We start from the raw sequence: 110,729 nt of genomic DNA on the forward strand, positions 1-110,729 counted from the left end.
GGTCGGCGTCAGCCTGTAGACCACGCCTGTGGACCACGCCTGTGGACCACGCCTGTGGACCACGCCTGTGGACCACGCCTGTGGACCACGCTCCCCGGCCCAGTACTTAGTACGCCACTCCCACACCCTGCTTCACCGTCGCCGGGTCGTCGATCATCGCCAGCATCGCGTGGGCCACATCGGCGCACGCGATGAAGCGGCCGTGCGGCGGGAAGCCGCCGACGACCGTGCGGTAGGTGCCGGTGAGCGGCTTGTTCCGCAAACGCGGCGGGCGGACGACCGTCCGGTCCGTGGCGCTGCGGGCCAGCTCCGCCTCCGTCTCGCGCAGGTCGGCGTGGACGTCCTTCAGGATCGCGGAGACCAGGCTCCGCGCGGTGCGGTCGAGGAACCCGTCACCCGCGGGCTCGGGCCCCACCGGCCCGGCGGTCACCACGATCAGCCGCCGGACCCTCTCCGCCTCCATCGCGCCCAGCACCGTACGGGTCAGCCGGGTCGTCACCCCGGCGTCCTTGCGGCTGCGGGCGCCCAGCCCGGACGGCACCGCGTCCCGGCCGGCGAGGGCGGGGCGCAGCGCCCGCGGGTCGGTGAGGCCGGCGCGGAACACCCCCAGACGGGCGCCCGTCACGGTCAGCCGGGCCGGGTCGCACACGACGGCGGTGACGTGGTGCCCGGCGGCGAGCGCCTGGCGGACGATCTCCTGCCCGACAGCGCCGGCACCTGGCAGGCACCTGACAGGCACCTGACAGGCACCTGACCGGCATCCGACCGGCACCTGACCGGCATCCGACCGGCATCCGACCGGCATCCGGTCGGCATCCGGCCGGCACCCGGCCGGCAAGGTGGAGTGGGCGCGCGGCCGCCTCAGCCCGCCAGCCAGTCGTCCACGCCCGACAGCAGCTTGGTGCGGACGTCCTCCGGAGCGGCCGACGCGCGGATCGACTGGCGGGCCAGTTCGGCCAGTTCGGCGTCCGTGAAGGCGTGGTGGCGGCGGGCGATGTCGTACTGCGCCGCAAGACGTGAGCCGAAGAGCAGCGGGTCGTCCGCGCCCAGGGCCATCGGCACGCCCGCGTCGAAGAGCGTGCGCAGCGGGATGTCCTCGGGCTTCTCGTACACGCCCAGCGCCACGTTCGACGCCGGGCACACCTCGCAGGTCACCCCGCGGTCGGCGAGGCGCCGCAGCAGCCGCGGGTCCTCCGCCGCGCGGACCCCGTGGCCCACCCGGTGGGCGTGCAGGTCGTCCAGGCAGTCACGGACCGAGGCCGGGCCGGTGAGCTCGCCGCCGTGCGGGGCCGCGAACAGGCCGCCGTCCCGCGCGATCGCGAACGCCCGGTCGAAGTCCCGCGCCATGCCCCGGCGTTCGTCGTTGGACAGTCCGAAGCCGACCACACCGCGGTCGCTGTAACGCACGGCGAGCCGGGCCAGCGTGCGGGCGTCCAGCGGGTGCTTCATGCGGTTCGCGGCCACCAGCACGCGCATCCCCAGGCCCGTCTCGCGCGACGCCGTCTCCACCGCGTCCAGGATGATCTCCAGCGCGGGGATCAGCCCGCCCAGGCGCGGGGCGTAGGACGTCGGGTCCACCTGGATCTCCAGCCAGCCGGAGCCGTCGTTCAGGTCCTCCTCGGCCGCCTCGCGCACCAGCCGCCGGATGTCCTCCGGCTCACGCAGGCAGGAGCGTGCCGCGTCGTACAGCCGCTGGAAGCGGAACCAGCCCCGCTCGTCCGTCGCCCGCAGCTTCGGCGGCTCCCCGCTGGTCAGGGCCTCTGTCAGCGCGTCGGGCAGGCGTACGCCGTACTTGTCGGCCAGCTCCAGCAGGGTGGTGGGCCGCATCGATCCGGTGAAATGCAGGTGGAGATGGGCTTTCGGCAGCTCAGAGACATCACGTACACGCTCCATCCGAGGATCCTGCCGTACGTCCCCCGGCTCCCGGTAGCGGTTTCCCCGTTCGTGGTCTTGCTCGCACAAATGAAGGAGGAAACGAAGGAGGAGCGGTGGGGAAGATCACCCCACCGCTCCTCCTTCCGGAAGACGGGAGCTCAGTCCCGCGCCTCCGCCAGCAGCTTCTGGATCCGGCTCACGCCCTCCACCAGGTCCTCGTCACCGAGGGCGTACGACAGCCGCAGGTAGCCCGGCGTGCCGAAGGCCTCGCCCGGGACGACCGCGACCTCGGCCTCCTCCAGGATGAGCGCGGCCAGCTCCACCGTGTTCTGCGGGCGCTTGCCGCGGATCTCCTTGCCGATCAGCGCCTTCACCGACGGGTAGGCGTAGAACGCGCCCTCCGGCTCGGGGCACAGCACGCCGTCGATCTCGTTGAGCATCCGCACGATGGTCCTGCGGCGCCGGTCGAAGGCCTCGCGCATCTTGGCGACCGCCTCCAGGTCGCCGGAGACGGCGGCGAGGGCGGCCGCCTGGGCGACGTTCGACACGTTCGAGGTGGCGTGCGACTGGAGGTTGGTCGCGGCCTTGACCACGTCCTTCGGGCCGATGACCCAGCCCACGCGCCAGCCGGTCATGGCGTACGTCTTGGCGACGCCGTTGACCACGATGCACTTGTCGCGCAGCTCGGGCAGCAGCGCCGGCAGCGAGACGGAGACGGCGTCGCCGTAGACCAGGTGCTCGTAGATCTCGTCGGTGAGCACCCACAGGCCGTGCTCGAGGGCCCAGCGGCCGATGGCCTCCGTCTCGTCCTCGGAGTACACCGCGCCGGTCGGGTTGGACGGCGAGACGAAGAGGACGACCTTGGTCTTCTCGGTGCGGGCGGCCTCCAGCTGCTCGACCGTGACGCGGTAGCCGGTGGTCTCGTCGGCGACGACGTCGACCGGGACGCCGCCGGCCAGGCGGATCGACTCCGGGTACGTCGTCCAGTACGGCGCCGGCACGATGACCTCGTCACCGGGGTCGAGGATCGCGGCGAAGGCCTCGTAGATGGCCTGCTTGCCGCCGTTGGTGACCAGGATCTGGGAGACGTCCGGCTCCCAGCCGGAGTCGCGCAGCGTCTTCGCGGCGATCGCCGACTTCAGCTCGGGCAGGCCGCCGGCCGGGGTGTACCGGTGGTACTTGGGGTTCTTGCAGGCCTCGATCGCGGCCTGGACGATGTAGTCCGGGGTCGGGAAGTCGGGCTCGCCGGCGCCGAAGCCGATCACCGGACGTCCGGCGGCCTTGAGGGCCTTTGCCTTGGCGTCCACGGCGAGGGTGGCGGACTCGGAGATCGCGCCGACTCGGGCGGAGACCCGGCGCTCGGTGGGAGGGGTTGCAGCGCTCATGCCGTCCATCGTTTCAGACCGGAAACGCCCCGGGCACGCGGGTTTCACAGACTGGGCAGGACCGGTCGAACCCTTGAACAACCGTCCGGATTCGCGGCCCGGCCAGGCGATCTTCCAGCGGGCGGGCTGCGAGCGGCACTTTCTGTTCGACGACCGGCCCCGGACCACGTACACTCTCACCTCGTTGGCCTTCGGCAGCCGCCGCCGCACCCGGTGCACACCGAGCATCCGGTCGGATGCGGTAAGTTGGGGGACACACAAAGGGTCGTAGCTCAATTGGTAGAGCACTGGTCTCCAAAACCAGCGGTTGGGGGTTCAAGTCCCTCCGGCCCTGCTGCACACACCTTCGCCAGGATGTGTACGCATGTACGTACAGCAATGCACCGCCGTGCGGCTCGACCGGGCGCGGCACGGCCACGACCCGGAATCAGGTGAGGACGAATGACGGACGCCGTGGGCTCCATCGACACGCCTGATGCCCAGGACGAGGTGACGGAGTCCAAGAAGAAGGCCCGCAAGGGTGGCAAGCGTGCCAAGAAGGGCCCGCTGAAGCGCCTTGCCCTCTTCTACCGTCAGATCATCGCGGAGCTCCGCAAGGTCGTCTGGCCCTCGCGCAACCAGCTGACGTCGTACACCACCGTGGTGATCTTCTTCGTTGCCATCATGATCGCCCTGGTGACCGTGATTGACTATGGGCTCAACCACGCGGCCAAGTACGTCTTCGGCTGAGCCAAGAGCGAAGGGCGCCGTGGTTACCGGCGCCCGTTTTCGCATGTTCCACCCCTATGTATCCAGGAAGAAGCAGCCACCGTGTCTGACCCGAACCTGAACGACGCCATCGAGCCGACCGAGTCCGTGGATGACGAGCTCGACATCGTCGAGGGTGCGGACGAGGTCGACGAGGCCGAGGCTGCCGAGGCCGCCGCGGGCGAGCCGGCCGAGGAGGCCGCCGTCCACGTCGAGGACGAGGCCGAGGACGCCGACGAGGCCACCGAGGGTGAGGCCGCCGCCGGCGAGTCCGCCGAGGACGAGGCCGGCGAGGTCGCCGAGGAGGAGCCGGAGGCCGACGTCGACCCGGTCACCAAGCTCCGCGAGGAACTCCGCACGCTGCCCGGCGAGTGGTACGTCATCCACACCTACGCCGGCTACGAGAAGCGCGTGAAGGCCAACCTGGAGCAGCGCGCCGTCTCGCTGAACGTCGAGGACTTCATCTACCAGGCCGAGGTCCCCGAGGAAGAGATCGTCCAGATCAAGAACGGCGAGCGCAAGACCGTCCGGCAGAACAAGCTGCCCGGTTACGTCCTCGTCCGCATGGACCTGACGAACGAGTCCTGGGGCGTCGTCCGCAACACGCCCGGCGTCACCGGATTCGTCGGCAACGCCTACGACCCCTACCCGCTGTCCCTGGACGAGATCGTGAAGATGCTCGCCCCGGAGGCGGAGGAGAAGGCCGCCCGCGAGGCCGCCGAGGCCGAGGGCAAGCCGGCCCCGCAGCGCAAGGTCGAGGTCCAGGTGCTGGACTTCGAGGTCGGCGACTCGGTCACCGTCACCGACGGCCCGTTCGCCACGCTGCAGGCGACCATCAACGAGATCAACCCCGACTCGAAGAAGGTCAAGGGTCTGGTCGAGATCTTCGGCCGCGAGACCCCGGTCGAGCTCTCCTTCGACCAGATCCAGAAGAACTGATCCAGAAGAACCAGGCGTGCTGATCACGAGCTGAAGGCGCCCCTACCGGCGGTTTTCCCACCGGTAGGGGCGCTGCTCGTGCCGCCTGGGCCGTCTTTGGGCCGTCATCCGTTTCCGGGCCGTCGCACATACACGCGCGGCCCGTGGACTGGGTCAGCCCACTCGCCTACGGAGCCGCAGGCGGTGTGCCGCGCCGGCGCACCCCAGTGCCACGAGCACACCGCCTGCGACGAGAACGGGCATGGGCGTGGTGACGGAACCGCCCTCACCGGCTCGCACCGGACCCGGGATCAAGGTGCCGGAGGCGGCTCCGACGTTGCCCACGACGGGTCGGGAGCCCACGGTCCCCAGGACGGAGCCGGAGCCCAGGACGGAGCCGGAGCCCACGACGCCCAGGACGGACCCGGGGAAGATCCCGTTGGTGTGGTGGAAGTTGTTGTTGTGCCCCTGGTCGTGGTGGCCCTGGTTCTGATTGTGCGTGTTGTTGTGCGAGCCCTGGTCGTTGGAGTTCGTGTTGTGGAGGGGATCCTGGATGATCACCTGCTGAACAGGACTGTTCGTGTTCCCGCTGGCGCTGGGGTTCCCCCCGTTGGATTGGCCAGCCTCCCCGTTGGCGTGTCCCATCTCTCCGTCGTGGGAGCTGCCCTGGGAGTTCGCGCTGGAGCGGTCCCCGGAGGCCGCCTTGTAGGACGGGTCGGACGGGTCGAGGAGGGGCTGCGGCTGTCCGGGGCTGTCCTGGGAGGCAGCCTGGGGGGCGGTGCCGAAGGACGGGCCCTGGGCGACGTCGCCGGGCACGGACTCCTGGTTGCTGTCCTGCTGGGACGACTCGGACGGGACCTGGGGTGCTGCTCTCAGCGCACCGGCCTGCGCGGCCGGTGCCGCGAAGGCGGCCGGGGCGGTGGTGCCGACTATGAGGCCGACCAGTATGGCGGCGGAAACTGCATGGGGGGTGCGGTGCATACGAGGGGCTCCTTAGGACGGCGGTGAGGCACGACCTTCATGCCTCTGTAGCCATCAGAGCCCGAGGAGCCGCCCGGCGCGCGCGGCCGAGACCCATTAGCGGCGCATGAACGGCCTATCGGGTGACAACCGGGTTCGAACCGCCCCTGCCGTGGTAACCCCGGGCGGAAGCGGCTGCCGACGCGGCCGACGGGTGCACCACGTCGTCGGTGCCGTCGCTTCTCGCAGTGGCCCTCGCAGTGGCCATCGCGCCGCTGAGCTGGGCGATTTCTTGTCGCGGGCGGCAGCGGCTATCGTTGTGCGGTATGCCATCTGCGCGGGATCGTGTATCCGAATGACGCAGACGGTACTCAACCTCTCAGCAAGGACCCGGAGAGAGCATGCCTCCCAAGAAGAAGAAGGTCACGGGGCTCATCAAGCTCCAGATCCAGGCCGGTGCCGCCAACCCGGCCCCGCCGGTCGGCCCGGCGCTGGGTCAGCACGGCGTCAACATCATGGAGTTCTGCAAGGCCTACAACGCCGCGACCGAGTCGCAGCGCGGTTGGGTCATCCCGGTGGAGATCACGGTCTACGAGGACCGCTCCTTCACCTTCATCACCAAGACTCCGCCGGCCGCCAAGATGATCCTCAAGGCCGCGGGCGTGGAGAAGGGCTCCGGCGAGCCGCACAAGACCAAGGTCGCCAAGATCACCGAGGCGCAGGTCCGCGAGATCGCCCAGACCAAGCTGCCCGACCTCAACGCCAACGACCTGGACGCCGCCGCGAAGATCATCGCCGGCACCGCCCGTTCCATGGGCGTCACCGTCGAGGGCTGAACCCACCCCGTAGTACGTATGCGGCCGTAAGACGCCGCACGTGGCAGGGCCTGCTCGGCCCGTACCACGACTCCTTTCAGAAACCCACAGGAGCAGTTGTGAGCAAGCGCAGCAAGGCTCTCCGCGCTGCGGACGCCAAGGTCGACCGGGAGAAGCTGTACGCCCCGCTCGAGGCCGTCCGTCTCGCCAAGGAGACCTCCACGACCAAGTTCGACGGCACCGTCGAGGTCGCCTTCCGCCTGGGTGTCGACCCGCGCAAGGCCGACCAGATGGTCCGTGGCACCGTGAACCTTCCGCACGGCACCGGTAAGACCGCCCGGGTCCTGGTCTTCGCGACCGGCGACCGTGCCGAGGCCGCGCGTGCCGCGGGCGCCGACATCGTCGGCTCCGACGAGCTGATCGACGAGGTGGCGAAGGGCCGTCTGGACTTCGACGCCGTCGTCGCCACCCCGGACCTCATGGGCAAGGTCGGCCGCCTCGGCCGCGTCCTCGGCCCGCGTGGTCTGATGCCGAACCCGAAGACCGGCACCGTCACCCCCGACACCGCCAAGGCCGTCACCGAGATCAAGGGCGGCAAGATCGAGTTCCGCGTCGACAAGCACTCGAACCTGCACTTCATCATCGGCAAGACGTCGTTCGACGACAGCAAGCTGGTGGAGAACTACGGCGCCGCGCTGGAGGAGATCCTCCGTCTGAAGCCGTCCGCCGCCAAGGGTCGCTACATCAAGAAGGCCGCCATCACCACCACGATGGGCCCCGGCATCCCGGTCGACCCGAACCGCACCCGCAACCTCCTCGTCGAGGAGGACCCGGCCGCGGTCTGAGCCCCACGGCTCGCCTGAAGTCGGCGACGAGCCCCGCAACCGAATCGGTGCGGGGCTCGTCCCTTTTCTGTGGGAGTCCTGTACGACGTCTTCTGTACGACTCTTCGTACGGCTGTCAGTGGGCTGCGTTAGCGTGCGGCTCACAGCAATCACATAGGGGTGGGACGAATGAAGAGCACGACCGTGCGCCGCATGACGCTCTCGATCGCGGCGGCGACCGCGCTGACGGGAGTGGCCGCCTGCGGCTCCGGCGGCTCGGGCAAGGCGGGCGGGGCGGGCGGGGCGGCCGGCCAGGGCGTGACGCGGGTGAGCCCCATAGCGGCCCTGCGCTCCGCCGAGACGTCCACCGACAAGGCCGACTCCGCCCGGGTCGAGGCCACGATCACCATGGGCACGGCGATGTCCATGAAGGGGCACGGCGCCCTCACCTGGGGCCACGGCCTGACCGGCACGCTGACGCTGTCGTACACCGGCGGCACCATGGCCGAGACGATGCGCAAGGCCGGGGTCACGTCGATGGAGGCGCGGTACCTGCCCGACGCCTACTACGCCCGCATGAGCGACACCTTCGCCGCGCGGACGGGCGGCAAGCACTGGCTCAAGTACGCCTACGACGACCTCGCCCGCCTCGGCGGCGGCTCCGGTGCGTACCTCAAGGACCAGATGCAGAACACCACGCCGAACCAGTCGGTGAAGCTGCTGCTGGCCTCCGGCGACGTCAAGAAGGTCGGCGAGGAGCAGGTCTCCGGCGAGCACGCCACGCACTACGCCGGGACGGTGAACGTCGCGGACCTCGCGGGCAAGAGCAGCAAGAACCTCACCGCCGCTCAGCTCGCCGACCTGAAGAGCCGGCTCAGCAAGGCGGGCGTCACCACCGAGACCGTCGACATCTGGGTCAACGACCAGAACCTGCTGGTCAAGAAGATCGAGAAGGCGGACATGGCGGCCGGAACCATGACCAACACCGCCTACTACCGCGACTACGGCGTGAAGGTCTCGGTCCAGGCGCCCCCGGCCGGTGACACCAAGGACTTCAAGGACCTGCTGAAGTCGCAGGGGACCCTGCCGGGCGGCACCGGCACCGGCACGGGCACCGGCACCGGCACGGGCACCGGCACCAGCTCCTGACAACCGGCGGGACCGGCTCCTGGGAGCCCGCAGAACCGGCTCCGGACAAACGCGGTGGGACCGGCTCCTGGGAGCCCGCAGAACCGGCTCCGGACAACCCACGGGACCGGCTCCTGAGAACCCGCAGGGCGGGCCCCCGAGAATCCCGGAGCAGCGCCTGATCCCCCTGGGGTACGCTCGCGATCTTGCCGTGCGCCGACCACGCGCGGGCTGAGCGTTTCCCGGGGGAAAACCATGAGGCCGTCCATACGCGTGCCGCTCCTGCGCCTGCCGCTCGCCGCCGTCCTCCTCGCCTTCTGCGCGGCCGGCTGCGGGACGGGCGGCACTGGGCGGTCCGCGGCCCCGTCGGCCGCGGACGCGGTCCTACGGGCCGCGGAGAAGACCGAGAGGGCCGCATCCCTGCGCTACCGGATGACCGGCCGGATGCCCGAGCAGGGCAGGGTCCGGGCCGAGGCGGTGATCGGCGCGGAGCCGCCGGTGGCGCGGGTGCGGATGACGGTCCTGGGCGGCGACCAACCGGGCACCTGGGAACTGCGCCTGGCCGACGGCAGGCTCTACGAGAGCCTGCCCGGGCACGAGGTCCGTCAGGCGCACGGCAGGCACTGGATCGACTTCGGCCCGACCGCGAAGTTCCGCACCGGCGGCGGCATGAAGCTGGACGTCGCCGGACTGCGCGACCAGGCCGGACGCAACCCGGCCCGGGAGGCCGCCTTCCTGGCCGCCTCCGACGACGTCCGGCGTGTCGGCGCCGAGACGGTCGAGGGCGTGCACACCACGCACTACAGCGGGACGGCCGGCCTCGACCGCCTGCGCGCCTGGTCGCAGAGGCAGGACCGGACCGCCCGCGAGCGGCGCGGGCCGAGCCTGGACGGTTACACGCGGATGGGACTCGACAGGCTCACCCTCGACGTGTGGGTGGACGACACCGGCCGCGTCAAGCGGGTCCGCACCCAGGGCTTCGGCCGGCACGGTGAGCTCGACCTCACCGTCACGTTCTACGACTACGGCCGGCCGGTGACCGTCCGGGCGCCGGCCGCCGGGGACGCGGTGGACCTGCGCAAGCCGCCCGGGAAGCCGCGCGGCTGAGGACCGTACGGGCGGATTTGCTCGACGGCGACCCGGTCCCGTACTCTCCTACAGAAGCCAAAGACCGCTGGTCGTTGCCGTGCGCTCCAACGAGGGCGCGGTGGCCGAAGGATCCGCTGAACTGCGGACGACCCGCGCAGGTGACAGTGGAAGAACTCCCGGAGTGAGCGCGCTCTCGACATGCGTGCCGCCCCGGTCGAGTCCGCCCCGTGCGCCTGCGCCGGGGCGTTTCGTTTTCCCCAGTCCTCCTTCGGGTCCGCGCGGTCCGAATCACCCGGAAGGAGGCCGAGGCTCTATGGCGAGGCCCGACAAGGCTGCCGCGGTTGCCGAGCTGACGGACAAGTTCCGCAACTCGAACGCCGCCGTGCTGACCGAGTACCGCGGTCTCACCGTGGCGCAGCTCAAGACGCTGCGCCGGTCGCTCGGTGAGAACGCCCAGTACGCCGTGGTGAAGAACACGCTGACCAAGATTGCGGCCAACGAGGCCGGGATCACGACGCTGGACGACCAGTTCAATGGTCCGACGGCTGTCGCCTTCATCACCGGTGACCCGGTGGAGTCGGCGAAGGGTCTCCGTGACTTCGCCAAGGACAACCCGAATCTCGTCATCAAGGGCGGTGTCCTTGACGGCAAGGCGCTGTCCGCCGACGAGATCAAGAAGCTTGCGGACCTCGAGTCCCGCGAGGTTCTGCTCTCCAAGCTGGCGGGTGCCTTCAAGGGCAAGCAGTCCCAGGCTGCGCAGCTCTTCCAGGCGCTTCCCTCGAAGCTCGTCCGCACCGTGGACGCTCTTCGCGCCAAGCGGGACGAGCAGGGCGGTGCCGAGTAACTCGGCTCGCTTTCTGACCCCGGCCGCCTCCAGGCGGCAGAGGTCACAGCGGGCCGACGTACGCCCGCCATTCATGTACATCCGGCACCAGCCGAATTAGTGGAAGGATCGCCCATCATGGCGAAGCTCAGCCAGGAAGACCTGCTCGCGCAGTTCGAGGAGATGACCCTCATCGAGCTCTCCGAGTTCGTCAAGGCCTTCGAGGAGAAGTTCGACGTCACCGCCGCCGCCGCGGTCGCCGTCGCGGGCCCGGCCGGCCCGGCCGCCCCCGCCGAGGCTGCCGAGGAGAAGGACGAGTTCGACGTCGTCCTCACCGGTGCCGGCGACAAGAAGATCCAGGTCATCAAGGTCGTGCGTGAGCTGACCTCGCTGGGCCTGAAGGAGGCCAAGGACCTGGTCGACGGTGCGCCGAAGCCCGTCCTCGAGAAGGTCAACAAGGAGGCCGCGGACAAGGCCAAGGAGTCCCTCGAGGGCGCCGGCGCCTCCGTCGAGGTCAAGTAGGACCTCTCGGGTCCGCCATGGATCCCCGCGCGCTGAAAGCAGTCCCGTAGGGCTGTAACGCGAACGCACCGAGGAGCGATCATCCATCCGGGTGGTCGCTCTTCGGCGTTCCCCGGGGGTGGCTGTGGCGGCCTTGCACCCGAGACCGGGAGGGGTATGGTGATCTTCGTCGTGCCTCGAGAGGCCCCGGAGGCAGGCTGCAAGTGACGATGGCAGCATCCGGTTTGGGCATGGGGGGCCTTGACGAACTGCACGCAGCGCGCAATTCTCAGGACGCGTCGTCACAAGGATCCGGATCCGAGGCATGGATCGACGACGAAGAGGGCAGTATCAACGTGCGTTGAGGGCAGGCATGCCGCAGGCGGTGACGACAACGAGGGTCTCGCAAAACCCGCACTGGACATCAGTGTGCCAAGTGGCTACACTGACCCTTTGCGCTGCCTGTTAGCTGTCCCCTGCCCGTCACCAGGGGCATGCCCTCGCCTGAGCATCGACGACCGGACCGCACCTGACCTGGCTCTTCAGCCATTTCAGGCACCGTCTGTCCCGTTGCCCGGAACGAGGGGCCGGTACGCGCGTAGTGAGTCCGAGCCCTCGGAAGGACCCCCTCTTGGCCGCCTCGCGCAATGCCTCGACCGCGAATACGAACAACGGCGCCAGCACCGCCCCGCTGCGCATCTCCTTTGCAAAGATCAAGGAGCCCCTCGAGGTTCCGAACCTTCTCGCGCTGCAAACCGAGAGCTTCGACTGGCTGCTCGGCAACGACGCGTGGAAGGCTCGCGTCGAGGAGGCTCTCGAGAGTGGTCAGGACGTCCCCACCAAGTCCGGCCTCGAGGAGATCTTCGAGGAGATCTCCCCGATCGAGGACTTCTCCGGGTCGATGTCGCTGACCTTCCGCGACCACCGCTTCGAGCCGCCGAAGAACTCGATCGACGAGTGCAAGGAGCGCGACTTCACGTACGCCGCGCCCCTCTTCGTGACGGCCGAGTTCACGAACAACGAGACCGGCGAGATCAAGTCCCAGACCGTCTTCATGGGCGACTTCCCGCTCATGACGAACAAGGGCACCTTCGTCATCAACGGCACCGAGCGTGTCGTGGTGTCGCAGCTGGTCCGTTCCCCCGGTGTCTACTTCGACTCCTCCATCGACAAGACGTCCGACAAGGACATCTTCTCGGCCAAGATCATCCCGTCCCGGGGTGCCTGGCTGGAGATGGAGATCGACAAGCGCGACATGGTCGGTGTCCGTATCGACCGCAAGCGCAAGCAGTCCGTCACGGTGCTGCTGAAGGCGCTCGGCTGGACCAACGAGCAGATCCTCGAGGAGTTCGGCGACTACGAGTCGATGCGCGCCACCCTGGAGAAGGACCACACCCAGGGCCAGGACGACGCGCTGCTGGACATCTACCGCAAGCTGCGCCCGGGCGAGCCCCCCACGCGTGAGGCCGCGCAGACGCTGCTCGAGAACCTGTACTTCAACCCCAAGCGCTACGACCTCGCCAAGGTCGGCCGCTACAAGGTCAACAAGAAGCTGGGTGCGGACGCCCCGCTGGACGCGGGCATCCTGACCGTCGAGGACGTCATCTCGACGATCAAGTACCTGGTGAAGCTGCACGCCGGAGAGACCGAGACGACCGGTGACAGCGGCGGGACGATCGTCGTCGAGACCGACGACATCGACCACTTCGGCAACCGCCGTCTGCGCAGCGTGGGCGAGCTCATCCAGAACCAGGTCCGCACCGGTCTGGCCCGTATGGAGCGCGTCGTCCGCGAGCGCATGACCACGCAGGACGTCGAGGCGATCACGCCGCAGACCCTGATCAACATCCGGCCGGTCGTCGCCTCCATCAAGGAGTTCTTCGGCACCAGCCAGCTGTCGCAGTTCATGGACCAGAACAACCCGCTGTCGGGTCTCACCCACAAGCGCCGTCTGTCGGCCCTTGGCCCGGGTGGTCTCTCCCGTGAGCGGGCCGGCTTCGAGGTCCGTGACGTGCACCCCTCGCACTACGGCCGCATGTGCCCGATCGAGACGCCCGAAGGCCCGAACATCGGTCTGATCGGCTCGCTCGCCTCCTACGGCCGGGTCAACGCGTTCGGTTTCGTCGAGACCCCGTACCGCAAGGTCAACGACGGCCAGGTCACCGACGAGGTCGACTACCTGACCGCCGACGAGGAGGACCGCTTCGTCATCGCGCAGGCCAACGCCACGCTGAACGACGAGCTGCGGTTCGCCGAGGCCCGCGTCCTGGTCCGCCGCCGTGGCGGCGAGGTCGACTACGTCAGCCCCGAGGACGTCGACTACATGGACGTCTCGCCGCGCCAGATGGTGTCGGTCGCGACCGCCATGATCCCCTTCCTCGAGCACGACGACGCCAACCGTGCCCTCATGGGCGCGAACATGATGCGTCAGGCCGTGCCGCTGATTAAGTCCGAGGCCCCGCTCGTCGGCACCGGCATGGAGTACCGCTCCGCCGTCGACGCCGGCGACGTCGTCAAGGCCGAGAAGGCCGGTGTGGTCCAGGAGGTCTCCGCGGACTACATCACCACCGCCAACGACGACGGCACCTACATCACCTACCGGCTGGCCAAGTTCGCCCGCTCCAACCAGGGCACCTCGGTCAACCAGAAGGTCATCGTCAACGAGGGCGACCGCGTCATCGAGGGCCAGGTCCTCGCCGACGGCCCGGCCACCCAGAACGGCGAGATGGCGCTGGGCAAGAACCTGCTCGTGGCGTTCATGCCGTGGGAGGGTCACAACTACGAGGACGCGATCATCCTGTCGCAGCGCCTCGTGCAGGACGACGTCCTCTCCTCGATCCACATCGAGGAGCACGAGGTCGACGCCCGTGACACCAAGCTCGGCCCCGAGGAGATCACCCGGGACATCCCGAACGTCTCCGAGGAGGTCCTCGCCGACCTCGACGAGCGCGGCATCATCCGCATCGGCGCCGAGGTCATCGCGGGCGACATCCTGGTCGGCAAGGTCACCCCGAAGGGTGAGACCGAGCTGACCCCGGAGGAGCGCCTGCTGCGCGCGATCTTCGGTGAGAAGGCCCGTGAGGTCCGTGACACCTCGCTGAAGGTGCCGCACGGCGAGACCGGCAAGGTCATCGGTGTGCGCGTCTTCGACCGCGAGGAGGGCGACGAGCTTCCCCCGGGTGTGAACCAGCTTGTGCGCGTGTACGTGGCGCAGAAGCGCAAGATCACCGACGGTGACAAGCTCGCCGGCCGCCACGGCAACAAGGGTGTCATCTCCAAGATCCTGCCGATCGAGGACATGCCGTTCCTGGAGGACGGCACCCCGGTCGACATCATCCTCAACCCGCTGGGTGTGCCGTCCCGAATGAACCCGGGACAGGTCCTGGAGATCCACCTCGGCTGGCTCGCCAGCCGCGGCTGGGACGTCTCCGGCCTCGCGGAGGAGTGGGCCGAGCGCCTGCAGGCGATCGGCGCCGACCAGGTCGACCCGGGCACGAACGTCGCGACCCCCGTCTTCGACGGTGCGCGCGAGGACGAGCTCGCGGGCCTGCTGCAGCACACCATCCCGAACCGGGACGGCGAGCGCATGGTGCTCCCGACCGGCAAGGCGCGGCTGTTCGACGGCCGTAGCGGTGAGCCGTTCCCGGACCCGATCTCGGTCGGCTACATGTACATCCTGAAGCTGCACCACCTGGTCGACGACAAGCTGCACGCCCGCTCGACCGGTCCGTACTCGATGATCACCCAGCAGCCGCTGGGTGGTAAGGCCCAGTTCGGTGGCCAGCGGTTCGGCGAGATGGAGGTGTGGGCACTCGAGGCGTACGGCGCCGCCTACGCCCTCCAGGAGCTGCTGACCATCAAGTCCGACGACGTCACCGGCCGCGTGAAGGTCTACGAGGCCATCGTCAAGGGCGAGAACATCCCCGAGCCCGGCATCCCCGAGTCCTTCAAGGTGCTCATCAAGGAGATGCAGTCCCTGTGCCTGAACGTGGAGGTGCTGTCCAGCGACGGTATGTCCATCGAGATGCGCGACACCGACGAGGATGTCTTCCGCGCCGCGGAGGAGCTCGGCATCGACCTGTCCCGGCGCGAGCCGAGCAGCGTCGAAGAGGTCTGACGGGAGTCCGGCCGGGGACCGGACCCGTTTTGAAGGGTCCAGTCCCCGCCGACCCCCAGGCCCCCGTTTCAGACCACAGACTTACGACCCTGAGAGGGATTGACGCATAGTGCTCGACGTCAACTTCTTCGACGAGCTCCGGATCGGCCTGGCCACCGCTGACGACATCCGTCAGTGGAGCCACGGCGAGGTCAAGAAGCCCGAGACCATCAACTACCGCACCCTCAAGCCGGAAAAGGACGGGCTCTTCTGCGAGAAGATCTTCGGCCCCACCCGGGACTGGGAGTGCTACTGCGGCAAGTACAAGCGCGTCCGCTTCAAGGGCATCATCTGCGAGCGCTGTGGCGTCGAGGTCACGCGCGCCAAGGTGCGCCGTGAGCGGATGGGCCACATCGAGTTGGCCGCGCCCGTCACGCACATCTGGTACTTCAAGGGTGTCCCGAGCCGGCTGGGCTACCTGCTCGACCTGGCCCCGAAGGACCTCGAGAAGGTCATCTACTTCGCGGCGTACATGATCACGTACGTCGACGAGGAGCGCCGCACCCGCGACCTGCCCTCGCTGGAGGCCCACGTCTCCGTCGAGCGTCAGCAGATCGAGCAGCGCCGCGACGCCGACCTGGAGGCCCGCGCCAAGAAGCTCGAGACCGACCTGGCCGAGCTGGAGGCCGAGGGCGCCAAGGCCGACGTGCGCCGCAAGGTGCGCGAGGGTGCCGAGCGCGAGATGAAGCAGCTGCGCGACCGCGCGCAGCGCGAGATCGACCGCCTCGACGAGGTGTGGACCCGGTTCAAGAACCTCAAGGTCCAGGACCTCGAGGGCGACGAGCTGCTCTACCGCGAGCTGCGCGACCGCTTCGGCACGTACTTCGACGGCTCGATGGGTGCCGCGGCGCTGCAGAAGCGCCTGGAGTCCTTCGACCTCGACGAGGAGGCCGAGAAGCTCCGCGAGATCATCCGCACCGGCAAGGGCCAGAAGAAGACCCGTGCCCTCAAGCGGCTGAAGGTCGTGTCCGCGTTCCTGCAGACCTCCAACAGCCCCAAGGGCATGGTCCTGGACTGCGTGCCGGTCATCCCGCCGGACCTGCGTCCGATGGTGCAGCTGGACGGTGGCCGCTTCGCGACCTCCGACCTGAACGACCTGTACCGCCGTGTCATCAACCGCAACAACCGCCTGAAGCGGCTTCTCGACCTCGGCGCGCCCGAGATCATCGTGAACAACGAGAAGCGCATGCTCCAGGAGGCCGTCGACGCGCTCTTCGACAACGGCCGCCGCGGCCGCCCGGTCACGGGCCCCGGCAACCGTCCGCTGAAGTCGCTGTCCGACATGCTCAAGGGCAAGCAGGGCCGCTTCCGTCAGAACCTGCTCGGCAAGCGGGTCGACTACTCGGCGCGTTCCGTGATCGTCGTCGGCCCGCAGCTGAAGCTGCACCAGTGCGGTCTGCCGAAGGCGATGGCGCTGGAGCTCTTCAAGCCGTTCGTGATGAAGCGCCTGGTGGACCTGAACCACGCGCAGAACATCAAGAGCGCCAAGCGCATGGTCGAGCGCGGCCGCACGGTCGTGTACGACGTCCTGGAAGAGGTCATCGCGGAGCACCCGGTTCTGCTGAACCGTGCGCCCACCCTGCACCGCCTCGGCATCCAGGCCTTCGAGCCGCAGCTGGTCGAGGGCAAGGCCATCCAGATCCACCCGCTCGTCTGCACCGCCTTCAACGCGGACTTCGACGGTGACCAGATGGCCGTGCACCTGCCGCTGTCCGCGGAGGCGCAGGCCGAGGCCCGCATCCTGATGCTGTCCTCGAACAACATCCTCAAGCCGGCCGACGGCCGTCCGGTGACGATGCCGACCCAGGACATGGTCCTCGGTCTGTTCTTCCTCACCACCGACGGCGAGATGCGGGACGTGAAGGGCGAGGACCGCTCCTTCTCCTCCGTGGCCGAGGCGATCATGGCGTTCGACGCCGGCGAGCTCTCGCTGCAGTCGCGCGTGGACATCCGCTTCCCGGTGGGCACCATCCCGCCGCGCGGCTGGACCCCGCCGGCCCGCGAGGAGGGCGAGCCGGAGTGGCAGCAGGGTGACAGCTTCCGGCTGAAGACGACCCTGGGCCGCGCGCTCTTCAACGAGCTGCTGCCCGAGGACTACCCGTTCGTCGACTACGAGGTCGGCAAGAAGCAGCTCTCCGAGATCGTCAACGACCTCGCCGAGCGCTACCCGAAGGTCATCGTGGCGGCGACGCTCGACAACCTGAAGGCGTCCGGCTTCTTCTGGGCCACCCGTTCCGGCGTCACCGTCGCCATCTCCGACGTCGTCGTTCCCGAGGCGAAGAAGGAGATCGTCCGCGGCTACGAGGCGCAGGACGAGAAGGTCCAGAAGCAGTACGAGCGTGGTCTGATCACCAAGGACGAGCGCACGCAGGAGCTCATCGCGATCTGGACCAAGGCGACCAACGAGGTCGCCGAGGCGATGAACGACAACTTCCCGAAGACCAACCCGATCTTCATGATGGTGAACTCGGGTGCACGAGGCAACATGATGCAGATGCGTCAGATCGCCGGTATGCGTGGTCTGGTGTCGAACGCGAAGAACGAGACGATCCCGCGGCCCATCAAGGCGTCGTTCCGTGAGGGTCTGTCCGTGCTGGAGTACTTCATCTCCACGCACGGTGCCCGTAAGGGTCTGGCGGACACCGCTCTGCGTACCGCCGACTCGGGTTACCTCACCCGTCGTCTGGTCGACGTCTCCCAGGACGTCATCATCCGCGAGGAGGACTGCGGCACCGACCGCGGCCTCAAGCTCCACATCGCGGAGGTCGGCGCGGACGGCGTGCTGCGCAAGGCGGACAACGTCGAGACGTCCGTGTACGCGCGCTGCCTCGCCGAGGACATCGTGGTCGACGGCCAGGTGCTGGCCCCGGCCGGTACCGACCTGGGCGACGTGCTCATCGAGGAGCTCGTCTCCCGGGGCGTCTCGGAGGTCAAGACCCGTTCGGTCCTGACCTGTGAGTCCGCCGTCGGCACCTGCGCGATGTGCTACGGCCGTTCGCTCGCCACCGGCAAGCTGGTCGACATCGGTGAGGCGGTCGGCATCATCGCCGCCCAGTCGATCGGTGAGCCCGGTACCCAGCTGACGATGCGTACCTTCCACACCGGTGGTGTGGCCGGTGACGACATCACCCAGGGTCTGCCCCGTGTCGTCGAGCTCTTCGAGGCCCGTACGCCGAAGGGTGTCGCCCCGATCTCCGAGGCGGCCGGCCGCGTGCGGATCGAGGAGACCGAGAAGACCAAGAAGATCGTCATCACCCCGGACGACGGCAGCGACGAGACGGCGTACCCGATCTCGAAGCGCGCCCGTCTGATGGTCGGCGAGGGCGACCACGTCGAGGTGGGCCAGAAGCTCACCGTGGGTGCCACCAACCCGCACGACGTGCTGCGCATCCTGGGTCAGCGTGCCGTCCAGGTCCACCTGGTCGGCGAGGTCCAGAAGGTCTACAACTCGCAGGGTGTGTCGATCCACGACAAGCACATCGAGATCATCATCCGGCAGATGCTCCGCCGCGTGACGATCATCGAGTCCGGCGACGCCGAGCTGCTGCCCGGCGAGCTGGTCGAGCGCTCGAAGTTCGAGCAGGAGAACCGTCGTGTGGTCCAGGAGGGCGGTCACCCGGCCTCCGGTCGTCCGCAGCTCATGGGTATCACCAAGGCCTCGCTGGCGACCGAGTCGTGGCTGTCGGCGGCGTCCTTCCAGGAGACGACCAGGGTCCTCACGGACGCGGCGATCAACGCCAAGTCCGACTCCCTGATCGGCCTGAAGGAGAACGTCATCATCGGTAAGCTCATCCCGGCCGGTACGGGCCTGTCCCGCTACCGCAACATCCGGGTCGAGCCGACCGAGGAGGCCAAGGCCGCGATGTACTCGGCCGTGGGCTACGACGACATCGACTACTCGCCGTTCGGCACCGGCTCCGGCCAGGCCGTTCCGCTGGAGGACTACGACTACGGTCCGTACAACCAGTAGGCGGGCACCCGCCTGACGCGGTGAAGGGCGGTCACCCCGTGTGGGGTGGCCGCCCTTCGGCGTTCTTCCGTGCCGTGCCGTACGTCAGCGGGTGAGCCGGAGGTAGGGCTCCAGGGCGCTCAGCCGGGTGTCGTGGTCGGGGTGGGTGGACAGCAGCCGGGCCAGGGTGCCGGGCTCCTGGAGCTTCTGCCCCTGCGCCGTGGCGGCTGCCTTCGCCGCCTCCTCCTCGGTCCGGAAGTGGTGGATCACCTCGGCCAGCCGGCGGCCGAAGCCGAGCTCGGCGGCCTGCTGGTCGGCGCGCAGCTCGCCGCGCCGGCCGGCGTAGGCGAGCAGATAGGGGGCGGCGACCAGCGGGATGGTGATGTACCAGGCGCCGACGAACCCGGCCACCACCACGATGCCCAGGAAGAGGTAGACGAATCCGGTGGCGGCCAGCGAGAACACCCTCGCCACGGCGATCGCGATCCGGGCCAGGCCCCGCATCACCGCCCAGGCGACCCGCCCGGGCAGCGAGTACCAGTAGCCGAGCAGACCGGCCCAGGCGTGGCCGCCGGTGTGGTGGCCGAGCTCGTGGGCGAGCACGGCGGCGAGGTTGCTGCTCGGGATCCTGTTCAGGGCGTACGTGGTGACGCCGACGACGTGCCCGGCGACCGCGACGGCGTTGAGCTCGTCACTGTTCTCCACCATCAGCTCGTAGGTGCGGGCCTCGATGCCCGCCCGTGCGGTCACCTCCCGCCAGACCGGTTCCAGCCGCGCCCGCTCCTCGGCCGTGGGCAGGCGCAGCTTGAGCACACGCCGGGCGAACGCCAGCTCCGCGGGCCGATGGAAGACGAGGGCACCACTGGCCAGCCAGGCCAGGGTGACGATCCACCCCAGCACGCTGCCCAGCATCCCGATCGCGATCGAGCTGACCACGGCGAGGCTGACCACTGCTCCCGGCACCTGCACGGCCAGCCGCCCGATAGCGGTCGCATCGGCCCCACGCTGATGCTCGGCGACGAGCACCCGGGCACCGGCGTGCCGATAGTCGAGATCGTCGGGTGCGGGTTCGGGTCCCGGTGCGGGCGGGGCTTCGGCGTGCGGGAGAGGGCCGGAGGGCGGCGGGGGCGCGGTGGAGGCGCCGGGGTAGGTCGGGGGCGTGTTGGAGGCGCTGGGGTGGTGCGGGGGCGCGGTCGGCGTACTGCTGGCGGCGCCTGGGTAGGACGGGGGCACGCTCTGGTGGGCCGGCGGCGCCACGGGGTGGCCCGGTGCCATGCCCGGGGGCGTCGGAGTCGCGCCGGGGTAGGTCGGGGGTGCGGTGGTGGCGCTGGGGTGGTGCGGAGGCGCAGTCGGCGCGCTGGTGGTGGCGCCGGGGTACGGCGGGGGCGCGCTCTGGTGCGCCGGGGGCGCGCCGGGGTACGCCGGGGGCACGGATTCGGGGCCGGGGTAAGCCGGGGCCGACCCCGGGTTGCCGCCGGTGTCGGCGCCCGGGTAGGGCGGGGCGGCCGTCGGGTGGGCAGGACCGGCGGCGGGGTGGGCCGATGCGGTGGGTTCGGGGCCCGGGTACGCCGGAGCCGCGTCCGGGTGTCCGCCGATTCCCCCGCCCGGGTAGGGCGGGGCCGCGGGCTCAGGGCCCGCCCAGGGCACGTCGGTGTCGGGGCGGCCCGAGTGGGTTGCGGGGTGGGCCGGGGGTGCGGCGAGGGGCTCGGGCCGGGGGCCGGGGTACGCGGGAGCGGAGGCCAGGGCGGCTGCTCCCGGGTACGGGGGTTGCGGGGCGGGCGCGGCCGGGTACGCGGGCGCGGCCGGAGGGGCCGGGTGCTGCGGGGGCACGCCCGGGTACTGCGGCGCAGCGGCGGTCGGGTCCGCGCTGGGGTACGAGGGCGCGGCGGCACCCGGGTACGCCGGCTCGCCGGGGTAGGCGGGAGCGGGCGGCACGGCCGGATCCGGGGGCTGGGACATGGGACGGGGCTCCTTCGAGTGGTGCGGGGACGACGACGGCCGGGCTCAGCCGATCAGCGGGGCGGCGGGCAGCAGGAGGGCGCCGGAGCAGTAGGCGATCAGGCCGGCGCGGATCCAACGGTGCTTGCACGCGGCGATGCGGCTGGTCGCGGTGAGCGCCGCCAGCAGTCCGGCCGCGGGGTCGCGGTCGGTGTCGGCGAGCGCCTCGGCGAGCCGGCCCGCGCGCACCGCCTGCTGGATGTCGCCGAAGTAGCAGAGCGGCCGGCCGGCCGCCCAGGAACCGCTGCGGTAGCGGGGCAGAACGGTGAGCAGCAGCGCGCCCAGCGACAGCGCGAGCGCGGCGGCCCCCGCCCACCACACGACGGCACCGGGTACGGACAGCTCGTCCGGCGACCAGTTCCGCCCGGACAGCAGTCCGGTGATCACGCCCGCCGTCAGCCCCAGCGCCGCCACCAGCACGGAGGCCTTGGTGTCGGCGCGCGCGATCTCACCGCGCAACTCGGCCAGCAGCCGCTCGGCGGCTCCGCCGCCGGTGCTCGTGACTCCCATGGAGGGGGCGGCGGGTGCGGCCGTCGGCCCGGCCGGGGGGCCCGGCGCGGTCACGCGGAGCCCGTCTCGGGGGAGTCGGGCAGCGGTGCGACGGAGCCGATGGCGCGGTCAGAGCCGCCGGGGGCCTGCCCGGGCAGCGGCGGTACGACCGGCGCCGGCCCGGTGGCCACCGGCGGCACGGGCGGAGGCACGAAGGCGGCCTGGCCGTACGCCCCGGCGTGCCCCGGCGCGGCAGGATCGTACGGCGCGGGCGCAGGTGCAGGTGCAGGCGGTGACGTGGGTGCGGGGGCGCCGGGCGCGTACGGCGGTGCGGCATACGGCGGCGCCTGGGGCGGGGGCATCTGGGGTGCGTACGGCTGCCCGTACGGCTGCCCGTACGGATCGGTCCCGGGAGCCCCGTAGGACTGGGCCGGCGCCGTTGGTACCGGGCCCGACGGGTTCCCCTGGGCGTCGTACGGCGGTGTCTGCGGTGCCGTCGTGCCGGGTGCCGTGCCCGGTGCCATCCCCGGTGGCAGCGCCTGCGTCGGGGGAGGGGCCTGCGCGGCCTGGTCCTGCTGCTCGATCAGGTCGTCCACGGACCGCAGCACGGACCGTGCCGACTCGGCCTTCTGGAAGTCCTCCAGCGTGTCGCCCGCGATCAGTGCCAGCTGCTTGCGGATGGTGCCGAGCTGGTCCTTCTGCAGGGTGCCGATCACCATCTTGGTGTCCATCGGATGCTGCGCGAGGTGCAGCGCCCAGGCGGCGACCCCGCCGTGCTGCAGGTGGTACTGGTAGAAGGCGATCTTCTGGGCGACCAGTTGCTGCGACTGCTGCTCGCGCAGCAGCTCCAGCTCGTGTTCGTACCGTGTCTGACGGAGCCGGAACTCGTGCTCGGGATCCAGCATCTCGGTCTCGTAGCGCAGGTTGCGCTTGCGCCGGCGGTGCGCGATCGCCTCGTCGTCCAGGCGCAGCCGCACCACGCACGTCACCGCCAGACCGGTGCCCGCGGCGAACCGGCCCTCCTCCATGACCGCCTCCAGCACGGCCTGCTCGGCATCGGGGCTGTCCTCGATCGAGAACCGCCGGGTGACCGGGCGGGCCAGCTGCTGCAGCTCCCGGCTGAGCCGGGTGGGCACGTCGCGTTCGCCGCTCGCCACATAGGCGACCGGGTCCGCCACCCGCCAGGTCAGGTCGGCGACCGCGCCGAAGGAGAACGCGTCGTCGTCGCTCGGCAGCCGCAGTTTCAGCTGGACCGGGTGGCTGCCCATGTCCACCTCGTACACCGAGGTGTAGCGCCGGGTCGCCGCCTCCGCGCGGCTGGGCCGCTGCGGCGGCATGTAGACGTCGTAGGAACCGCCCGCGGTCACGAAGACCAGCGCGTGATCGATCGCGCCGATCTGTCTGCGGGCGACGTAGTCGAAGCGGGAGATCGGGCGCACGGTCAGCACCGGGTCGATCAGTGTGCTGTGCCGGTCGGCGTCCTGCTGCCACTCCGGCGGTCGGCGGAAGTCCGCCATGGGTCAACTCCTCGAACGGGTAGGGATGTTCAGTGCGTGGTGGCGGCCGCCGCCGGATGCAGCACGGTGAGCAGGCGGTCGGCCAGCGGCGGGCGCGGGCCGCCGTCCTCGGCGCGCAGCGTGCGCAGCTCGTGGTCGAGCCGCTTGCGGTCGTCCGCCGTGACGACGAGGGCGGGCAGCAGCAGCTCCAGCGCATGGGCGGCGTCGGCGCGGCGGCCGGCGACGTACACCCAGGTGTGCAGCGCGTTCAGGGCCGCCCGGGTATGGGTGCGGTCGCCCAGCGCGGTGCGCCAGAGGGTGGCGAGGTCGCGGGCCGCGTCCGCCTCGTACATGCCGCTCTCGGCGTACCAGCCGACGAGTGCGCCGTCCTCGGCGTTGTCGCAGGCGCGCACGAACGCGGCGAGCGCCAGGTCGCGCACCGCCGGGGTGTCCAGGTACAGCAGTCGTACGAACTCCGCGAGGACCTCGCCGCGGCGCCGGCCCGGACCGCCCGACAGCAGCAGCGCGGCGGACTCGGTGAGGTTGTCGCGCTCGGCCTTGTTGCTGGCGTCCGCCCGGGCCCGCGCGGCCAGCGCGCCGAGCGCGGGTCCGGCGAGGTCCGGGCGGAGCGGGGCGAGCAGGCCGAGGGCGCGAATGGCCGTCCAGCGCCGGCCCCAGTGCCCGTCGGAGCACCACTGGGTGAGCAGTCGCAGCACGACGGGCGCGCCGAGGAGCTGGGCGAGCGTGAGCGTGTTGGCGGCGGTGACCCGCGGACCGAAGGCGCGGGAGGTGGCCCAGCGGTCGACCAGCAGCGCCATCGTCGAGGGCAGGTCGGCCGCGGCGAGCAGCGCGGTGGCGGCGGCCGCGCGGGTCCGCACCAGTGGGCGGCCGTCGCGGGCGAGCCGGCCGATCCACTCCACGAGCGCGGGCCGGGCGGAGGGGTGGCGGGTCCACACCTCGGTGAGCAGCACACGCGGGGTGCGCTCCTCACGGAAGTAGGCCGTGAACTGCGTGACCGGGCCCCACTCGGTCTGTTCGCCGCGCAGCTCCCCCTCGGCGCGGGCGAGCGTGAGCCGGTCGGCCGCGGGCGGCCCGAACACCGGGATCTCCGGCGGCTGCTCGGGATGCTGCAACTGCTGGAGATGTACGTACAGCTGGTCGGCGAGCTCGGCGGCCAGGACGTAGGGGGCCTGGTCGAAGACGGCGAGCGAGATGAGGAAGGCCTTGTCCCGCAGGCCGGTGCCCGGGTCGCCGAGCCAGTCGCGGCACTGCTTCTCCACCGCGGCCTGCCCGAAGTCGGCGAGCCGCGCCAGCGCCCCCTCGCTCCCGTCGTACGCGCCGAGCGCCTCGGCGAACGCGGCGGCCTCGGCCGGGTGCCGGTCGGCGGCGGCCAGGAACCCGGCCACGGGTTCGAGGGCGAGCAGCCGCTCCACGTCGTCGCCGTCCGGTCTGCGACGGGACAGATGCGCCCGTACGACGTCCAGCGCGCTCGGCGGCACCCAGGCGCAGGGCGTCACGCCCGGCAGGTGGGGGGAGTTCTCGACGGTGACGACGAGGTAGCCGTCGGCCTTCTCCAGCTGCTCGCGGGCGGCGTACAGGTGGGTGTCGCGCAGCGGACGGTTGCGGCTGAGGGGCAGGTCCCGCAGGACGTGCCCGCCGGGCCGGGAGAGCCGGCCGCCGAGCGCGCCGGGGGTGGTCTCGGGGTCCAGGGCGTGTACGGCGGGGACGCCCAGGCGGTGAAGCAGCATCAGCGCCGCGGCGCTGCGGCCGGTGGCGTGCGCGCCGCTGAGCACCAGCACCCGCTCCTCGCGCAGCCGCCGCAGGGCGCCGTCAAAGGCGGGGCCGTCGGTGAAGACCTCGGCGAGGGCGTCCAGACGGGCCCGGGGGATCTCGCCGGAGGCGTCGGAGGTGGCGCCGGCCGGGCCGTGGTGGTGGATCTCGGTCCGGCCGCCCATGTACACGTCGCCGCCGACCTGGCCGCCGGACACGCCGTGCTGGGCCCCGCCGACCAGGCTGCCGCCGAAGGCCGCGGTGTCCCCGAGGATGAACCCCGGGGTGTGCGCGAACAGCTCCCGCTGCGCGGCCCGCGCCTCCTGGGTGCGCTCCTCGGGCTCGGCGCCCTCCTCGACGGGCGGTGTCCCCGTCGGCGCCCCCGGCTCCTGCGGGGCAGCGGAACCCGCCGGCCCGCCCTCGTGCGCCCCATCCACCTCGGGTGCCGTCACGCGCCCTCCCCGGCCGTACCGCCGAGATGCACGTCCCCGGTGACCTGGCCGCCGGACACCCCGTGCTGGTCCCCACCGACGAGGCTGCCCCCGAACCGCGGCGCCCCGCTCCCGAAGTTGAACACCGCCCCGCCCGAGACGGGCTGGGCGGGCGGTGTGGCCTGGGCGGCCGGCGTTGCCTGCTGCGGCTGGGCCGCGTGCTCCGGTGGCGCTGCGTGCTCCGGTGGGGCCGCGTGCTCCGGTGGGGCCGCGTGCTCCGGTGGGGCCGCGTGCTCCGGTGGCGCCGCCTGGGCGGGTGACACGCCCCGTGCCCCCGGTGTCGCACCCCCCGCGGGCGCCCCCGTCCCCCCCGACCCCGGTGCCGGGCCGTCCCCCGAGGAACCCGGCACCGGGGTCTCCCCCGCCCCCGTGTCAGCGTGGTCGTTGCCGCCGGTCGGTACCGGGCCGTGGAGCCAGGCGCGCAGCGGGCCGTTCTTGCTGGTCAGCGTCACGGGGTGGAAGTCGGCGGCGGGGACGCCGACGTGGTCGTGGCGCACGATCCCCGCGTGCACGCCCTCCGACACGCACAGCGCGAAGCCGTCCGTGCGGGCGCGCAGCGCCTCCCGCAGCAGCTGGGCGTCGAGCAGCCGGCAGGCGTGGTTCAGATCGGAGCCGACCCAGCCGCCGTGCCCGTCGACGGCCACGTAGCCGTTCGCGACCACGCCCCGCAGCCGGATCTGCGCCGTGCTCGACGCCATGCGGTTGTACTCGTGCAGCTGCGCCGGCACCTCGGTCAGCAGGGCCCGCAGCAGCGCCCGTACCGAGGCGCTCGCGTCGATCAGCTCCATCACCGAGTCGCCCCGGTCCGCCCGTAACCGCAGAGTCTCCTCGATGCCCGCGGCCTCCAGCGCGCGGTCGGCGATGTCGTAGAGCTTGCGCCGCAGGATGGCCTGCGCGACATCGTCCCGGTCGCTGTACTTCTCGATGTCGAGCAGGAGGATCGTCCGGCTCACGGGGTCGGTCATCTTCGCCTTTCCCTGGCTTGCGGTGAATCGGGTTCGGTGGTGCGCGGGGCGCCGCCCGCGGCAGAAGGGTCGCGCGGGCGGCGGCCGGACCGTGAGGACGGATGACCCACGGGAACTGTGACCGTGTGCACAGACGGCCCGCCGCGCGCACCGTGCGCAGGGGTCACTCGCGCCGCTCGGCCCGGGCGATCCGGCGCAGCACCTCCGGCTGCACGATCACCATCGCCCGGCGCCCGGTGGTGACCACTCCGCGTTCGCGCAGCCCCTTCAGCAGCCGCTGCACCGCCTCCCGGGAGGCCCCCACCGACCCGGCGAGCTCCTGCTTGCTCAGCGGTACGGCCAGTTCGACGCCCTCCGCCGTGCGCCGGCCGTGGGTGCGGGCGAGGTCGAGCAGCAGGGTCGCGAACCGCTCCCTGACACTCATCGAGGCGAACTCCAGCCGCCGCCGGTCGGCCGCGCGCGTCCGGTCGGAGGTGAGGCCGAGCAGGGCGAAGGAGACGGCGGGGGAGCGGGCGAGGAACTCGGTGAACAGTTCGCGCTGGACGGCGACGGTCCGCACCTGTTCCAGCGCGGTCACGGTCGCCGACCGGGTCCGCCCGGTCAGCGCGGCCGACTCGCCGACCACGTCGCCGGGGCCGCGAAGCGCGAGCAGCGCCTCGTATCCGTTGGCCGCGGCCGCCGTCACCTTGGTCCAGCCGTGCACTATGAACAGCACATGGGAGGACGGCTCGCTCTGGTGGATCAGTACCACCCGCGGGGCGAAGGTGAGCTCGTGGCCGAGCGCGAGCAGCGCGTCCTGGTCCGCCTGCTCCAGCCGGGCCAGGAAGGGCACATGATCGTCCAGGCCCTCCGCCCCCGGTGTGCTCCCGGATACGCCCCCCGGCCCCGGCCCCAGGGTTCTCCCCGGCGCGTTCCCCCGTATGTTCCCCCGTATGTTCCCCGGCGTGTCGGGTAAGCGACCGGCAGTCATCGAACCCTCGTCCCCCCATCGGCCGTCCCCCCATCGGCACAGCGACCGCTCAAAGTACTGAAGGAGCGGGCCGGGCGCGGGCGGAACGAGCGGGATTCACGCATACGAGGCACGGATTCCCGCATACGCGGCACAATCACGGGAACTGGAACCAGGACAAGTCCGGCGTGTCGGGGTGGACTCCATTTGTTTTGACCGAAGTCCTTGAGGTAGGTACGCTCAGACCTTGTGCCTGGGGTGTGCCCTGGCCCTCGTGCGTGCCTTCAACCGCACCGAGAGCCGCCATCGGCCACCGCAATCCGCGCTTCCTCCTGCCTCGCGGCGGGAGTCCGCGGGATTCGACACACCCGACCGCGTGGGTCGGCGACGTTCCAGGTTAGCTGTACCTATCGGCACACAGAAACCGGAGAAGTAGTGCCTACGATCCAGCAGCTGGTCCGCAAGGGCCGGCAGGACAAGGTCGAGAAGAACAAGACGCCCGCACTCGAGGGTTCCCCTCAGCGTCGCGGCGTCTGCACGCGTGTGTTCACGACCACCCCGAAGAAGCCGAACTCGGCCCTCCGTAAGGTCGCGCGTGTGCGTCTGACCAGCGGCATCGAGGTCACGGCCTACATTCCGGGTGAGGGACACAACCTGCAGGAGCACTCCATCGTGCTCGTGCGCGGCGGCCGTGTGAAGGACCTGCCGGGTGTTCGCTACAAGATCATCCGAGGCTCCCTCGACACCCAGGGTGTCAAGAACCGCAAGCAGGCCCGCAGCCGTTACGGCGCCAAGAAGGAGAAGTAAGAATGCCTCGTAAGGGCCCCGCCCCGAAGCGTCCGGTCATCATCGACCCGGTCTACGGCTCCCCTCTGGTGACCTCCCTGATCAACAAGGTGCTGCTGAACGGCAAGCGCTCCACTGCCGAGCGCATCGTCTACGGCGCCATGGAGGGCCTGCGTGAGAAGACGGGCAACGACCCGATCATCACGCTCAAGCGCGCTCTCGAGAACATCAAGCCGACCCTCGAGGTCAAGTCCCGCCGTGTCGGTGGTGCGACGTACCAGGTTCCGATCGAGGTCAAGCCCGGTCGCGCCAACACGCTCGCGCTGCGCTGGCTCGTCGGTTACTCCCGCGCCCGTCGTGAGAAGACCATGACCGAGCGTCTGCTCAACGAGCTTCTCGACGCCTCCAACGGCCTCGGTGCCGCTGTGAAGAAGCGCGAGGACACGCACAAGATGGCCGAGTCCAACAAGGCCTTCGCGCACTACCGCTGGTAGTCGCTTTCCCCATCGAGACCGAGAGAAGACTGAAGCCTTATGGCTACCACTTCACTTGACCTGGCCAGGGTCCGCAACATTGGGATCATGGCCCACATCGACGCGGGCAAGACGACCACCACCGAGCGGATCCTGTTCTACACCGGTGTGTCCTACAAGATCGGTGAGGTCCACGACGGCGCTGCCACCATGGACTGGATGGAGCAGGAGCAGGAGCGTGGCATCACGATCACCTCTGCTGCCACCACCTGCCACTGGCCGCTGGACGACGTCGACCACACCATCAACATCATCGACACGCCGGGTCACGTCGACTTCACCGTCGAGGTGGAGCGCTCCCTGCGTGTGCTCGACGGTGCCGTGACGGTGTTCGACGGCGTTGCCGGCGTCGAGCCCCAGTCCGAGACGGTGTGGCGTCAGGCGGACCGCTACGGCGTCCCGCGCATCTGCTTCGTCAACAAGCTCGACCGGACCGGTGCCGAGTTCCACCGTTGCGTGGACATGATTTCGGACCGTCTGGGTGCCCAGCCGCTCGTCATGCAGCTGCCGATCGGTGCCGAGGCCGACTTCAAGGGCGTTGTGGACCTGGTCCGCATGAAGGCGCTCGTGTGGTCCGCCGAGGCGGCGAAGGGCGAGATGTACGACGTCGTCGACATCCCGGCCACGCACACCGAGGCCGCCGAGGAGTGGCGCGGCAAGCTGGTCGAGGCCGTCGCGGAGAACGACGAAGAGATGATGGAGCTGTTCCTGGAGGGCCAGGAGCCCACCGAGGAGCAGCTGTACGCGGCGATCCGTCGCATCACCATCGCCTCCGGCAAGTCGAGCGACACCACGGTCACCCCGGTGTTCTGTGGCACCGCGTTCAAGAACAAGGGCGTTCAGCCCCTGCTCGACGCGGTCGTGCGCTACCTTCCGACCCCGCTCGACGTCGAGGCCATCGAGGGCCACGACGTGAAGGACCCGGAGGTCGTGGTCCGGCGCAAGCCGTCGGACGACGAGCCGCTGTCTGCCCTCGCGTTCAAGATCATGAGCGACCCGCACCTCGGCAAGCTCACCTTCGTCCGGGTCTACTCGGGCCGCCTGGAGTCCGGCACGGCAGTGCTGAACTCCGTCAAGGGCAAGAAGGAGCGCATCGGCAAGATCTACCGCATGCACGCCAACAAGCGTGAGGAGATCGAGTCGGTGGGCGCCGGCGACATCGTCGCCGTCATGGGCCTGAAGCAGACCACCACCGGTGAGACGCTGTCGGACGACAAGAACCCGGTGATCCTGGAGTCCATGGACTTCCCGGCCCCGGTCATCCAGGTCGCCATCGAGCCCAAGTCGAAGGGCGACCAGGAGAAGCTGGGTGTCGCCATCCAGCGCCTGGCCGAGGAGGACCCGTCCTTCCAGGTCCACTCGGACGAGGAGACCGGCCAGACCATCATCGGTGGCATGGGCGAGCTGCACCTCGAGGTGCTGGTCGACCGTATGCGCCGTGAGTTCAAGGTCGAGGCCAACGTCGGCAAGCCGCAGGTCGCGTACCGTGAGACGATCCGCAAGGCCGTCGAGCGCGTGGACTACACCCACAAGAAGCAGACCGGTGGTACCGGTCAGTTCGCCAAGGTGCAGATCGCGATCGAGCCCATCGAGGGCGGCGACGCCTCGTACGAGTTCGTGAACAAGGTGACCGGTGGCCGCATCCCGAAGGAGTACATTCCTTCGGTCGACGCCGGTGCGCAGGAGGCCATGCAGTTCGGCATCCTCGCCGGGTACGAGATGACGGGCGTCCGCGTCACGCTCATCGACGGTGGCTACCACGAGGTCGACTCCTCCGAGCTCGCGTTCAAGATCGCCGGTTCGCAGGCCTTCAAGGAGGCTGCGCGCAAGGCCAGCCCCGTGCTGCTCGAGCCGATGATGGCCGTCGAGGTCACCACGCCCGAGGACTACATGGGTGAGGTCATCGGCGACATCAACTCCCGCCGTGGCCAGATCCAGGCCATGGAGGAGCGGGCGGGTGCCCGCGTCGTGAAGGGCCTCGTGCCCCTCTCGGAGATGTTCGGCTACGTCGGAGACCTCCGCAGCAAGACGTCGGGTCGCGCAAGCTACTCGATGCAGTTCGACTCCTACGCCGAGGTTCCGCGGAACGTCGCCGAGGAGATCATCGCGAAGGCCAAGGGCGAGTAACTCACTCGAGTTCCAGCCCTTAGGCTTGACTCCGGAGCCTCGTGGGGCATTCCACCGCAATCGTGGTCGGAATGCCCCGGGGATCCGGGCCATCCAGCAAAGATCACCTGGCGCCGATGAAGTAAGGCGTACAGAACCACTCCACAGGAGGACCCCAGTGGCGAAGGCGAAGTTCGAGCGGACTAAGCCGCACGTCAACATCGGCACCATCGGTCACATCGACCACGGTAAGACGACCCTCACGGCCGCCATTACCAAGGTGCTGCACGACGCGTACCCGGAGCTGAACGAGGCCACCCCGTTCGACAACATCGACAAGGCTCCTGAGGAGCGCCAGCGCGGTATCACCATCTCCATCGCGCACGTCGAGTACCAGACCGAGGCGCGTCACTACGCCCACGTCGACTGCCCGGGTCACGCGGACTACATCAAGAACATGATCACCGGTGCCGCGCAGATGGACGGCGCGATCCTGGTGGTCGCCGCCACCGACGGCCCGATGCCGCAGACCAAGGAGCACGTGCTCCTGGCCCGCCAGGTCGGCGTTCCGTACATCGTCGTCGCCCTGAACAAGGCCGACATGGTGGACGACGAGGAGATCCTGGAGCTCGTCGAGCTCGAGGTCCGTGAGCTCCTCTCCGAGTACGAGTTCCCGGGTGACGACCTGCCGGTCGTCCGTGTCTCCGCGCTGAAGGCCCTCGAGGGCGACCCGCAGTGGACGCAGTCGGTCCTGGACCTGATGAACGCCGTCGACACCTCCATCCCGGAGCCCGAGCGCGACGTCGACAAGCCGTTCCTGATGCCGATCGAGGACGTCTTCACCATCACCGGTCGCGGTACGGTCGTCACCGGCCGTATCGAGCGTGGTGTCCTCAAGGTCAACGAGACCGTCGACATCATCGGCATCAAGACCGAGAAGACCACCACCACGGTCACCGGCATCGAGATGTTCCGCAAGCTGCTCGACGAGGGCCAGGCCGGTGAGAACGTCGGTCTGCTGCTCCGCGGCATCAAGCGCGAGGACGTCGAGCGCGGCCAGGTCATCATCAAGCCGGGCTCGGTCACCCCGCACACCGAGTTCGAGGCCCAGGCCTACATCCTGTCGAAGGACGAGGGTGGCCGCCACACCCCGTTCTTCAACAACTACCGCCCGCAGTTCTACTTCCGTACGACGGACGTGACCGGCGTCGTGACCCTCCCCGAGGGCACCGAGATGGTCATGCCGGGTGACAACACCGAGATGAAGGTGGAGCTCATCCAGCCCGTCGCCATGGAGGAGGGCCTGAAGTTCGCCATCCGCGAGGGTGGCCGCACCGTGGGCGCCGGCCAGGTCACCAAGATCAACAAGTAAGTTCCACTTGCTTGTGGGTCCACTGACCCGGTAGCTCCGACTGCGAGCACCTGAAGGGGCCCGTACGACTTCGGTCGTACGGGCCCTTTCGCATGCCCGCAACTCCTCGCCGAGGCCGGCCGACGTCAACACGGGTCGGCGAAACGCACCGTGACGTGTCCGGCGGCTTTCTGGTTGAAGTGCTGGAGGGTGTCGGCGTATCCAGCGCGGCGAGGGACGGTGGACGGTGGGACCTGGTTACGGACCGAAGGACCTGGCCTCCTCACCCACCCAGAAGCGGGCCGCGGCCCAGGCCATCGAGGAGCACCTCGAACCCGGCACGCGCGGCGCGGGCGCCTGGGCGGACGAGGAAACGGGTACCGCGGTGCGGGCGCTCGGCGCGACGGACGGGACGGGCTGGCTCACTTCGGCCGCCCTGAAGCAGGCGCACCGCACCTGGACCGACCAGGTACGGAACCTGATGGACCGGCTCGCCGCGGAGAAGAACGCGCTGAGGAGCACCAACAGGCTACTGACGAGCACCGACCTGGCGATCGGCTCGACGCTGCGGGAGACGTCGGTGCTGGACGGCTACTGACGCGGGGAACGGGACCGGCGGGCGGGGAACGGAATCGGCGGGGGGAGAGAGCGGGATCGGCGGCCGAGGAACGTGGAGTGGGCGTGGCGAGCAGGGAGTGGGGCCGGGGAGCAGGGATCGGGCTCGGCGAGCGGGGAGCGGGCCCAGCGGGCGAGGAACGTGACCGGCCAGCGAGGATCGGGCATCGGGGAGTGGCGAACAGGGATCGCGGATCGGCGAACGGGGTCAGGGTTCGGCGAGCGGAGGCCGGGGCTCGGAGGCCGGGGTTCGGCGAACGGGGACCGGGGCTCGGAGGCCGGGGCTCGGCGAACGGAGGTCAGAGGTCGGGGAACGGAGATCGGGGAACGGAGATCGGGGAACGGAGATCGGGGAACGGAGATCGGGGAACGGGATGCCGACGTACCACGAGGTCATGAGCACCGACCTCTCCGTGCTCACCACCGCCGCGGACCGCTGGGACGGCATGGCGGCGGAGTTCGAGAAGCAGGAGAAGGTGTACCGGCGCGACGTCCACCGCATCTCGATGGGCCGCTCGTGGACGGGCCTGAGCGCCGACGGGGCGAAGGCCCGCTTCGCCATCACGCTCAAGGAGTTCCAGTACGCACAGACGGAGGCGAAAGCCGTCGCATCGCTGCTGCGGGACGCGCACACGCAGTTCGCCGAGTTGCGGGGCAGGCTCAAAGCCGTGTGCCGGGAGGCGATCACGGCAGGGATGAGGGTGTCGGAGCGGGGATTGGTGAGCCTGGCCCCGGACCGGACGGCGAAGGACCGGGGCGAAGAGGCTTCGCGGCACGGTGGCGACGACGCGGCCGTACGGTCCTGGCAGGACCGGCTCGACAAGGCGGTCCGCGACGTGACGGACGCCGACACGGGCGTTCGGATCGCGCTGGCGGCGGTGGTGGCCGACTCGGACGTTCTTGCCGGCGGCAGGGGCTTCAACGGCAAGGCACTGGGCGACATCGAGAAGTACGAGGCGGAGCCGGCCGAGCAGATGTTGGCGAAGCTGAGCAAGGGCGCACACCTGTCGCGTGCCGAACTCGCCGAACTGGAGCGGGCCTTCCGTGACAACAGCGATGACGAGGCGTTCTCCCGGACCCTGCTGGACGGCCTGGGAGCGGCGGGCACGATCCGCCTGACCAACGAACTGAACGACCTCATCCACGTCCGCGGCGGCCACGGCGCGAGCACCTACTCGACGATCGAAACGGGTCTGGCCGACACTCTCGCCAAGGCCACGAGGGACACGAACTCGCAGTGGTACCGCCATTGGCGCGCAGGCATGCAGCACGCGGGCGTGGAACGCTATGCAACCGGCGCCCAGGGCGCCCGCCTTGACAAGGCGGTGGGTTACCAGTCGCTCGTCACGCTGATGCGGAAGGGGCACGGCTACGGCCGAGGCATGCTGGAGAACCTGACGGACGACATGATCACGGCGGAGAAGAGAGAACCCGGGATCTGGCACCTGAAGGGCGCCTACGCCGGCCGTAACGGAGGCTGGTTCGCCAACGATCCGGTCGACGGAATGCTGGGCGTCATGAGCCGGGACCCGGCCACGGCGATGCACTTCTTGAATTCCGACGCCCACATGAGGTACCTCATGAAGGAACGGGACTGGAACGTCACGCTCCACGAACACGGGAACCCGAAGTGGGGCGACTACTCGCCCGGCCTGGACACGGACAACCGCGCAGGCTTCGGTGCGGCCCTCCAGGCGGCGACGACGGGCATCGACCCCGCGAACGAGCACGCGCACTACGTGCCCCATACGAAGCAGAACGAAGCGGTCCTGAAATCGACCCTCGGCTACCTGGCAGACCAGGGCGACGACTTCCCCCCGACCCTGCGCAAGCCCATGGCCAACATCCTGGTCAACCACGGGGCGACGGTGCACGCGTCGATGAGCGAGATCGACATCTCGAAGTCACCTCTGAAACAGGACGAACTCTTCGAGGTGGCGAAGCAGATCTCCAAGGACAAGGACGCCTACGGCACCCTGAACGGCGGCCTCAACCAGGCGATGGTGACGGGCATCCACGGCGACCACACCAAGTCAGCAGAACCTCTCGTCCGCGCCGGCCGCACCGTCGGCTTCCTGGAGGAGGCCCGCATCCAGGCCCAGGGCGACCCGAAGACCGCGGCCTTCGAAACCAAGCCGCTCTTCGACAAGGCGATCGGGTACATCCCGGTGGTGAGTGGAGACGTGCAGGAGGGGTTTGATTACGTTACGGACAAGTGGTTGGAGGATGAGCAGGAGAGGTTGGATGACAAGGAGGCGGACGAGAATATCGCCCAGTTCCAAGTTCGCAACGGTCAGCTGACCGCGCTCGCCGAGAATTGGAATAGGGTACATGGTCTCGGTAGCGAGCCAAGTTATTCCCAGCAGGATCTTGTGGAGCGTTCGGCGGAGGTCGGTATCCTCCATGCTCGCGGAATGTCCGGGAAGGCTATCAATTGAGACGCGTTTTTAGGGTGGCCCTGCATGTGGTGATGGTGGCCTGTCTCGGTCTTGTTGCAGTTGCCTGCTATGGCAATCCAGTTGGCGGCCGGGTAATGCCTCACACCTTGTGTGGGACCGAGGTGAGCCGAAAACTCTCCGAGGACCTTCTGAGAATGCAAGGCAAGGTGACGCAGAGGAGCAGCGTCGATCCGAAGCGGCCTAGGCCATCGTCATGGTGTGAGGTGCTTGTGGACGACCAGATGGTCCTTTCCATGAGGTTTGCATGGCACCCGGATCAGGTGAATTCTCTGCAGATCGCGACGTCCAGTGAGTCGATTTCTAGTCTCACGTCCCCAGTGCGACTGGCCTCTGCGTACGAGACGACTATCGGCAACAATGGTGCCATCTCCACTGCTCCGTGCAAGACCGACGTCGGCTCCTACTTCACGCTCACACTGCGCCTGGCGACGGTGAACCCAACCACCGACACCCGTCGCGCATCCATTGAGAAGTTCATGCGGGCATACTTCCCCGCCACGGTCAAGACATTGGGCTGCCAGGGGGTGCCACATTGATCGCCAGGCGTGCCGCGACACTGCTTGAGTTCGGGGATTGTGGTTCGACCCCCACCCCCAGTTCAGCTACGGCGAGGACGTAGTCGGACTCGTCCAGCTGGAAAACGAGGAGTTCTGGCAGCTCGCCGACGGGGTGGGCAACGGCGTCGATCTTCTGGTGCGCACCTACAATGTCTTCATGGTCAGCAAATTGTCGCAGCGGATTCTGGCGACCAACCGGGCCGGGCAGTTTACTGGGCAGAACCACGATGAGGCGTGCCAACGAAAGGGCACCGAGTGCGTCGTCCGCGTACCTGCATACCTGGATGGGCCCCGCTTCGTCATGGAAGACTTCCTCCCCGGCGCCAACGTCAGGAGAGTGACGACACCATTGCCGTCGTCGAACGGGTGGAAAAGGCACAGTCGAGATGAGAAGGCGTAGTACTTGTACGTCGAAGCCGATGGCGTTGCCCGGAAGGTCGGGCATTGGGCTTCATCGCGGCCACTTCGTCGGCGCGTTCGCGGCGCTCGGAGTTCCAGTCCCCGCGCGAGATGCCCTTGCCCTGCGGATCCTGAAGAGTTCCGGGCGACGGAGCCGTCGTCGGTCCCGAGCCGGTCGACAGCGTGGGCGACGAGTTGTCACCAGTCGGAGCCGGAGGCGTCGTCGAGGCAGAAGGGGAGGAGGAGGGCGTGGTTCGGAGAAGCCGTCCCGGCCCATGCGTACGGCCTGCTCCAGCAGTTTCATCACTTCGCGGATGCGGACGGTGTTCAGGTCATCGGCAAGCTGGGTCAGGTCCTTGCCGGAGACCCGTAGATCGGGGCCTCCGCCCTGGCCCGTGCTACCTGTTCCGCGCACGCTCACATCGGACCCGTCCCCCCACCCCCTGGACATAAGCAGCATCCTGCTCTCGTGACCCTAAGTTCGACGGCGGCCACGAGCACTTCAATCCAGCCCTGCGGGCCAAGTACGTGAGGAGTGGGCAGCGGCCGGCCCTCATGGCCGACTGGCCGGACAGGGACACACGTATCTGAGTGCGAGTACTCATGCGCCGCCCCACGCAAGTGAGTTGGATGATGTGACGTTGGCCGTATCTGACGCTCGGGGCACGGCCCCACTCAGGACTGTCAGTGGTGGTGGCTAGAGTTGTCACCGAGGCTTCCGCTTTTCGAACGCACGGGGGAGGACGTTGTGTTGCCGAGCGATGCCGGGTCAGGGGCGGCCAGCCAGCCGCCGTCGTTGCTGTCAGGCCTGGCAGGTCTGCCCGACGCGGTGAGTGCCGCAGTCGGGGCCCAGGCCGACATGGCCATGGAGTTGTCGTCGTTCACGAAGTTCCAGAAGAGAGTGGACGACCTGATCCGCGATCTGAAGGGCTCGGATGCCGGTCCCAGCAAGGTGGGACAGGTCCAACTCGCCCGCCACCAGTTCGGCGGCGGAGGCGGGTCGTGGGCTGAGGCGACGGGCCTCTACTCCGCGTACGAGACGGTGATCAGCGAGCTGGAGACGCTGTCGAAGCTGCTGTCCGACTCGATGGAGGGCATGAGTATCGCGGTCATGGCCTCGCACAAGGGCTACCAGAACATCGACCTGGACACCCGCCACCGCATGGCGGCGATCAATGTCGAGACGACCAAGCACTACGGCGGGAGCTACGACCCCTCGCTGCCGAAGAAGAGCCACGACGGCGGTGACCTTGGCGGCGAGGCGAAGCCAGCGCAGGCCGCGCCGCCGCCGACGGGTGACACGGGTGGCTCGATCTGATGTTTTTGATGGTGACGGGGGAGGTCTGATGGCAGGGAAGGGAACTGGTGGCGGTACGTCCTTTGAGGACATGAGCCATGAGGAGATGTTGGCGTGGCTGGATCAGGCGAACTCGGGTGAGGTGCAGGCCGCGGCCGATCGCCTGACTGCTGCCGCGACGGAGATCCGCAAGATTGCGGAGGAGCTGAAGGTTCGTCCGCAGTGGGTGGAGTGGAAGGGTGAGGGCGCGGACGCGTTCCGTGCGTGGGCCGGCGACCTGGCCAACTCCACGCATCGGCTCGGTGACTTCAGCGAGGGTGCGGCGAAGTGGCTGGGCGAGGCGTCGGGCGCCATTGGCACGGCGCAGGTGTCGATCCCGCGTGACACCAAGAGCGCGCAGGCGAACCTGGATGCGGCCACGGCTGCTCACAACGACCCGGACGCCGCGGCCGTCCGATCCAAGTCCGCGAGTGAACTGGCCGCGCTGAAGGCCGACCGTGAGAAGGTCCGCCAGGAGGCGGCGGCCCAGATGCGCAAGCTGGGGCAGTCCTACGAGCTGTCCGCGACGCAGATGAACGGCCTGGAGCGGCCCAAGTTCCCACCGCCCCCGAACGCGATCGTGCCGCCAGATCTGCGTCCGCATGGTGATCAGGGCTACGTGACCCGCCCCAATGGCGGCAGCACTGGTCAGATCTCCCCTACGGCCAAGCGGGTTGCCGTGGACTCCAGCGGGGGCATGCTGCCAGGAGATTCCTCGCGTCCGCATGCCGTCGCGGACACGCCCAGGGAGCATGCCCCCGCTTCCGGGGGCCTTTCCGGGCAGCACCCGCGGGCGACGATCGAGCCGCCCAGCCGGATGGACATTGACTCGGTGGGAAGCCTGCCGCGTGTTCCTACCCTCCAGGCCGCTGATCCGACCGGCGCTCTGCCAAACGCGGGTGGATCACACGGCGTGGCCCCTATGCCGCCGGGAACGGTTCCTCCGACTTTCCAAAGAGGTGGGCGACTCCCTGTGGGTACAGGCTGGCCTGCAGGGTCCGTGCCAGGCCCTGGGAGGTCAGGAAGGCCGCCGTCGGGCGCGATGGCGCCAGGCGAAGAAAGCGCTGGCCCTACGCGATTTGCACGGCCGACAGCGATGGGCCGGGCGCCGTACCTGCCAGGCGCGGCTCCGTCGCCGTCCTCCGGGCCTGTCACAGGCCGCGCCGGCGGTGGCGTGGTTGGGGGCAGGCCCTCTACTGCGCCCACTGGACGTTCCTCGATGATTCCTCGTGGGACTGTCGTGGGCGCAGAAGGGTCATCGGTCACCGGCCGCCCGCAGGGCCCGGTAGGCGCCGCTGGTTCGGCAAGACAACCAGTTGGCGGGACTGAGCAGCGGTCTGGTGGCAACCGCGTCGTATCTCCGTACGGGAAGGCCGTAGGCGGCCCGCAGCAGCCGGGCCGTGCCTCCGGTCATCCCCTTACGACGGGGGGATCGGGCGGCCCGGCAAGCACCGGCGCTCCGGTACGAGGAGGCGTAGCGGGAGGGACACCCGTTGCTGGGCGTCCGGGTGAAGGACGTGGCAGCACTTCTTCTCGCACTGGAACGGCACCGTCCGCCCGGGCAAGCGGCATGGGCAGGCGGCCCGGTCGCCGGGGCTCCAACGAGGAGGCACGTCAGGACGGCCAGCGCACGGCACCGACCACCAGCGACTGACGGTCCGAGACGGGCTAAGGGAGACACATGCTCATCAGAGGAACTCGTGGTGTTCGCCGCGGTGCCATGGCACCGGCAGTGTTGGGCGCGCTACTCGTCGGGCTCGTAAATGTGCCAGCGCACGCGGACTCGACCCGTGGACAACAGTGGTTTCTCGATGCCATGAAGGCAGAGCAGATGTGGCGCACCAGCACCGGTGCAGGCGTCACAGTCGCTGTGATCGATTCCGGAGTGGAACCTGACAATCCGGACCTCAAAGGCCGTGTCTTGTCAGGTAAGGACTTCACAACGGACCAACCGGGAGACGAACACACCGACTACGACGGCCACGGCACTGGTATGGCGGGTCTGATTGCCGGAACCGGCGCGTACGACAGCGGTAAGGGCGCCTTTGGACTCGCGCCCGGAGCCAAAATCCTCCCGATTCGTGTGCCCGACGCCAGTAAGGCAGCCAATGAGGCCGACGCTGCCAAGCAATTCAATGAAGCTACTTCGAAGGCGATTCGTTATGCAGCGGACGCCGGTGCGCAGGTCATCAATATCTCGCTTGGGCAGAAGGAGGACTCACACCTTCTCACCGCAGCCGTAAAGTACGCGCTGGAGAAGGGTTCCTTGATCTTCGCAGCGGTCGGTAACAGCGGGAAGGATTACAACCACGTTGAGTATCCCGCAGCCACGCCTGGTGTGATCGGTGTCGCCGCTGTGGGGAAGAACCTGCGCAGAACCACAGAGTCGGAATACGGCCCCCAGGTGGACATGGCTGCGCCCGGTGACCAGATGGTGCACGCGTGCGGAGGCGGAACAGGCCTCTGCCGCTCGCATGGCACCAGCGACGCCACCGCCATCGCCTCCGCCAGCGCCGCCCTGATCTGGTCCAAGCATCCGAACTGGACCAACAACCAGGTCCTGCGCGTCATGCTCAACACGATCGGCGCCCCCACCAACGGCGCCAAGCGCAACGATTCCATCGGGTACGGGATCGTGCGGCCGCGCATCGCCTTGGAGAATCCCGGCGACCCGGGTCCGGCTGACGTCTATCCGCTACCGGACCTGGCCGCCGCCGCGGCACCTTCTCCAGCGGAGAAGTCCACCCCGTCGCAGGGTGGTCACGCTGCCACCGGAGCGTCTCCCAAGAGCGACGATGGCGACGGCAACGGCGCGCTGTGGATCGGGCTGGGTGCCGGTGTCGCCGTAGTCCTCGGCGGAGCTGTAGCTGCCTTCGCCGTCGGTCGGCGGCGTCGTTCCGCCGACAAGGTGGCCAAGGATGACGCAGTCGTGGCGGCTTCTCAATATCTGAACACCGCCGCCTACCCGGACAAAGCCGGCTCCGTGATCGTTCTTCCGGACACGGCGATCGAATTCCCCTACGGCTGGACGTTCCGCTTCGATTTCAAGGAGCATATGGAGACGGGGGATCCGGCGAAGGCTCCGTTCAGCTCCGTCATTGTCGTGCCGCACTCCGGAGCAGCCCCCCACCTCCCTCCGACTCACCTTCCCACAGAGCAGTACATGGAGTTGTGCGCCGCCGGTAACTGGCCGCCCACTCAAATTCGTTGAGCTGTTGAGCGGCTCTGGCTGCCGGGCCCGGCGCAGGCGCGCGGTGCCACGTCCCCGTGAAGAAACCATCACACCCAGTATTCTCGCGATGATGGCGTGTGCAAACAGGTCGCTGGGTTTGTCAATGATGGCTGAACCTGCCGCCCGACCTGTGGGCGCACGTGAAATAGGAGCGCCGGCATTCAGGGGAAAAGGCGTGATGACCAGCCCGTGGTCCACTCCGACGAAGTAAGGCTCCTCGACGTGAAGAACAAACTTGGCTCTCATGTACTCGCCATACCCCTTGCCCTCGCCATCCTCACCGGATGTAACATGACTGGCAAAAACTCCGATGATGTCCCGTCCGCCGGCATGAGCAGCTCACGTGATGTCTCGCAAGCGATGGAAAAGGTCTCCAGCGGTATCTACGACCTGATCGGCGTCAAGGGAAAGGCTTCCAGCAGTCGGCCCTTTGTTGCAGAATACTCGGGGGAAGGACACAAAGAAATATTTCCGGATCTTCCACTGGTGGAGTTTTTACCCGACGTCGGCGAGCGACCCCGGCGTGGCGATAGAACGGCTCAAGGCGGAGCTGCCGAAGCACGGGTGGACGATCGTTTCATACGGGCCGGACACCAGTAAGAACAAGAATATTAACTTGACAGCTGACAACGATAAGCAGAAGGCCGACGTCAACATCGTTCAAATGTCAAAGAATGACCCACCGAAGCTGAGCCTGCACGTCGTATCTGGCTGCTACCAGGTCCCGGACGGTCAGACGGTCGAGCACTTCTGAGAGCTCTTCCGTCGGACTGGCTGGGTCCTGTCAGCTCCACGCCAGCGCCGCCCCCAGCAGCACCGCGAACAGCACGGGAAGCAGCGCGCACCCCAGTGCAAGGGACGCGGCCGCCATGCGATACGCCCGCATCGAGCGGCGGTGGGGCAGGGTCCAGGCGATCGTGAACAGGCCCATGGCCAGGCGCCCCTGGATTGATCAAATGCGCTTCATCGACAAGCTGACCGGCATCAAGCACCCCGAGAGTGGCTCCGCCGTTGTCCGCGGCGGAGGTCCGGGCCGCGCTGCTCGCGCTCAACGGGCCGGACAAGCCGTACCTCGTGCGCAACGCCCACCCCGCGGAGAAGGCCGACCTGGTGGTGGAGCGGCGGATCCTGCACCCTGCCGCAGGCTCCGGCTATTCCACGGGACGGTGGGAGCAGGGCATGAGGACCCTGATGCGCCTGGACCACTCGAAGCACGAGGTGCGGGCTCTGGACGAGCAGCGGAAGGTGACGAGAGCCGGCACGCCCGGTCCGGTGCGTGGCGTGACTGCGTACGGTCACTGTCCGGCGTTTGTCCGGTGCTGTCGGTGCCACTGGTGCGTTCGTACGGGTAGGGCGTCGCGGTACGACGCGGGACTACGGAGGGGCGCGGCATGTCGGTGGACGGCGAGGCGGTACGGCTCAGGAGCGAGGCGGACGAGCCGGGGTGGGAGGTGGATCCGGACGACGAGTGGGGCGTGGCCGTCATCACCACCGTGGGGCGACAGTTGAAGCTGCGGCGGGAGGCGGCGGGGCTGCGCGCCGCCGAGTTCGGGGCGGCAGTGGGGTACGGGGAGGACCTGGTCTACAAGGTCGAGGGTGGGAAGCGGATTCCTCGGCAGGACTACCTGAACAGGGCCGACGAGGTGTTGCGGGCTGGTGGGCTCATTGCGGCGACGTGGGAGGACGTGAAAAGGGTTCGGTACCCGAAGAAGGTTCGGGAGCTGGGAAAGCTGGAGGCCCAGGCGGTCGAGATCGCTCTGTACGAGTGCCACATCATTCCCGGGTTGTTGCAGACGCCGGAGCATGCACGAGCCGTGATCGGGGCAGCGCAGCCGCCGTATTCGCCCGACGACGTGGAACGCATGGTGGCCGCCCGACTGGCCCGGCAGTCGGTCTTCGAACGCTCACCTGCTCCAGCGCTCAGTTTCGTCGTGGAAGAGGTGGAAGAGGGGGTCCTGCGGCGTCCCATCGGGGGCACAATGGCGTGGCGTCAGCAGCTCGAACGTCTGCTGGAGGTGGGGCGGTTGCACAACGTCGTGCTTCAGGTGATGCCGATGAACTGCGACACCCACTCCGGCCTGGACGGTCGGATCGAGCTGCTGAAGTTTCCGGATGGTACGGCCGTGGGCCGCTCCGAGGGCGCGTTCAACGGCCGGCCGACCTCCGAACCCAGACACCTGCGCATTCTTGAACTGCGGTATGGCACGATCCGGGCTCAGGCGCTCTCCCCGCGGGAGTCGCTGGCCTTCATCGAACAACTGCTGGGAGAAACATGATCCGCAAGACCACTGCAGGGGGCGCCTGCGAGCTGGTGTGGTTCAAGAGCAGTTACAGCGGCGGAAACGACGGCAACTCCTGCGTTGAGCTTGCCATCAGCTTCGGCACCGTGCATGTCCGCGACTCCAAGACCGTCGCAGGCCCCCGGCTCGCGTTCGCCCCGGACACGTGGGCGCGGTTCGTCCCGTACGCATCAGCCAGTTCCGTCTCATGACACTTCAGGCGTGAGGCAAGCCGCATCAGAGCGCGCATAGAGCGCGCATGAGTACGGATACTCAGCCGTCCTGGTCGTCGCGACGCATGGGGCCCGTGGGGTAGAGCGCTACGGTACATGTCAACGCGAGCAAACGAGGCGCTCCACGTTCGGAGCATCACCGCGTCTACGTCTGCTCGGCGACGACTCGACACGGGGGAGGCGACCACGCATGGCGTGGGACGAGTGGGAGCAGCTCAAAGCGCGGCGGTAGAGCGGCATGCCGCCCAGATGCAACTCAACCACGTGCCGCTCGACCCGGGCGGTGACACCGGCACGCTGGTGTCGAACAAGCCGGCCTGGTCCAAGGCAGGCAGGGACGTCGGGTCGCTCCGTGAGGACGTCGCCAAGGCGCTGGGGAAGCTGACGGACGGACAGAAGGGTCTTGGTGAGGAAGCCGGCTGCCTGACTGCTGGGGCCCAGAAGGACGTTCATGATTCGTGGGAGCGCTACGTCAAGGGTGTGAGCGGACGCTGTGGGAAGCCCTCGGGTTTGCTGGAGAAAGCGGGCAGTGACCAGCTGAAGACCGATGAGGCCGTCGAGGTCGAGATCGGCAACCTCAAGGTGGACTACGCGGATACTCCGGCTGTCGGCGGTCAGGGCAAGGGGCGGTAACCAGAAGTCATGGACCCTGCAACACTCAAGGCCCTCAAACCGACAGAGTTTCTGGATGCGGCCGACGGATACCGCAGCACCTGTGACATGGCCAGCGCGGCCAAGGACCGCATCGAGAACCAGATCTCCGTGGCCATGAGGAACTCCCTCAAGGGCGAGGCCGCGACCGCGGCGATCAAGCAGCTGGCGGAGCTGGGCAAGAACTTCCACTACATCCAGGTCGAATGCGGTCTCGTCAGTACGGCTCTCGAAGCCTTCTCGTACGAGGTCGGAGCGGCCAAGAGGAAGCTTGAAGCGGCCCTCGACGGTGCGCAGGCGGCGAAGCTCACCGTGCACGCCGACGGCTCGATCACCTATCCGCCGGGTGGGGAGAAGAGCGAGGACGGGAAGATTCCCGAGGGTGGCACGGTGAGTGGCCTGACGGACGACACGGCCTCCGCAGTGGGCCGTCAGGCGGCCAACATCGACCCCAACCCCGATCATCGTCTCGCACAGGAGTACGCGGATCGGATCGCCGGTGCCCTCAAGGAGGCGACGCAGGCCGACGAGAAGTGGGCGCCGAAGCTGCGGGCGCTGAAGGCGGACGACGATCTGACCGTCTCCGACAAGGACTGGGCCGACGCGTCCTCGGACACGAGCGGGGTGAGCGAGGCGGGCCAGAAGTATCTCGACTCGCTGCCGCAGCCGCCCAAGCACGGGAGCCCGAAGGACAACGCGGAGTGGTGGAAGAGGCTCAGCGCGGAGGAGCGGGATGCGTGGATCTCCACGCATCCCGACTCCGTCGGCGCGCTCGATGGCCTGCCTGCCACGGTTCGAGATGAGGCGAACCGGATGGTGCTCGACGAGGCACACGGTGTTGGGCAAGGCCAATACGACGCCTGGCTGAAGAACCACCCGGAGCCCAGGCGATACGAGACCTACGTCAACCTGCACACCGGCATGCAGGGCGGCAGGGTCGAAACCCAGGCGTGGAAGGACTGGGAAGAGGCACGGAAGAACGCCCGGGGCCGGCTCGGCGGGATGGAGGCGATCCAGAAACGCTTCGACAACTACGCCGACGAAAGCAAGCGCCCATACCTGCTCGGCTTCGACGACAAGAACAACGGCCGCGTCATCATCTCCATCGGCAACCCCGACACCGCCGACAACGTGGCGACCTACGTGCCCGGCACGGGGACCGAACTGAGCAGCATCGACGGTGACATCCGCCGCGCGGAACTTCTCCAGGACCGGGCGAGCTTCACCGACCTCACCCACAAGACGGCGTCGATCATGTGGCTTGGCTACGACGCCCTGCAGAGCCTCGTCGGCGACGCGACCGACGCCAAGTACGCCGACGCCGCCCGCGAGCCGCTGAGCAACTTCCTGACCGGGATCGATACTGTCCACCAGGATCGGTGAACTCCACGGTCCTGGGCCACAGTTACGGCTCCCTTGTGGCCGGCGAGACCATGTGGGGACCACCCCGACCTGCCCGTGGACAACGCGATCTCGGTGGGCAGCCCCGGTGCAGGCGTGAATCACGCCAAGGACCTGCACATCGGGGCCGGCCACGTCTGGGCGGCCACCGCCAAGGACGATCTGGTGAATCTCGTCCCGCCGCCCGCTGGGACGCTGGCACCCCTGAACCCGCAGACCTTCCATGTTGCCGACGGAAAGTTTCCGGGCACGGACGGTTTCGTGCCGGCGCACGGACAGTACTGGGAGGGCGACTCTCTGACCAATATGGCGAAGATTGTGACTGGAGGAACCCCATGAGGCTGTTCCGTGCGATGTCGATCATCGCCGTATTGACTGCGTCCGTCGCGGCGGCGGCGTGCGGGTCCGGGCAGACGGGAAGCAGCGGCGGCAGCAGGGCATCGAAGCAGGTCACCATGGACGAGCAGCAGGCAACGAAGCGCGCCGAGGAAATCATCCATCAGGCCGTGGACGGCATGTCTCCCAAGCGACCTTCAAGCGTACCGGGCTGACGCCTGTCGGAGCCTGTGTCGCCGACGACCACAGCGCCGGCGAGTGTCAGCAGGTCGCACTGTCGTACCAGCTGACCGGGGTGCCGGGCACCGAGGCCAAGAAGCTGGTGCGCCAGGCCAGGGACGCCTGGGTGAAGCTGGGCTACAAATTCCAGTCGTCCGACGCCGACTGGTCCGACCCATTCCCCTCGGTGAGTATGCGCACCGTGCCCGACGACTTCTGGATGACCGCCCTCACCGGTGTCGTGGACAAGGCCAAGGGAGAGGGACTGGCAGCCATCAGTGTGACGTCCCCCTGTTTCGCCGCTGACGGATCGGGCACGACCGACCCTGCCTCCTTCCGGCAGGACCCCACCGACGAGCAGGCCGAGCGCCGCGCCCTGGACCACTCCAGCCGCATATACGACACACTCCTGGTACGGCACGCGCCGCGGCAGGAGGGAGAAGGCCTCGCCACCTACCAGGACGGCGAGGACACGTACGCCCACCACGCCTGGTCGACCGAGCCGCTGACCGAGGATGCGATGGTCCGGGCGCTGGCGCGGGCGCAGGCCCACTTCGAGAACCTGGGGTGGACGCTCCGGCAGGTCCCGACCGCGACCGGCGTCCCCGCACTCCTGGCCCGCAGCACCGAGGACGAGAGTGTGGCCCGGCTCGCTCCGTCGGCCGATGGCACGCTGCGTGTGGCCGTGACGACGCCGGCGGTTCGCCCTGGATCCGCATCAGTGTGACCGGGGCCGCCGCTGAGAGCGGGCCTGGTGCGGGGTCCGCGTTCGACCCCACCCACCCCCGGGTTACCCTCGTCGGCTCGATTGGCCAGTGCCCCGCCCCATATGGCAGACTGTCCGAGTTGCTCGGTCGAGTGTTGATGTTGCGCGCCTCCCGCCGGGAGGACCGGAAGCGAGTCCCACAGTACTCGTCGTCCTAACTGCCTGATGGCAGCGCTGGGGCGGACGTACGGGAATCTTCCGGGAAGCGTGGGCGCGGCACCGACCAGGCGCCCGGTGGGCCCGAGGTCCCCGGCCTGCGGTTCCGCAAGGGCCGTGTCACTTCCGAGCAGGGATGTTCGAACAAGGGACATCTATGTCAGCGGGAGCGCGACACGCCCGACCGCGTGGGTCGGACAAACCCCAGGGATGCCAAGGGATACCGAGGGAAACCTCGCAATCGCCGGGTTCCAGAGCGTGAGAAGAGACAGGACTACTGAGTAGCCATGGCGGGACAGAAGATCCGCATCCGGCTCAAGGCCTACGACCACGAGGTCATCGACTCCTCGGCGAAGAAGATCGTCGAGACGGTGACCCGCACTGGTGCGTCGGTCGCGGGCCCGGTGCCGCTGCCCACTGAGAAGAACGTGTACTGCGTCATCAAGTCGCCGCACAAGTACAAGGACTCGCGCGAGCACTTCGAGATGCGCACGCACAAGCGCCTGATCGACATCCTCGACCCGACCCCCAAGACCGTTGACTCTCTGATGCGACTCGACCTCCCGGCCGGTGTCGACATCGAGATCAAGCTCTGAGGCCGGTGATCTGAGAGATGGCTAAGCAGATCAAGGGCATCCTGGGCGAGAAGCTCGGCATGACGCAGGTGTGGGACGAGAACAACCGTGTTGTTCCGGTCACCGTCGTCAAGGCCGGGCCGAATGTCGTGACCCAGGTCCGTACCAACGACGTCGACGGCTACGAGTCCGTCCAGATCGCGTTCGGCGAGATCGACCCGCGCAAGGTGAACAAGCCCCTCAAGGGTCACTTCGCCAAGGCCGACGTCACCCCCCGTCGTCACCTCGTCGAGATCCGCACCGCGGACGCCGCCGAGTACACCCTCGGCCAGGAGATCACCGCCGAGGTGTTCGAGGCCGGCGTGAAGGTCGACGTGACCGGCAAGAGCAAGGGCAAGGGCTTCGCCGGTGTCATGAAGCGTCACAACTTCAAGGGCCTCGGCGCCGGACACGGCACCCAGCGCAAGCACCGCTCTCCCGGTTCCATCGGTGGCTGTGCCACCCCGGGCCGCGTGTTCAAGGGCCTCCGTATGGCGGGTCGCATGGGCAACGAGCGGGTCACCACCCAGAACCTGACCGTCCACGCCGTTGACGCGGAGAAGGGTCTGCTGCTCATCAAGGGCGCGGTTCCCGGTCCGAACGGCGGCCTCGTCCTGGTCCGCACCGCGGCCAAGGGGGCCTGAGGTAACCGATGAGCACTGTTGACATCCTTTCGCCGGCGGGCGACAAGGCCGGTTCCGTCGAGCTCCCCGCGGAGATCTTCGGCGTTGAGAAGGTCAGCATTCCGCTGATCCACCAGGTCGTCGTCGCACAGCTGGCCGCTGCCCGTCAGGGCACGCACAAGACCAAGACCCGTGGCGAGGTCCGCGGCGGCGGCAAGAAGCCGTACCGCCAGAAGGGCACCGGCCGCGCCCGTCAGGGTTCGACCCGCGCGCCGCAGTTCGCCGGTGGTGGCGTCGTGCACGGTCCCGTGCCGCGCGACTACTCGCAGCGGACCCCGAAGAAGATGAAGGCCGCGGCCCTGCGCCACGCCCTCACCGACCGGGCCCGCCACAACCGCATCCACGTCGTCTCCGGCGTGGTCGAGGGCGAGATCTCCACCAAGGCCGCCAAGACGCTGTTCGGCAAGATCAGCGAGCGCAAGAACCTGCTGCTCGTCGCCGACCGTTCCGACGAGGCCGCGTGGCTGTCCGCCCGCAACCTGCCCCAGGTCCACATCCTGGAGCCGGGCCAGCTGAACACGTACGACGTTCTCGTCTCGGACGACGTGGTCTTCACCAAGGCCGCTTTCGAGTCCTTCGTCGCCGGCCCGAACAAGGCCAACGACACCGAAGGGAGCGAGGCCTGATGGCTACGCGTCACCCCTCCATCGCCTCGAAGGCCGCCAAGGCCGCTAAGGCCGCGCGCGTCGCCAAGGCGCGCCGCCACGCCGCCGAGGGCAAGAACACCGTCGAGACCCCGCTGAGCAAGTCGTACACGGACCCCCGTGACGTCCTGATCAAGCCGGTCGTCTCGGAGAAGAGCTACGCGCTCCTCGACGAGAACAAGTACACGTTCATCGTCGACCCGCGTGCCAACAAGACCCAGATCAAGGAGGCCGTCCAGGCGGTCTTCGAGGTCAAGGTCACCGGCGTCAACACGATCAACCGCCAGGGCAAGCGCAAGCGGACCAAGAGCGGCTTCGGCCAGCGTTCCGCCACCAAGCGCGCGATCGTGACCCTCGCCGAGGGCGACCGTATCGACATCTTCGGCGGTCCGACCGCGTAAGCGGGTCGGATCGTCCGATATCGGACGAGGACTGAGAAATGGGAATCCGCAAGTACAAGCCGACTACGCCGGGCCGCCGTGGCGCCAGCGTCGCCGACTTCGTCGAGGTCACGCGGTCCACGCCGGAGAAGTCGCTGGTCCGCCCCCTGCACAGCAAGGGCGGCCGTAACAATTCCGGTCGTGTGACCGTCCGCCACCAGGGCGGTGGCCACAAGCGCGCCTACCGCGTGATCGACTTCCGTCGTCACGACAAGGACGGCGTGCCGGCGAAGGTCGCGCACATCGAGTACGACCCCAACCGCACCGCGCGCATCGCGCTGCTGCACTACGCCGACGGCGAGAAGCGCTACATCCTCGCCCCGCGCAACCTGCAGCAGGGTGACCGCGTCGAGAACGGTCCCGGGGCCGACATCAAGCCGGGCAACAACCTGGCCCTCCGCAACATCCCGGTCGGTACCACGATCCACGCGATCGAGCTCCGTCCCGGTGGCGGCGCCAAGTTCGCCCGCTCCGCCGGTGCCTCCGTGCAGCTGCTCGCGAAGGAGGGCTCGATGGCCCACCTCCGCATGCCGTCCGGTGAGATCCGCCTGGTCGACCAGCGCTGCCGCGCCACGGTCGGCGAGGTCGGCAACGCCGAGCAGAGCAACATCAACTGGGGCAAGGCCGGCCGCAAGCGCTGGCTGGGCGTCCGCCCGACCGTTCGCGGTGTGGCGATGAACCCGGTTGACCACCCCCACGGTGGTGGTGAGGGCAAGACCTCGGGTGGCCGCCACCCGGTCAGCCCCTGGGGTCAGAAGGAAGGTCGTACTCGTTCTCCCAAGAAGGCGAGCAACAAGTACATCGTCCGCCGCCGCAAGACGAACAAGAAGCGCTAAGGACGGGTTGAGATGCCGCGTAGCTTGAAGAAGGGGCCTTTCGTCGACGACCACCTGCTGAAGAAGGTGGACGTCCAGAACGAAGCCGGCACCAAGAACGTCATCAAGACCTGGTCCCGCCGCTCGATGATCGTCCCGGCCATGCTGGGCCACACGATCGCGGTGCACAACGGCAAGACCCACATCCCGGTGTTTGTCACCGAGTCGATGGTCGGCCACAAGCTCGGCGAGTTCTCGCCGACCCGCACCTTCCGGGGTCACGTCAAGGACGACCGGAAGTCGAAGCGCCGCTAGTCGCGGGGTGATTGACCATGACAAACACTGAAGGGACAACCATGGAAGCCAGGGCCCAGGCGCGGTACATCCGCGTCACGCCCATGAAGGCCCGCCGTGTGGTGGACCTCATCCGCGGCATGGACGCCGCGGAGGCTCAGGCGGTCCTGCGTTTCGCCCCGCAGGCCGCGAGCGTGCCGGTCGGCAAGGTGCTGGACAGCGCCATCGCCAACGCCGCGCACAACTACGACCACACCGATGTCGACAGCCTCTACATCTCCGAGGCCTACGTCGACGAGGGCCCGACCCTGAAGCGGTTCCGGCCGCGTGCCCAGGGCCGCGCCTACCGGATCCGCAAGCGGACCAGCCACATCACCGTGGTCGTCAGCAGCAAGGAAGGAACCCGGTAATGGGCCAGAAGGTAAACCCGCACGGGTTCCGGCTCGGTGTCACCACCGACTTCAAGTCGCGTTGGTACGCCGACAAGCTGTACAAGGACTACGTCAAGGAAGACGTCGCCATCCGTCGGATGATGACGTCCGGCATGGAGCGCGCCGGCATCTCCAAGGTCGAGATCGAGCGCACCCGTGACCGCGTCCGTGTGGACATCCACACCGCGCGTCCGGGCATCGTCATCGGCCGCCGTGGCGCCGAGGCCGACCGCATCCGCGGCGACCTCGAGAAGCTCACGGGCAAGCAGGTCCAGCTGAACATCCTCGAGGTCAAGAACCCCGAGACCGACGCTCAGCTGGTGGCGCAGGCCGTTGCCGAGCAGCTCTCCTCCCGCGTCTCCTTCCGCCGTGCCATGCGCAAGAGCATGCAGTCGGCGATGAAGGCGGGCGCCAAGGGCATCAAGATCCAGTGCGGTGGCCGCCTCGGCGGCGCCGAGATGTCCCGCTCGGAGTTCTACCGCGAGGGCCGCGTGCCCCTGCACACGCTCCGCGCGAACGTGGACTACGGCTTCTTCGAGGCCAAGACGACCTTCGGCCGCATCGGTGTGAAGGTCTGGATCTACAAGGGCGACGTCAAGAACATCGCCGAGGTCCGCGCCGAGAACGCTGCCGCCCGTGCGGGTAACCGCCCGGCCCGCGGTGGTGCCGACCGCCCGGCCCGTGGTGGCCGCGGTGGCGAGCGGCGCGGTCGCAAGCCGCAGCAGGCTGCCGGCGCCGAGGCTCCCAAGGCCGAGGCTCCCGCGTCCGCTCCGGCTGAGAGCACCGGAACGGAGGCCTGACCGACATGCTGATCCCCCGTAGGGTCAAGCACCGCAAGCAGCACCACCCGAAGCGCCGTGGTCAGGCCAAGGGCGGTACGACGGTCGCGTTCGGCGAGTACGGCATCCAGGCCCTCACGCCGGCGTACGTGACCAACCGCCAGATCGAGGCGGCCCGTATCGCGATGACCCGCCACATCAAGCGTGGCGGCAAGGTCTGGATCAACATCTACCCGGACCGCCCGCTCACGAAGAAGCCCGCCGAGACCCGCATGGGTTCCGGTAAGGGTTCGCCGGAGTGGTGGATCGCGAACGTGCACCCGGGCCGGGTCATGTTCGAGCTGTCCTACCCGAACGAGAAGATTGCGCGTGAGGCCCTCACTCGTGCGGCCCACAAGCTGCCGATGAAGTGCCGCATCGTCAAGCGCGAGGCAGGTGAAGCGTGATGTCGGTCGGTACCAAGGCGTCCGAGCTGCGCGAGCTGGGCAACGAGGAGCTTCTGGGCAAGCTCCGCGAGGCCAAGGAAGAGCTGTTCAATCTCCGCTTCCAGGCGGCGACCGGTCAGCTCGAGAACCACGGCCGTCTGAAGGCGGTCCGCAAGGACATCGCGCGGATCTACACCCTGATGCGCGAGCGTGAGCTGGGCATCGAAACGGTGGAGAACGCCTGATGAGCGAGAACAACGTGACTGAGCAGAAGACCGAGCGCAACGCACGGAAGACCCGTGAGGGTCTGGTCGTCAGCGACAAGATGGACAAGACCGTCGTCGTCGCCGTCGAGGACCGCGTGAAGCACGCGCTGTACGGCAAGGTCATCCGCCGTACCAACAAGCTCAAGGCGCACGACGAGCAGAACGCTGCCGGCATCGGCGACCGCGTCCTCCTGATGGAGACCCGGAAGCTGTCCGCCAGCAAGCACTGGCGCGTCGTCGAGATCCTCGAGAAGGCCAAGTAAATCTCCTGCGGGGCATCCCTCGCAGGACAGTTCCGCCAGGCTCCGGGGGCCGCTCACCTGAGTGGCCCCCGGGGAACCGGCAGACAATCAGGAGATAGACGTGATCCAGCAGGAGTCGCGACTGCGTGTCGCCGACAACACTGGTGCGAAGGAGATCCTTTGCATCCGTGTGCTCGGTGGCTCCGGTCGCCGCTACGCGGGCATCGGTGACGTCATCGTCGCCACCGTCAAGGACGCGATCCCCGGTGGCAACGTGAAGAAGGGTGACGTCGTCAAGGCGGTCATCGTTCGCACCGTCAAGGAGCGCCGCCGTCCGGACGGCTCGTACATCCGCTTCGACGAGAACGCCGCCGTCATTCTGAAGAACGACGGCGACCCTCGCGGCACCCGTATCTTCGGCCCCGTGGGCCGTGAGCTGCGCGAGAAGAAGTTCATGAAGATCATCTCCCTCGCGCCGGAGGTGCTGTGAGCATGAAGATCAAGAAGGGTGACCTGGTCCAGATCATCACCGGCAAGGACAAGGGCAAGCAGGGCAAGGTCATTGCCGCTTACCCGCGCGAGGAGCGTGTCCTGGTCGAGGGTGTCAACCGGGTCAAGAAGCACACCAAGGCCGGTCCGACCGCCAGTGGTTCCCAGGCCGGCGGCATCGTCACCACCGAGGCGCCGATCCACGTCTCCAACGTCCAGCTGGTCGTGGAGAAGGACGGCCAGAAGGTCGTGACCCGCGTCGGTTACCGCTTCGACGACGAAGGCAACAAGATCCGCGTTGCCAAGCGGACGGGTGAGGACATCTGATGGCTACCACCACTTCCCCGCGTCTGAAGCAGAAGTACCGCGACGAGATCGCCCCGAAGCTGCGTGACGAGTTCAAGTACGAGAACGTCATGCAGATCCCGGGCCTCGTCAAGATCGTGGTCAACATGGGTGTGGGCGACGCCGCCCGCGACTCCAAGCTGATCGAGGGCGCCATCCGCGACCTCACCACGATCACCGGCCAGAAGCCGGCGGTCACCAAGGCCCGCAAGTCCATCGCGCAGTTCAAGCTGCGTGAGGGCCAGCCGATCGGTGCCCACGTCACGCTCCGTGGCGACCGCATGTGGGAGTTCCTGGACCGCACCCTGTCGCTCGCGCTGCCGCGCATCCGCGACTTCCGCGGCCTGTCCCCCAAGCAGTTCGACGGCCGTGGCAACTACACCTTCGGTCTCACGGAGCAGGTCATGTTCCACGAGATCGACCAGGACAAGATCGACCGCGTCCGGGGTATGGACATCACCGTGGTCACCACGGCGACCAACGACGCTGAGGGCCGCGCGCTCCTTCGTCACCTCGGCTTCCCGTTCAAGGAGGCGTGAGCGAGATGGCGAAGAAGGCTCTGATTGCCAAGGCTGCTCGCAAGCCCAAGTTCGGTGTGCGTGGCTACACCCGCTGCCAGCGCTGCGGCCGCCCGCACTCCGTGTACCGCAAGTTCGGCCTGTGCCGCGTGTGCCTTCGTGAGATGGCTCACCGTGGCGAGCTGCCGGGCGTGACCAAGAGCTCCTGGTAACAGCCCACTTGGGTTGATGCCGGGCTCTCGGTAAGCATCTGGGTAGGCAGGCGACCCACCTCACATGCCTTAGGCTTGTGGGGTTGGGCGTCTGCCGCCCGTACGACTTACTACGCCGTAGGTCCACCGCGCCGCACCCGTCCCGTCTCGGATCGGGGAGAGGGATGGCGCACCAGGAAACCCCGGCGAGAGAGGCCGAAGGCCAATTCATGACCATGACTGATCCGATCGCAGACATGCTCACGCGTCTGCGTAACGCGAACTCGGCGTACCACGACACCGTGGCGATGCCGCACTCGAAGATCAAGTCGCACATCGCGGAGATCCTCCAGCAGGAGGGCTTCATCACGGGCTGGAAGGTCGAGGACGCCCAGGTGGGCAAGAACCTCGTCCTGGAGCTGAAGTTCGGCCCCAACCGTGAGCGCTCCATCGCGGGCATCAAGCGGATCTCCAAGCCCGGTCTCCGGGTGTACGCGAAGTCCACCAACCTGCCGAAGGTGCTCGGCGGCCTCGGCGTGGCGATCATCTCCACGTCCCACGGGCTCCTCACCGACAAGCAGGCCGGCAAGAAGGGCGTGGGTGGGGAAGTCCTCGCCTACGTCTGGTAGCAGAAGGGAACGGAGGAAACAGCTATGTCGCGCATCGGCAAGCTCCCCATCGCGGTTCCCGCCGGCGTGGACGTCACCATCGACGGCCGCACGGTCAAGGTCAAGGGCCCCAAGGGCGAGCTGACCCACACCGTCGTGGCGCCGATCGAGATCGTCAAGGGCGAGGACGGCGTTCTGAACGTCACCCGCCCCAACGACGAGCGTCAGAACAAGGCTCTCCACGGCCTGTCCCGCACGCTGGTGGCGAACATGATCACCGGCGTGACCCAGGGTTACGTGAAGAAGCTCGAGATCAGCGGTGTCGGTTACCGCGTTGTCGCCAAGGGCTCGAACCTCGAGTTCTCCCTCGGTTACAGCCACCCGATCCTGGTCGAGGCCCCCGCAGGCATCACCTTCAAGGTCGAGGCTCCGACCCGTTTCTCGGTCGAGGGCATCGACAAGCAGAAGGTCGGCGAGGTCGCGGCCAACATCCGCAAGCTGCGCAAGCCCGACCCGTACAAGGCCAAGGGCGTCAAGTACGAGGGCGAAGTCATCCGCCGCAAGGTCGGAAAGGCGGGTAAGTAAGCCATGGCATACGGGCAGAAGATCCTCAAGGGCGACGCCTACAAGCGCGCCGCGATCAAGCGCCGTCACATCCGGATCCGCAAGCGGATCGCCGGTACGGCGGAGCGCCCCCGTCTGGTCGTGACCCGCTCCAACCGCCACATCGTGGCGCAGGTGATCGACGACCTCAAGGGCCACACCCTGGCGTCGGCGTCCACCCTGGACAGCTCGATCCGCGGTGGCGAGGGCGACAAGTCCGCGCAGGCCAAGCAGGTCGGCGCCCTGGTCGCCGAGCGTGCCAAGGCCGCCGGTGTCGAGGCAGTCGTGTTCGACCGTGGTGGCAACCAGTACGCCGGGCGCATCGCCGCCCTGGCGGACGCCGCCCGCGAGGCCGGGCTCAGGTTCTGAGCCGCCGTAGCTAGCGGAAAAGAGAGAGGTAAATCCAATGGCTGGACCCCAGCGCCGCGGTGGCGGTGCCGGTGGCGGCGAGCGGCGGGACCGGAAGGGCCGTGACGGCGGCGCTGCTGCCGCCGAGAAGACCGCGTACGTTGAGCGCGTCGTCGCGATCAACCGCGTCGCCAAGGTTGTGAAGGGTGGTCGTCGCTTCAGCTTCACCGCGCTGGTCGTGGTGGGCGACGGTGACGGCACCGTGGGTGTCGGATACGGCAAGGCCAAGGAGGTGCCGGCCGCCATCGCCAAGGGCGTTGAGGAGGCCAAGAAGCACTTCTTCAAGGTCCCCCGGATCCAGGGCACCATCCCGCACCCGATCCAGGGTGAGAAGGCTGCCGGCGTCGTGCTGCTCAAGCCCGCGTCCCCGGGTACCGGTGTTATCGCCGGTGGCCCGGTGCGTGCCGTACTCGAGTGCGCCGGTATCCACGACATCCTGTCGAAGTCGCTCGGCTCCGACAACGCGATCAACATCGTGCACGCGACCGTGGCGGCCCTCAAGGGCCTGCAGCGTCCCGAGGAGGTCGCGGCCCGCCGTGGTCTGCCGCTCGAGGACGTCGCCCCCGCGGCCCTGCTGCGTGCGCGTGCCGGGGCGGGTGCGTAATCGTGGCGCAGCTCAAGATCACGCAGACGAAGTCCTACATCGGCAGCAAGCAGAACCACCGCGACACCCTGCGTTCCCTGGGCCTCAAGCGCCTGGGTGACGTGGTCGTCAAGGAGGACCGCCCCGAGTTCCGCGGAATGGTGCACACCGTCCGCCACCTCGTGACGGTCGAGGAGGTCGACTGATCATGGCGGAGCAGAACCCGCTGAAGATCCACAACCTCCGTCCCGCCCCGGGCGCCAAGACCGCCAAGACCCGTGTCGGTCGTGGTGAGGCGTCGAAGGGTAAGACGGCCGGTCGTGGTACCAAGGGCACGAAGGCCCGCTACCAGGTTCCGGAGCGCTTCGAGGGTGGCCAGATGCCGCTGCACATGCGCCTCCCGAAGCTGAAGGGCTTCAAGAACCCGTTCAAGACCGAGTACCAGGTCGTCAACCTCGACAAGCTGGCCGCGCTCTACCCGCAGGGTGGCGAGGTCACGGTCCAGGACCTGGTGGCCAAGGGTGCCGTTCGCAAGAACGCCCTGGTCAAGGTCCTCGGCCAGGGCGAGGTCTCCGTGGCGCTGCAGGTGACGGTCGACGCCGTCTCCGGCTCCGCCAAGGAGAAGATCACCGCCGCCGGCGGTTCCGTCACCGAACTCGTCTGATCCTTTCGGACGTCTCGATGACCTGAACGATCCCAACCGGGGATACCCACAAATGGGGTATCCCCGGTTGGTCGTTCCAAGGGGGGCGGTGTCGCCGGTAAGGTGGCCTGCACTGTCCACTTTCATGGGCGCCGCATCACGGGCACCCGGAGCGGCAGTCGATCGTTCTACTAGTCGTTGTTCTGTTGGACCTCAAGACCGTCACCCTTGACGCAGTTGCGCGGGGGTCGCAGGAGGCACCGTGCTCACCGCGTTCGCCCGGGCGTTCAGGACGCCCGACCTGCGCAAGAAGCTGCTCTTCACGCTCGGCATCATCGTGGTGTACCGGGTCGGTACGCACATCCCGATCCCGGGCGTCAACTACAAGGCCGTCCAGCAGTGTGTTACCGAGGCCTCCGGCAACCAGGGGCTCTTCGGACTGGTCAACATGTTCAGCGGCGGCGCGCTGTTGCAGATCACCGTCTTCGCGCTCGGGATCATGCCGTACATCACGGCGAGCATCATCCTGCAGCTGCTGACCGTGGTGATCCCGCGCCTGGAGGCCCTCAAGAAGGAGGGCCAGGCCGGCACCGCGAAGATCACCCAGTACACCCGTTACCTGACGGTGGCGCTCGCCATCCTGCAGGGCACCGGCCTGGTGGCCACCGCCCGCAGCGGCGCCCTGTTCAACGGGTGCACCGTCGCCGGCAGCATCGTGCCGGACCGGGCGATCTTCTCCACCATCACCATGGTCATCTGCATGACCGCCGGTACGGCCGTCGTCATGTGGCTCGGTGAGCTCATCACCGACCGCGGCATCGGCAACGGCATGTCGATCCTGATGTTCATCTCGATCGCCGCGACCTTCCCGTCCGCGCTGTGGGCCATCAAGAAGCAGGGCACCCTGGCCGGCGGCTGGATCGAGTTCGGAACCGTCATCCTGGTCGGCCTGGTCATGGTCGGTCTGGTCGTCTTCGTCGAGCAGGCCCAGCGCCGTATTCCGGTGCAGTACGCGAAGCGCATGATCGGCCGCCGGTCCTATGGCGGTACGTCCACGTACATCCCGCTCAAGGTGAACCAGGCCGGTGTGATTCCGGTCATCTTCGCCTCTTCGCTGCTCTACATTCCGGCACTGGTCGCGCAGTTCGCCGGGGGCAATGCGGGCTGGAAGACGTGGGTCACCCAGAATCTGACCAAGGGTGATCACCCGATTTACATCAGTCTGTACTTCTTGCTCATCGTTTTCTTCGCGTTCTTCTACGTGGCGATCTCCTTCAACCCCGAGGAAGTCGCGGACAACATGAAGAAGTATGGTGGCTTCATCCCGGGCATCCGGGCTGGCCGACCGACCGCTGAGTACCTGTCGTACGTGCTCAACCGGATCACCTGGCCGGGTTCGCTGTACCTGGGTCTGATCGCTCTCGTGCCAACAATGGCGTTGGTCGGGTTCGGCGCAAGCCAGAACTTCCCCTTCGGCGGGACCAGCATCCTGATCATCGTGGGTGTCGGCCTCGAGACGGTGAAGCAGATCGAGAGCCAGCTCCAGCAGCGCAATTACGAAGGGTTCCTCCGCTGATGCGAATCGTCCTCGTCGGGCCGCCGGGCGCCGGTAAGGGAACGCAGGCTGTGCGCCTTGCCGAGAAACTGCGCATCCCGCACATCTCCACGGGCGACCTGTTCCGAGCCAACATCAGCCAGCAGACGGAGCTCGGCAAGCTCGCGAAGTCCTACATGGACGCCGGCAACCTGGTGCCCGACGAGGTCACCATCGCCATGGCCAAGGACCGCATGGAGCAGCCCGACGCCGAGAACGGTTTCCTGCTGGACGGTTTCCCGCGCAATGTCTCGCAGGCCGAGGCGCTGGACGAGCTGCTCGAGGGCGAGAACATCAAGCTCGACGCGGTACTGGACCTGGAGGTCCCGGAGGAAGAGGTCGTCAAGCGGATCGCCGGCCGGAGGATCTGCCGCAAGGACTCCAGCCACGTCTTCCACGTGACGTACAGCCCGCCGAAGAAGGAGGGCGTCTGCGACGTCTGCGGCGGTGAGCTGTACCAGCGGGACGACGACTCCGAGGACACCGTGCGCAAGCGGCTCGAGGTCTACCACAGCCAGACCGAGCCGATCATCGACTACTACAAGTCGCAGGGCCTGGTCCGGACGATCTCGTCCCTGGGTCCGGTGGACGAGATCACGCGGCGGGCGCTGGATGCGCTGAAGCGCGAGGACGCGACGAAGTAGTTCTGCTACGTCGGTTGCAGCCGCGGTTCCCTCGGGAAGGGGCCGCGGCTGCGCTGTGGGGGCGGGTGCAGGCCCCCGTATGGTTGAGAGGGTCCGTCCCCCTCCGGAGAATTCCGGAGAGTCCCCTTCCGGTCCAGAAAGGTTCCCGCCCCCATGGTGCAGATCAAGTCCCCCGAGCAGATCGCCACGATGCGTGCGGCGGGACTGGTCGTCGCCGCCATTCACGCGGCCACCCGGGAGGCTGCCGTGCCCGGGGCGACCACCAAGGATCTGGACGAGGTGGCGCGCAAGGTGCTCGCCGAGCACAACGCGAAGCCGAACTTCCTCGGCTACGGCGGCTTCCCGGCGACGATCTGCACGTCCGTCAACGAGGTCGTGGTCCACGGCATCCCCTCGGAGGACGTCGTCCTCAAGGACGGGGACATCATCTCCATCGACTGCGGCGCGATCATCGACGGCTGGCACGGTGACGCCGCGTACACCGCGTTCGTCGGGTCCGGTCACGCCCCGGAGCTGATCGAGCTCTCCCGGGTGACCGAGGAGTCGATGTGGGCCGGCATCGCGGCCATGAAGCAGGGCAACCGGCTGGTCGACATCTCCCGGGCCGTCGAGACGTACATCCGCCGCCAGCCCAAGCCGGGCGGCGGCCGCTACGGCATCATCGAGGACTACGGCGGCCACGGCATCGGCACCGAGATGCACATGGACCCGCACCTGCTGAACTACGTCGACCGCCGGCGCGGCAAGGGCCCGAAGCTGGTCCCCGGGTTCTGCCTGGCCATCGAGCCGATGGTCTCCCTGGGGACCCCGAAGACCCGGGTCCTGGAGGACGACTGGACCGTCATCACGACGGACGGCACCTGGTCATCGCACTGGGAGCACTCCGTCGCCCTGACCGAGCAGGGGCCGCTGGTCCTGACGGCCCCCGACGGCGGCAGGGCGAAGCTCGCCGAGTACGGCATCACCGCGGCGCCGGACCCGCTGGCCTGACGGCGTCGCAGTCGTCCCGGCCCCCCTTGCATAAGGATCTCCCTCCTGGGGCAGACTTCCCCGATTCGTCTTTCAGGGTGCGCTGACGTAGACTGACTCGTCGGCTCTCGTGCATCCGCATGCCTGCATGCCCCCGCAAGGGACGCAACGGGAGTCGATCAAGGTAGTCGATTCGAAGGGCGAAGCGTGGCCAAGAAGCAAGGTGCCATCGAGATCGAGGGCACTGTCGTCGAGTCTCTGCCGAACGCCATGTTCAAGGTCGAGCTCCAGAACGGCCACCAGGTCCTGGCACACATCAGCGGCAAGATGCGCATGCACTACATCCGCATCCTCCCTGACGACCGGGTCGTGGTGGAGTTGTCTCCGTACGACCTGACGCGTGGCCGGATCGTCTACCGGTACAAGTAGATCTTGCCCACGCTCCGCGTTCCCCGCGGGGCCGCCGGCAACTGACCCGGAGAACCTCACATCCCATGAAGGTCAAGCCGAGCGTCAAGAAGATCTGCGACAAGTGCAGGGTGATCCGCCGTCACGGGCGGGTCATGGTCATCTGCGAGAACCCGCGCCACAAGCAGCGCCAGGGCTGACGCAGGACCGGACCCTCTGCTTCGATCGCAGAGATTCGCGCGACGCGAGCTGAATATGTTCATACGCAGGGCCCGGACGGACACGACTCCGTCTGACACCCCCGGTTCGGAGGCCGGGGACCCAGTTCGTACCTGGTACGGCGGCTGGGATCCGGTTCTGCGGAAGACCTCCGAAGATCAACTGGAGCCATTGAATGGCACGCGTTTCCGGTGTTGACATCCCGCGCGAAAAGCGCGTGGAGGTCGCCCTCACCTATGTGTTCGGCATCGGCCGGACCCTGTCCCAGCAGACGCTGGCTGCCACCGGCATCGACCCGAACACCCGTGTTCGCGACCTCTCCGAGGAGCAGCTCGTCGCGATCCGCGAGTACGTCGACAACAACATCAAGACCGAGGGTGACCTCCGTCGCGAGATCCAGGCCGACATCCGCCGCAAGGTCGAGATCGGCTGCTACCAGGGTCTGCGGCACCGCCGCGGTCTGCCCGTCCGCGGTCAGCGCACCAGCACCAACGCTCGCACCCGCAAGGGTCCGCGTCGCGCCATCGCCGGCAAGAAGAAGCCGGGCAAGAAGTAGTCCGCAGCGACACTCGCCGTCCAGCGGTCTTCGCTGTAGGACCGACCACCTCCCGTAGGAGTTTTCGACATGCCCCCCAAGGGACGTCAGGGCGCTGCCAAGAAGGTGCGCCGCAAGGAAAAGAAGAACGTCGCTCACGGCCACGCGCACATCAAGAGCACGTTCAACAACACCATCGTTTCGATCACCGACCCGTCCGGCAACGTGATCTCCTGGGCCTCCGCCGGCCACGTCGGCTTCAAGGGCTCCCGGAAGTCCACGCCGTTCGCCGCGCAGATGGCCGCCGAGTCGGCCGCCCGCCGTGCCCAGGAGCACGGCATGCGCAAGGTCGACGTGTTCGTGAAGGGTCCGGGTTCCGGTCGTGAGACCGCCATCCGTTCGCTTCAGGCGACGGGTCTCGAGGTCGGGTCCATCCAGGACGTCACCCCGACCCCGCACAACGGCTGCCGCCCGCCGAAGCGCCGTCGCGTCTGACGCACGGCCGCTTCGCAGGCCGGTTTCGGGCGGTACGGCGCCTCGCGGGTGCCGTACCGCCCGTACCCTTGCAGTACCCGCACCCCGCTGGGTGCGGTTCCGTCGGACGTCATATAGCGGGCGTCCACGAAAGAAGGATCTGATCCACACATGCTGATCGCTCAGCGTCCCTCGTTGACCGAAGAGGTCGTCGACGAGTTCCGCTCCCGGTTCGTGATCGAGCCGCTGGAGCCGGGCTTCGGCTACACCCTCGGCAACTCCCTCCGCCGCACCCTGCTGTCGTCGATCCCCGGTGCCGCTGTCACCAGCATCCGCATCGACGGCGTCCTGCACGAGTTCACCACCGTGCCGGGCGTCAAGGAGGACGTCACCGACCTGATCCTCAACATCAAGCAGCTGGTCGTCTCCTCGGAGCACGACGAGCCGGTCGTGATGTACCTGCGCAAGCAGGGCCCGGGTCTGGTCACCGCCGCCGACATCGCGCCCCCGGCCGGTGTCGAGGTGCACAACCCCGACCTGGTCCTCGCCACGCTCAACGGCAAGGGCAAGCTGGAGATGGAGCTGACCGTCGAGCGCGGTCGCGGCTATGTCTCCGCCGTGCAGAACAAGCAGGTGGGCCAGGAGATCGGCCGTATCCCGGTCGACTCCATCTACAGCCCCGTGCTGAAGGTCACGTACAAGGTCGAGGCCACGCGTGTCGAGCAGCGCACCGACTTCGACAAGCTGATCGTCGACGTCGAGACCAAGCAGGCCATGCGCCCCCGCGACGCCATGGCGTCCGCCGGTAAGACGCTGGTCGAGCTGTTCGGTCTCGCCCGCGAGCTGAACATCGACGCCGAGGGCATCGACATGGGTCCGTCCCCGACGGACGCCGCCCTGGCCGCCGACCTCGCGCTGCCGATCGAGGAGCTGGAGCTCACGGTCCGCTCCTACAACTGCCTCAAGCGTGAGGGCATCCACTCCGTGGGTGAGCTCGTCGCCCGCTCCGAGGCCGACCTCCTCGACATCCGCAACTTCGGTGCGAAGTCGATCGACGAGGTCAAGGCGAAGCTGGCCGGCATGGGCCTGGCCCTCAAGGACAGCCCGCCCGGATTCGACCCCACGGCCGCTGCCGACGCCTTCGGCGCCGACGACGACGCGGACGCGGGTTTCGTGGAGACCGAGCAGTACTGATCGGTACCACTTCCGGGGGCCTCGCGCAGGCCCCCGGATCTCCGACGGGCGACCGCCCGCTCGGATACTGACCCCGGTACCTGACACGGCCGGGGCAGACGACTAGGAGAAGAACAATGCCGAAGCCCACCAAGGGTGCCCGTCTGGGCGGCAGCGCCGCGCACGAGAAGCTGCTCCTCGCGAACCTCGCGAAGTCGCTGTTCGAGCACGGCCGTATCACCACCACCGAGGCGAAGGCCCGCCGCCTGCGCCCGTACGCCGAGCGTCTGATCACCAAGGCGAAGAAGGGCGACCTTCACAACCGCCGCCAGGTGCTCCAGGTCATCACGGACAAGGGCATCGTCCACACGCTCTTCACCGAGATCGGCCCGCGTTACGAGAACCGTCCGGGTGGCTACACGCGCATCACCAAGATCGGCAACCGCCGTGGCGACAACGCGCCCATGGCTGTCATCGAGCTGGTCGAGGCGCTGACGGTGCAGCAGAAGGCCGTGGGTGAGGCCGAGGCCGCCACCAAGCGTGCGGTCAAGGAGGCGGACGAGGCCAAGGTCGAGGAGACCAAGGCCGAGGACGCCACCGAGGCTGCGGCCGAGGAGTCGAAGGACGCCTGAGGCTCTGCCTTGCGCTGAGCGGGTCCGTCTCCCTTGTGGGGGCGGGCCCGTTTCGCGTTGCTGAGAGGATCTAGGGGTGAGTGACGAAGTACAGCCCGGTCATGTCCGTGTCCGCCTCGACCTGTCCTACGACGGCACCGGCTTCCACGGCTGGGCCAAGCAGGCCGGCGGGAAGCGGACCGTGCAGGGGGAGATCGAGGACGCGCTGCGCACGGTCACGCGGTCGGGACAGACGTACGAGCTGACCGTGGCCGGGCGGACCGACGCCGGGGTGCACGCGCGTGGGCAGGTGGCCCATGTGGATCTGCCCGGGCAGGTCTGGCGCGAGCACCACGAGAAGCTGCTCAAGCGGCTCGCCGGGCGGCTGCCCAGGGACGTGCGGGTGTGGGCGCTCAGGGAGGCGCCCAGCGGCTTCAACGCCCGTTTCTCCGCCGTCTGGCGCCGCTACGCCTACCGGGTCACCGACAACCCCGGCGGGGTCGACCCGCTGCTGCGCGGCCATGTCCTGTGGCACGACTGGCCGCTCGACGTCGACGCCATGAACGAGGCCGCCCGCGGGCTGCTGGGCGAGCACGACTTCGCCGCCTACTGCAAGAGGCGCGAGGGCGCGACCACCATCCGTACCCTCCAGGAGCTGAGCCTTGAGCGGGGCGCCGACGGGATCGTCACCGCCACCGTCCGCGCCGACGCGTTCTGCCACAACATGGTCCGCTCGCTCATCGGGGCGCTGCTGTTCGTCGGGGACGGGCACCGCGGGCCCGACTGGCCCGCGAAGGTGCTGGCCGCGGGCGTACGGGACTCCGCAGTGCACGTCGTACGGCCGCACGGGCTGACGCTGGAGGAGGTCGGCTATCCGGCCGACGAACTGCTGGCCGCGCGCAGCAGGGAGGCACGCAACAAGCGCTCGCTGCCGCCGGCCGGCTGCTGCTGAGGAGGCGCCGGGGTCACCGCGTGTCACGGTGCGGTCGCGGGCCGACGGAACGCGCGGTACCGATCTTCCGTCGTACGGCAGGGGGGCTTACGGCGGTGCACCGTCCGCGGTTCGCGGACGGCCCAGCCGTACTCGACGGGACCGCCGGACGACGGCGGGCCGGTGGTTCAGGGCGCCGGGCAGGACCGCGCCGGCAGGGGAGACCGAGGAGAGATGACGGGATGACGGACCGGGCGGCACACGGGGACGACATACGGGTCACCGTGGTGATGCCGACGTACAACGAGGCGGCGAACCTGCCGCGGATGGCCGAGGCGGTGCTGGGGCTGCCGCTGGGCGGGCTGCGTCTGAAGGTCGTCGACGACTCCAGCCCGGACGGCACCGGGCGGATCGCCGAGGAGCTCGCCGAGAAGTACAACGCGGCCGGGCAGGACCGGATGAGCGTGCTGCACCGCACCGAGAAGGACGGGCTGGGGCGGGCGTACACGGCGGGCATGACCGCCGCGCTGGAGGAGGGCGCGGCGTACGTCGTGCAGATGGACGCCGACGGCAGCCACCCGGTGGAGGCCGTGCCGCGGATGCTGGACACGGCGCTCGCCTCCGGCGCCGGGCTGGTGGTCGGCAGCCGGTACGTGACCGGGGGCTCACTGGACGAGGACTGGGGCGCGCACCGGGTGCTGCTGTCCCGCTTCGCCAACGCCTACGCGCGCACCGTGCTCGGCACGGAGATCAACGACATCACCGCGGGCTTCAACCTGTGGTCGGCGGCCACCCTGAGGGAGGTGGACCTGTCCACGCTGGACAGCGCGGGCTACAGCTTCCAGGTGGAGCTGAAGTACCGGGCCGTCCGCGCGGGGCACCGGGCCGTCGAGATCCCGATCCGCTTCGGGGAGCGCACCGAGGGTGTCTCGAAGATGACCCTGCGTACGCAGCTGGAGTCGGCGGTGGTGCCGATCAGGCTGCGGCTGAGGCGCCGGTAGGGCGCGGCGCAGACAGGGACGGAGGACAGGGACGGAGGACAGGGACGGGGGCGGCCGTCTACTGGGCGGCGGCCGAGGCCTGGGCCTCGCCACGCCGGCGGATCTGCCGGAACGCGAACTCGGCGAGGTCGTCACCGGTCCGGAAGACCTTGGTGTCCCTGGTCGTCACGTCCCGGTCGCCGGGGAAGCCGCTGAGGGTGAAGTAGGCGTAACGGCCGAGGGTGTTGGTGGTGGAGCGGCAGACGGCGCCGTTGCAGAAGGCCTTCACGCCACCGCCGGAGAGCGGCTTGACGATGCTCTTCTTGTCGGCCTGGCCCTTGGCCCCGGTGGCCTGCGCCTCGGTGTCGAAGACGGCGACGCCGACGGTCACCGCGATGCCGCCCTGGGTGTAGGTCACTCGCATCAGACGGGTGCAGCCGTTGGCGGTGAGGACCTTGCCGAGCGTGCCCTGGGCGGCCGAGGCGCAGTTCTTGGTGTCGGCCGTCGGGCCCTTCTTGTACACGGTGTCGCCCATGGTCAGCTGGGTGCCGGGAAAGAGCGTGTCCGGGCTGAGCGGGGCCGTGTCCTTCTTCACGCTGGATATGAAGTCCTTCGGGTCCAGCGGGGGCGGGGCACTGGTGGGCGCGAAGGACGGGGCGGTGGCGGAGCCGCTCGGCAGGGCCGCGGTGGAGGGCAGCTGAGAGGTCGGACGGCCCGACGCGTCATTGCTGCCGTTCGCCGAGACCACGGCCATGGCCACGGCAGCGCCGACCCCGACGGTGGCCAGCACACCACCGCCGACGAACAGCAGCCGGCGCCGCTTGTTGCGCGTCTCCGACGCCTCGGCGAGCGCGGCCCAGTCCGGAGTCTGACCGCTGCTCCCACTGCTCCACGGCTGCTGAGAATTCGGTTTCCAGGGATCCCACTGGGACTGCGAGCCCCCCTGCCCATAACTCATGGGGCGCATCTTAGACGGGGGTTGGGGGGTGCTGACGCGCCCGCGGTGGGCGGGCGGGGGCCCTTCGGTGCAGGCCGGTACAAAGCGACCGCGGTCCTCATCCCGGCGCCGGCGCGCATCGACGGGCCGTCCGGGGACGGCGGCCCCCGGGGCCGGCCGTCCCGTACCCCTACACTGGGTACAGAACACCCGGGACCGGCGCAGGCAACCCCGTTTTGACCCCTGGAGGGCCGCGCGGGTATCCTGCATGTTCGTTGTGTATTGGCTTGGCTCTTCTCACGGACCCGGCCCTTACACCGGTCCACCGGGCCGATGACCAGCGACCAGCACGCGGTTTGCGTCACCGCAGTGCGGTCAGGGCTGTCGTGATCGTCTTCGGTGACCTTGTCAGGACCATTCACTGAAGAAGCGAAGGCTACGAACCGTGCGTACGTACAGCCCCAAGCCCGGCGACATCACGCGCCAGTGGCACGTCATTGACGCCCAGGACGTCGTCCTGGGCCGCCTGGCGTCCACCGCCGCCACCCTTCTGCGGGGCAAGCACAAGCCGATCTACGCGCCGCACGTCGACGCTGGTGACTTCGTCATCATCATCAACGCCGACAAGGTGCACCTCTCCGGCAACAAGCGGACCCAGAAGATGGCGTACCGCCACTCCGGCTACCCGGGTGGTCTGCGCTCCGTCCGTTACGACGAGCTGCTCGACAAGAACCCCGAGAAGGCCATCGAGAAGGCCGTCAAGGGCATGCTCCCCAAGAACTCCCTTGGCCGTCAGATGCTCTCGAAGCTGAAGGTCTACAAGGGTGACCAGCACCCGCACGGCGCCCAGCAGCCGGTGCCGTTCGAGATCACCCAGGTCGCGCAGTAAGTCCGGCCACCCCCTAAGACTGAAGAGAATCTGAGGAGAATCGTGGCCGAGACCACTGCCGAGCAGCCGCTCGAAGAGCTTGACATCGACAGCTACACCACCGAGTCCGAGGTTCCCGTCGAGGGCGAGTACACCTCGGAGTCCCTGGCCTCCCGCTTCGGCGAGCCGCAGCCGGCCGCCGGCCTGGGCCGCCGCAAGAACGCCATCGCCCGCGTCCGGATCGTCCCGGGCTCCGGCAAGTGGAAGATCAACGGTCGCACCCTCGAGGACTACTTCCCGAACAAGGTGCACCAGCAGGAAGTCAACGAGCCCTTCAAGGTGCTCGAGCTCGAGGGCCGTTACGACGTCATCGCCCGCATCGCCGGTGGCGGCGTCTCCGGCCAGGCCGGTGCCCTCCGCCTCGGTGTCGCCCGCGCCCTGAACGAGGCCGACGTGGACAACAACCGCGGTCCGCTGAAGAAGGCCGGCTTCCTCCGCCGCGACGACCGTGCGGTCGAGCGCAAGAAGGCCGGTCTGAAGAAGGCCCGCAAGGCCCCGCAGTACAGCAAGCGCTAATCAGCAGCTGCCTGCTCGTACTCCGAACGCCCCGGCGGCACGCCACTGTGCCGTCGGGGCATTCGTATATCACAGGACTTGGGCGTATAACGGCACAAGGCGCTCAGAGGCCGGTGTGATGGGATGCTCGGGCAATGCTTTGCCTGGGATGCGGGAGCCGCAGGCGCGTCGAGAACATCAAACCCAGTGAACACGCGCTGAACGCATCGGCACGGCTTATCGAACTGACGCTTTCTCTGGAGGACAAGTGGGACGACTCTTCGGCACGGACGGCGTGCGTGGCGTCGCCAACGCGGACCTGACCGCCGAGATGGCGCTCGGCCTCTCCGTCGCCGCGGCGCACGTACTGGCCGAGGCGGGCACCTTCGAGGGGCATCGGCCCGTGGCCGTGGTCGGACGGGACCCGCGCGCGTCCGGGGAGTTCCTGGAGGCCGCCGTGGTGGCCGGCCTGGCGAGCGCGGGCGTGGACGTGCTGCGCGTGGGCGTGCTGCCGACGCCGGCGGTGGCCCACCTCACCGGCGCGCTCGGCGCCGACCTCGGTGTGATGCTGTCGGCCAGCCACAACGCCATGCCCGACAACGGCATCAAGTTCTTCGCCCGGGGTGGTCACAAACTGGCCGACGAGCTGGAGGACCGGATCGAGACCGTCTACGAGGAGCACCGCACCGGCGCTCCCTGGGACCGTCCGACGGGCGCCGGTGTGGGCCGCGTACGCGACTACGACGATGGCCTCGACCGGTACGTCGGTCACCTCCTCGGCGTCCTGCCGAACCGTCTCGACGGAATGAAGATCGTCCTCGACGAGGCGCACGGCGCGGCCTCCAAGGTCTCCCCGGAGGCCTTCACGCGTGCCGGTGCCGAGGTCGTCACCATCGGCGCCGAGCCGGACGGCCTCAACATCAACGACGGCTGCGGCTCGACGCACCTGGAGCAGGTCAAGGCCGCCGTCGTCGAGCACGGCGCCGACCTCGGCATCGCGCACGACGGCGACGCCGACCGCTGCCTGGCCGTGGACCACACCGGCGAGGAGGTCGACGGCGACCAGATCCTGTCCGTACTCGCGCTGGCGATGCGGGAGCGTTCCGCACTGCGCTCCGACACCGTCGTCGCGACCGTGATGTCGAATCTGGGCTTCAAGCTGGCGATGGAGCGCGAGGGCATCCACCTCGTGCAGACCGCCGTCGGCGACCGCTACGTCCTGGAGGAGATGAAGGAGAAGGGCTTCGCCCTCGGCGGCGAGCAGTCCGGCCACGTCATCATCCTCGACCACGCCACCACCGGCGACGGCACCCTGACCGGCCTGCTGCTGGCCGCCCGGGTCGCCGAGACCGGCCGTACGCTGCGGGACCTGGCGTCGGTGATGGAGCGCCTGCCGCAGGTCCTGATCAACGTCCCGGACGTGGACAAGTCCCGGGTGAAGACCTCCGCCGACCTGGCCGCCGCGGTCGCCGAGGCGGAGCGGGAGCTGGGAGAGACCGGGCGGGTGCTGTTGCGTTCCTCGGGCACCGAGCCGCTGGTCCGCGTGATGGTCGAGGCCGCGGACATCGACCAGGCCCGCTCGGTGGCGGGCCGGCTGGCCGACGCGGTGAAGTCGGCGCTCGGCTAACCGAGTTCCACAGCACGCTGAGTCTGCCGGGCACGCTCGCGCTGCCGGGCCCAGAACCACTTCTGGGCGAGCAGCGTGAGCGTGCCGGCCAGGACGATGCCGAGCAGGTTCAGCAGAAGCTGCTCGGTGGATCCCCAGGTCTGCCGCATGTCACCGTAGGCGAGCGCCACGGCCGCGTTGGCGGCGGCCGGGACGGTGGTCACCGAGATGGCGACGCCGACCAGGGCGCCGGACTTGGCCGAGGTCAGGGAGAGCGTGCCGGCGGCTCCGGCGAGGACCGCCACGACGAAGGAGAACCAGTCCGGGGCGTAGACGAAGTTCGTGTTGGGGCGCGCGCTCTCCAGTTTCGCCTTGCTGAACAGACCGACGGCGTCCATGAACAGGCTGAAGCCCGCCGTCACCGCCATCGCCAGCGCGAAGCCCGCCAGCAGCGCGATCAGTGACCGCAGCGCCAGCCGTGGGGCCCGCTGCACCAGCGCGGTGCTCACCCCGGCCAGCGGTCCGAACTCCGGCCCCACGGCCATCGCCCCGACGATCAGGATGGCGTTGTCCAGCAGCACACCGCAGGCGGCGATCATGGTGGCCAGCGTGATGAACGCGAGGTAGGTGACCGACAGCGTCGACTCCTCGTGCGTGGCGTCCGTCAGGTGCTCCCACAGCACCGCGTCCGCGCCCTCTCCCGGTGCCTCCTCCTCGGCCTTCTCGGCCCGCCTGGACAGCGACAGGTCGATGTTCCCGACGGCGATGGAGCCGGTGCGGTCGATCCCCAACTCCTGCAGGCCGGTGAGGAGTTCGTCGCCGGCCTCGCGTGCGACGTCGCACATCACCACGTCACCGGCCGGATTGCGGGCCGCGCCCCGCAGCACGACGAGATGCGTGGTGCCCACCGTCTCCTCGATCAGACTCACCACGTCGTCGGTGCGCTCGGCGGGGGCGATCAGTCGCAGATGCAGCATGGAGGGCAGCGTAGACGGCCGTGGCGGTGCGGGTCCGTGGCGGTGCGGGACCGTGCAGGTCAGAGCTTGCGCAGGCTCAGTCGCTGCACCTTGTGGTCCTGGCCCTTGCGCAGCACGAGCGTGGCCCGGCCGCGGGTGGGGGCGATGTTCTCGACCAGGTTGGGCTTGTTGATCGTCCGCCACATGGTGCGGGCGTAGTCGAGGGCGTCCTCCTCGGAGACCTGGGTGTACTTGCGGAAGTACGAGGACGGGTCCTGGAAGGCCGTCGCGCGCAGCTTGCGGAACCGGTTGAGGTACCACTGCTCGATGTCCTCGGTGCGGGCGTCGACGTACACGCTGAAGTCGAAGTAGTCGGCGAGACCGACCCGGGTGCGGCCGTCCTTGCCGGGCAGGGCCGGCTGGAGGACGTTGAGCCCCTCCACGATCAGGATGTCCGGGCGGCGGACGGTGAGCTTGTCGCCGGACACGATGTCGTAGATCAGGTGCGAGTAGACGGGGGCCGTGACCTCGCCCCTCCCCGCCTTGATGTCGGCGACGAACCGGGTCAGCGCCCGCCGGTCGTACGACTCCGGGAACCCTTTGCGGGACATCAGCCCCCGGGCCTGAAGCTCCCGCGTGGGCAGCAGGAAACCGTCCGTCGTCACCAGCTCGACCCGCGGATGCTCGGGCCAGCGGGACAGCAGCGCCTGGAGAAGACGCGCGACGGTCGACTTGCCCACGGCGACGGACCCCGCCACCCCTATCACGAACGGTGTCCCCGACTGGGACCCCTGCTCCCCGAGAAAGGTGTTCAGCGCGCTGCGCAGCCCGTCCGTGGCGCCGACGTAGAGGTTGAGCAGCCGGGACAGCGGCAGGTAGATGTCCCGCACCTCGTCGAGGTCGATGACGTCACCCAGACCGCGCAGTCGCTCGACCTCTTCGGCACTGAGCGGCAACGGCGTCTTGTCGCGCAGCGCGCTCCACTCGGTACGGGTGAGGTCGACGTAGGGAGTCGCCTCCGGCCGCTGCCGGTGGGCGCTCCGGGGCATCGAGGGGACCGGAGAGATCACATTCCATTGTTAACGGAGTTTGAACGGGACGGCGGGTGGGGTGCGTCACGTGTGCGCCCGGCGCACCGGCAGTGCCGCAGGGGAGGGCGGAATCAGGCTCGCCCTCCCCTGCGCTGTAGGGGCTCGGGTGCCGCACAATCCATGCGGATCCTGTTCCGGTCGTCGGGACAGGGACCGCCGCGAAGGGCTCGGATCAGTCGGCCAAGGCGGCCTCCTCGACGGCCTTCACCAGGCCGTTCGCGAGGTCGAAAGCGTTCTCGCGTTCAAAAAGGAGATGACATCCCTTCCAGGGAAGGCGTGGTGGTCAGGGCCGCTGCGGTTCGACCAGCGCGGCCTCGACAGCCTCACCCGTCATCTCGATCACCATGGCGTCCTCCCGCATGCCCGCCGACAGATGCGCATATACGTCGGCGCATGGCTGGTTTTCGTTCATGGAACGCCGGCCGGCCACCCGTGCCGATCCGACCGGACCGGTGGTGGCCTCCTGGCCCGGTCGGGCCGGACCGGTGGTGGGCGCCTTTCGAAGATCACGCCGGTGTCACGGTCGGATACCGGGTGGTCGTTTGGTGATCATCTGTGTGTCCGCTGTGCCTAAAGTGCGGGCAAAGCACTGGGAAAGCCATTGCTGATCCGAAGAGAAGGTAGCGCTTCCTTGAGACCCACCGTCGTGCGCCGCACCGCCCTCGCCGCGTCCGCCGCCACCCTCGCCCTGCTCGCCACCGCCTGTGGCGGCTCGTCCGACGGCGGGGACAAGGGGGGCGACGGCAAGACGGCGCAGGCGGACAAGACCGCCTCCGCCGCCCCGGCCAAGGCGCTCACCGCCGCCGAGTTGGAGAAGGCCGCCCTCACCCAGGCCGACGTCAAGAGCGGCAAGCTGGGCAAGGTCGCGGCGAAGGACGACATCGCGCAGGACGAGGCGAAGGCGGACGACCCGGCCTGTGCGCCGCTCGCCCACCTCCAGGTCGGCAGCTACGTCGGCAAGCCCTCCGCCTCGGTGAAGCGGAGCTGGGTGGGCGACCCGAAGAAGCCCGCGGCAGGTGCGAGCGCCGAGGCGAAGCTGATGGCCGGTCTCGACCGGTCGAAGGTGATCGAGACGCTCGCCTCCTACGAGAGCGGCGGCGCCGAGCAGGCGATGAAGGATCTGAAGACGGCCGCGCAGAAGTGCGCAGGCGGCTTCTCCTACACCGTGACGGGCACCAAGAACCAGTACGAGAAGGTCGTCACCGCGCAGGCGCCCGGCGGGGCGGACGACGCGCTCGCCCTGACGCTGACCATGGAGGCCGACGGCGTCAAGGCCCCGGTGAAGGCCGTCGTCGTCCGCAAGGGCGCCACCCTCGCCTACTTCCCGGCGATCAACCTCGCCGCCGCCGCCACCGGAAAGGACTTCGACTTCCCGGCGGAGCTGGTCCAGGCGCAGCTCGGCAAACTCGGCTGACCGGGCTCCTTGTTCCCGTCCCCACCGGGGTGTTGGCTCGCACCCCGGTGGGAATTTCCGATTTCGGGCACGGAGAGGCCGCTTTCGGTGGGCGTCGGCCCGTAGGCTGCCGCCCATGTGCGGAATCGTGGGATACGTGGGGTCACAGTCGGCGCTCGAGGTCGTGATGGCCGGGCTGAAGCGGCTGGAGTACCGGGGTTACGACTCGGCGGGCGTCGCCGTGCTCGCGGACGGCGGGCTGGCGGCGGCGAAGAAGGCCGGGAAGCTGGTCAACCTGGAGAAGGAGCTGGTCGACCGGCCGCTGCCGGCCGGTTCCACGGGCATCGGGCACACCCGCTGGGCCACGCACGGCGGCCCGACCGACGCCAACGCCCACCCGCATCTCGACAACGCGGGGCGGGTCGCCGTCGTCCACAACGGCATCATCGAGAACTTCGCCGCGCTGCGGGCCGAACTGGCCGAGCGCGGCCACGAGCTGACCTCCGAGACCGACACCGAGGTCGTCGCCCACCTGCTCGCCGAGGAGTTCTCCTCGTGCGCCGACCTCGCCGAGGCCATGCGGCTGGTGTGCCGGCGGCTGGAGGGCGCGTTCACGCTGGTCGCCGTGCACGCCGACGACCCCGACGTCGTCGTGGGCGCCCGCCGCAACTCCCCGCTGGTCGTGGGCGTCGGCGAGGGCGAGGCCTTTCTCGCCTCGGACGTCGCCGCGTTCATCGCCCACACCCGCTCCGCGATCGAGCTGGGCCAGGACCAGGTCGTGGAACTGCGCCGCGACGGTGTGACGGTCACCGGTTTCGACGGCCGTCCCGCCGAGGTCCGCTCCTACAACGTCGACTGGGACGCGGCCGCCGCCGAGAAGGGCGGCTACGACTACTTCATGCTCAAGGAGATCGCCGAACAGCCCAAGGCGGTCGCCGACACCCTGCTGGGCCGTATCGACGCGGGCGGTTCGCTGACGCTGGACGAGGTCCGCATCTCCGCCTCCGAACTGCGCGAGATGGACAAGGTCGTCATCGTCGCCTGCGGTACGGCCTTCCACGCGGGCCTGATCGCCAAGTACGCCATCGAGCACTGGACCCGCATCCCCTGCGAGGTCGAACTCGCCAGCGAGTTCCGCTACCGCGACCCGATCCTCGACCAGCAGACCCTGGTCATCGCCATCTCCCAGTCCGGCGAGACCATGGACACGCTGATGGCGCTGCGCCACGCCCGCGAGCAGGGCTCCAAGGTGCTGGCCATCTGCAACACCAACGGCTCCACCATCCCGCGCGAGTCGGACGCCGTCCTCTACACCCACGCCGGCCCCGAGGTCGCGGTCGCCTCCACCAAGGCGTTCCTGACCCAGCTGGTGGCCTGCTATCTGGTCGCCCTGTACCTCGGCCAGGTCCGCGGCACCAAGTGGGGCGACGAGATCCAGGACGTCATCCGCGACCTGTCGCAGATCGCGGGCTCGGTCGAGCAGGTCCTCAAGACCATGGAGCCGGTACGGGAGCTGGCCCGTTCCCTGGCCGACAAGAACACCGTGCTGTTCCTGGGCCGCCACGTGGGCTATCCGGTCGCCCTCGAAGGCGCCCTGAAGCTCAAGGAGCTGGCGTACATGCACGCCGAGGGCTTCGCCGCGGGCGAGCTGAAGCACGGCCCGATCGCGTTGATCGACGAGGACCTCCCGGTCGTCGTGGTCGTCCCCTCCCCGCGCGGCCGGTCCATCCTCCACGACAAGATCGTCTCCAACATCCAGGAGATCCGCGCGAGGGGTGCCCGCACGATCGTCATCGCGGAGGAGGGCGACGAGGCGGTCGTCCCGTACGCCGACCACCTCGTCCGGATCCCGGTCACCCCGACCCTGCTCCAGCCCCTGGTCGCCACGGTGCCGCTCCAGGTCTTCGCCTGCGAGCTGGCCACGGCGCGGGGCAACGAGGTTGACCAGCCACGCAACCTCGCCAAGTCGGTCACGGTGGAGTAGTTCTCACGCAGTGCGTCCGGTGCGCCGCCGGGAGTCCGGTCCGGCGTCCTGACGAGGACGTCGGAAACGGAAGGATCCCGGCGGCCGCCGGAGGCGTCAGGGACAGGCCGGCCGGTTCACCCCGTACAGGAACCGCTGGTGGATGCCCTGGTGTTCGGTGAGGGTCCACAGCTGGTTGGCCGAGCGGAGCCAGTAGAGGTCCTGCAGACCTCGGCCGCCGAGCTGCGACCTCGGCGTCCTGTTGCCCGTCGTGTTGGCCCGGACCAGGTCGCGATTGCCGCCCCCACCACCGGTGTTGAAGTAGTAGCAGCCCCGCGAGAAGGCACCCTGGACGTAGCGGACGGGCTGGTGCCACGCGATGTACGGATGGATGGTGCCCTGGAAGCGGGTCATCGCGGAGTCCGTCCAGCGGGCCACGCGGCCGACGCTGTTCCTGCGGAATTCGCTGGTCAGGAACGCCACGCTCCCTGAGGGGGCGCGCTCCAGCGACATGGAGTCGTAGCGGGTGCCGGCTCCCGTGTTGCTCCATCGGCCGATCTCGGGCAGCAGGTAGTGGTACCCGCGCCCGCAGTACTTGCCGTTCTGGAGTCCGGTCGGGCAGTTGGGACTGATGTTCCCCTTCGGGTTGTTGGCGAGCTGCAGCAGGTTGTCGGTGTCGAAGACACGCACCCCACCCTCGTTGGCGGTGACGAAGACGTAGTGCTGGTACCAGACGATGCCGCCCGCGTGGACGGTCACATCGCTGTAGCCGGTCCCCGTACTGTTCGGCACCACGAGCAGCACGTGGATGTACTTGTTGCTGGTACTGGCGCGGTCGAGAAAGCTCAGCCGGGTGCCTGTGTCCGAAGGAAGTGGCCTCTCACCGCCCGCGTGCCAGGAGAAGGCGATGGCCCGGTGCCCGTCCACCGTGCCGGCTCCCGGCTGGGCGTCCTCGGTGCCGCTGACCCCTTGCGGGGTCCAGTTGGAGTTGTTGGCGTCGTCGCTCTGCAGGCAGTAGTAGGCGACCGCATGCGCGCCGGCCAGGGCACTGCCTTTCGCCCTGACCTGAGCCCTGCAGCGGGCGTTGTTCTGCGTGTGGGCCTGACGGTTGGCCGCGTCCAGCATGGACCCCACCGTGACCCGGTTACCGCCCGGGTTCACGGCCGTCCTCAGCGATCGGGCCTGTGTGATCCGGTCGTGGTCGGTGGCCCACTGGAGCGCGAATGCGCTCGCGTCGGCAGCGGTCATCGGCACCGGGGGCGGATTGGGGGCGGCGGCTGCGGGTGCGGCTGCGGGTACGGCTGCGGGTACGGCTGCGGTGAGCATGCCGAGCACAGCCAGGAAGAGCGCTGCGCCGGGCACACAGCGACGCCTGGGAACTCTCATGACCTCTCCGAGGGCAGGGGGAAGGAAGCGCGGAGGCGCCCTGCCGCCCATGACTGACGGCGACGGTGGCTCACCGGCAAGACGGTGATTCCCCCCCCACCCCGGGAGAGGCATGTAGATGATCAGAAAATCACTCCGACGGCACGGCGAGAAGGTGTTCGGGTGACACCCAAAAGGCTCACCGTCCGGGCCGCGGATGCGTCTTCAGGGCCTGTCCGGCGAGTGGGTCTTCAGCGCGTCGAGGAACGCGATGAAGGACGTGGCGAGGAAGGAGAGGGTGGCCCTGGCCGGGGCTTTTGAGTCGCGGATGGCTATTCGGGGGTGCACGTTCGCGATCTCCGCGCGGGCATTGCCGTCGCCGCTGCCAGAGTAGGACGACTTCCGCCAGTTCTCCCGGGTCGTCATGGAGGTGCCTCCTCGTTACTTCATGAATCTGGAAACGCTCTGCAAATGGCTGATATGAGGTGCTGTCTGGCGCAGAGCCGACCTTGACCCGGGTTCGCGAGTGCTGATGCGCTTGCTGGCGGTGAGGAGTCGAGTCCGGGGGTCTGCATGTTCGTTATGTGTCTGCGTACGCTGCTTTTACTTGATGGTTGCCGGAGAGCGAAAGGAGCACTACCGCCTCACTCCTCGTCCGGCAATGCGGAGCCCCACGCATGAGGATCCGGCGTGGCGGGACGATCGCCGTAGTCGCTGGCGGCGGAGCAGTCACCACGATGCTCGTGGGCCTGGTCACGAACACGGTGTCGGCACAGTCGCATTGGCCTTCCTGGCTGGGGTGGTTACAGGAACACCCCTGGCTGTCCTTCGTCATACTGGGTGTCGCTACGGCCACTCTGACGGCGCTGCTCGCTGCGCTGGGTGATCAACATGAGCCGGGGCAGAGTTCCGCGCCGACCGGGCGTATGGGCGACGGGTCGGGGCCGCCTGGCGCTGCCCTCGTACTGCGTTCGCTGCCGCGCGACACCACGGCGTTCACAGATCGATCCGCCGAACTCGAGTCGCTGGTGCGCTCCGTTCGTTCCGCACAGGACACTGGTGAAGTCCTGCCGGTACACGTCATCGACGGCATGCCCGGAGTGGGCAAGACCACCTTCGCCGTTCACGCCGGACATGTCCTCGCCGAGAGCTTCCCGGACGGCCAGCTCTTCGTGAACCTGAATGGGCACACGCCGGGGCGCAGCCCCGTTCAGCCCACCGAGGCCCTTGCCTCGCTCCTCGCGGCCGCGGGTGTGCCGACCCAGCAGATTCCGGTCGGTGATGACGTGGGAGCGATCACCGAGGCGCGGGCGGCCATGTGGCGCAGTCGGCTCGCGGACAAGAAGGCGCTGCTCATCCTCGACAACGCGGCCAGCTACCGTCAGTTGGAACCTTTGCTTCCGGGCGGACGTGGTTGTCTCGTGCTGGTGACCAGCCGCAATCGACTGGCCGCACATGAGGAGGTCGTGCTGCCGGTGGAAGCGCTGCCCCCGGATCACGCGGTCGACCTGTTCGTACGGCTCAGTGGGCGGCCGACGCACTCGTTCGACCGGGACGTGCTGGAAGAGCTGACCCGGTTGTGCGGGTATCTCCCGCTGGGAGTGTCGTTGCTCGCGGCACGGCTGCGCCACCATCCGTCCTGGACCGCGGACGCTCTGCGCGAGAGGCTGGTGGCGACCCGGCACCGGCTGGGCGAACTGCGCGCAGGCGACCGTGCCATGGCCGCGACCTTCGATCTCTCCTACCGGGATCTTGGGCCCGAGCAACAGCGCTTCTTCCGGCGGCTCGGCTGTTATCCCGGAACGGATCTCGACACGTACGCCGGGGCGGCTCTCGGAGAGGTATCCGTGCCGATCGCAGGCGAGCAGCTCGACTTGCTCTACGACGCCCACTTGATCGACGAACACCCCGGCAACCGCTACCGGCTTCACGACCTCCTACGCCACTACGCCCGCGGTCTCGCTGACGAAGGAGACGGCATGGAACACGTACAGGCAGTCCGCCGTGTGTGCACCTACTACCTTGCCGCGCTCGCCGTCGCGAACGAGTACATCGTCCGCAGCGGTGCAGGCCTGCCCCCGCGCCCGCATGGTGCCGCACAGGTGCGGACCCCGGTCATGGGGTCCCGTACGGCGGCACTGGGCTGGCTGGAGAACGAACGGGCCAACGTACTGGCGTGTATTCGCCGGGCGAACGAGCTCGCTCTGTACGACCTCGTGGTCCAGCTGGCCGCGGCAATGGCTCCCTTCCTACGGCAGGCCGGACCCTGGGACCAGGCCGTGGGATTGCATCGGACCGCCGCCGAAGCCGCCCGGCAAACCGGTGACCAGCGAGCCCTCGCCGACGCGCTCGCCGAGCTGGGCGTCGTACGGCGCTTCATGGCTGCATACCCCGAGGCCACCCAGATCCTGAACCAGGCAGTCACGGAGTACGAAGCCGTCGGGGACCGGCGCGGCAAGGCGGATGCTCTCAATCAGGCGGGCATCGTCTGGTACCTGACCGCCGACAATGACGCATCGGCCCGCGCCCAGAGCGATGCCCTTGCCCTCTATCGCGAGGTCGGCGACCGGCTCGGGCAGGCCAACGCGCTGGCGGACCTCGGTATGGTGCGGCGCCAGACCAGTGATTTCTCCGCGGCTGTCGAGGCCCAGTCCGAGGCGCTGTCGATCTACCGTGAGCTCGGTGACCGGTACGGAGAGGCCAACTCTCTGCGGGATCTGGGTGTCGTGCACTGCCTCATGGGGGAGTACGAACTGGCCATGGGGCGGCACCAGGAGGCGTTCACCATCTACCGGGAGCTCGATGACCGGGTCCACCAGGCATACGCCCTGAATGAGTTGGGCGTCGTGCGGCGTCTCACCGGAGATTTCGACGGGGCCAGGGACGCCCATGCTCAGGCACTCGAGCATTACACGGAACTGGGCGAGCGCTTCGGGCGTGCGAACAGCATCCGTCACCTCGGCGTGCTGGATCTCCTGGGGGGCGATGTGACGGCGGCGGTCCGGATACTGGAGGAGGCGCTGGATACGTATCTCGGACTCGGTAGCCGGGGAGGTGAGGCCGCTTCACTCGCCGCGCTCGGTGTCGCCCGCGGAGCCGGCGGTGACCGGAATGGCGCCGTCGAGGCGTTCCGTCGAAGCCTTCAGATCCACCGGGCACTGGGTGATCGTTGTGGTGAGTCAGAAGTGCTCAATCACTGGGGAGACCTCCTGCAGGCGGTCGGTGAACCGGAGGACGCGCGCGGGCACTTCGATCAGGCCCTCGGGCTGGCACGGCGCATCCGCTGTCCGTTGGAGCAGGCCCGGGCTCTGGAGGGGATCGGACGCTGCGACTGGGTGATCGAAGGACCGGCTCAGGCGGAGGCGCCGCTGCGTGAAGCGGCCACCGTGTACCGGCAGCTGGGTCTGAGCGCGGCGGCGGACGGCATCGAGCGGCTACTGGTGTCACATGCGGGATGAGCCGGCACCTGGCCAGTTTCCCTGTGTCGCAGTGAGCGACCGGGCTGCTACGTTGAGCGAATTGTCGCTTCAACCACCACCGTCGCACCGTGCCGTTCCCCGGTACGTTCATCACGAGGAGCGTTGAATGCCGTCACACAGCTCCCGCCCCGCGCCAGCCACGATGGCCCGGACAGGCCAGGAAACGACGCAGGGCAATGTGGTGCTGGACCGTGTCGCCGCCCGGGTACGGCAGCGGCGCGCGGCAGAGAAGGCCGCCGCGAACCATGTCGGCGACGGCGCCCACGCGGCCTCTCTCATCTGGCCCTGGCCGCTGTGAGCGCGATCGTTCGATGACGCGGCTCCAAGTCATCGTCCCTTTCCGTACGTTCATCCTCAAGGTTGCCAACCGCTGCAACATCGACTGCGACTACTGCTTCGTCTTCAATTCACAGGATCAGGCCGCGCGGCGTCTGCCCGCCAGGATGAGCCTGGAGGTGGTTCGGGCCGCGGCCCGGCGTATCGGCGAGCACGCGACTTCGCACGGCCTGTCCGCGGTCCACGTCGTGCTGCATGGCGGGGAGCCGCTGCTTGCAGGGGTTCGGCACCTGGCGGACCTGCTGGGCGTCGTGCGTGAAGCGGTCCCGGCCGGCGTCGAGGTCCGCTTCGAGCTGCAGACCAACGCGACGCTTCTCTCCGAGGCGTGGCTGGCCGTCTTCGAGCGGTACGAGGTGGCCGTCGGAGTCAGCCTGGACGGACCCCCTGCTGCGAACGACCGGCACCGGCTGACCCGTGCCGGACGATCGAGTGCTGCCTCGACCGAGCGCGGCATCGAGCTGCTGCGCTCGCGGCCGCAGTTGTTCGCGGGCCTGCTTGCCGTTGTGGACCTGGCCAACGACCCGGTCGAGGTCCACGACTACCTGGCGTCCTTCGACCCACCAGTGATCGATTTCGGACTGCCGCATGGGACTCACGACGACCCGCCACCCCGCGGTGACGCGAGAGCGAGCGAGTACGGGTGGTGGATGAGCCGTGTTTACGACGCCTGGCTCGCGCGCCCGGAGTACCGGCATAGTGTCCGGTTGCTCGAGGACATCGTGGCGCTCAGTTCCGGCGTACGCGGCTCGGTGGAAACGCTTGGCCTCGCCCCGCCCACCAGCGTGGTCGTCGAGTCCGACGGTGGCATAGAGGGCGTGGACACCCTGCGCTCCGTCGAGGAGGGTGCCAGCTGGCTCGGACTCGACGTCTTCAACCACTCCTTCGACGAGGCCCTCGGCCATACCAAGGTCCAGCACCGGCAACACGGCAGGGACGCGCTCGCCGAGCAGTGCCAGAGCTGCGCGCTGGTGGAGGTCTGCGGAGGAGGCTACCTCCCCCATCGTTTCAGCGCCTCAAACGGCTACCGCAATCCTTCCGTGTACTGCGCGGATCTGGAGTTCCTCATCCGGCACGTCCAGGGCTCGCTGCAGCAGCATGGCTGGGACCTTTGAGCGCTGGGCAGAGAGTGAACGAAATGATCGAAGAACAACGGGAGACGCCGATGAGCGTGACCATCCGACCCGCCGACAAGCGGGACATCGGGGCCGTGGCCGAACTGATCGAGGAGATCGAGCGGTTCTACGGATCGACCGACATCCAGCCCCTCGAAGAGCGACGCTCCCAGGTGGAGGAAGCCCTTTTCGGCTCACCGCCGCTGGCATCCGCGCTCCTGGTCGAGGACCGCAACGGGGACATCGTCGGCGTCGCCGCCTACTCGTTCCTCTGGCCGGCGGCGGGCTCCTCCCACTCCCTCTTCCTCAAGGAGCTCTACGTCCGCGACACCCTCCGACGACAGGGCGTCGGCGCCCGGCTCATGGAGGAGCTCCGCTCCCTGGCGGCGGCCCGTCCCGGGTGCAGCCGCGTCGAGTGGATGACGGACCGGGACAACCCGAGCGCCCGCGCCTTCTACAAGTCGCTGGGATTCGCGGAGTTCGACGGGAAGATCGTCTACCGCGTCGACTCCGGCCCGGTCGCGGAGTAGTCCTCGCTCTTGAGGGCTTCGATGAAGGTGGTGAAGGCCCCGGCCGGGAAGGTGAGTATGGCTCTGGCCGGGATTTTTGAGTCGCGGATGGCTATTCGGGGGTGCACATTCGCGATCTCGACACAGTCGTTGCCTTCACCGCCGCCGGAGTAGGAGGACTTCCGCCACCGTATGTGGGTCATCATGCTGTTCCTCACAGTTCCTTGGCTAGGTCATGGATGAGATCACGCGACTGCTTCGGGGGAAGCGATTCCGCTTTCACCCTACGGAAAAGCTTCCGAAAGTGCTCCAGTTGGGCCTCGGAGTCGACGAACGCCGTACCGTGCGGAGCGTCCCGCACCACGGTGTCCAAGAGGGGGACCGTCCCGCCGAGGTGCACCATGGTGCTTCCGGCACCCGCGAAGTCGTCCAGCGCGAACGGGATGACCCGCACGGTGACGTGGTCGGCCTCGGACATCTCAAGGATGCGTGCCAGCTGGGTCCGGGTAGCGTTGCGTCCTGCCACCTTGATGCGCAGCGCCGCCTCGTGGATCACAGTCTCGTATGGCATCGGATCCGGGCCCTCGATGACCACCTTCCGCCTCATCCTGTGTCCCACCCTCAGCTCCACCTCGTCCTCCGGGAACTCCGGATTCATGTAGGCGAAGAGGGCTCGGGCGTAGTGATCCGTCTGAAAGAGCCCGGGCACGTGGATGACGGCCACGTCGTGACGGAACGTCGCGTGGTGGTCCAACTCGGCAAGGTCCAGATAGGCGGCGGGGAGAACATGTCGGTACTCCTCCCACCAACCCCGCGTTCGGTCGGTGGCCATGGCCACCAAGGCGTCGACCAACCCCCCGTCGGAACAGGCGTAATTGGCGGCGAGTCGACGCAGCCGCTGCTCGCTCACGCCTGAGATTCCGGACTCGATCTGGCTCATCTGGACAGAGTTCGTGCCGAGCAGGCTTGCCGCCTCAGTTGCCTTGAGCCCTGCAGCCTCACGCAGCTTCCGGAGCTCTGCGCCCAAGCGCACCTGACGTGCTGTGGGTTGCCGTCTTGCCGGCACGACGTCCTTCTCTCTTCAACAGCTCTGGTGAAGCGACTCTTTCGAGGGCCAGATTACGCGACTCGCTTGTGGCGACTGAAATTTATGACCTACTGTCAGTCATCAGGCGCATACGTACAGGAAGCGCACCGCTCCGTCCTGCCACGGCGGCTGCGGCAATGCCACCGCCCGTCACGCCGCCGTAGATCACAACCCTCACCCCTCGAACGGAGCTCACCCATGCCCGAAACAGCCCGCGATCCCTGGGAGTACTGCCTCTACATCCCCAACGACCCCCGGGCCGTCACCGTGAGTCGCCGTACCCTCCGCCTGATCCTCACCGTGCACGGCTTGGTCGGCCGCGTGGACGTCGCCGAACTCCTCGCGGCCGAGCTGGTCTCCAACGCGGTATGGCACACGAAGGGGCCGGCCGCCCTGCGGGTGCGCTGGGCGGCCGGGGTGCTGCGGATCGGGGCGTGGGACGCGGACCCCGCGCCGCCGGAGCCGCCGGTGCCCCTGGTGGAGGTGGTGGACCTGGAGGAGGGGCGGGGTCTGGCGCTGGTGCGTGCCTGTGCCGACCTGTGGGGCTGGCAGCCGCTGTCCAGGGAGGGCAACCGCGGGAAGGTCGTGTGGTGCGAACTGGCCGCGGCTTAGCGAAAAGTGACGATGGGTCCGTCGAAGGTCATGTGGGTGTCACCCCCACGCGTGAATGGGCTGCCTGGGCTCAACGCAATCCGGCCCTGACCGAACTGGAGTGATCTGGCTCCGTGGTGCGCTGGTGGCGCGCCCTGGGCCCGTCCGTAGTGGCGTCAAGGCGTGGGAAGTCGGTGGTGTCGCCGCAGGTGGGCCCTGTGAGCATCGTCGATGCGTACGGCGGCAGAACGCCTCGGCACTTGCCATAGAGGGCGCCAAGAGCTTCTCGACCGAGTCCAGCGCCACGAGGTACGCCCGCACCGCCCGCCAGTCACCGGCGCGGGCCGCCGTGCGCAGCGGCCCGAGTTCGGGCAACGTCCGGTACGGATCGAAGGTCGGCCCCGGCGAAGTACCGGATCCGCCGTTGCCGCCGCCGGCCGTGCCGCTGCTCATGTCCCCGCCCCCTGGCCCGTGCAGAGACACCGGCGCGCCGGCCGGCCCCCCGGGGCGCGCTGACGGTGTGTGAAGTGATCAAGTCGCCGCAGGCTAGCAGTCCGCTGTGACAGAGGGGCGGCGGAGGGGCGGGTGAGGGCGGGTGGGGGCGGGTGGGGATGTTGGCGCGATCCCGGCACGGCGGTGCCCCCGGGCCGGATCGGTCCGGGGGCAGGGGGTGCCGCTGGGACTTCCGGGTCCCGTGGGTCAGTCCCGGAAAACGTCCTTGGTCTTTTCCAGGGCTTCGCGGGCGTCGCCGCGGGATTCCTTCATACGGCCCTCGGCCTGCATGCGCTCGTTGCCCATGGCGCGTCCCGCGGCCTTCTCGGTCTTGCCCTTGAGCTGCTCGGCCTTCGCCTGCGCCTTCTCGTTGCCGGCCATTTTCTTCCCATCCCCTCGTGGTTGTGGAATTTCGTGACGTCCGCATTTCCGCCGCGCAGGCCGTCAAACGCCTTGATCCCACTTCCTGGTGCCGCCCGGGTGCGGGTGAGCCATTCCGTATTCCCCCGGGTTCGACGAAGAAACCACGAATTTCCGGCGCTTGTTCGCTCGATGAGGGGGCATTCGGCTCACTGGAGGTTGATAGACATGGTTCCCTTGCTTCTGGTTCTGCTTCTGGCTCTGATCCTCTTCGGCGCGGGCTTCGCGCTGAAGGCGCTGTGGTGGATCGCCGTCATCGTGCTCGTCGTGTGGCTGCTGGGCTTCGTCGTACGCCCGGCCGGCGGCGGCGGCCGGCGGGGCCGTTGGTACCGCTGGTAGACAGTCGCTTCATACGGCCGCTTCATACGGCGAGGGACCCCGGCTCCGGCCGGGGTCCCTCGCCGTATGCGCACGACGCGATGTCCCCGGGGGCGCACATCGCGCAGAGGGTGTGAAAACCGGCGTAACTCCTGCTTCGCCGGGCAGGAGCAGGACGTCGGGCGCCGGCCGCGCAAGGAACCAGCGCCTCCACCCCGGCGCCCGACGTCCCGGCCCGCAACCGCGACCTGCGTAGGCTGCTCGGCATGAGCATCATCGGGGTCGGAATCGATGTGGCCGAGATCGACCGCTTCGCGGCGTCGCTGGAGCGGACGCCCACGCTGGCGCGACGGCTCTTTGTGGAGAGCGAGTTGCTGCTGCCCAGCGGGGAACGCCGGGGCATCGCCTCGCTCGCCGCCCGCTTCGCCGCCAAGGAGGCGGTCGCCAAGGCCCTCGGCGCACCGGTCGGGCTGCACTGGACGGACGCGGAGGTGTACGTCGAGGACTCCGGCCGGCCACGGCTGAGGGTCCAGGGCACCGTCGCGGCCCGGGCGGCCGAACTCGGCGTCCGCACCTGGCACATCTCCCTGAGCCATGACGCGGGGGTCGCGTCGGCGGTGGTGATCGCGGAGGGGTGAGGGCTTCCGTCGGCGCTGTCCGCCCCCGGTGCTGTCCTCCCTCGGCGTTTGCGGCTCCCGGCGCCGTCCTCCCTCGGCACTCGCCGGAGCCGGGTCCGCCCTCCAGGACGTGGAAGGGGAGGAGCACGGGCCATGTGCGGGTGCGGCACCGGACGGATCCGGGGCAGACTCGACCGCATGCGTACCGCGTACAGCGTAGAGACGGTCAGGACAGCCGAACGCGCGCTCATGGCGCGGCTCCCCGACGGCGCCCTCATGCAGCGTGCCGCCGCCGGACTCGCCGCCGCCTGCGCGGACTTGCTCGGGCGGGTCTACGGCCGCCGGGTGGTGCTCCTGGTCGGCAGCGGGGACAACGGGGGCGACACCCTGTACGCCGGGGCCCGGCTGGCCCGCCGCGGCGCCGGGGTGGCCGCGGTGCTGCTCGCGCCGGAGCACACCCACCCCGCAGGCCTGGCAGCCCTGCGGCGGGCGGGCGGCAGCGTCGCGCGGCCCGGTGCGGCCGAGGGGCTGATCGACCGGGCCGATCTGGTCGTCGACGGCATCGTCGGCATCGGCGGCAAGGGCGGGCTGCGTCCCGGCGCCGCCCCGCTGGCCGAGCGTGCCGCGCGCGCCGGGGCGGCCGTCGTCGCCGTGGACCTGCCGAGCGGAGTGGAGGCGGACACCGGCGAGGTGCGCGGGGCCGCCGTCCACGCCGACCTGACCGTCACCTTCGGCACCCACAAGCCGGGGCTGCTCATCGACCCGGCCCGCGAGTACGCCGGCACGGTCCGCCTCGTCGACATCGGCCTGGGCCCGGAACTGCCCGCCGAGCCCGAACTGGAGGCACTGCAGCACGCCGACGTGGCCCGCCTGCTGCCGCTGCCCGCCGCCGAGAGCGACAAGTACCGCCGGGGCGTCGTCGGCATCGCTGCGGGCTCGGCCCGCTACCCGGGCGCGGCCGTGCTCGCCGTCTCGGGCGCGCTGCGCGGCGGGGCGGGCGCGGTGCGCTACGTCGGCCCGGCCGGGCAGGCGGTCGTCACCCGTTTCCCCGAGACCCTCGTCTCCGACCGGGGGCCGCGCAGGGCGGGCCGCGTGCAGGCATGGGTGGTGGGGCCGGGCGCGGGGGAGGACGCCACCGCCGTCGCCGAGGTGGTGGACACGGACGTACCCGTACTGATCGACGCGGACGGACTGCGCCTGGCCGACCGCGACGCCGTACGCGCCCGTAGCGCCCCGACCCTGATGACCCCGCACGCCGGCGAGGCCGCGGCCCTGCTCGGCGTGGCGCGGGAGGAGGTCGAGGCGGCCCGCCTGTCCGCCGTCCGTGAACTCGCCGCCCGCTACGGGGCGACCGTCCTCCTCAAGGGCTCGACCACGCTCGTCGCCGACCCGGACGGCGGGCCCGTACGGGTCAACCCGACCGGGACGCCGTGGCTCGCCACGGCCGGCAGCGGTGACGTGCTGTCCGGCCTGGCGGGCTCGCTGCTGGCGGCCGGTCTGTCCGCCCGCGACGCGGGCAGCGTGGCCGCCTATCTGCACGGGCTGGCAGGCCGCTTCGCCGCCGACGGCGCACCGCTCGGCGCGCACGACATCGCGGAGACCCTCCCGCAGGCCTGGCGGGACGTGCGGGACTGAGCGGACGGCGGGGCCGGTCGTCCAGGACTGAGCGGACGGCGGGGCCGGTCGTCCAGGACCGAGCGGACGGCGGGGCCGGTCGTCCGGGACCGAACGCACGGACCGGGCGGCCGGCCGCGCGCGTGTGCGGGGAAGCGGCGGGGAAGCGGCGGGGAAGTGAGCGAGCTCGCGCGACCGGTGCCGCGGGGGTGTCCGGCCCCTCTGAGACACTGGGGGCGCGATGACTGAGACAGCACACCCGCGGACGGCACCGCTGCGCGCCCGCGCCGAGATCGATCTGGCCGCCCTGCGGGCCAACGTGCGGGCCCTGCGCGACCGGGCGCCCGGCGCTGCCCTCATGGCCGTGGTCAAGTCCGACGCCTACGGTCACGGCGCGGTCCCGTGCGCCCGCGCGGCCGTCGACGCCGGGGCGACCTGGCTCGGCACCGCCACCCCCGAGGAGGCGCTCGCCCTGCGCGCGGCCGGGCTGCCGCCCGAGCGGGTCAGGATCATGTGCTGGCTGTGGACGCCCGGCGGGCCCTGGCGCGAGGCGGTCGAGGCCGACCTCGACGTGTCCGTGAGCGGGATGTGGGCCCTGGCGGAGGTACGCGCGGCCGCGCGGAGCGCCGGGCGTCCCGCGCGCGTGCAGCTGAAGGCCGACACCGGCCTCGGCCGCAACGGCTGCCAGCCCGTCGACTGGCCCGAACTCGTCGCCGGGGCGCTGCGTGCCGAGGCCGAGGGGCTCGTCCGCGTCACCGGACTGTGGTCGCACTTCGCCTGCGCCGACGAGCCCGGACACCCCTCCATCGCCGCCCAGCTCGACCGCTTCCGCGAGATGGTCGGACACGCCGAGCGGCAGGGCGTCCGCCCCGAGGTGCGGCACATCGCCAACTCGCCCGCCACGCTCACCCTCCCCGAGACCCACTTCGACCTCGTCCGCACCGGCATCGCCCTCTACGGCGTCTCGCCCAGCCCCGAACTCGGCACCCCGGCCGACTTCGGACTGCGCCCGGTGATGACCCTGTCTGCATCCCTCGCCCTGGTGAAGCACGTACCGGGCGGCCACGGCGTCAGCTACGGCCATCACTACGTCACCGCGGGCGAGACCACCCTCGGCCTGGTCCCCGTCGGCTATGCGGACGGCATCCCGCGCCACGCCTCGGGAGCCGGTCCGGTCCTGGTCGGCGGCAAGTGGCGTACGGTCGCGGGCCGGGTCGCCATGGACCAGTTCGTGGTCGACCTGGGGGGCGACGAGCCCGAGGTCGGCTCACGGGCCGTCCTCTTCGGCCCCGGTGACCACGGCGAGCCCACCGCCGAGGACTGGGCGCAGGCCGCGGGCACCATCGGTTACGAGATCGTCACGCGGATCGGAACGCGCGTTCCCCGCGTCTATGTGAACGAGGAGCGGGACGAGCAGGGCGGCCCGAACCCATAGGCGGCCGGAACCCATGGACGACCGGAACCGATGAGGACGACCGGGGCCGGCCGGGACCGGACGGAACCGACAGCAGGGACGGCATGGCCAACCCGCAGGCGGACAGGGCAAAGAGGAGCGGTACGTGAGCGAGAGCAGTGCGGAGGCCATCGCGAGCGCCGCCAAGGCGGCCGTCGCCTCCGCGGTGGGGGCGGCCGGTGGCTGGCGCAGGGCGACCGGCATCGCGGGCGCCGCGATAGGCGTGGTGGCGGCGGGCGCCGCCGCCGGTGTCGCCATCGAGCGGATGACCGTCGGCCGCGGGATGCGCAGGAAGGCCCGGCTCGCCCTGGACTCGGCGGGCCCGTACGGGGCGCTGCGCGGGACCCCCGGCAAGGCCCGGGCCGACGACGGCACCGAGCTGTACTACGAGGTCGACGACGTCGAGCCCGACACCGCGGCGGCCCTCGGCCCACGCCGCCGCCGTCTCTTCGGCCGCAAGGCCCCCGCCCCCGTCACCGTCGTCTTCAGCCACGGCTACTGCCTCAGCCAGGACTCCTGGCACTTCCAGCGCGCGGCACTGCGCGGCGTCGTACGGACCGTGCACTGGGACCAGCGCAGCCACGGCCGCTCCGGGCGGGGCGTGGCGCAGACCAGGGACGACGTGCCGCTGACCATAGACCAGCTGGGCCGCGATCTGCGGGCCGTCATAGAAGACGCCGCCCCGGAGGGGCCGCTCGTGCTGGTCGGCCACTCCATGGGCGGCATGACGGTCATGGCCCTGGCCGCCCAGTATCCCGAGCTGATCCGCGAGCGGGTGGTCGCCACCGCCTTCGTCGGTACGTCCTCGGGCCGGCTGGGCGAGGTCAACTTCGGGCTGCCGGTGGCCGGCGTCAACGCGGTGCGCCGGGTACTGCCCGGCGTGCTGAAGGCGCTCGGGCAGCGCGCCGAACTGGTGGAGAAGGGGCGGCGGGCCACGGCCGACCTGTTCGCCGGGATCATCAAGCGGTACTCGTTCGCCGGGCGGGACATCGACCCGGCGGTCGCCCGGTTCGCCGAGCGGATGATCGAGGGCACCCCGATCGACGTGGTCGCCGAGTTCTACCCGGCCTTCACCGACCACGACAAGACCGAGGCGCTCGCCCTCTTCAAGGACATGCCGGTGCTCGTCCTGGCCGGGGTCCAGGACCTGGTCACGCCCAGCGAGCACAGCGAGGCCATCGCCGATCTGCTCCCCGACGCCGAGCTGGTGCTGGTCCCGGACGCGGGGCACCTGGTGATGCTGGAGCACCCGGAGGTCGTCACCGACCGGCTCGCCGACCTGCTCGCTCGCGCAGGAGCGGTGCCAACCACGACTACCGTGGGTGGCTGCGACTCCGCCTCCTCCTGACGGAGGTGGCTTCCAGCCTTCGGCTGCGGTCCAGCCGGACCGGCCCCTCGCGGGGCGTGACAAGCACTACTGCAAGTGAGTGACGATGGAAGAAACCGCAGCAACGCACGCCGGGGCGCCCCACGGTGTCGCAGCTCAGATCACCGTCAACTCCCCCGAGCAGATGAGGGAGCTGGGCCGCCGTCTGGCCAAGCTGCTGCGCGCGGGCGACCTCGTGATGCTCAGCGGTGAGCTCGGCGCGGGCAAGACCACGCTGACCCGCGGACTCGGCGAGAGCCTCGGCGTGCGCGGCGCCGTCACCTCCCCGACCTTCGTGATCGCCCGTGTGCACCCTTCCCTCGGCGGCGGTCCGCCGCTCGTCCACGTCGACGCCTACCGCCTGTCCGGCGGCCTGGACGAGATGGAGGACCTCGACCTCGACGTCTCGCTGCCGGAGTCGGTGATCGTCGTGGAGTGGGGCGAGGGCAAGGTCGAGGAGCTGACCGACGAGCGGCTGCAGGTCCTGATCCACCGGGCGGTCGGCGACACCACGGACGAGGTGCGGCACGTCACGGTGACGGGGATCGGGGAGCGGTGGGCGGCCGTGGACCTGGGGGTTCTCACCGCCTGAGGCCCACCGGCGGTTCCGACAGGGTGTCGGCATGTTCTTGCGCCGGGCCTCCAGGCGTGGTCACATGGTGTCCAGCCCGTAGTTAGGCGTGCCTAACTACGCCGCCACCGAACGCCAGGAGGCGTCCATGCCGGCCACCGACAACCAGCCGCCGCGGCGGCCACCGCCACGGCCGTACGTGGTCGGGGGCCTGTCCATGCGTGAGCTGCTGGCCTCCTGCGCCGCGGCGGACGCGATCTCACGGCCGCCGCGCGCCCCGGAGCCGGCGGCTGCCCGCCCGGCGCCCCGCCCGTCCGCCCGTTCGGATGAAGACCGCCGCGAAGCCGCATAGCCCTATCGGATGACGACGACCTTCTGCCCGATCGTCGCGAACATCCACATCGTCTCGCCGTCCGCCTGCGACTCGCGGATGCCGCCGGTCTTCACGCCCGCCGTCGTGTCGACGTCCGGCGTGGCGCCGTCCACGGCCGCGCTGAAGCCGATGACCACCCCGTTCACGTCGGCGAAGCGCACGACGTGCTCGACGGGCACACCGTCGGTTCCGGTGATCGCCTTCGACCGCGAGGTGACCACGTAGGTGCCCGGAGCGGGGTCGACGCTGCCGGGAGCGACCTTGAAGGTGTTCTCGACCCGGTTGCCCGCGCCGACCAGCCACACCCGGTCGTCGTCCACCGAGTACACGACCCGCTCGCCGGTACCGGAGCCCCCGGGCAGGGCGGCGGGGTGCAGCTTGTCGCGGGGCGCCTTGGTGGCGCTCGCCGCCGGCGTCGCACTCGCGCCGGGCTGGCCGCTCAGGCTCTGCGGGACGCTCGCCTGGGCCCGGTAGGCGAGGAAGCCGACCACGGCGACGGCAGCCGCGGTGAGCCCGGCCACGAATCCCGAGCTGCTCCTTGTCACCGTCCACCGCCGTATCACGTCGTACGAGCTGCCTTGCGGCGACCGTAGCAGTCAGGGGCGGGCGTACCCGGGCGGCCGTGTCCGTGCCGCGGGAGCCGTAGGCTGTTTGCGTGCTCTTGCTCGCTCTGGATACCGCCACCCCCGCCGTCACCGTCGCCCTGCACGACGGCACGGCCGTCATCGCCTCGTCGAGCCAGGTGGACGCACGCCGGCACGGAGAGCTGCTGCTGCCGGCCGTCGACCGGGTCCTCGCCGAGGCCGGGCTCGGGCTGGACGCCGTCACGGGCATCGTCGTCGGCATCGGCCCCGGCCCGTACACCGGACTGCGCGTCGGCCTGATGACCGCCGACACCTTCGGGCTCGCCCTCGGTGTCCCGGTGCACGGCGTGTGCACGCTCGACGGCCTCGCCTACGCGGCCGATCTCCCCGGCCCCTTCGTCGTGGCGACCGACGCCCGCCGCAAGGAGGTCTACTGGGCGCGGTACGCCGACTCCCGCACCCGGGTCACCGACCCGGCCGTGAACCGGCCCGCCGACATCGCCGACCAGGTCGGCGACCTGCCCGCGGTCGGCGCGGGCGCGCTGCTGTACCCCGGCACCTTCCCCAGGACGCACGAGCCCGAGCACGTCTCGGCCGCCGCCCTCGCCTCGCTCGCCGCCGAGAAGCTGGCCGCCGGCGAGGAACTGCCCGCGCCCCGGCCGCTCTACCTGCGCCGGCCGGACGCCCAGGTGCCCAAGAACTACAAGGTGGTCACCCCCAAGTGACGCGACGAGCGACGGGACAGACGACGACCGGGTCCGCGGGTCACGTACTGCGTGAGATGCGCTGGTGGGACATCGACCCGGTGCTGGTGCTGGAGAAGGACCTGTTCCCCGAGGACACCTGGTCCCGGGGCATGTTCTGGTCCGAGCTGGCGCACTCCCGGGGCCCGGAGGCCACCCGGCGGTACGTGGTCGCCGAGGAGAACGGGCGGGTCGTGGGGTACGCCGGGCTGGTCGTCACCGGTGACCAGGGCGACGTCCAGACCATCGCCGTCGCCCGCGACCAGTGGGGCACCGGGCTGGGCTCCCGGCTGCTGGCCGAACTGCTGCGGGCCGCGACCGCCTTCGAGTGCACCGAGGTGCTGCTCGAGTGCCGGGTGGACAACGTCCGCGCGCAGAAGCTCTACGAGCGCTTCGGCTTTGAACCCATCGGTTTCAGACGCGGCTACTACCAGCCGGGGAACGTGGACGCCCTGGTGATGCGCCTGACCGATCCAGCAACCTCCGTAACCTCAGTCAACGGCGTAGAAGGAACCGAGACCCATGGCTGACACCCGGGACGAGCCGCTCGTCCTCGGCATCGAGACGTCCTGCGACGAGACCGGCGTCGGCATCGTGCGGGGCACCACGCTGCTGGCCGACGCGGTCGCCTCCAGCGTCGACGAGCACGCCCGCTTCGGCGGCGTCGTCCCCGAGGTGGCGTCAAGGGCCCACCTGGAGGCGATGGTGCCGACCATCGACCGCGCGCTGAAGGAGGCGGGGGTCCGCGCGAGGGACCTGGACGGCATCGCGGTCACGGCCGGCCCCGGTCTGGCCGGCGCCCTGCTGGTCGGCGTCTCGGCGGCGAAGGCGTACGCCTACGCCCTGGGCAAGCCGCTCTACGGCGTCAACCACCTCGCCTCGCACATCTGCGTGGACCAGCTGGAACACGGCCCGCTGCCGGAACCGACGATGGCGCTGCTGGTGTCGGGCGGGCACTCCTCGCTCCTGCTGTCCACGGACATCACCGCCGACGTACGCCCCATGGGCGCGACGATCGACGACGCGGCGGGCGAGGCGTTCGACAAGATCGCGCGCGTGTTGGACCTGGGCTTCCCGGGCGGGCCGGTCATCGACCGGTACGCACGCGAGGGCGACCCGGAGGCGATCGCCTTCCCGCGCGGTCTGACCGGCCCGCGCGACCCGGCGTACGACTTCTCCTTCTCCGGCCTGAAGACGGCGGTGGCCCGCTGGATCGAGGCCAGGCGGGCGGCCGGGGAGGAGGTCCCGGTCCGTGACGTGGCCGCCTCCTTCCAGGAGGCCGTGGTGGACGTGCTGACCCGCAAGGCCGTACGGGCCTGCAAGGACGAGGGCGTCGACCACCTGATGATCGGCGGCGGGGTGGCCGCCAACTCCCGCCTGCGCGCCCTGGCCCAGGAGCGCTGCGAGGCGGCCGGCATCCGCCTGCGCGTCCCGCGCCCCAAGCTCTGCACGGACAACGGCGCGATGGTGGCGGCCCTGGGCGCGGAGATGGTGAGCCGCAACCGCGCGGCCTCGAGCTGGGACCTGTCGGCGGACTCGTCGCTGCCGGTGACGGACCCGCACGTACCGGGCGACGACCAGGCCCACCCCCAAGGCCACACCCGCGCCCGCGGCCAGGCCCACACCCACGTGCACGATCATGATCACGTGCACGAGGTCAGCAAGGAGAACCTCTACTCATGACGGTCGCCCTGATGTGGGAGGCCCGCGCGGCCGAGGGCCGGGGCGACGAACTGCTCGCCTGGGTGCGGAGGCAGACCCTTCCTGCCCAGCCCTTGCGCCGCGAGAGCTTCCGCGCCCCGCAGGACCGGGTCCTGGTCATCACCTGGTGGGACGCGGACCACGACGCCGAACTCCCTGAACTGCCCGAGCCGGTGGGGGAGTTGATGACACGGTCGGTGCATCGGTGGCGGTTCGAGTCGATGGGCCCGGAGGCGGGCGAGGAGACGGGCGCGTAGACGGGCGCGGGTCACTGAGTGGCGCGTACCGGGCCGGGTGCGCTATGATCATCACACGCGAACGGCCGGAACACCGGCCCGAACGCGGTGCGTTGGTGGTCCAAGGAAAGACGTCCCGCTTCCTGCGGGGAGATGCAGGTGCAAGGCCTGCCCGGCGCTCCACTTCACCCCGCCCGCCACCGGTCATCCGGTGGCGGGCGGGGTGTTTTGCGGTGCTCGCACTCCGGCGGCCCCGGCGCAGGAACCTCTCGTGCTCAGGCGCGCATCCCACGGCCCCCTGCCCGGCCGGCCGCCAGGATGCACGCTCTGTCCGGCGGTCCCAGCATGGAAGTGGAGGACGACGACTCGGGGCGGTGGCGGAGGGGACGCCTCACGGCGGAGTGGAGGCTCTCATGGCAGACAACGAACAGTTCGTACGTCACCTTTTCGAGGCGTGGAACAACCGCGACTACGACGCCATCGCGGGGGCGGTCGCTCCCGACTGCACCCTCGTGGAGGAGGGCAGCGGACGGACCCTCAAGGGCCCGCAGGGGTTCACCAAGCTCGCCAAGGCCCTGTTCGACGCCATGCCCGACGGCAAGTTCCACCTGGACCACCTCACGGCCCAGGGCGACACGGTGGTCATCGAGTACACGGGCAACGGAACCCAGACCGGCGACCTGATCCTGCACGCGGGCACGGTCCCCGCGACCGGCCGGGAGGTCACGGTGCACGCGTGCGACATCTACGAGGTTCACGACGGCAAGGTCACGGAGGCCCGCGCCTATCTGGACACCGGGGGCATCATGGCCCAACTGGGCCTGACCGAGCGGATGGGCGCCTGACCCGGAGGGCGCGCGTCGCAGGGGCGGCCGGCCGCGGCCGCCCCTGCAGCGCACCTGCCGTCCGGATCGAGCGGCGCTCCGCTCGCCCACTCACCCCTCCCACGCCACCTCCGTCTCGCACCGCAGCCGCCGATCCGCGCCCGGTTCGCGCACCGGCCCCGTCAGCGTCGGCCGGGCCGTGTGGCGGACGTCCGTGCCGCGCCCGAACAGGCCCGACCGGTCGGCCCAGTACGGCCACGCGCGTGTCCGCCTCCGACGCGCGCGCCACCGCCTCCTCCAAGCCCGAGGTGTCCGGGTCCAGTACGCCGCAGCCCTCGGCGAACGTCACCTTCGCGTCGGGGAGTTCCACGCGCAGGGCCTCCAGCAGGGTCGGGATCTCGATGCCCGCCGGGACGTCCGGGTGCTGGGTGCCCACGTGGGAGGGGAAGGAGTAGCAGCCGAGCATCGCCAGGGCGTCCGCCGCCCTCGGGCCGACCACCGCGATCCGGGCGCCGGGGGACAGGGGGAGCACGCCGCCGGGGTCCGACAGGAGCACCGCCGACTGCTCGGCCGGGCGGCGGGCCACGGCCCGGATGGAGCCGGCGAGGAGTCTGGTGGTGCGCAGCAGCACGGCGCCGCCGGCGCCGTGACTCTCGCGCCTTCGGCGCCTTCGGGACTTCCGAGGACGCGTGTCCGAACGCACCCGAAGGTCGTTGAATATGGAAGTTTCCAGGGGGGAGTGCCGACCCGGACTCGCCGGGCGGGGCCGATGCGGGACCGCGAACGGGCCGGCGGCGAGCAGGCTGCGGGCGTCGACGAGGTGACCCTGCGAGAACAACCCCCCGGAAAAAATCTCCGGGGAATTCCGGCGAGCGTGTCGATTCCGGTGTCCGCCGCTCGACGCAGTGGTGAGCGGCGGGGAGAGGCCCCGCCGGCCGGCCCTTTGGGAGTCACCATGCCGCGTTACCTGACGATCGTGCACGTCGACGAGACCACCGCGCCGCCGGAGGGCCCCAGCCCCGAGCTGATGCAGCGGATGGGCGAGCTGATCGAGGAGATCACCAAGGCGGGGGTCATGCTGGACACCGCGGGGCTGACCCCGCAGAGCCAGGGCAAGCGGGTCCACTGGGCGGGCGGGAACCTCACCGTGACGGACGGGCCCTTCACCGAGTCCAAGGAGGTCATCGGCGGCTATGCACTGATGCAGTGCAAGGACATGGACGAGGCCCTGGAGTGGACCAAGCGGTTCGTGAAGACCCACGAGGAGCACTGGACGGTGACCTGCGAGGTGCGGGAGATCGCCGAGGGCTGAGCCCCGCTTGGCCGGCGGCCGCCGGAGGTGTTGCATGGTGGGCTGTGGAACAGCAGCCCACCCAGCCGCCCGCCCGGATGACCGGGGCCCTGGAGACCGTCTTCCGGCTCGAGTCGCCCCGGGTCGTCGCCGCCGTCGCCCGGATCGTGCGGGACGTCGGCATCGCGGAGGAGCTCACTCAGGACGCGCTGGTCGCGGCGCTGGAGCAGTGGCCCGGGGACGGGGTGCCGGACAACCCCGGCGCCTGGCTCATGACCACCGCCCGGCGGCGCGCCGTCGACCTGGTCCGCCGCCGGGAGAACTACGCCCGCAAGCTCGCGGAGATCGGCCGCGACCTTGAGACCACGGCGGCCGCGGCCCCGTACGCGGAGCCTCCCGCCCCGGACGACATCGACGACGACCTGCTCCGCCTGGTCTTCACCACCTGCCACCCCGTGCTGTCCCCCGAGGCCCGCACGGCACTCACCCTGCGGCTGCTCGGCGGCCTGACCACGGCCGAGATCGCCCGCGCGTTCCTCGTCCCCGAGGCGACGGTCGCCCAGCGCATCGTGCGCGCCAAACGGACGCTGGCGACGCGGAACGTCGCCTTCGAAGTGCCCTGCGGCCCCGACCGCGAGGCCCGCCTCGGCTCGGTCCTGGACGTCATCTACCTGATCTTCAACGAGGGTTACGCCGCCACGGCCGGCGACGACTGGCTGCGCCCCGCCCTGTGCGAGGACGCGCTGCGGCTGGCCCGCCTGCTGACCGGCCTGATGCCGAAGGAACCGGAGGTGCACGGACTGACCGCCCTGCTGGAGTTCCAGGCGTCCCGCGCCGCCGCACGCACCGGTCCGGACGGCACGCCGGTCCTCCTGAGGGACCAGAACCGCCGCCGCTGGAACCGCATGCTCATCGCCCGCGGCGTCACCGCCCTCGCCCGCGCCGACGCCACCGGCGGCGCCCCGGGGCCGTACGCCCTCCAGGCCGCCATCGCCGCCTGCCACGCGCACGCGTACACCTACGAGGAGACCGACTGGCCCGTCATCGCCACCCTCTACGGCCTGCTCGCGGCCCGCGCCCCCTCCCCGGTCGTCGAGCTCAACCGCGCGGTGGCCGTGTCGATGGCCGAGGGGCCGGGGCCCGCCCTGGAACTCGTCGACGCCCTCGCCGCCGAACCCGCCCTGCGCGACTACCACCTGCTGCCCAGCGTGCGCGCCGACCTGCTGGCCCGCCTCGGCCGTACGGCGGAGGCCCGCGCGGAGCTCGAACGCGCCGCGTCCCTCACCCGCAACGAACGGGAACGGCAGTTGCTGCTGCGGCGCGCCTCGGAGGTGTCGTAGCGGGGGCAGGCTGGTGCTGTGGCCGGAAAGGTTCACCGGCTCGCGACGCCCGGCACGGCACCTCGCCGCGTTGTCGCATCACCCGAGTACATCCGCAGTACGCGGGCGATGCTCCGCCCTGCGATGCACCGCACCGGACGCCGCGAGCCTTCCTGCAGTCCTTTCCGGCCACGGCACTAGGCGGGGTTTCCCAGCAGCATCGTCGGGGCCCCGGCGACCCGGGTGAGGAAGACCGTCGTGGAGCCGGTCCCGTGCGGCTTGGGCAGGACCTTGCGGCGCAGTTCCTCCGGCTCGACCGCCGAGCCTCTCTTCTTGACCGTGAGGATGCCGACCTGCCGTTCGCGCAGCAGCGCCTTGAGCTTCTTGACGTTGAAGGGGAGCCGGTCGGTGATCTCGTAGGCGGTGGCGTACGGGGTGGGGCACAGTTCGTCCGCGGTGACGTAGGCGATGGTCTCGTCGATCAGTCCGCCGCCGTCGAGGCCGGCGGCGACCTCGGCGACCAGGTGGGCGCGGATGACGGCGCCGTCGGGCTCGTAGAGGTAGCGGCCCGGCGGGCGGACCCGGGGATCGGCCAGGCCGCGGCCGCGCAGGGTGTGGGGGCCGGGAAGCAGGGTCGCCCGCACCAGCCCCGGTTCGGTGCCGAACCACAGCACCGCCTCCTTCACGTCCCCGCCGTCGGAGATCCACTCGGCCTCGGCCTGCGGCGGGATCGCCTCGTGCGGGACGCCCGGCGCGATCTTCAGGGCGGCGTGCGGTGCGGCGAGGGCCGCGCCGACGGCCCAGGACAGCGGGGGCGAGTACGCCTCGGGGTCGAAGATCCGCCCGCCCGTCGTCCGGCCACCGCCCCGCACCGACGCGCTTTGCGCGGCCCCTCCCTGTCTGACGCCCCGGCGTGCCGGGTCCACGAACACGGCGTCGTAGGAGGCGGTGTCGACGTCCATGACGTCCGCCTCCCGTACCTCGATCAGGCCGGCGAGCCCCAGGGCCTCGGCGTTCGCCCGTGCCACGGCCGCCGTCAGCGGGTCCCGGTCCACGGCGAGGACGCGGATCCCGGCGCGGGCCAGGGCGATCGCGTCGCCGCCGATCCCGCAGCACAGGTCGGCCAGACAGGACACGCCGAGTTCGCGCAGCCGCCGCGCCCGGTACGCCGCCACGGTCGCCCGCGTGGACTGCTCGACCCCGTTCGGCGTGAAGAACATCCGCCGCGCGTCCTCGTCCCCGACCTTCGCCGCCGCCCGCTGCCGCAGCCGGGCCTGGCCGAGCGCCGCCGACACCAGTTCGGCGGGGTGTTCACGGCGCAGCCGGGTGGCGACGGCGAGTTCGCCGGCGGGGCCGGTGTCGCGCACCTCGTCCAGGAGGGCGCGGCCCTCGGGGGTGAGCAGCGAGGCGAAGGCGTGGAGCGGTTCGGTCACCGGTTCATTGTCGGTCGGCCGGTGGTGCACCGGCTCATTGGGCCGGTCGGTGGATGGTGTGCTTCCGGCCGCGGTGTCGTCGCGGGTTCCCGGCGGCGGCCTGCGAGGATCCGGCGCCATGAGAGTAGTAGTACAAAATGACAAAAAGGTCGCGTATCGGATGAAGCAGGGAGTCCGGGGACAGCGCGGACTCCGGAAGCCCGGTGTCCGCGCCGCACTCGCCGGGCTCGCCGTCGCCGCCCTCGCCTCCGCCTGCGCGCAGCCCGCCGCGCCGGTCCGCCCGGCCCAGGGCCAGCAGCGCCTCCAGGCACCCCCGGCCCGCGCCCTCGACTCCTATGCCAACCGGCTGACGGGCTCGTACCAGGCCCGGGCGGCCGCCGCCAGGCGCTGGGGGCTCGAGCAGGTTCCGCTGACGCCCCCGCCGCCGCCCGCAACCAAGCCGATGATCACTGCCCGCGAGGGCTTCGAGGTGGGTCACCAGGAGGACTGGAACCTGCCCCCGGTCTTCACCACGATCCCCACCAAGGAGAAGATCGTCTTCCTCACCATCGACGACGGCTCGGAGAAGGACCCCGCGTTCCTGCGCATGATGAGCGACCTGAAGATCCCGTACACGGCCTTCCTCAGCAACTACCTGATCAAGGACGACTACGGCTACTTCCGGAAGATGCAGGCCTCCGGAATCACCCTCAACAACCACACCCTGCACCACCCCTACCTGCCCGGTCTGTCCTACGAGGAGCAGAGGCACGAGATCTGCGACATGCAGGACATCATGCAGAAGCAGTTCGGCAAGCGCCCGAAGGTCTTCCGCCCGCCCTACGGCAACTACAACCAGGACACCCTGCGCGCCGCCAAGTCCTGCGGCATCCAGTACGCGCCGATCTGGAACGAGGAGGTCTACGTCGACCACTGGGAGTACCGCGAGGACGACCAGCGGATGCGCCGCGGCGACATCGTCCTCACGCACTTCCGGGGCCGCGACGACTGGAACGGCACGATGGTCGACGACATGCGCCGGTTCCTGAACAAGGTCACGGCCGAGGGGTACGCCGTGGCCCGGCTGGAGGACTACCTGTGAGGCCGCGGCTGCGACGCACGGCCGCGGGCCTGCTCGCGGCCGCGCTCCTCACCGGCTGCGCACAGTCGGTGGACCCGATCGAGCGACTGGGCCGGAAGGCGGCGCAGCGGGTGCGGCCGGCGAACCCGGCCGCCGTGCAGCCGTACCGGCGCTGGGGCCTCACGGCGCCGCTGCCCGCGCCGCCGGGGCGGCCGTCGGTCCGTCCGCTCGGGCTTCCCTCCGGCGCCCCGGAACCGGGCCTGCCCCCGGTCGTGGACCACGTCCGGACCGCCGACAAGGTCGTCTTCCTCACCTACGACGACGGGGCCCAGAAGGATCCGCGGTTCGTCGACATGGTCCGTGACCTGCGGCTTCCGGTCAGTATGTTCCTCACGGACAGTGTCGTCGGACCGGGGTACGGGCACTTCGCGCGTCTGCGGTCGGTCGGCGCCGACCTGCAGAACCACACCCTGGACCACCCCGCGCTGCGCGGCCTGCCCTACGCCGGCCAGCGCGCCGAGATCTGCGGTCAGCGGGACAAGCTCCGCGCCCGCTTCGGCGTCCGCGCCCGCCTCTTCCGGCCGCCCTACGGCTCGTACGACCGCACCACGCTGCGCGCCGCCGCCGACTGCGGGGTCTCGGCGGTCGTCCTGTGGCGCGCCTCGATGCAGGACACCGACCTGCACTTCGCCCACGGCCGCCACGCCCTACGTCCCGGCGACATCCTCCTGGTCGCCTCGGACGACGACGACCTGGACGGCCCGACCCTGTGTGAACGCACCGTGCGGCTGCTGCGCCGCGTCCAGGAGGCGGACCTGACGGTGGGCCGGCTGCAGGACTACCTCTGACACCTGCGCCGCATGCGCTGCATGTGCCGCTCGCGCCACCTGTGCCACTTGTGACACGTGCGTCACCTCTGACACCTGCGTCACCTCTGACGCCTGGGGCACCCGGGACCCCCCTGACACGTGCGAGGCGTTGACCAGCCGGTCGGACGGGGGAGTGGAGGGGAAGTGGGAATGGGCCTGCGCGTCGCGCCACGCCCCCAGCGCGGCGCCCGCCACGACGAGGGCGAGCGCCAGCTGCACGGCCCCGGTGAACCGGTTGCCGCCCCGCACCAGCAGGACCCCGGCCACCCCGGCCGCCAGCGCGAAACCGCAGTAGCAGAACAGCGGAACCCAGTCGACGAGCGGCGGTCCGGACGTGTCGCCGCCGGGCACGTCCATCCTGCTCAGCCCGCGCACGGCCAGCACGATGACGACCAGCATCCCGGCCGTCACGTCCGCCACCAGCACGAGCAGGAGCAGCAGGCCACCGGTGACGGCGTCGGCGGAGTCGGGACGAGAACGCATGTATGTACGGTGCTACGGAAGTGGGTTCGCATCAACAGTCCGTCCGGGGTCCGCCATGCCGCACGGCGCCTTGCGTGGACGTGCATCGGAACGAAGCCACCGCCGACGCGCCGCAGGCAATTGGCACTCCGCTTGACCGAGTGCTAACGACGGTCATAGTCTCGGGTCTGGCACTCCTCCCTGGAGAGTGCCAACACAGCGACGGGCAGGTCCGGCACCCGCGACGACGGATCGACCTGGTCGCCACCTCAGACAGTTAACCCCGTGAGATCTCCGAAGGGGGAGGTCGGATCGTGACGACCGCCAGCTCCAAGGTTGCCATCAAGCCGCTCGAGGACCGCATCGTGGTCCAGCCGCTGGACGCCGAGCAGACCACGGCCTCGGGCCTGGTCATTCCGGACACTGCCAAGGAGAAGCCCCAGGAGGGCGTCGTCCTGGCCGTGGGCCCGGGCCGCTTCGAGGACGGCAACCGCCTTCCGCTCGACGTCAAGGTCGGCGACGTCGTGCTCTACAGCAAGTACGGCGGCACCGAGGTGAAGTACAACAACGAGGAGTACCTCGTTCTCTCGGCCCGCGACGTGCTCGCGATCATCGAGAAGTAATTCACTTCGAAGCACTCCTGCTTTGAGCTGCGCCCCTGGCCCCCGCGACCGATAAGAAGCCGGGCGCCCGGGGCGCAGCGTCTTTTTCACCCAGATTTCCGAGAGGGCTCCCGCTGCCATGGCGAAGATCCTGAAGTTCGACGAGGACGCCCGTCGCGCCCTCGAGCGCGGCGTCAACAAGCTTGCCGACACGGTCAAGGTGACGATCGGCCCCAAGGGCCGCAACGTCGTCATCGACAAGAAGTTCGGCGCCCCGACCATCACCAACGACGGCGTCACCATCGCCCGCGAGGTCGAGATCGAGGACCCGTACGAGAACCTCGGTGCCCAGCTGGTGAAGGAGGTGGCGACCAAGACCAACGACATCGCGGGTGACGGCACCACCACCGCCACCGTGCTCGCCCAGGCGCTGGTACGCGAGGGCCTGAAGAACGTCGCCGCCGGTGCCTCTCCGGCCGCCCTGAAGAAGGGCATCGACGCCGCGGTCAAGGCCGTCTCCGAGGACCTGCACGCCTCGGCCCGCCCGATCGACGAGAAGTCCGACATCGCCGCCGTGGCCGCGCTGTCCGCGCAGGACCAGCAGGTCGGCGAGCTCATCGCCGAGGCGATGGACAAGGTCGGCAAGGACGGTGTCATCACCGTCGAGGAGTCCAACACCTTCGGTCTGGAGCTGGACTTCACCGAGGGCATGGCCTTCGACAAGGGCTACCTGTCGCCGTACTTCGTGACGGACCAGGAGCGTATGGAGGCCGTCCTCGACGACCCGTACATCCTGATCCACCAGGGCAAGATCTCCGCGATCACGGACCTGCTCCCGCTCCTCGAGAAGATCATCCAGGCGAACTCCTCGAAGCCGCTGCTGATCATCGCCGAGGACGTCGAGGGCGAGGCCCTGTCGACCCTGGTCGTCAACAAGATCCGCGGCACCTTCAACGCCACCGCCGTCAAGGCCCCCGGCTTCGGCGACCGCCGCAAGGCGATGCTGCAGGACATGGCCGTCCTCACCGGTGCCACCGTCATCTCCGAGGAGGTCGGCCTCAAGCTCGACCAGGTCGGCCCGGACGTCCTCGGCTCCGCCCGCCGCGTCACCGTCACCAAGGACGACACCACGATCGTCGACGGCGCCGGCAAGAAGGAGGAGGTGGAGGGCCGCATCGCCCAGATCAAGGCCGAGATCGAGAACACCGACTCCGACTGGGACCGCGAGAAGCTCCAGGAGCGCCTCGCGAAGCTGGCCGGCGGCGTGTGCGTGATCAAGGTCGGCGCCGCCACCGAGGTGGAGCTGAAGGAGAAGAAGCACCGTCTGGAGGACGCCATCTCCGCGACCCGCGCCGCGGTCGAGGAGGGCATCGTCTCCGGTGGTGGCTCCGCGCTCGTCCACGCCGTGAAGGTGCTCGAGGGCAACCTCGGCAAGACCGGCGACGAGGCCACGGGTGTCTCCGTGGTCCGCAAGGCCGCCGTCGAGCCGCTGCGCTGGATCGCCGAGAACGCCGGCCTCGAGGGTTACGTCATCGTCTCCAAGGTGGCCGAGCTGGAGAAGGGCAGCGGCTACAACGCCGCCACCGGCGAGTACGGCGACCTGATCAAGGCCGGTGTCATCGACCCGGTCAAGGTCACCCGCTCCGCCCTGGAGAACGCCGCCTCCATCGCCTCCCTCCTCCTGACGACCGAGACCCTGGTCGTCGAGAAGAAGGAAGAGGAAGAGCCGGCCGCCGCGGGCCACGGCCACGGCCACGCGCACTGACGTATGTACTGACGTACGTACTGACGTACTTCGGCAAACACCGAGGCCCGTCCCCCTGCCGAAGGGGGCCGGGCCTTCGCCGTGCCGTTACCGCATTCAGTTCTCCAGCTCGTCCAGCGCTCCCAGCTGCTGCAGCAGGCCCAGCTGGTCGTGCTGCCACCAGGTCTCGGCGATCTTGCCGCTGCCGGCGAAGCGGATGATCGTCGTGCCGGTCATGGTGACCTGCTTCCCGGTGGGCGCGATGCCCAGGAAGTCGCCCTTGTGGGTGGCGTTCCAGGTCCAGCGGGCGCACACCCTCTCGCCCTGGGCGATCAGGTCCTCGATCGTGAACGTGAAGGCGAAGGCGTTCCGCCACATCCGGTACTCGCCGCAGACGGCGTCCAGGCCGATCGTGTCCTGCGGGTTGACCGGGTCGTGGCTGTGCACGTCCTCGTCCAGCAGATCGTTGAGCGGCGGCAGGTCGCCCGCCGTCGCCAGGGTCTCGAAGAGCCGCCGCGCGGTCACCGCGTACAACGGCTCGTCCCGTACCACGTCCAGGTCGGTGAACGTGGGCGTCTCGTCGCACAGGGCGACCATGCTCCGGAAGATCTCGTCGGTCTCCGGGAGTTTCGAGTTCCGCATCGCCTCCTCGTACGACGGGAACTCCACCATCTCGACGATGTGCGCACCGTCCGAGCGGTCCTTGCCGACCACCGCGTGCGAGGCGGTCCGCTTTCCCCTGGTCTGCTCGACCCAGGTGTCCATCAGCCGGTTCATCTCGTCGAACCGGCTCGTCCTGCACTCGATGAGCTGTACAAAGGTCATGACGCCGCCTCCGGCCCCCCTGGTCCGGCTTCCGTCAGGGCCATTTTCCCACCGGGGCGACGACGTCACCTCCGTAGCGCCGGCTCCGTACCTTCACTGCGGTCCGTACTTGCGCCCGGTCTTCGACGTGATGCCGCCCAGCAGGCCGCGCGGTGTCACCTTCACCAGGCCCATCAGCGCCTTGTAGCGAGGGTCCGGGATCGACAGGGTCCTGCCGCGGGCCAGGTCCGCCAGGGCCGCCGCGACCAGTTTGTCCGCGTCCAGCCACATCCAGTTCGGGATGTTGTCCGTGCCCATCCCGGCGCGCTGGTGGAACTCGGTGCGCACGAAGCCGGGGCACAGCGCCATCAGGCGTACACCGGTGCCGGCCAGGTCCCGCGCCGCGCCCTGCGTGAACTGCACGACCCACGCCTTCGACGCCCCGTAGGTGCCGCGCGGCACGAAGGCGGCCACCGACGCCACGTTCACGACCCCGCCACGGCCGCGCTCGCGCATCGCCTCCGTCGCCGCCGACGTCAGCCGCAGCACCGCCTCGATGTGCACCTTGAGCATCTTGAGCTCGTCGGCCATCGGCACGTCGAGGTAGCGGCCCTTGTTGCCGAAGCCCGCGTTGTTGATCAGCAGGTCGACGGGGTTGCGGCGGTCACCCAGCCGGGCGGCGACCGCCTCGATGCCCTTGTCCGTCGCCAGGTCGGCCGTCAGCACCTCCGCCTCGATGCCGTGCCGGTCGTGCAGCTCGGTCGCCTGGTCGCGCAGGCGCTTGGTGTCCCGCGCCACCAGTACGAGGTCGTGCCCGTCCGCCGCCAGCCGTCGCGCGAACGCGGCGCCGATGCCCGCGGTCGATCCCGTAATCAGAGCCGTTGTCATGACGAAAGATTAGTGGCCGGGAGCGGGTGACTCCGATCTCCGCACGAGTCCTTCCGATCGATGACGATCAGATGGAGGGACAGCCGGTGACCCACGGTCAGCCCGCGGACGCCTCCAGGTACTTCCGCGCCGCCGCCAGCGACTCCGGATGCAGCGCCGTACCCGCGGCGAGCAGGCGCGGCAGCAGGGAGCGCTCGGTCGTGACGGCCCGGAACTGAAGGGCCACCGTCACGTCGTGGTCAGGGCGGTGCACGATCTCCATCGGGTCGCCCGTCCGGATCTCGCCCGGCTCCAGGACCCGCAGATACGCGCCCGGCGCCCCCCTGCGCGTGAACCGCTTCACCCACCCCTGCTCACCCAGATGGCCCTGGAAGGTACGGCAGGGAATCCGGCCGCAGGTGACCTCCAGCAGCACCGACGGGCCGGCCGGCGGGCCGATGCGCCAGCGCTCGCCGATCCGCGCGCCGGACACGTCGATGCCCTGCGTGGTGAGGTTCTCGCCGAAGGAGCCGTTCGGCAGGGTGCGGCCCAGCTCGCGCTCCCACTCGTCGAGGTCCTCGCGCGCCATCGCGTAGACCGCCTGGTCGTCGCCTCCGTGGTGCCGCGTGTCGCACACCGAGTCCCCGGCCAGACCGCTCGCCCCGACGCCCTTCGCCCCGGGCGCCGCCACCCGCACCGGCCCGTCGGCCGGACGTTTGTCGATGCCGGTCAGGCCCTCGGGCTGGTCGGTGTACGGCACGGCCCGCGGGCGGCCCAGGTTGACCGACAGAAGCTTCATGCCCGCACGGTAGGGGAGCGGATGTCAAAGTGTCGACGCAATATTCGGCATACGTCCCAAGACTCGCTTATGCTTGGACGGTGATCGAGGCTCGTCATCTCCGTGTGCTGCGCGCCGTGGCCGCCGGCGGCTCCTTCTCGGCGGCGGCGCGCGAGCTGGGCTGCACCCAGCCCGCCGTCAGTCAGCAGATGAAGGCCCTGGAATCGTCCGTGGGCACCCCGCTGCTGGTGCGCACCGGCCGCGAGATGCGCCTGACACAGGCCGGCGAGGCGCTCGTCCGGCACGCGGGCGGCATCCTCGCCGGGCTCACCGCCGCCGAGGAGGAGGTCGCCGCCATCGCCGGGCTGCGGGCCGGACGCGTGCGGCTCGTCTCCTTCCCGAGCGGGAGCTCCACGCTCGTGCCGACCGCGCTCGCCGCGCTGCGCGCCGCGCACCCCGGCACCCGGGTCTCCCTCGAGGAGGCCGAGCCGCCGAAGTCGGTCGAGCTGCTGCGCGAGGGCGACTGCGACGTGGCGCTCGCCTTCCGCTACGAGGGCGCCGCCGGCGCGAAGGAGTGGGAGGACCTGGTCGTCCGGCCGCTGCTCACCGACCGGCTCGTGGGACTCGTGCCCGAGCGGCACCGGCTGGCCCGCGCGGGGTCCGTCGCCATCGGCGAACTCGCGGGCGAGCCGTGGATCGCAGGCTGTCCGCGCTGTCGCGGCCAGTTGGTGCGGGCGTGCGAGAGCGCCGGCTTCACGCCGCGCATCGACTTCGCCACCGACGACTACCCGGCCGTGGTGGGACTGGTGGGGGCGGGACTGGGGGTCGCCGTCCTGCCCCAGCTCGCGATCGAGTCCGTACGGCCCCGGGGCGCGCGCATCGTCGAGCTCGAGCCGGCGGTGCGGCGGGAGATCGTCGCGCTCACCCTGCCCGACCTGGCCCAGGTGCCGGCGGTGGCCGCCACCCTGGAGGAACTGGCGCGCGCGAGCGCCGGGTAGGGCCGCGAACGGCGAAAACAAGGGCACGCGCGGGCGTGCCCTTTTGCCGGTAGATAGGCCAAATGACGAAGAAACGTTTCCTTCAGTTGTTCGAGGCGGGGTCCCCGCTGGTCGACGATGCCGTCACCAGCCGGTTCCGTGCCCGCCCCATGAGCTCTTCGCGCTCGTCCTCGGTCAGGCCGCCCCACACTCCGTACGGCTCGCGCACCGCCAAGGCGTGTGCCGCGCACTCCGCACGGACGGGGCACCTCATGCAGACCTCCTTCGCCGAGTTCTCTCGAGCGCTCCGAGCCGCCCCGCGCTCGCCCTCGGGATGGAAGAAGAGCGAGCTGTCCACGCCGCGGCAGGCAGCCAGCAGCTGCCAGTCCCACAGGTCCGCGTTCGGTCCGGGAAGGCGGGAGAAATCTGCCATTACGTGACCCCTTGTAGCCGTTCGTGGCGGATACGGTGCCAACGACCGTACATCTCCGATCTAAGGAGATGAAAATATGACTCATTGCGAATCTAGCCCTAGACACCTAGAAACGGGAACAAAAGGGGCTAAACGGGGCATAGCTTGTGATGAAAAGTTGAGGGTCTGACGTTCGTGTCTGCGCTGTGTCCGCTCCCTCACGTAGAGTGCCGAAGATGGCACACAGCCCCGTAACTCTTTCGAGTGACCGTCGTTGAGAGTGCGGAGGCGGTTGAAAACACAAGTGCTCGGGCAGGCGTCCGAGACGGTCGACCGCACAGGTGACGATTTCGTACCAGCCTGGAGGCTCAAGGTGACGCGCATCAGCTGCGGAGGGCGGCCATGACATCCGTCCTCGTCTGCGACGACTCCCCGCTTGCCCGAGAGGCGCTCCGCCGCGCGGTCGCGACCGTGCCCGGCGTCGAGCGTGTGACGACGGCGGCCAACGGCGAGGAAGTCCTCCGCCGCTGGGGCGCCGACCGCTCCGACCTCATCCTCATGGACGTGCGCATGCCCGGCCTGGGCGGCGTCGAGACGGTCCGGCGTCTGCTGTCCGCGGACCCCGGGGCCCGCATCATCATGCTCACCGTCGCCGAGGACCTCGACGGCGTGGCGCTCGCCGTGGCCGCCGGCGCGCGCGGGTATCTGCACAAGGACGCCTCCCGCGCGGAGCTGCGCGCCACGGTGACGCAGGCCCTGGCCGACCCCACCTGGCGGCTCGCCCCGCGCCGGCTGCGCTCGGCCGAGATGGGTGCGGCGCCGACGCTCACCGCGCGTGAGATCCAGGTCCTGGAGGGCATGAGCCACGGCCGGTCCAACGCGGAGATCGGCCGTGAGCTGTTCCTCTCCGAGGACACCGTCAAGACGCACGCCCGCCGCCTGTTCAAGAAGCTCGGCGCCTCGGACCGCGCGCACGCGGTGGCGCTCGGCTTCCGGTGGGGTCTGGTCCGCTAGGACCCCGTCCGGGTCCCGGGCTCGCAGGCCCGGGTCCGGAGTGCCGGGCCACCTCCCGGCGCTCCCGGCGGCGGGGGCCGGTCGGCCCGGCCCGGCGAAACACGGCGGCACCCCCACGCGCGCGATCGGGCGTGGGGGAGCGTCCGTTCACCGGACCGCCCTGGTGCCGAGGGTGATGACCGGTGACACCTGCGACGACACCCGCAATCGCGGTGCCTTCACCGCAGGGCGGATGCCGGTGGCAAAGCGGCCCACCGGGCGGCCGACGCTCGTTTCGCCGCGGATGCCGCATCCTTGGAGGTGTGGAGTTCCTCGGGGACGAGTCGGTCGAGCGGAAGGGGAGGGCGCAAGGGATGAGTTCCGGCGCACCTGCTCATAACGCTTCGGTGCACAACCACGAAGGCGATGCCGCGGATGGGAAGACGCCAAGGCACCATGGACCGATGCGTGACGACGAGGCGGCACTTGCCCATGGGGCGATCGGTGCGCTCGTCCACCGTGCTGTCGACGGCGACGAGCAGGCCACGCACGATCTGCTCGCCCGTGTCCACCCGCTCGCGCTGCGCTACTGCCGCACCCGGCTGTCCCGGCTGCCGGGCGACGCGCGCCACTTCGTCGAGGACCTCGCCCAGGAGGTCTGCGTAGCCGTTCTGCTCGCCCTGCCGCGCTACCGGGACACCGGTCGCCCCTTCGAGGCGTTCGTCTTCGCCATCGCCGCCCACAAGGTCGCCGACCTGCAGCGCGCGGCCATGCGGCACCCCGGCTCGACGGCCGTGCCCTCCGACGAGATGCCCGAGCGCCCCGACGACTCCCTCGGCCCGGAGGAGCGCGCCCTGCTCAGCAGCGACGCCGAGTGGGCCAAGAAGCTCCTGGCCAACCTCCCGGAGAACCAGCGCGAGCTGCTGCTCCTGCGCATCGCGGTGGGGTTGACGGCGGAGGAAACGGGACAGATGTTGGGAATGTCACCGGGCGCGGTCCGGGTGGCCCAGCACCGCGCGCTGAGCAGGCTGCGCGCCCTCGCCGAGCAGTAGCCGCGCCCCGCGCAGCCGTTGCCCGCCGCTCAGTTGAACAGGCCGCCCGCCGCTTCCGTACGAACATACGAAGCCCAGGGTCGCCGTCCACCGTGGAATGAGACACCCCAGCTTCCCGTTAGCATGGACATCCGCACCGAGCAAGGCCATTTGGGGAAGGTGTCATGACTGCCTACGTCGACGGAGTGCCCGAGAAATTCGCGACACTCGGGCTGACCTACGACGACGTGCTGCTGCTGCCGGGCCCGTCGGACATGGCGCCCGACGAGATCGACACCGCCTCGTACGTCTCCAGGAACGTGCGGGTCAACATCCCGCTGCTGTCCGCGGCGATGGACAAGGTGACCGAGTCGCGCATGGCGATCGCGATGGCCCGCCAGGGCGGCGTCGGCGTGCTGCACCGCAACCTGTCCATCGAGGACCAGGCCAACCAGGTCGACCTGGTCAAGCGCTCCGAGTCCGGCATGGTGGCCAACCCGATCACCATCCACCCGGACGCCACGCTCGCCGAGGCCGACGCGCTGTGCGCCAAGTTCCGCATCAGCGGCGTCCCCGTCACGGACGGCGCCGGCAAGCTGCTCGGCATCGTCACCAACCGCGACATGGCCTTCGAGCCCGACCGCTCGCGCCGGGTCAGCGAGGTCATGACGCCGATGCCGCTGGTCACCGGCAAGGTGGGCATCTCCGGCGTGGACGCCATGGAGCTGCTGCGCCGCCACAAGATCGAGAAGCTGCCGCTGGTGGACGACGCGGGCATCCTCAAGGGCCTGATCACCGTCAAGGACTTCGTCAAGGCCGAGCAGTACCCGAACGCGGCCAAGGACGCCAAGGGCCGCCTGCTGGTCGGCGCGGCGGTCGGGGTGGCCGGTGACGCCTTCGAGCGCGCCCAGGCCCTGATCGAGGCGGGCGTCGACTTCATCGTGGTCGACACCGCGCACGGCCACTCCCGGCTGGTCGGCGACATGATCGCCAAGGTGAAGTCGAACTCGTCGGGCGTCGACGTCATCGGCGGCAACGTCGCCACCCGGGACGGCGCGAAGTCCCTGGTCGACGCGGGCGCCGACGGCATCAAGGTCGGTGTCGGCCCCGGCTCCATCTGCACGACCCGGGTGGTCGCAGGCATCGGCGTTCCCCAGGTCACCGCGATCTACGAGGCTTCCCTCGCCGCCAGGGAGGCCGGCATCCCGGTCATCGGCGACGGCGGTCTGCAGTACTCCGGCGACATCGCCAAGGCCCTGGTCGCCGGCGCCGACACGGTGATGCTGGGCTCACTGCTGGCCGGCTGCGAGGAGTCCCCGGGCGAGCTGCTGTTCATCAACGGCAAGCAGTTCAAGTCCTACCGCGGCATGGGCTCGCTGGGCGCCATGCAGTCCCGCGGCGACCGCAGGTCGTTCTCCAAGGACCGCTACTTCCAGGAGGGCGTCGCCTCCGACGAGCAGCTGATCCCCGAGGGCATCGAGGGCCAGGTGCCCTACCGAGGCCCGCTGTCCTCGGTCGTCCACCAGCTGGTCGGCGGCCTGCGCCAGTCGATGTTCTACGTCGGCGGCCGGACGGTCCCCGAGCTCCAGGCGAACGGCAAGTTCGTGCGGATCACCTCGGCGGGT

117 protein-coding genes, 2 tRNA genes and 2 pseudogenes (2 of these 121 only partly in view) are annotated in these 110,729 nt (G+C 69.4%); 93 read left to right on the plus strand and 28 right to left on the minus strand.

Translation table 11 applies throughout. The features are described 5' to 3' along the window. Positions 1–19 carry the 3' end of a UDP-N-acetylmuramate dehydrogenase gene (locus ACH4UM_RS00815; RefSeq protein WP_398172128.1) on the plus strand. It extends 1,037 nt beyond the left edge of the window, so only the last 19 of its 1,056 coding nucleotides appear in the window; the start codon falls outside the window, past its left edge; its stop codon occupies positions 17–19. 87 nt (positions 20–106) lie between these two features. Here ACH4UM_RS00815 and ACH4UM_RS00820 read toward each other — a convergent pair whose 3' ends face one another. From ACH4UM_RS00820 to ACH4UM_RS00830, 3 genes are all read right to left on the minus strand, one after another. After that, positions 107–739: an NAD(P)-dependent oxidoreductase gene (locus tag ACH4UM_RS00820; protein WP_398172130.1), complete on the minus strand. Its 633-nt coding sequence runs from the start codon at positions 737–739 to the stop codon at positions 107–109. 122 nt (positions 740–861) lie between these two features. Then, positions 862–1,893, minus strand: coding sequence for an adenosine deaminase (locus ACH4UM_RS00825; protein ID WP_398172132.1), 1,032 nt, complete (start codon positions 1,891–1,893; stop codon positions 862–864). Positions 1,894–2,033: 140 nt separating this feature from the next. Then, the gene (locus ACH4UM_RS00830) at positions 2,034–3,260 is read right to left on the minus strand and encodes a pyridoxal phosphate-dependent aminotransferase (RefSeq protein ID WP_398172134.1); all 1,227 of its coding nucleotides are present in this window, start codon (positions 3,258–3,260) and stop codon (positions 2,034–2,036) included. A gap of 261 nt (positions 3,261–3,521) precedes the next feature. Between ACH4UM_RS00830 and ACH4UM_RS00835 the strand changes: the two genes are divergently transcribed. From ACH4UM_RS00835 to nusG, 3 genes are all read left to right on the plus strand, one after another. Beyond that, positions 3,522–3,594, plus strand: a tRNA-Trp gene (locus ACH4UM_RS00835). A gap of 107 nt (positions 3,595–3,701) precedes the next feature. Then, positions 3,702–3,989, plus strand: coding sequence for a preprotein translocase subunit SecE (gene secE / locus ACH4UM_RS00840; RefSeq protein ID WP_398172136.1), 288 nt, complete (start codon positions 3,702–3,704; stop codon positions 3,987–3,989). Positions 3,990–4,070: 81 nt separating this feature from the next. Continuing rightward, a complete protein-coding gene (gene nusG, locus ACH4UM_RS00845; protein ID WP_398172138.1) occupies positions 4,071–4,946 on the plus strand; it encodes a transcription termination/antitermination protein NusG in 876 nt (291 codons plus the stop codon). Positions 4,947–5,099: 153 nt separating this feature from the next. On the opposite strand, the gene ACH4UM_RS00850 is transcribed toward nusG, so the two are convergent. Continuing rightward, positions 5,100–5,906: a hypothetical protein gene (locus ACH4UM_RS00850; protein WP_398172140.1), complete on the minus strand. Its 807-nt coding sequence runs from the start codon at positions 5,904–5,906 to the stop codon at positions 5,100–5,102. Between the two features lie 380 nt (positions 5,907–6,286). Between ACH4UM_RS00850 and rplK the strand changes: the two genes are divergently transcribed. The 8 genes from rplK to ACH4UM_RS00890 all read left to right on the plus strand — a co-directional run bounded on the left by rplK (position 6,287) and on the right by ACH4UM_RS00890 (position 19,191). Next, positions 6,287–6,721 carry a 50S ribosomal protein L11 gene (gene rplK, locus ACH4UM_RS00855; RefSeq protein WP_019756559.1) on the plus strand — a complete coding sequence of 145 codons (435 nt, stop codon included), beginning with the start codon at positions 6,287–6,289 and terminating at the stop codon, positions 6,719–6,721. A gap of 98 nt (positions 6,722–6,819) precedes the next feature. After that, positions 6,820–7,545: a 50S ribosomal protein L1 gene (gene rplA, locus ACH4UM_RS00860; protein ID WP_398172142.1), complete on the plus strand. Its 726-nt coding sequence runs from the start codon at positions 6,820–6,822 to the stop codon at positions 7,543–7,545. A gap of 168 nt (positions 7,546–7,713) precedes the next feature. Beyond that, a complete protein-coding gene (locus tag ACH4UM_RS00865) occupies positions 7,714–8,673 on the plus strand; it encodes a hypothetical protein (RefSeq protein ID WP_398172144.1) in 960 nt (319 codons plus the stop codon). Positions 8,674–8,907: 234 nt separating this feature from the next. After that, positions 8,908–9,759 (plus strand): hypothetical protein, encoded by an 852-nt coding sequence (locus ACH4UM_RS00870; RefSeq protein WP_398172146.1) that lies wholly within the window; start codon positions 8,908–8,910, stop codon positions 9,757–9,759. Between the two features lie 295 nt (positions 9,760–10,054). Then, positions 10,055–10,585: a 50S ribosomal protein L10 gene (gene rplJ, locus ACH4UM_RS00875; protein ID WP_398172148.1), complete on the plus strand. Its 531-nt coding sequence runs from the start codon at positions 10,055–10,057 to the stop codon at positions 10,583–10,585. A gap of 117 nt (positions 10,586–10,702) precedes the next feature. Further along, positions 10,703–11,086: a 50S ribosomal protein L7/L12 gene (gene rplL, locus ACH4UM_RS00880; protein WP_398172150.1), complete on the plus strand. Its 384-nt coding sequence runs from the start codon at positions 10,703–10,705 to the stop codon at positions 11,084–11,086. 610 nt (positions 11,087–11,696) lie between these two features. Next, positions 11,697–15,182 (plus strand): DNA-directed RNA polymerase subunit beta, encoded by a 3,486-nt coding sequence (gene rpoB / locus ACH4UM_RS00885; RefSeq protein WP_398172152.1) that lies wholly within the window; start codon positions 11,697–11,699, stop codon positions 15,180–15,182. Between the two features lie 109 nt (positions 15,183–15,291). Then, positions 15,292–19,191 carry a DNA-directed RNA polymerase subunit beta' gene (locus ACH4UM_RS00890; RefSeq protein ID WP_398172154.1) on the plus strand — a complete coding sequence of 1,300 codons (3,900 nt, stop codon included), beginning with the start codon at positions 15,292–15,294 and terminating at the stop codon, positions 19,189–19,191. A gap of 84 nt (positions 19,192–19,275) precedes the next feature. On the opposite strand, the gene ACH4UM_RS00895 is transcribed toward ACH4UM_RS00890, so the two are convergent. The 6 genes from ACH4UM_RS00895 to ACH4UM_RS00920 form a co-directional block, all read right to left on the minus strand. Continuing rightward, positions 19,276–21,129, minus strand: a complete 1,854-nt coding sequence (locus tag ACH4UM_RS00895; protein WP_398172156.1) for a M48 family metalloprotease — start codon at positions 21,127–21,129, stop codon at positions 19,276–19,278. A 45-nt stretch (positions 21,130–21,174) separates the two neighbouring features. Next, positions 21,175–21,678, minus strand: coding sequence for a Pycsar system effector family protein (locus ACH4UM_RS00900; RefSeq protein ID WP_398172158.1), 504 nt, complete (start codon positions 21,676–21,678; stop codon positions 21,175–21,177). Positions 21,679–21,728: 50 nt separating this feature from the next. Further along, positions 21,729–23,174: a hypothetical protein gene (locus ACH4UM_RS00905; protein WP_398172160.1), complete on the minus strand. Its 1,446-nt coding sequence runs from the start codon at positions 23,172–23,174 to the stop codon at positions 21,729–21,731. Between the two features lie 29 nt (positions 23,175–23,203). Beyond that, positions 23,204–25,375, minus strand: coding sequence for a hypothetical protein (locus ACH4UM_RS00910; protein ID WP_398172162.1), 2,172 nt, complete (start codon positions 25,373–25,375; stop codon positions 23,204–23,206). Next, a complete protein-coding gene (locus ACH4UM_RS00915; protein WP_398172164.1) occupies positions 25,372–26,379 on the minus strand; it encodes a hypothetical protein in 1,008 nt (335 codons plus the stop codon). Before ACH4UM_RS00915 ends, ACH4UM_RS00910 begins: the two co-directional genes overlap by 4 nt. Positions 26,380–26,542: 163 nt before the next feature. Further along, the gene (locus tag ACH4UM_RS00920; RefSeq protein ID WP_398172166.1) at positions 26,543–27,211 is read right to left on the minus strand and encodes a Crp/Fnr family transcriptional regulator; all 669 of its coding nucleotides are present in this window, start codon (positions 27,209–27,211) and stop codon (positions 26,543–26,545) included. Positions 27,212–27,763: 552 nt separating this feature from the next. On the opposite strand from ACH4UM_RS00920, the gene rpsL reads away from it, so the two are divergent. The 9 genes from rpsL to ACH4UM_RS00965 all read left to right on the plus strand — a co-directional run bounded on the left by rpsL (position 27,764) and on the right by ACH4UM_RS00965 (position 37,452). Next, positions 27,764–28,135 carry a 30S ribosomal protein S12 gene (gene rpsL, locus ACH4UM_RS00925; protein ID WP_003948652.1) on the plus strand — a complete coding sequence of 124 codons (372 nt, stop codon included), beginning with the start codon at positions 27,764–27,766 and terminating at the stop codon, positions 28,133–28,135. A 2-nt stretch (positions 28,136–28,137) separates the two neighbouring features. Then, positions 28,138–28,608, plus strand: coding sequence for a 30S ribosomal protein S7 (gene rpsG / locus ACH4UM_RS00930; protein WP_003992340.1), 471 nt, complete (start codon positions 28,138–28,140; stop codon positions 28,606–28,608). 39 nt (positions 28,609–28,647) lie between these two features. Next, the gene (fusA, locus tag ACH4UM_RS00935) at positions 28,648–30,774 is read left to right on the plus strand and encodes an elongation factor G (protein ID WP_398172168.1); all 2,127 of its coding nucleotides are present in this window, start codon (positions 28,648–28,650) and stop codon (positions 30,772–30,774) included. 157 nt (positions 30,775–30,931) lie between these two features. Then, entirely contained in the window at positions 30,932–32,125 is a 1,194-nt protein-coding gene (gene tuf, locus ACH4UM_RS00940) for an elongation factor Tu (RefSeq protein WP_398172170.1), read from the plus strand. Positions 32,126–32,351: 226 nt separating this feature from the next. After that, the gene (locus tag ACH4UM_RS00945; RefSeq protein WP_398172172.1) at positions 32,352–32,702 is read left to right on the plus strand and encodes a hypothetical protein; all 351 of its coding nucleotides are present in this window, start codon (positions 32,352–32,354) and stop codon (positions 32,700–32,702) included. Positions 32,703–33,114: 412 nt separating this feature from the next. After that, positions 33,115–35,157: a hypothetical protein gene (locus ACH4UM_RS00950; RefSeq protein WP_398172174.1), complete on the plus strand. Its 2,043-nt coding sequence runs from the start codon at positions 33,115–33,117 to the stop codon at positions 35,155–35,157. Positions 35,158–35,387: 230 nt separating this feature from the next. Next, positions 35,388–35,714: a hypothetical protein gene (locus ACH4UM_RS00955; protein WP_398172176.1), complete on the plus strand. Its 327-nt coding sequence runs from the start codon at positions 35,388–35,390 to the stop codon at positions 35,712–35,714. Positions 35,715–35,751: 37 nt separating this feature from the next. Then, positions 35,752–36,135 (plus strand): hypothetical protein, encoded by a 384-nt coding sequence (locus tag ACH4UM_RS00960; protein ID WP_398172178.1) that lies wholly within the window; start codon positions 35,752–35,754, stop codon positions 36,133–36,135. An 828-nt stretch (positions 36,136–36,963) separates the two neighbouring features. Then, positions 36,964–37,452, plus strand: a complete 489-nt coding sequence (locus tag ACH4UM_RS00965) for a hypothetical protein (RefSeq protein ID WP_398172180.1) — start codon at positions 36,964–36,966, stop codon at positions 37,450–37,452. 1,273 nt (positions 37,453–38,725) lie between these two features. On the opposite strand, the gene ACH4UM_RS00970 is transcribed toward ACH4UM_RS00965, so the two are convergent. Beyond that, on the minus strand, positions 38,726–38,884 hold the full coding sequence (locus tag ACH4UM_RS00970; protein ID WP_398172182.1) for a hypothetical protein: 159 nt from the start codon (positions 38,882–38,884) through the stop codon (positions 38,726–38,728). A gap of 402 nt (positions 38,885–39,286) precedes the next feature. Between ACH4UM_RS00970 and mycP the strand changes: the two genes are divergently transcribed. Together mycP and ACH4UM_RS00980 are read left to right on the plus strand one after the other, a co-directional pair. After that, the gene (mycP, locus tag ACH4UM_RS00975; protein WP_398172184.1) at positions 39,287–40,681 is read left to right on the plus strand and encodes a type VII secretion-associated serine protease mycosin; all 1,395 of its coding nucleotides are present in this window, start codon (positions 39,287–39,289) and stop codon (positions 40,679–40,681) included. 243 nt (positions 40,682–40,924) lie between these two features. After that, entirely contained in the window at positions 40,925–41,302 is a 378-nt protein-coding gene (locus ACH4UM_RS00980; RefSeq protein ID WP_398172186.1) for a hypothetical protein, read from the plus strand. Positions 41,303–41,486: 184 nt separating this feature from the next. On the opposite strand, the gene ACH4UM_RS00985 is transcribed toward ACH4UM_RS00980, so the two are convergent. Then, complete coding sequence (locus tag ACH4UM_RS00985; protein WP_398172188.1) at positions 41,487–41,633, minus strand: hypothetical protein; 147 nt, start codon at positions 41,631–41,633, stop codon at positions 41,487–41,489. A gap of 460 nt (positions 41,634–42,093) precedes the next feature. Here ACH4UM_RS00985 and ACH4UM_RS00990 point away from each other — a divergent pair, with 460 nt between their 5' ends. From ACH4UM_RS00990 to ACH4UM_RS01175, 38 genes and pseudogenes are all read left to right on the plus strand, one after another. Then, positions 42,094–42,978, plus strand: a complete 885-nt coding sequence (locus ACH4UM_RS00990) for a helix-turn-helix domain-containing protein (RefSeq protein ID WP_398172190.1) — start codon at positions 42,094–42,096, stop codon at positions 42,976–42,978. Then, positions 42,975–43,193, plus strand: coding sequence for a DUF397 domain-containing protein (locus ACH4UM_RS00995; protein WP_398172192.1), 219 nt, complete (start codon positions 42,975–42,977; stop codon positions 43,191–43,193). Before ACH4UM_RS00990 ends, ACH4UM_RS00995 begins: the two co-directional genes overlap by 4 nt. 270 nt (positions 43,194–43,463) lie before the next feature. Then, positions 43,464–43,847 (plus strand): hypothetical protein, encoded by a 384-nt coding sequence (locus ACH4UM_RS01000; protein ID WP_398172194.1) that lies wholly within the window; start codon positions 43,464–43,466, stop codon positions 43,845–43,847. Positions 43,848–43,982: 135 nt separating this feature from the next. Continuing rightward, a pseudogene (locus ACH4UM_RS01005) lies at positions 43,983–45,605 on the plus strand (alpha/beta hydrolase). Continuing rightward, a complete protein-coding gene (locus ACH4UM_RS01010; protein ID WP_398172196.1) occupies positions 45,602–45,817 on the plus strand; it encodes a hypothetical protein in 216 nt (71 codons plus the stop codon). The pseudogene ACH4UM_RS01005 and the gene ACH4UM_RS01010 overlap by 4 nt, the downstream one beginning before the upstream one ends. A gap of 80 nt (positions 45,818–45,897) precedes the next feature. After that, on the plus strand, positions 45,898–46,548 hold the full coding sequence (locus ACH4UM_RS01015) for a hypothetical protein (RefSeq protein WP_398172198.1): 651 nt from the start codon (positions 45,898–45,900) through the stop codon (positions 46,546–46,548). Positions 46,549–47,030: 482 nt separating this feature from the next. Further along, positions 47,031–47,339: a 30S ribosomal protein S10 gene (gene rpsJ / locus ACH4UM_RS01020; RefSeq protein ID WP_003948644.1), complete on the plus strand. Its 309-nt coding sequence runs from the start codon at positions 47,031–47,033 to the stop codon at positions 47,337–47,339. A gap of 17 nt (positions 47,340–47,356) precedes the next feature. Further along, entirely contained in the window at positions 47,357–48,001 is a 645-nt protein-coding gene (gene rplC / locus ACH4UM_RS01025; RefSeq protein ID WP_360093850.1) for a 50S ribosomal protein L3, read from the plus strand. Between the two features lie 8 nt (positions 48,002–48,009). After that, positions 48,010–48,666: a 50S ribosomal protein L4 gene (gene rplD / locus ACH4UM_RS01030; protein ID WP_398172200.1), complete on the plus strand. Its 657-nt coding sequence runs from the start codon at positions 48,010–48,012 to the stop codon at positions 48,664–48,666. Beyond that, positions 48,666–49,085 (plus strand): 50S ribosomal protein L23, encoded by a 420-nt coding sequence (gene rplW / locus ACH4UM_RS01035; RefSeq protein WP_398172202.1) that lies wholly within the window; start codon positions 48,666–48,668, stop codon positions 49,083–49,085. Before rplD ends, rplW begins: the two co-directional genes overlap by 1 nt. Before the next feature lie 38 nt (positions 49,086–49,123). Next, positions 49,124–49,960: a 50S ribosomal protein L2 gene (gene rplB / locus ACH4UM_RS01040; protein ID WP_398172204.1), complete on the plus strand. Its 837-nt coding sequence runs from the start codon at positions 49,124–49,126 to the stop codon at positions 49,958–49,960. Between the two features lie 12 nt (positions 49,961–49,972). Beyond that, positions 49,973–50,254: a 30S ribosomal protein S19 gene (gene rpsS / locus ACH4UM_RS01045; RefSeq protein WP_398172206.1), complete on the plus strand. Its 282-nt coding sequence runs from the start codon at positions 49,973–49,975 to the stop codon at positions 50,252–50,254. A 41-nt stretch (positions 50,255–50,295) separates the two neighbouring features. Further along, positions 50,296–50,643, plus strand: a complete 348-nt coding sequence (gene rplV / locus ACH4UM_RS01050) for a 50S ribosomal protein L22 (protein WP_027757868.1) — start codon at positions 50,296–50,298, stop codon at positions 50,641–50,643. Next, a complete protein-coding gene (rpsC, locus tag ACH4UM_RS01055; RefSeq protein ID WP_003998826.1) occupies positions 50,643–51,464 on the plus strand; it encodes a 30S ribosomal protein S3 in 822 nt (273 codons plus the stop codon). Before rplV ends, rpsC begins: the two co-directional genes overlap by 1 nt. Positions 51,465–51,469: 5 nt before the next feature. Further along, positions 51,470–51,889 (plus strand): 50S ribosomal protein L16, encoded by a 420-nt coding sequence (gene rplP, locus ACH4UM_RS01060; protein ID WP_004927269.1) that lies wholly within the window; start codon positions 51,470–51,472, stop codon positions 51,887–51,889. Further along, the gene (gene rpmC, locus ACH4UM_RS01065) at positions 51,889–52,113 is read left to right on the plus strand and encodes a 50S ribosomal protein L29 (RefSeq protein ID WP_055632347.1); all 225 of its coding nucleotides are present in this window, start codon (positions 51,889–51,891) and stop codon (positions 52,111–52,113) included. The genes rplP and rpmC overlap by 1 nt, the downstream gene beginning before the upstream one ends. Further along, on the plus strand, positions 52,113–52,397 hold the full coding sequence (gene rpsQ, locus ACH4UM_RS01070) for a 30S ribosomal protein S17 (protein ID WP_398172208.1): 285 nt from the start codon (positions 52,113–52,115) through the stop codon (positions 52,395–52,397). The genes rpmC and rpsQ overlap by 1 nt, the downstream gene beginning before the upstream one ends. Positions 52,398–52,497: 100 nt before the next feature. Continuing rightward, positions 52,498–52,866: a 50S ribosomal protein L14 gene (gene rplN / locus ACH4UM_RS01075; RefSeq protein WP_003998823.1), complete on the plus strand. Its 369-nt coding sequence runs from the start codon at positions 52,498–52,500 to the stop codon at positions 52,864–52,866. Positions 52,867–52,868: 2 nt separating this feature from the next. Next, entirely contained in the window at positions 52,869–53,192 is a 324-nt protein-coding gene (rplX, locus tag ACH4UM_RS01080; RefSeq protein ID WP_398172210.1) for a 50S ribosomal protein L24, read from the plus strand. Continuing rightward, entirely contained in the window at positions 53,192–53,749 is a 558-nt protein-coding gene (gene rplE / locus ACH4UM_RS01085; RefSeq protein ID WP_190181495.1) for a 50S ribosomal protein L5, read from the plus strand. Before rplX ends, rplE begins: the two co-directional genes overlap by 1 nt. 5 nt (positions 53,750–53,754) lie before the next feature. Then, entirely contained in the window at positions 53,755–53,940 is a 186-nt protein-coding gene (locus ACH4UM_RS01090) for a type Z 30S ribosomal protein S14 (RefSeq protein ID WP_003948630.1), read from the plus strand. Between the two features lie 209 nt (positions 53,941–54,149). Beyond that, positions 54,150–54,548 carry a 30S ribosomal protein S8 gene (gene rpsH / locus ACH4UM_RS01095; protein ID WP_276110731.1) on the plus strand — a complete coding sequence of 133 codons (399 nt, stop codon included), beginning with the start codon at positions 54,150–54,152 and terminating at the stop codon, positions 54,546–54,548. A 24-nt stretch (positions 54,549–54,572) separates the two neighbouring features. Next, entirely contained in the window at positions 54,573–55,112 is a 540-nt protein-coding gene (gene rplF, locus ACH4UM_RS01100) for a 50S ribosomal protein L6 (protein WP_398172212.1), read from the plus strand. A gap of 3 nt (positions 55,113–55,115) precedes the next feature. After that, positions 55,116–55,499 (plus strand): 50S ribosomal protein L18, encoded by a 384-nt coding sequence (rplR, locus tag ACH4UM_RS01105; RefSeq protein ID WP_398172214.1) that lies wholly within the window; start codon positions 55,116–55,118, stop codon positions 55,497–55,499. 37 nt (positions 55,500–55,536) lie between these two features. After that, entirely contained in the window at positions 55,537–56,142 is a 606-nt protein-coding gene (rpsE, locus tag ACH4UM_RS01110; RefSeq protein ID WP_007494753.1) for a 30S ribosomal protein S5, read from the plus strand. A 2-nt stretch (positions 56,143–56,144) separates the two neighbouring features. After that, entirely contained in the window at positions 56,145–56,327 is a 183-nt protein-coding gene (gene rpmD / locus ACH4UM_RS01115; RefSeq protein ID WP_009190145.1) for a 50S ribosomal protein L30, read from the plus strand. Positions 56,328–56,329: 2 nt separating this feature from the next. Further along, positions 56,330–56,785, plus strand: a complete 456-nt coding sequence (rplO, locus tag ACH4UM_RS01120; protein ID WP_398172216.1) for a 50S ribosomal protein L15 — start codon at positions 56,330–56,332, stop codon at positions 56,783–56,785. A 241-nt stretch (positions 56,786–57,026) separates the two neighbouring features. Next, complete coding sequence (gene secY / locus ACH4UM_RS01125; RefSeq protein ID WP_398172218.1) at positions 57,027–58,340, plus strand: preprotein translocase subunit SecY; 1,314 nt, start codon at positions 57,027–57,029, stop codon at positions 58,338–58,340. Beyond that, positions 58,340–59,002 (plus strand): adenylate kinase, encoded by a 663-nt coding sequence (locus ACH4UM_RS01130; RefSeq protein ID WP_398172220.1) that lies wholly within the window; start codon positions 58,340–58,342, stop codon positions 59,000–59,002. The genes secY and ACH4UM_RS01130 overlap by 1 nt, the downstream gene beginning before the upstream one ends. 153 nt (positions 59,003–59,155) lie before the next feature. Further along, on the plus strand, positions 59,156–59,992 hold the full coding sequence (map, locus tag ACH4UM_RS01135) for a type I methionyl aminopeptidase (RefSeq protein ID WP_398172222.1): 837 nt from the start codon (positions 59,156–59,158) through the stop codon (positions 59,990–59,992). 186 nt (positions 59,993–60,178) lie between these two features. Further along, positions 60,179–60,400, plus strand: a complete 222-nt coding sequence (infA, locus tag ACH4UM_RS01140) for a translation initiation factor IF-1 (RefSeq protein ID WP_003948620.1) — start codon at positions 60,179–60,181, stop codon at positions 60,398–60,400. Positions 60,401–60,465: 65 nt separating this feature from the next. Beyond that, entirely contained in the window at positions 60,466–60,579 is a 114-nt protein-coding gene (gene rpmJ / locus ACH4UM_RS01145; protein WP_003998809.1) for a 50S ribosomal protein L36, read from the plus strand. 194 nt (positions 60,580–60,773) lie between these two features. After that, positions 60,774–61,154 carry a 30S ribosomal protein S13 gene (gene rpsM / locus ACH4UM_RS01150; RefSeq protein WP_189703407.1) on the plus strand — a complete coding sequence of 127 codons (381 nt, stop codon included), beginning with the start codon at positions 60,774–60,776 and terminating at the stop codon, positions 61,152–61,154. 69 nt (positions 61,155–61,223) lie between these two features. Then, positions 61,224–61,628, plus strand: coding sequence for a 30S ribosomal protein S11 (gene rpsK / locus ACH4UM_RS01155; protein WP_003956432.1), 405 nt, complete (start codon positions 61,224–61,226; stop codon positions 61,626–61,628). Between the two features lie 150 nt (positions 61,629–61,778). Then, positions 61,779–62,801 carry a DNA-directed RNA polymerase subunit alpha gene (locus ACH4UM_RS01160; protein ID WP_003966937.1) on the plus strand — a complete coding sequence of 341 codons (1,023 nt, stop codon included), beginning with the start codon at positions 61,779–61,781 and terminating at the stop codon, positions 62,799–62,801. Positions 62,802–62,917: 116 nt separating this feature from the next. Beyond that, on the plus strand, positions 62,918–63,412 hold the full coding sequence (gene rplQ / locus ACH4UM_RS01165) for a 50S ribosomal protein L17 (protein ID WP_398172224.1): 495 nt from the start codon (positions 62,918–62,920) through the stop codon (positions 63,410–63,412). Between the two features lie 76 nt (positions 63,413–63,488). Next, positions 63,489–64,343, plus strand: a complete 855-nt coding sequence (gene truA, locus ACH4UM_RS01170; RefSeq protein ID WP_398172226.1) for a tRNA pseudouridine(38-40) synthase TruA — start codon at positions 63,489–63,491, stop codon at positions 64,341–64,343. Between the two features lie 221 nt (positions 64,344–64,564). Continuing rightward, the gene (locus ACH4UM_RS01175) at positions 64,565–65,323 is read left to right on the plus strand and encodes a polyprenol monophosphomannose synthase (protein WP_398172228.1); all 759 of its coding nucleotides are present in this window, start codon (positions 64,565–64,567) and stop codon (positions 65,321–65,323) included. Positions 65,324–65,381: 58 nt separating this feature from the next. Here the strand turns inward: ACH4UM_RS01175 and ACH4UM_RS01180 are convergent, their stop codons facing one another. Then, complete coding sequence (locus tag ACH4UM_RS01180) at positions 65,382–66,260, minus strand: hypothetical protein (RefSeq protein ID WP_398172230.1); 879 nt, start codon at positions 66,258–66,260, stop codon at positions 65,382–65,384. A gap of 424 nt (positions 66,261–66,684) precedes the next feature. On the opposite strand from ACH4UM_RS01180, the gene rplM reads away from it, so the two are divergent. The 3 genes from rplM to glmM all read left to right on the plus strand — a co-directional run bounded on the left by rplM (position 66,685) and on the right by glmM (position 69,289). Beyond that, positions 66,685–67,128, plus strand: coding sequence for a 50S ribosomal protein L13 (gene rplM, locus ACH4UM_RS01185; protein ID WP_030173943.1), 444 nt, complete (start codon positions 66,685–66,687; stop codon positions 67,126–67,128). Between the two features lie 42 nt (positions 67,129–67,170). After that, the gene (gene rpsI / locus ACH4UM_RS01190) at positions 67,171–67,683 is read left to right on the plus strand and encodes a 30S ribosomal protein S9 (RefSeq protein WP_030173946.1); all 513 of its coding nucleotides are present in this window, start codon (positions 67,171–67,173) and stop codon (positions 67,681–67,683) included. 247 nt (positions 67,684–67,930) lie between these two features. Further along, positions 67,931–69,289 carry a phosphoglucosamine mutase gene (gene glmM / locus ACH4UM_RS01195; RefSeq protein ID WP_398172232.1) on the plus strand — a complete coding sequence of 453 codons (1,359 nt, stop codon included), beginning with the start codon at positions 67,931–67,933 and terminating at the stop codon, positions 69,287–69,289. Here glmM and ACH4UM_RS01200 read toward each other — a convergent pair. From ACH4UM_RS01200 to ACH4UM_RS01210, 3 genes are all read right to left on the minus strand, one after another. Further along, positions 69,286–70,245 (minus strand): DUF389 domain-containing protein, encoded by a 960-nt coding sequence (locus ACH4UM_RS01200; protein WP_398172234.1) that lies wholly within the window; start codon positions 70,243–70,245, stop codon positions 69,286–69,288. The two genes, glmM and ACH4UM_RS01200, sit on opposite strands and share 4 nt — an antisense overlap. Positions 70,246–70,304: 59 nt before the next feature. Then, positions 70,305–71,273: a type I pantothenate kinase gene (gene coaA, locus ACH4UM_RS01205; RefSeq protein ID WP_398173540.1), complete on the minus strand. Its 969-nt coding sequence runs from the start codon at positions 71,271–71,273 to the stop codon at positions 70,305–70,307. A 325-nt stretch (positions 71,274–71,598) separates the two neighbouring features. Further along, positions 71,599–71,727, minus strand: a complete 129-nt coding sequence (locus tag ACH4UM_RS01210; protein WP_398172236.1) for a hypothetical protein — start codon at positions 71,725–71,727, stop codon at positions 71,599–71,601. 219 nt (positions 71,728–71,946) lie between these two features. Here ACH4UM_RS01210 and ACH4UM_RS01215 point away from each other — a divergent pair, with 219 nt between their 5' ends. Next, entirely contained in the window at positions 71,947–72,729 is a 783-nt protein-coding gene (locus ACH4UM_RS01215; protein WP_398172238.1) for a hypothetical protein, read from the plus strand. Positions 72,730–72,844: 115 nt separating this feature from the next. Then, complete coding sequence (gene glmS / locus ACH4UM_RS01220; RefSeq protein ID WP_398172240.1) at positions 72,845–74,692, plus strand: glutamine--fructose-6-phosphate transaminase (isomerizing); 1,848 nt, start codon at positions 72,845–72,847, stop codon at positions 74,690–74,692. A 96-nt stretch (positions 74,693–74,788) separates the two neighbouring features. Here the strand turns inward: glmS and ACH4UM_RS01225 are convergent, their stop codons facing one another. Further along, positions 74,789–76,033: a hypothetical protein gene (locus ACH4UM_RS01225; protein WP_398172242.1), complete on the minus strand. Its 1,245-nt coding sequence runs from the start codon at positions 76,031–76,033 to the stop codon at positions 74,789–74,791. Between the two features lie 228 nt (positions 76,034–76,261). Beyond that, entirely contained in the window at positions 76,262–76,462 is a 201-nt protein-coding gene (locus ACH4UM_RS01230) for a DUF397 domain-containing protein (protein WP_398172244.1), read from the minus strand. Between the two features lie 251 nt (positions 76,463–76,713). On the opposite strand from ACH4UM_RS01230, the gene haaT reads away from it, so the two are divergent. The 4 genes from haaT (at position 76,714) to haaN (ending at position 81,493) form a co-directional block, all read left to right on the plus strand. Then, entirely contained in the window at positions 76,714–79,494 is a 2,781-nt protein-coding gene (gene haaT / locus ACH4UM_RS01235) for a cyclophane-containing RiPP biosynthesis TPR protein HaaT (RefSeq protein ID WP_398172246.1), read from the plus strand. A gap of 127 nt (positions 79,495–79,621) precedes the next feature. Further along, positions 79,622–79,813: a HaaA family cyclophane-containing RiPP peptide gene (gene haaA, locus ACH4UM_RS01240; protein ID WP_398172248.1), complete on the plus strand. Its 192-nt coding sequence runs from the start codon at positions 79,622–79,624 to the stop codon at positions 79,811–79,813. A gap of 13 nt (positions 79,814–79,826) precedes the next feature. After that, on the plus strand, positions 79,827–80,963 hold the full coding sequence (locus ACH4UM_RS01245; RefSeq protein ID WP_398172250.1) for an FxsB family cyclophane-forming radical SAM/SPASM peptide maturase: 1,137 nt from the start codon (positions 79,827–79,829) through the stop codon (positions 80,961–80,963). Positions 80,964–81,013: 50 nt separating this feature from the next. Then, a complete protein-coding gene (haaN, locus tag ACH4UM_RS01250) occupies positions 81,014–81,493 on the plus strand; it encodes a cyclophane-containing RiPP N-acetyltransferase HaaN (RefSeq protein WP_398172252.1) in 480 nt (159 codons plus the stop codon). Here the strand turns inward: haaN and ACH4UM_RS01255 are convergent. Both ACH4UM_RS01255 and ACH4UM_RS01260 read right to left on the minus strand, forming a co-directional pair. Continuing rightward, on the minus strand, positions 81,460–81,678 hold the full coding sequence (locus tag ACH4UM_RS01255) for a DUF397 domain-containing protein (RefSeq protein ID WP_398172254.1): 219 nt from the start codon (positions 81,676–81,678) through the stop codon (positions 81,460–81,462). The two genes, haaN and ACH4UM_RS01255, sit on opposite strands and share 34 nt — an antisense overlap. A gap of 8 nt (positions 81,679–81,686) precedes the next feature. Next, on the minus strand, positions 81,687–82,538 hold the full coding sequence (locus tag ACH4UM_RS01260; RefSeq protein ID WP_398172256.1) for a helix-turn-helix domain-containing protein: 852 nt from the start codon (positions 82,536–82,538) through the stop codon (positions 81,687–81,689). Positions 82,539–82,757: 219 nt separating this feature from the next. On the opposite strand from ACH4UM_RS01260, the gene ACH4UM_RS01265 reads away from it, so the two are divergent. Continuing rightward, positions 82,758–83,171 (plus strand): ATP-binding protein, encoded by a 414-nt coding sequence (locus ACH4UM_RS01265; protein ID WP_398172258.1) that lies wholly within the window; start codon positions 82,758–82,760, stop codon positions 83,169–83,171. A gap of 678 nt (positions 83,172–83,849) precedes the next feature. On the opposite strand, the gene ACH4UM_RS01270 is transcribed toward ACH4UM_RS01265, so the two are convergent. Beyond that, positions 83,850–84,023 (minus strand): CsbD family protein, encoded by a 174-nt coding sequence (locus tag ACH4UM_RS01270; RefSeq protein WP_398172260.1) that lies wholly within the window; start codon positions 84,021–84,023, stop codon positions 83,850–83,852. Between the two features lie 207 nt (positions 84,024–84,230). Between ACH4UM_RS01270 and ACH4UM_RS01275 the strand changes: the two genes are divergently transcribed. From ACH4UM_RS01275 to tsaE, 6 genes are all read left to right on the plus strand, one after another. Beyond that, entirely contained in the window at positions 84,231–84,401 is a 171-nt protein-coding gene (locus ACH4UM_RS01275) for a hydrophobic protein (RefSeq protein WP_398172262.1), read from the plus strand. A gap of 245 nt (positions 84,402–84,646) precedes the next feature. Further along, positions 84,647–85,018, plus strand: coding sequence for a holo-ACP synthase (locus ACH4UM_RS01280; protein ID WP_398172264.1), 372 nt, complete (start codon positions 84,647–84,649; stop codon positions 85,016–85,018). Positions 85,019–85,195: 177 nt separating this feature from the next. After that, positions 85,196–86,632 (plus strand): NAD(P)H-hydrate dehydratase, encoded by a 1,437-nt coding sequence (locus ACH4UM_RS01285; RefSeq protein ID WP_398172266.1) that lies wholly within the window; start codon positions 85,196–85,198, stop codon positions 86,630–86,632. 220 nt (positions 86,633–86,852) lie between these two features. Further along, positions 86,853–88,046 carry an alanine racemase gene (gene alr, locus ACH4UM_RS01290; RefSeq protein WP_398172268.1) on the plus strand — a complete coding sequence of 398 codons (1,194 nt, stop codon included), beginning with the start codon at positions 86,853–86,855 and terminating at the stop codon, positions 88,044–88,046. 124 nt (positions 88,047–88,170) lie between these two features. Further along, positions 88,171–89,412 (plus strand): alpha/beta fold hydrolase, encoded by a 1,242-nt coding sequence (locus ACH4UM_RS01295; protein ID WP_398172270.1) that lies wholly within the window; start codon positions 88,171–88,173, stop codon positions 89,410–89,412. Between the two features lie 85 nt (positions 89,413–89,497). Beyond that, on the plus strand, positions 89,498–90,022 hold the full coding sequence (gene tsaE / locus ACH4UM_RS01300) for a tRNA (adenosine(37)-N6)-threonylcarbamoyltransferase complex ATPase subunit type 1 TsaE (protein WP_398172272.1): 525 nt from the start codon (positions 89,498–89,500) through the stop codon (positions 90,020–90,022). A gap of 333 nt (positions 90,023–90,355) precedes the next feature. Here the strand turns inward: tsaE and ACH4UM_RS01305 are convergent, their stop codons facing one another. Next, positions 90,356–90,895 carry a hypothetical protein gene (locus ACH4UM_RS01305; protein WP_398172274.1) on the minus strand — a complete coding sequence of 180 codons (540 nt, stop codon included), beginning with the start codon at positions 90,893–90,895 and terminating at the stop codon, positions 90,356–90,358. Between the two features lie 134 nt (positions 90,896–91,029). On the opposite strand from ACH4UM_RS01305, the gene tsaB reads away from it, so the two are divergent. The 6 genes from tsaB (at position 91,030) to ACH4UM_RS01335 (ending at position 94,483) form a co-directional block, all read left to right on the plus strand. Beyond that, a complete protein-coding gene (gene tsaB / locus ACH4UM_RS01310; RefSeq protein WP_398172276.1) occupies positions 91,030–91,683 on the plus strand; it encodes a tRNA (adenosine(37)-N6)-threonylcarbamoyltransferase complex dimerization subunit type 1 TsaB in 654 nt (217 codons plus the stop codon). 56 nt (positions 91,684–91,739) lie between these two features. Further along, complete coding sequence (gene rimI / locus ACH4UM_RS01315) at positions 91,740–92,231, plus strand: ribosomal protein S18-alanine N-acetyltransferase (RefSeq protein WP_398173542.1); 492 nt, start codon at positions 91,740–91,742, stop codon at positions 92,229–92,231. Then, positions 92,224–93,384: a tRNA (adenosine(37)-N6)-threonylcarbamoyltransferase complex transferase subunit TsaD gene (tsaD, locus tag ACH4UM_RS01320; protein ID WP_398172278.1), complete on the plus strand. Its 1,161-nt coding sequence runs from the start codon at positions 92,224–92,226 to the stop codon at positions 93,382–93,384. The genes rimI and tsaD overlap by 8 nt, the downstream gene beginning before the upstream one ends. Next, positions 93,381–93,659 carry a hypothetical protein gene (locus ACH4UM_RS01325; RefSeq protein WP_398172280.1) on the plus strand — a complete coding sequence of 93 codons (279 nt, stop codon included), beginning with the start codon at positions 93,381–93,383 and terminating at the stop codon, positions 93,657–93,659. The genes tsaD and ACH4UM_RS01325 overlap by 4 nt, the downstream gene beginning before the upstream one ends. Positions 93,660–93,748: 89 nt before the next feature. After that, positions 93,749–93,821 (plus strand) — tRNA-Arg (locus ACH4UM_RS01330). Between the two features lie 230 nt (positions 93,822–94,051). Beyond that, positions 94,052–94,483 (plus strand): ester cyclase, encoded by a 432-nt coding sequence (locus tag ACH4UM_RS01335; RefSeq protein WP_398172282.1) that lies wholly within the window; start codon positions 94,052–94,054, stop codon positions 94,481–94,483. Between the two features lie 192 nt (positions 94,484–94,675). On the opposite strand, the pseudogene ACH4UM_RS01340 reads toward ACH4UM_RS01335, so the two are convergent. Further along, positions 94,676–95,054 (minus strand): annotated as a pseudogene (locus ACH4UM_RS01340) (glycoside hydrolase family 3 C-terminal domain-containing protein); the annotation flags it as partial. 363 nt (positions 95,055–95,417) lie between these two features. Between ACH4UM_RS01340 and ACH4UM_RS01345 the strand changes: the two are divergent. Both ACH4UM_RS01345 and ACH4UM_RS01350 read left to right on the plus strand, forming a co-directional pair. After that, positions 95,418–95,774 (plus strand): YciI family protein, encoded by a 357-nt coding sequence (locus ACH4UM_RS01345; RefSeq protein ID WP_398172284.1) that lies wholly within the window; start codon positions 95,418–95,420, stop codon positions 95,772–95,774. A 77-nt stretch (positions 95,775–95,851) separates the two neighbouring features. Beyond that, positions 95,852–97,093 (plus strand): RNA polymerase sigma factor, encoded by a 1,242-nt coding sequence (locus tag ACH4UM_RS01350; RefSeq protein ID WP_398173544.1) that lies wholly within the window; start codon positions 95,852–95,854, stop codon positions 97,091–97,093. Between the two features lie 176 nt (positions 97,094–97,269). Here the strand turns inward: ACH4UM_RS01350 and ACH4UM_RS01355 are convergent, their stop codons facing one another. Then, entirely contained in the window at positions 97,270–98,505 is a 1,236-nt protein-coding gene (locus tag ACH4UM_RS01355; protein WP_398172286.1) for a methyltransferase domain-containing protein, read from the minus strand. A 160-nt stretch (positions 98,506–98,665) separates the two neighbouring features. Between ACH4UM_RS01355 and ACH4UM_RS01360 the strand changes: the two genes are divergently transcribed. From ACH4UM_RS01360 to groL, 4 genes are all read left to right on the plus strand, one after another. Continuing rightward, entirely contained in the window at positions 98,666–99,586 is a 921-nt protein-coding gene (locus ACH4UM_RS01360) for a polysaccharide deacetylase family protein (RefSeq protein ID WP_398172288.1), read from the plus strand. After that, the gene (locus ACH4UM_RS01365; RefSeq protein WP_398172290.1) at positions 99,583–100,413 is read left to right on the plus strand and encodes a polysaccharide deacetylase family protein; all 831 of its coding nucleotides are present in this window, start codon (positions 99,583–99,585) and stop codon (positions 100,411–100,413) included. The genes ACH4UM_RS01360 and ACH4UM_RS01365 overlap by 4 nt, the downstream gene beginning before the upstream one ends. A gap of 797 nt (positions 100,414–101,210) precedes the next feature. After that, positions 101,211–101,519 carry a co-chaperone GroES gene (gene groES, locus ACH4UM_RS01370; RefSeq protein ID WP_009190181.1) on the plus strand — a complete coding sequence of 103 codons (309 nt, stop codon included), beginning with the start codon at positions 101,211–101,213 and terminating at the stop codon, positions 101,517–101,519. A 118-nt stretch (positions 101,520–101,637) separates the two neighbouring features. Next, on the plus strand, positions 101,638–103,263 hold the full coding sequence (gene groL, locus ACH4UM_RS01375) for a chaperonin GroEL (protein WP_398172292.1): 1,626 nt from the start codon (positions 101,638–101,640) through the stop codon (positions 103,261–103,263). 96 nt (positions 103,264–103,359) lie between these two features. Here the strand turns inward: groL and ACH4UM_RS01380 are convergent, their stop codons facing one another. From ACH4UM_RS01380 to ACH4UM_RS01390, 3 genes are all read right to left on the minus strand, one after another. Next, the gene (locus ACH4UM_RS01380; protein ID WP_398172294.1) at positions 103,360–104,067 is read right to left on the minus strand and encodes an ester cyclase; all 708 of its coding nucleotides are present in this window, start codon (positions 104,065–104,067) and stop codon (positions 103,360–103,362) included. 93 nt (positions 104,068–104,160) lie between these two features. Further along, positions 104,161–104,934 (minus strand): SDR family NAD(P)-dependent oxidoreductase, encoded by a 774-nt coding sequence (locus tag ACH4UM_RS01385; RefSeq protein ID WP_398172296.1) that lies wholly within the window; start codon positions 104,932–104,934, stop codon positions 104,161–104,163. 97 nt (positions 104,935–105,031) lie between these two features. Next, positions 105,032–105,712 carry an MOSC domain-containing protein gene (locus tag ACH4UM_RS01390; RefSeq protein WP_398172298.1) on the minus strand — a complete coding sequence of 227 codons (681 nt, stop codon included), beginning with the start codon at positions 105,710–105,712 and terminating at the stop codon, positions 105,032–105,034. Between the two features lie 80 nt (positions 105,713–105,792). Here ACH4UM_RS01390 and ACH4UM_RS01395 point away from each other — a divergent pair, with 80 nt between their 5' ends. After that, the gene (locus ACH4UM_RS01395; protein ID WP_398172300.1) at positions 105,793–106,689 is read left to right on the plus strand and encodes a LysR family transcriptional regulator; all 897 of its coding nucleotides are present in this window, start codon (positions 105,793–105,795) and stop codon (positions 106,687–106,689) included. Between the two features lie 82 nt (positions 106,690–106,771). Here ACH4UM_RS01395 and ACH4UM_RS01400 read toward each other — a convergent pair whose 3' ends face one another. After that, positions 106,772–107,101 carry a WhiB family transcriptional regulator gene (locus ACH4UM_RS01400; RefSeq protein WP_398172302.1) on the minus strand — a complete coding sequence of 110 codons (330 nt, stop codon included), beginning with the start codon at positions 107,099–107,101 and terminating at the stop codon, positions 106,772–106,774. Between the two features lie 381 nt (positions 107,102–107,482). Here ACH4UM_RS01400 and ACH4UM_RS01405 point away from each other — a divergent pair, with 381 nt between their 5' ends. The 3 genes from ACH4UM_RS01405 to guaB all read left to right on the plus strand — a co-directional run. Further along, a complete protein-coding gene (locus ACH4UM_RS01405; protein ID WP_003948568.1) occupies positions 107,483–108,094 on the plus strand; it encodes a response regulator transcription factor in 612 nt (203 codons plus the stop codon). A gap of 443 nt (positions 108,095–108,537) precedes the next feature. Next, complete coding sequence (locus ACH4UM_RS01410; protein ID WP_398172304.1) at positions 108,538–109,125, plus strand: sigma-70 family RNA polymerase sigma factor; 588 nt, start codon at positions 108,538–108,540, stop codon at positions 109,123–109,125. 164 nt (positions 109,126–109,289) lie between these two features. Beyond that, positions 109,290–110,729, plus strand: partial view of an IMP dehydrogenase gene (guaB, locus tag ACH4UM_RS01415; protein ID WP_398172306.1) — the 5' portion only. The gene runs 69 nt beyond the window's last position; only the first 1,440 of its 1,509 coding nucleotides appear in the window; the start codon lies at positions 109,290–109,292; its stop codon lies off the right edge, out of view.

It is taken from the genome of Streptomyces sp. NPDC020801 (assembly GCF_044334385.1).
GTDB lineage: Bacteria > Actinomycetota > Actinomycetes > Streptomycetales > Streptomycetaceae > Streptomyces.

Bases quoted from the DNA above. Each gene is read 5' to 3' on its own strand.
- rplB (WP_398172204.1), top strand. From the start codon at position 49,124: ATGGGAATCCGCAAGTACAAGCCGACTACGCCGGGCCGCCGTGGCGCC.
- groL (WP_398172292.1), top strand. From the start codon at position 101,638: ATGGCGAAGATCCTGAAGTTCGACGAGGACGCCCGTCGCGCCCTCGAG.
- rplK (WP_019756559.1), top strand. From the start codon at position 6,287: ATGCCTCCCAAGAAGAAGAAGGTCACGGGGCTCATCAAGCTCCAGATC.
- rpmJ (WP_003998809.1), top strand. From the start codon at position 60,466: ATGAAGGTCAAGCCGAGCGTCAAGAAGATCTGCGACAAGTGCAGGGTG.
- rpsM (WP_189703407.1), top strand. From the start codon at position 60,774: ATGGCACGCGTTTCCGGTGTTGACATCCCGCGCGAAAAGCGCGTGGAG.
- ACH4UM_RS00915 (WP_398172164.1), bottom strand. From the start codon at position 26,379: ATGACCGACCCCGTGAGCCGGACGATCCTCCTGCTCGACATCGAGAAG.
- ACH4UM_RS00950 (WP_398172174.1), top strand. From the start codon at position 33,115: ATGAGCACCGACCTCTCCGTGCTCACCACCGCCGCGGACCGCTGGGAC.
- glmS (WP_398172240.1), top strand. From the start codon at position 72,845: ATGTGCGGAATCGTGGGATACGTGGGGTCACAGTCGGCGCTCGAGGTC.
- ACH4UM_RS00850 (WP_398172140.1), bottom strand. From the start codon at position 5,906: ATGCACCGCACCCCCCATGCAGTTTCCGCCGCCATACTGGTCGGCCTC.
- ACH4UM_RS01010 (WP_398172196.1), top strand. From the start codon at position 45,602: ATGAGGCTGTTCCGTGCGATGTCGATCATCGCCGTATTGACTGCGTCC.
- alr (WP_398172268.1), top strand. From the start codon at position 86,853: ATGACTGAGACAGCACACCCGCGGACGGCACCGCTGCGCGCCCGCGCC.
- rpsE (WP_007494753.1), top strand. From the start codon at position 55,537: ATGGCTGGACCCCAGCGCCGCGGTGGCGGTGCCGGTGGCGGCGAGCGG.
- rplJ (WP_398172148.1), top strand. From the start codon at position 10,055: ATGGCGAGGCCCGACAAGGCTGCCGCGGTTGCCGAGCTGACGGACAAG.
- ACH4UM_RS01325 (WP_398172280.1), top strand. From the start codon at position 93,381: ATGACGGTCGCCCTGATGTGGGAGGCCCGCGCGGCCGAGGGCCGGGGC.
- haaN (WP_398172252.1), top strand. From the start codon at position 81,014: ATGAGCGTGACCATCCGACCCGCCGACAAGCGGGACATCGGGGCCGTG.
- ACH4UM_RS01255 (WP_398172254.1), bottom strand. From the start codon at position 81,678: ATGATGACCCACATACGGTGGCGGAAGTCCTCCTACTCCGGCGGCGGT.
- ACH4UM_RS01405 (WP_003948568.1), top strand. From the start codon at position 107,483: ATGACATCCGTCCTCGTCTGCGACGACTCCCCGCTTGCCCGAGAGGCG.
- rpsH (WP_276110731.1), top strand. From the start codon at position 54,150: ATGACCATGACTGATCCGATCGCAGACATGCTCACGCGTCTGCGTAAC.
- rpsS (WP_398172206.1), top strand. From the start codon at position 49,973: ATGCCGCGTAGCTTGAAGAAGGGGCCTTTCGTCGACGACCACCTGCTG.
- ACH4UM_RS00905 (WP_398172160.1), bottom strand. From the start codon at position 23,174: ATGGCGGACTTCCGCCGACCGCCGGAGTGGCAGCAGGACGCCGACCGG.
- ACH4UM_RS01230 (WP_398172244.1), bottom strand. From the start codon at position 76,462: ATGACGACCCGGGAGAACTGGCGGAAGTCGTCCTACTCTGGCAGCGGC.
- ACH4UM_RS01275 (WP_398172262.1), top strand. From the start codon at position 84,231: ATGGTTCCCTTGCTTCTGGTTCTGCTTCTGGCTCTGATCCTCTTCGGC.
- rplF (WP_398172212.1), top strand. From the start codon at position 54,573: ATGTCGCGCATCGGCAAGCTCCCCATCGCGGTTCCCGCCGGCGTGGAC.
- tsaD (WP_398172278.1), top strand. From the start codon at position 92,224: ATGGCTGACACCCGGGACGAGCCGCTCGTCCTCGGCATCGAGACGTCC.
- ACH4UM_RS01400 (WP_398172302.1), bottom strand. From the start codon at position 107,101: ATGGCAGATTTCTCCCGCCTTCCCGGACCGAACGCGGACCTGTGGGAC.
- ACH4UM_RS00830 (WP_398172134.1), bottom strand. From the start codon at position 3,260: ATGAGCGCTGCAACCCCTCCCACCGAGCGCCGGGTCTCCGCCCGAGTC.
- ACH4UM_RS01335 (WP_398172282.1), top strand. From the start codon at position 94,052: ATGGCAGACAACGAACAGTTCGTACGTCACCTTTTCGAGGCGTGGAAC.
- rpmC (WP_055632347.1), top strand. From the start codon at position 51,889: ATGTCGGTCGGTACCAAGGCGTCCGAGCTGCGCGAGCTGGGCAACGAG.
- rplO (WP_398172216.1), top strand. From the start codon at position 56,330: ATGGCGGAGCAGAACCCGCTGAAGATCCACAACCTCCGTCCCGCCCCG.
- rplQ (WP_398172224.1), top strand. From the start codon at position 62,918: ATGCCGAAGCCCACCAAGGGTGCCCGTCTGGGCGGCAGCGCCGCGCAC.
- ACH4UM_RS01130 (WP_398172220.1), top strand. From the start codon at position 58,340: ATGCGAATCGTCCTCGTCGGGCCGCCGGGCGCCGGTAAGGGAACGCAG.
- ACH4UM_RS01380 (WP_398172294.1), bottom strand. From the start codon at position 104,067: ATGACCTTTGTACAGCTCATCGAGTGCAGGACGAGCCGGTTCGACGAG.
- ACH4UM_RS01180 (WP_398172230.1), bottom strand. From the start codon at position 66,260: ATGAGTTATGGGCAGGGGGGCTCGCAGTCCCAGTGGGATCCCTGGAAA.
- rplW (WP_398172202.1), top strand. From the start codon at position 48,666: ATGGCTACGCGTCACCCCTCCATCGCCTCGAAGGCCGCCAAGGCCGCT.
- rplX (WP_398172210.1), top strand. From the start codon at position 52,869: ATGAAGATCAAGAAGGGTGACCTGGTCCAGATCATCACCGGCAAGGAC.
- rpsK (WP_003956432.1), top strand. From the start codon at position 61,224: ATGCCCCCCAAGGGACGTCAGGGCGCTGCCAAGAAGGTGCGCCGCAAG.
- ACH4UM_RS00895 (WP_398172156.1), bottom strand. From the start codon at position 21,129: ATGTCCCAGCCCCCGGATCCGGCCGTGCCGCCCGCTCCCGCCTACCCC.
- rplC (WP_360093850.1), top strand. From the start codon at position 47,357: ATGGCTAAGCAGATCAAGGGCATCCTGGGCGAGAAGCTCGGCATGACG.
- tsaE (WP_398172272.1), top strand. From the start codon at position 89,498: ATGGAAGAAACCGCAGCAACGCACGCCGGGGCGCCCCACGGTGTCGCA.
- ACH4UM_RS00995 (WP_398172192.1), top strand. From the start codon at position 42,975: ATGATCCGCAAGACCACTGCAGGGGGCGCCTGCGAGCTGGTGTGGTTC.
- ACH4UM_RS01390 (WP_398172298.1), bottom strand. From the start codon at position 105,712: ATGAAGCTTCTGTCGGTCAACCTGGGCCGCCCGCGGGCCGTGCCGTAC.
- coaA (WP_398173540.1), bottom strand. From the start codon at position 71,273: ATGCCCCGGAGCGCCCACCGGCAGCGGCCGGAGGCGACTCCCTACGTC.
- ACH4UM_RS00900 (WP_398172158.1), bottom strand. From the start codon at position 21,678: ATGGGAGTCACGAGCACCGGCGGCGGAGCCGCCGAGCGGCTGCTGGCC.
- fusA (WP_398172168.1), top strand. From the start codon at position 28,648: ATGGCTACCACTTCACTTGACCTGGCCAGGGTCCGCAACATTGGGATC.
- ACH4UM_RS00990 (WP_398172190.1), top strand. From the start codon at position 42,094: ATGTCGGTGGACGGCGAGGCGGTACGGCTCAGGAGCGAGGCGGACGAG.
- ACH4UM_RS01285 (WP_398172266.1), top strand. From the start codon at position 85,196: ATGCGTACCGCGTACAGCGTAGAGACGGTCAGGACAGCCGAACGCGCG.
- haaT (WP_398172246.1), top strand. From the start codon at position 76,714: ATGAGGATCCGGCGTGGCGGGACGATCGCCGTAGTCGCTGGCGGCGGA.
- ACH4UM_RS01350 (WP_398173544.1), top strand. From the start codon at position 95,852: ATGACCGGGGCCCTGGAGACCGTCTTCCGGCTCGAGTCGCCCCGGGTC.
- ACH4UM_RS00970 (WP_398172182.1), bottom strand. From the start codon at position 38,884: ATGACCGGAGGCACGGCCCGGCTGCTGCGGGCCGCCTACGGCCTTCCC.
- ACH4UM_RS01245 (WP_398172250.1), top strand. From the start codon at position 79,827: ATGACGCGGCTCCAAGTCATCGTCCCTTTCCGTACGTTCATCCTCAAG.
- ACH4UM_RS01000 (WP_398172194.1), top strand. From the start codon at position 43,464: ATGCAACTCAACCACGTGCCGCTCGACCCGGGCGGTGACACCGGCACG.
- rplD (WP_398172200.1), top strand. From the start codon at position 48,010: ATGAGCACTGTTGACATCCTTTCGCCGGCGGGCGACAAGGCCGGTTCC.
- ACH4UM_RS01280 (WP_398172264.1), top strand. From the start codon at position 84,647: ATGAGCATCATCGGGGTCGGAATCGATGTGGCCGAGATCGACCGCTTC.
- ACH4UM_RS01200 (WP_398172234.1), bottom strand. From the start codon at position 70,245: ATGCTGCATCTGCGACTGATCGCCCCCGCCGAGCGCACCGACGACGTG.
- rplV (WP_027757868.1), top strand. From the start codon at position 50,296: ATGGAAGCCAGGGCCCAGGCGCGGTACATCCGCGTCACGCCCATGAAG.
- rpsG (WP_003992340.1), top strand. From the start codon at position 28,138: ATGCCTCGTAAGGGCCCCGCCCCGAAGCGTCCGGTCATCATCGACCCG.
- rplE (WP_190181495.1), top strand. From the start codon at position 53,192: ATGGCTACCACCACTTCCCCGCGTCTGAAGCAGAAGTACCGCGACGAG.
- rpsC (WP_003998826.1), top strand. From the start codon at position 50,643: ATGGGCCAGAAGGTAAACCCGCACGGGTTCCGGCTCGGTGTCACCACC.
- ACH4UM_RS01265 (WP_398172258.1), top strand. From the start codon at position 82,758: ATGCCCGAAACAGCCCGCGATCCCTGGGAGTACTGCCTCTACATCCCC.
- rplP (WP_004927269.1), top strand. From the start codon at position 51,470: ATGCTGATCCCCCGTAGGGTCAAGCACCGCAAGCAGCACCACCCGAAG.
- rplL (WP_398172150.1), top strand. From the start codon at position 10,703: ATGGCGAAGCTCAGCCAGGAAGACCTGCTCGCGCAGTTCGAGGAGATG.
- ACH4UM_RS01410 (WP_398172304.1), top strand. From the start codon at position 108,538: ATGCGTGACGACGAGGCGGCACTTGCCCATGGGGCGATCGGTGCGCTC.
- ACH4UM_RS00870 (WP_398172146.1), top strand. From the start codon at position 8,908: ATGAGGCCGTCCATACGCGTGCCGCTCCTGCGCCTGCCGCTCGCCGCC.
- ACH4UM_RS01090 (WP_003948630.1), top strand. From the start codon at position 53,755: ATGGCGAAGAAGGCTCTGATTGCCAAGGCTGCTCGCAAGCCCAAGTTC.
- rpsJ (WP_003948644.1), top strand. From the start codon at position 47,031: ATGGCGGGACAGAAGATCCGCATCCGGCTCAAGGCCTACGACCACGAG.
- ACH4UM_RS01175 (WP_398172228.1), top strand. From the start codon at position 64,565: ATGACGGACCGGGCGGCACACGGGGACGACATACGGGTCACCGTGGTG.
- rpsQ (WP_398172208.1), top strand. From the start codon at position 52,113: ATGAGCGAGAACAACGTGACTGAGCAGAAGACCGAGCGCAACGCACGG.
- mycP (WP_398172184.1), top strand. From the start codon at position 39,287: ATGAAGGCAGAGCAGATGTGGCGCACCAGCACCGGTGCAGGCGTCACA.
- rplR (WP_398172214.1), top strand. From the start codon at position 55,116: ATGGCATACGGGCAGAAGATCCTCAAGGGCGACGCCTACAAGCGCGCC.
- ACH4UM_RS01345 (WP_398172284.1), top strand. From the start codon at position 95,418: ATGCCGCGTTACCTGACGATCGTGCACGTCGACGAGACCACCGCGCCG.
- ACH4UM_RS00825 (WP_398172132.1), bottom strand. From the start codon at position 1,893: ATGGAGCGTGTACGTGATGTCTCTGAGCTGCCGAAAGCCCATCTCCAC.
- ACH4UM_RS01210 (WP_398172236.1), bottom strand. From the start codon at position 71,727: ATGAACGAAAACCAGCCATGCGCCGACGTATATGCGCATCTGTCGGCG.
- secE (WP_398172136.1), top strand. From the start codon at position 3,702: ATGACGGACGCCGTGGGCTCCATCGACACGCCTGATGCCCAGGACGAG.
- ACH4UM_RS00985 (WP_398172188.1), bottom strand. From the start codon at position 41,633: ATGGGCCTGTTCACGATCGCCTGGACCCTGCCCCACCGCCGCTCGATG.
- ACH4UM_RS00865 (WP_398172144.1), top strand. From the start codon at position 7,714: ATGAAGAGCACGACCGTGCGCCGCATGACGCTCTCGATCGCGGCGGCG.
- ACH4UM_RS01360 (WP_398172288.1), top strand. From the start codon at position 98,666: ATGAAGCAGGGAGTCCGGGGACAGCGCGGACTCCGGAAGCCCGGTGTC.
- map (WP_398172222.1), top strand. From the start codon at position 59,156: ATGGTGCAGATCAAGTCCCCCGAGCAGATCGCCACGATGCGTGCGGCG.
- haaA (WP_398172248.1), top strand. From the start codon at position 79,622: ATGCCGTCACACAGCTCCCGCCCCGCGCCAGCCACGATGGCCCGGACA.
- ACH4UM_RS01385 (WP_398172296.1), bottom strand. From the start codon at position 104,934: ATGACAACGGCTCTGATTACGGGATCGACCGCGGGCATCGGCGCCGCG.
- ACH4UM_RS01160 (WP_003966937.1), top strand. From the start codon at position 61,779: ATGCTGATCGCTCAGCGTCCCTCGTTGACCGAAGAGGTCGTCGACGAG.
- ACH4UM_RS01270 (WP_398172260.1), bottom strand. From the start codon at position 84,023: ATGGCCGGCAACGAGAAGGCGCAGGCGAAGGCCGAGCAGCTCAAGGGC.
- rimI (WP_398173542.1), top strand. From the start codon at position 91,740: ATGCGCTGGTGGGACATCGACCCGGTGCTGGTGCTGGAGAAGGACCTG.